This window comes from Neisseria uirgultaei (genome assembly GCF_962719845.1).
In the GTDB taxonomy this organism is placed as follows: domain Bacteria; phylum Pseudomonadota; class Gammaproteobacteria; order Burkholderiales; family Neisseriaceae; genus Neisseria; species Neisseria bergeri.
Genome location: NZ_CAUIYF010000003.1, coordinates 1 through 111,531, shown reverse-complemented (window position 1 = coordinate 111,531; position 111,531 = coordinate 1). Strand labels below are relative to the sequence as shown.

At 51.4% G+C, this 111,531-nt stretch carries 115 protein-coding genes, 3 tRNA genes and 6 pseudogenes (1 of these 124 only partly in view); 64 read left to right on the top strand and 60 right to left on the bottom strand.

Features of this window, described 5'->3' with window-relative positions:
• The 3 genes in view from Q9J32_RS02810 to Q9J32_RS02800 are tightly spaced (at most 5 nt apart) and all read left to right on the top strand, a layout consistent with a single transcriptional unit that may run on beyond the window.
• Positions 1-1,978, top strand: partial view of a transferrin-binding protein-like solute binding protein gene (locus Q9J32_RS02810; RefSeq protein WP_304666565.1) — the 3' portion only. It extends 197 nt beyond the left edge of the window; the window shows 1,978 of its 2,175 coding nt (coding positions 198-2,175); its start codon lies off the left edge, out of view; its stop codon occupies positions 1,976-1,978.
• On the top strand, positions 1,975-4,809 hold the full coding sequence (lbpA, locus tag Q9J32_RS02805) for a lactoferrin/transferrin-binding protein LbpA (protein WP_301884313.1): 2,835 nt from the start codon (positions 1,975-1,977) through the stop codon (positions 4,807-4,809). Before Q9J32_RS02810 ends, lbpA begins: the two co-directional genes overlap by 4 nt.
• 5 nt (positions 4,810-4,814) lie before the next feature.
• On the top strand, positions 4,815-4,955 hold the full coding sequence (locus Q9J32_RS02800; RefSeq protein ID WP_304666553.1) for a hypothetical protein: 141 nt from the start codon (positions 4,815-4,817) through the stop codon (positions 4,953-4,955).
• 445 nt (positions 4,956-5,400) lie between these two features.
• Here Q9J32_RS02800 and Q9J32_RS02790 read toward each other — a convergent pair whose 3' ends face one another.
• The 3 genes from Q9J32_RS02790 to purF form a co-directional block, all read right to left on the bottom strand.
• Entirely contained in the window at positions 5,401-6,027 is a 627-nt protein-coding gene (locus Q9J32_RS02790) for a phosphoribosylanthranilate isomerase (protein WP_301884312.1), read from the bottom strand.
• A 58-nt stretch (positions 6,028-6,085) separates the two neighbouring features.
• Positions 6,086-6,577 (bottom strand): transcription elongation factor GreB, encoded by a 492-nt coding sequence (greB, locus tag Q9J32_RS02785; RefSeq protein ID WP_002236813.1) that lies wholly within the window; start codon positions 6,575-6,577, stop codon positions 6,086-6,088.
• A gap of 99 nt (positions 6,578-6,676) precedes the next feature.
• Positions 6,677-8,221, bottom strand: a complete 1,545-nt coding sequence (gene purF, locus Q9J32_RS02780; protein ID WP_301884310.1) for an amidophosphoribosyltransferase — start codon at positions 8,219-8,221, stop codon at positions 6,677-6,679.
• Positions 8,222-8,395: 174 nt separating this feature from the next.
• Between purF and Q9J32_RS02775 the strand changes: the two genes are divergently transcribed.
• The gene (locus Q9J32_RS02775) at positions 8,396-8,587 is read left to right on the top strand and encodes a hypothetical protein (RefSeq protein ID WP_304666548.1); all 192 of its coding nucleotides are present in this window, start codon (positions 8,396-8,398) and stop codon (positions 8,585-8,587) included.
• A 70-nt stretch (positions 8,588-8,657) separates the two neighbouring features.
• On the opposite strand, the gene Q9J32_RS02770 is transcribed toward Q9J32_RS02775, so the two are convergent.
• The 9 genes and pseudogenes from Q9J32_RS02770 to rsmA form a co-directional block, all read right to left on the bottom strand.
• The gene (locus Q9J32_RS02770; protein ID WP_301884301.1) at positions 8,658-9,155 is read right to left on the bottom strand and encodes a CvpA family protein; all 498 of its coding nucleotides are present in this window, start codon (positions 9,153-9,155) and stop codon (positions 8,658-8,660) included.
• Positions 9,148-10,191 (bottom strand): cell division protein FtsN, encoded by a 1,044-nt coding sequence (gene ftsN / locus Q9J32_RS02765; RefSeq protein WP_301884299.1) that lies wholly within the window; start codon positions 10,189-10,191, stop codon positions 9,148-9,150. Before ftsN ends, Q9J32_RS02770 begins: the two co-directional genes overlap by 8 nt.
• A gap of 12 nt (positions 10,192-10,203) precedes the next feature.
• Positions 10,204-11,478, bottom strand: a complete 1,275-nt coding sequence (gene folC, locus Q9J32_RS02760; protein WP_301884298.1) for a bifunctional tetrahydrofolate synthase/dihydrofolate synthase — start codon at positions 11,476-11,478, stop codon at positions 10,204-10,206.
• Positions 11,479-11,508: 30 nt separating this feature from the next.
• The gene (locus Q9J32_RS02755) at positions 11,509-11,949 is read right to left on the bottom strand and encodes a protein YgfX (RefSeq protein WP_301884297.1); all 441 of its coding nucleotides are present in this window, start codon (positions 11,947-11,949) and stop codon (positions 11,509-11,511) included.
• 4 nt (positions 11,950-11,953) lie between these two features.
• Positions 11,954-12,313 (bottom strand): hypothetical protein, encoded by a 360-nt coding sequence (locus Q9J32_RS02750; protein ID WP_301884296.1) that lies wholly within the window; start codon positions 12,311-12,313, stop codon positions 11,954-11,956.
• A 72-nt stretch (positions 12,314-12,385) separates the two neighbouring features.
• On the bottom strand, positions 12,386-13,114 hold the full coding sequence (locus Q9J32_RS02745) for an amino acid ABC transporter ATP-binding protein (protein ID WP_002240396.1): 729 nt from the start codon (positions 13,112-13,114) through the stop codon (positions 12,386-12,388).
• Between the two features lie 41 nt (positions 13,115-13,155).
• On the bottom strand, positions 13,156-13,611 hold the full coding sequence (locus tag Q9J32_RS02740) for a hypothetical protein (protein WP_301884295.1): 456 nt from the start codon (positions 13,609-13,611) through the stop codon (positions 13,156-13,158).
• A 166-nt stretch (positions 13,612-13,777) separates the two neighbouring features.
• Positions 13,778-14,023, bottom strand: a pseudogene (locus tag Q9J32_RS02735) (GTP pyrophosphokinase); the annotation flags it as partial.
• Positions 13,998-14,777, bottom strand: coding sequence for a 16S rRNA (adenine(1518)-N(6)/adenine(1519)-N(6))-dimethyltransferase RsmA (gene rsmA, locus Q9J32_RS02730; RefSeq protein WP_301884293.1), 780 nt, complete (start codon positions 14,775-14,777; stop codon positions 13,998-14,000). The pseudogene Q9J32_RS02735 and the gene rsmA, both read right to left, overlap by 26 nt.
• 238 nt (positions 14,778-15,015) lie before the next feature.
• Between rsmA and Q9J32_RS02725 the strand changes: the two genes are divergently transcribed.
• The 4 genes from Q9J32_RS02725 to Q9J32_RS02710 all read left to right on the top strand — a co-directional run bounded on the left by Q9J32_RS02725 (position 15,016) and on the right by Q9J32_RS02710 (position 20,319).
• Complete coding sequence (locus Q9J32_RS02725) at positions 15,016-15,918, top strand: DMT family transporter (protein ID WP_301884291.1); 903 nt, start codon at positions 15,016-15,018, stop codon at positions 15,916-15,918.
• A 17-nt stretch (positions 15,919-15,935) separates the two neighbouring features.
• Positions 15,936-16,583, top strand: coding sequence for a DNA glycosylase (locus Q9J32_RS02720; RefSeq protein ID WP_304666544.1), 648 nt, complete (start codon positions 15,936-15,938; stop codon positions 16,581-16,583).
• Between the two features lie 182 nt (positions 16,584-16,765).
• On the top strand, positions 16,766-17,968 hold the full coding sequence (trpB, locus tag Q9J32_RS02715) for a tryptophan synthase subunit beta (RefSeq protein ID WP_301884289.1): 1,203 nt from the start codon (positions 16,766-16,768) through the stop codon (positions 17,966-17,968).
• Between the two features lie 131 nt (positions 17,969-18,099).
• Positions 18,100-20,319, top strand: a complete 2,220-nt coding sequence (locus Q9J32_RS02710) for a DNA internalization-related competence protein ComEC/Rec2 (RefSeq protein ID WP_301884288.1) — start codon at positions 18,100-18,102, stop codon at positions 20,317-20,319.
• Positions 20,320-20,553: 234 nt separating this feature from the next.
• Here Q9J32_RS02710 and Q9J32_RS02705 read toward each other — a convergent pair whose 3' ends face one another.
• On the bottom strand, positions 20,554-21,357 hold the full coding sequence (locus Q9J32_RS02705; protein ID WP_033911979.1) for an outer membrane protein assembly factor BamD: 804 nt from the start codon (positions 21,355-21,357) through the stop codon (positions 20,554-20,556).
• On the opposite strand from Q9J32_RS02705, the gene rluD reads away from it, so the two are divergent.
• A complete protein-coding gene (gene rluD / locus Q9J32_RS02700) occupies positions 21,356-22,480 on the top strand; it encodes a 23S rRNA pseudouridine(1911/1915/1917) synthase RluD (protein WP_301884286.1) in 1,125 nt (374 codons plus the stop codon). The genes Q9J32_RS02705 and rluD overlap by 2 nt on opposite strands.
• Positions 22,481-22,632: 152 nt before the next feature.
• On the opposite strand, the gene Q9J32_RS02695 is transcribed toward rluD, so the two are convergent.
• Positions 22,633-23,580 (bottom strand): bile acid:sodium symporter family protein, encoded by a 948-nt coding sequence (locus Q9J32_RS02695; RefSeq protein WP_002221255.1) that lies wholly within the window; start codon positions 23,578-23,580, stop codon positions 22,633-22,635.
• Positions 23,581-23,798: 218 nt separating this feature from the next.
• Positions 23,799-24,022: pseudogene (locus Q9J32_RS10170) on the bottom strand (hypothetical protein); the annotation flags it as partial.
• Between the two features lie 166 nt (positions 24,023-24,188).
• Here Q9J32_RS10170 and pgeF point away from each other — a divergent pair.
• From pgeF to Q9J32_RS02670, 5 genes are all read left to right on the top strand, one after another.
• Positions 24,189-24,968: a peptidoglycan editing factor PgeF gene (gene pgeF / locus Q9J32_RS02690; RefSeq protein WP_301884284.1), complete on the top strand. Its 780-nt coding sequence runs from the start codon at positions 24,189-24,191 to the stop codon at positions 24,966-24,968.
• A gap of 51 nt (positions 24,969-25,019) precedes the next feature.
• Positions 25,020-25,499, top strand: a complete 480-nt coding sequence (locus Q9J32_RS02685) for an LPS-assembly lipoprotein LptE (protein WP_219204237.1) — start codon at positions 25,020-25,022, stop codon at positions 25,497-25,499.
• Position 25,500: 1 nt separating this feature from the next.
• Complete coding sequence (gene holA, locus Q9J32_RS02680) at positions 25,501-26,499, top strand: DNA polymerase III subunit delta (RefSeq protein WP_301884282.1); 999 nt, start codon at positions 25,501-25,503, stop codon at positions 26,497-26,499.
• 120 nt (positions 26,500-26,619) lie between these two features.
• Positions 26,620-27,039: a hypothetical protein gene (locus tag Q9J32_RS02675; RefSeq protein ID WP_003753204.1), complete on the top strand. Its 420-nt coding sequence runs from the start codon at positions 26,620-26,622 to the stop codon at positions 27,037-27,039.
• A 74-nt stretch (positions 27,040-27,113) separates the two neighbouring features.
• Positions 27,114-27,629, top strand: coding sequence for an RDD family protein (locus Q9J32_RS02670; protein ID WP_301884322.1), 516 nt, complete (start codon positions 27,114-27,116; stop codon positions 27,627-27,629).
• 90 nt (positions 27,630-27,719) lie between these two features.
• Here the strand turns inward: Q9J32_RS02670 and Q9J32_RS02665 are convergent, their stop codons facing one another.
• Positions 27,720-28,604, bottom strand: a complete 885-nt coding sequence (locus Q9J32_RS02665) for a YicC/YloC family endoribonuclease (protein ID WP_301884279.1) — start codon at positions 28,602-28,604, stop codon at positions 27,720-27,722.
• 191 nt (positions 28,605-28,795) lie between these two features.
• Between Q9J32_RS02665 and Q9J32_RS02660 the strand changes: the two genes are divergently transcribed.
• The 6 genes from Q9J32_RS02660 (at position 28,796) to Q9J32_RS02635 (ending at position 32,809) form a co-directional block, all read left to right on the top strand.
• The gene (locus Q9J32_RS02660; RefSeq protein WP_301884277.1) at positions 28,796-29,317 is read left to right on the top strand and encodes a YqhA family protein; all 522 of its coding nucleotides are present in this window, start codon (positions 28,796-28,798) and stop codon (positions 29,315-29,317) included.
• A gap of 264 nt (positions 29,318-29,581) precedes the next feature.
• Positions 29,582-30,727 carry a VENN motif pre-toxin domain-containing protein gene (locus tag Q9J32_RS02655; protein ID WP_301884275.1) on the top strand — a complete coding sequence of 382 codons (1,146 nt, stop codon included), beginning with the start codon at positions 29,582-29,584 and terminating at the stop codon, positions 30,725-30,727.
• A complete protein-coding gene (locus Q9J32_RS02650) occupies positions 30,706-31,020 on the top strand; it encodes an HNH endonuclease (RefSeq protein WP_301884274.1) in 315 nt (104 codons plus the stop codon). The genes Q9J32_RS02655 and Q9J32_RS02650 overlap by 22 nt, the downstream gene beginning before the upstream one ends.
• The gene (locus Q9J32_RS02645; protein ID WP_301884271.1) at positions 31,020-31,499 is read left to right on the top strand and encodes an SMI1/KNR4 family protein; all 480 of its coding nucleotides are present in this window, start codon (positions 31,020-31,022) and stop codon (positions 31,497-31,499) included. The genes Q9J32_RS02650 and Q9J32_RS02645 overlap by 1 nt, the downstream gene beginning before the upstream one ends.
• Positions 31,500-31,872: 373 nt before the next feature.
• Complete coding sequence (locus tag Q9J32_RS02640) at positions 31,873-32,307, top strand: hypothetical protein (RefSeq protein WP_096109311.1); 435 nt, start codon at positions 31,873-31,875, stop codon at positions 32,305-32,307.
• Positions 32,291-32,809, top strand: coding sequence for a hypothetical protein (locus Q9J32_RS02635; RefSeq protein ID WP_301884267.1), 519 nt, complete (start codon positions 32,291-32,293; stop codon positions 32,807-32,809). The genes Q9J32_RS02640 and Q9J32_RS02635 overlap by 17 nt, the downstream gene beginning before the upstream one ends.
• Positions 32,810-32,981: 172 nt before the next feature.
• Here Q9J32_RS02635 and rpoH read toward each other — a convergent pair whose 3' ends face one another.
• The 3 genes from rpoH to Q9J32_RS02620 all read right to left on the bottom strand — a co-directional run bounded on the left by rpoH (position 32,982) and on the right by Q9J32_RS02620 (position 36,708).
• On the bottom strand, positions 32,982-33,845 hold the full coding sequence (rpoH, locus tag Q9J32_RS02630) for an RNA polymerase sigma factor RpoH (protein WP_301884265.1): 864 nt from the start codon (positions 33,843-33,845) through the stop codon (positions 32,982-32,984).
• 377 nt (positions 33,846-34,222) lie between these two features.
• Positions 34,223-35,782, bottom strand: coding sequence for an apolipoprotein N-acyltransferase (gene lnt / locus Q9J32_RS02625; protein WP_301884264.1), 1,560 nt, complete (start codon positions 35,780-35,782; stop codon positions 34,223-34,225).
• A gap of 68 nt (positions 35,783-35,850) precedes the next feature.
• Entirely contained in the window at positions 35,851-36,708 is an 858-nt protein-coding gene (locus Q9J32_RS02620; protein ID WP_301884321.1) for a DUF808 domain-containing protein, read from the bottom strand.
• Between the two features lie 203 nt (positions 36,709-36,911).
• On the opposite strand from Q9J32_RS02620, the gene Q9J32_RS02615 reads away from it, so the two are divergent.
• Complete coding sequence (locus tag Q9J32_RS02615) at positions 36,912-38,633, top strand: potassium/proton antiporter (protein ID WP_301884262.1); 1,722 nt, start codon at positions 36,912-36,914, stop codon at positions 38,631-38,633.
• A gap of 62 nt (positions 38,634-38,695) precedes the next feature.
• On the opposite strand, the gene Q9J32_RS02610 is transcribed toward Q9J32_RS02615, so the two are convergent.
• The 3 genes from Q9J32_RS02610 to tgt form a co-directional block, all read right to left on the bottom strand.
• Positions 38,696-39,097: a c-type cytochrome gene (locus tag Q9J32_RS02610; protein ID WP_308446881.1), complete on the bottom strand. Its 402-nt coding sequence runs from the start codon at positions 39,095-39,097 to the stop codon at positions 38,696-38,698.
• Between the two features lie 190 nt (positions 39,098-39,287).
• A complete protein-coding gene (hemH, locus tag Q9J32_RS02605; RefSeq protein WP_301884261.1) occupies positions 39,288-40,370 on the bottom strand; it encodes a ferrochelatase in 1,083 nt (360 codons plus the stop codon).
• Positions 40,371-40,379: 9 nt separating this feature from the next.
• Positions 40,380-41,495 (bottom strand): tRNA guanosine(34) transglycosylase Tgt, encoded by a 1,116-nt coding sequence (tgt, locus tag Q9J32_RS02600; protein ID WP_301884260.1) that lies wholly within the window; start codon positions 41,493-41,495, stop codon positions 40,380-40,382.
• A 178-nt stretch (positions 41,496-41,673) separates the two neighbouring features.
• Here tgt and Q9J32_RS02595 point away from each other — a divergent pair.
• Both Q9J32_RS02595 and thrS read left to right on the top strand, forming a co-directional pair.
• Positions 41,674-41,750: transfer RNA gene (locus Q9J32_RS02595), tRNA-Val, on the top strand.
• Between the two features lie 52 nt (positions 41,751-41,802).
• Complete coding sequence (thrS, locus tag Q9J32_RS02590; RefSeq protein ID WP_301884259.1) at positions 41,803-43,710, top strand: threonine--tRNA ligase; 1,908 nt, start codon at positions 41,803-41,805, stop codon at positions 43,708-43,710.
• A gap of 68 nt (positions 43,711-43,778) precedes the next feature.
• Here thrS and Q9J32_RS02585 read toward each other — a convergent pair whose 3' ends face one another.
• Positions 43,779-44,240, bottom strand: coding sequence for a glycine-rich domain-containing protein (locus Q9J32_RS02585; RefSeq protein WP_301884258.1), 462 nt, complete (start codon positions 44,238-44,240; stop codon positions 43,779-43,781).
• A 140-nt stretch (positions 44,241-44,380) separates the two neighbouring features.
• Here Q9J32_RS02585 and Q9J32_RS02580 point away from each other — a divergent pair, with 140 nt between their 5' ends.
• The 10 genes from Q9J32_RS02580 (at position 44,381) to Q9J32_RS02535 (ending at position 52,866) form a co-directional block, all read left to right on the top strand.
• Positions 44,381-44,785, top strand: a complete 405-nt coding sequence (locus Q9J32_RS02580; RefSeq protein ID WP_301668278.1) for a helix-turn-helix domain-containing protein — start codon at positions 44,381-44,383, stop codon at positions 44,783-44,785.
• 141 nt (positions 44,786-44,926) lie between these two features.
• The gene (gene infC, locus Q9J32_RS02575; protein WP_308446882.1) at positions 44,927-45,448 is read left to right on the top strand and encodes a translation initiation factor IF-3; all 522 of its coding nucleotides are present in this window, start codon (positions 44,927-44,929) and stop codon (positions 45,446-45,448) included.
• Between the two features lie 147 nt (positions 45,449-45,595).
• Complete coding sequence (gene rpmI, locus Q9J32_RS02570; protein ID WP_002232040.1) at positions 45,596-45,793, top strand: 50S ribosomal protein L35; 198 nt, start codon at positions 45,596-45,598, stop codon at positions 45,791-45,793.
• A gap of 12 nt (positions 45,794-45,805) precedes the next feature.
• Positions 45,806-46,165 (top strand): 50S ribosomal protein L20, encoded by a 360-nt coding sequence (gene rplT, locus Q9J32_RS02565; RefSeq protein WP_301884255.1) that lies wholly within the window; start codon positions 45,806-45,808, stop codon positions 46,163-46,165.
• Between the two features lie 240 nt (positions 46,166-46,405).
• Positions 46,406-47,398, top strand: a complete 993-nt coding sequence (gene pheS, locus Q9J32_RS02560; protein WP_301884253.1) for a phenylalanine--tRNA ligase subunit alpha — start codon at positions 46,406-46,408, stop codon at positions 47,396-47,398.
• A 52-nt stretch (positions 47,399-47,450) separates the two neighbouring features.
• Positions 47,451-48,836, top strand: coding sequence for a DNA methyltransferase (locus Q9J32_RS02555; protein ID WP_301884251.1), 1,386 nt, complete (start codon positions 47,451-47,453; stop codon positions 48,834-48,836).
• The gene (locus tag Q9J32_RS02550) at positions 48,833-49,762 is read left to right on the top strand and encodes a CfrBI family restriction endonuclease (protein ID WP_301884249.1); all 930 of its coding nucleotides are present in this window, start codon (positions 48,833-48,835) and stop codon (positions 49,760-49,762) included. Before Q9J32_RS02555 ends, Q9J32_RS02550 begins: the two co-directional genes overlap by 4 nt.
• A 72-nt stretch (positions 49,763-49,834) precedes the next feature.
• Positions 49,835-52,198 carry a phenylalanine--tRNA ligase subunit beta gene (gene pheT, locus Q9J32_RS02545; protein WP_301884248.1) on the top strand — a complete coding sequence of 788 codons (2,364 nt, stop codon included), beginning with the start codon at positions 49,835-49,837 and terminating at the stop codon, positions 52,196-52,198.
• 73 nt (positions 52,199-52,271) lie between these two features.
• Entirely contained in the window at positions 52,272-52,574 is a 303-nt protein-coding gene (locus tag Q9J32_RS02540; protein WP_003675494.1) for an integration host factor subunit alpha, read from the top strand.
• Positions 52,558-52,866 (top strand): hypothetical protein, encoded by a 309-nt coding sequence (locus tag Q9J32_RS02535; protein ID WP_301884247.1) that lies wholly within the window; start codon positions 52,558-52,560, stop codon positions 52,864-52,866. Before Q9J32_RS02540 ends, Q9J32_RS02535 begins: the two co-directional genes overlap by 17 nt.
• Before the next feature lie 71 nt (positions 52,867-52,937).
• On the opposite strand, the pseudogene Q9J32_RS02530 reads toward Q9J32_RS02535, so the two are convergent.
• The 20 genes and pseudogenes from Q9J32_RS02530 to mnmC1 all read right to left on the bottom strand — a co-directional run.
• Positions 52,938-53,300 (bottom strand): annotated as a pseudogene (locus Q9J32_RS02530) (IS1595 family transposase); the annotation flags it as partial.
• A 469-nt stretch (positions 53,301-53,769) separates the two neighbouring features.
• Positions 53,770-54,060 (bottom strand): annotated as a pseudogene (locus Q9J32_RS02525) (IS1595 family transposase); the annotation flags it as partial.
• A gap of 537 nt (positions 54,061-54,597) precedes the next feature.
• Positions 54,598-54,672 (bottom strand) — tRNA-Glu (locus tag Q9J32_RS02520).
• 17 nt (positions 54,673-54,689) lie between these two features.
• Positions 54,690-54,766, bottom strand: a tRNA-Arg gene (locus Q9J32_RS02515).
• 110 nt (positions 54,767-54,876) lie between these two features.
• A complete protein-coding gene (gene recN, locus Q9J32_RS02510; RefSeq protein WP_301884246.1) occupies positions 54,877-56,550 on the bottom strand; it encodes a DNA repair protein RecN in 1,674 nt (557 codons plus the stop codon).
• Positions 56,551-56,733: 183 nt separating this feature from the next.
• Positions 56,734-57,336 (bottom strand): SMC-Scp complex subunit ScpB, encoded by a 603-nt coding sequence (scpB, locus tag Q9J32_RS02505; RefSeq protein WP_301884245.1) that lies wholly within the window; start codon positions 57,334-57,336, stop codon positions 56,734-56,736.
• Positions 57,302-57,433 carry a hypothetical protein gene (locus Q9J32_RS02500; RefSeq protein ID WP_261368551.1) on the bottom strand — a complete coding sequence of 44 codons (132 nt, stop codon included), beginning with the start codon at positions 57,431-57,433 and terminating at the stop codon, positions 57,302-57,304. Before Q9J32_RS02500 ends, scpB begins: the two co-directional genes overlap by 35 nt.
• Before the next feature lie 3 nt (positions 57,434-57,436).
• Entirely contained in the window at positions 57,437-58,378 is a 942-nt protein-coding gene (gene ylqF, locus Q9J32_RS02495) for a ribosome biogenesis GTPase YlqF (protein ID WP_301884244.1), read from the bottom strand.
• An 80-nt stretch (positions 58,379-58,458) separates the two neighbouring features.
• Positions 58,459-59,313: an RNase adapter RapZ gene (gene rapZ / locus Q9J32_RS02490; RefSeq protein WP_107819676.1), complete on the bottom strand. Its 855-nt coding sequence runs from the start codon at positions 59,311-59,313 to the stop codon at positions 58,459-58,461.
• The gene (hprK, locus tag Q9J32_RS02485) at positions 59,294-60,256 is read right to left on the bottom strand and encodes an HPr(Ser) kinase/phosphatase (RefSeq protein ID WP_301884242.1); all 963 of its coding nucleotides are present in this window, start codon (positions 60,254-60,256) and stop codon (positions 59,294-59,296) included. Before hprK ends, rapZ begins: the two co-directional genes overlap by 20 nt.
• A gap of 3 nt (positions 60,257-60,259) precedes the next feature.
• Positions 60,260-60,709, bottom strand: coding sequence for a PTS IIA-like nitrogen regulatory protein PtsN (gene ptsN, locus Q9J32_RS02480; protein WP_118791869.1), 450 nt, complete (start codon positions 60,707-60,709; stop codon positions 60,260-60,262).
• A 184-nt stretch (positions 60,710-60,893) separates the two neighbouring features.
• Positions 60,894-61,784: a 4-hydroxybenzoate octaprenyltransferase gene (ubiA, locus tag Q9J32_RS02475; RefSeq protein WP_301884241.1), complete on the bottom strand. Its 891-nt coding sequence runs from the start codon at positions 61,782-61,784 to the stop codon at positions 60,894-60,896.
• A gap of 20 nt (positions 61,785-61,804) precedes the next feature.
• On the bottom strand, positions 61,805-62,215 hold the full coding sequence (locus Q9J32_RS02470) for a hypothetical protein (protein ID WP_107819680.1): 411 nt from the start codon (positions 62,213-62,215) through the stop codon (positions 61,805-61,807).
• 125 nt (positions 62,216-62,340) lie between these two features.
• Positions 62,341-62,817, bottom strand: a complete 477-nt coding sequence (locus Q9J32_RS02465) for a chorismate--pyruvate lyase family protein (protein WP_107819681.1) — start codon at positions 62,815-62,817, stop codon at positions 62,341-62,343.
• Between the two features lie 14 nt (positions 62,818-62,831).
• Positions 62,832-63,479 carry a dethiobiotin synthase gene (gene bioD / locus Q9J32_RS02460; protein ID WP_301884240.1) on the bottom strand — a complete coding sequence of 216 codons (648 nt, stop codon included), beginning with the start codon at positions 63,477-63,479 and terminating at the stop codon, positions 62,832-62,834.
• Positions 63,476-64,777 carry an adenosylmethionine--8-amino-7-oxononanoate transaminase gene (bioA, locus tag Q9J32_RS02455; protein WP_301884237.1) on the bottom strand — a complete coding sequence of 434 codons (1,302 nt, stop codon included), beginning with the start codon at positions 64,775-64,777 and terminating at the stop codon, positions 63,476-63,478. Before bioA ends, bioD begins: the two co-directional genes overlap by 4 nt.
• Before the next feature lie 213 nt (positions 64,778-64,990).
• The gene (locus Q9J32_RS02450) at positions 64,991-65,230 is read right to left on the bottom strand and encodes a hypothetical protein (protein ID WP_107819684.1); all 240 of its coding nucleotides are present in this window, start codon (positions 65,228-65,230) and stop codon (positions 64,991-64,993) included.
• Between the two features lie 191 nt (positions 65,231-65,421).
• Positions 65,422-65,907 carry an FxsA family protein gene (locus Q9J32_RS02445; protein ID WP_107819685.1) on the bottom strand — a complete coding sequence of 162 codons (486 nt, stop codon included), beginning with the start codon at positions 65,905-65,907 and terminating at the stop codon, positions 65,422-65,424.
• A gap of 143 nt (positions 65,908-66,050) precedes the next feature.
• Positions 66,051-66,717: pseudogene (locus Q9J32_RS02440) on the bottom strand (IS1595 family transposase).
• Positions 66,718-67,478: 761 nt separating this feature from the next.
• Positions 67,479-69,098 (bottom strand): FAD-dependent 5-carboxymethylaminomethyl-2-thiouridine(34) oxidoreductase MnmC1, encoded by a 1,620-nt coding sequence (mnmC1, locus tag Q9J32_RS02435; RefSeq protein WP_301884233.1) that lies wholly within the window; start codon positions 69,096-69,098, stop codon positions 67,479-67,481.
• Positions 69,099-69,217: 119 nt separating this feature from the next.
• Here mnmC1 and Q9J32_RS02430 point away from each other — a divergent pair, with 119 nt between their 5' ends.
• The 3 genes from Q9J32_RS02430 to Q9J32_RS02420 all read left to right on the top strand — a co-directional run bounded on the left by Q9J32_RS02430 (position 69,218) and on the right by Q9J32_RS02420 (position 71,061).
• A complete protein-coding gene (locus tag Q9J32_RS02430; RefSeq protein ID WP_301884232.1) occupies positions 69,218-69,577 on the top strand; it encodes a gamma-butyrobetaine hydroxylase family protein in 360 nt (119 codons plus the stop codon).
• A gap of 53 nt (positions 69,578-69,630) precedes the next feature.
• Positions 69,631-70,368, top strand: coding sequence for a bifunctional demethylmenaquinone methyltransferase/2-methoxy-6-polyprenyl-1,4-benzoquinol methylase UbiE (ubiE, locus tag Q9J32_RS02425; RefSeq protein ID WP_304666473.1), 738 nt, complete (start codon positions 69,631-69,633; stop codon positions 70,366-70,368).
• 219 nt (positions 70,369-70,587) lie between these two features.
• Positions 70,588-71,061: an NGO0322 family iron-responsive protein gene (locus Q9J32_RS02420; protein ID WP_301885334.1), complete on the top strand. Its 474-nt coding sequence runs from the start codon at positions 70,588-70,590 to the stop codon at positions 71,059-71,061.
• A 132-nt stretch (positions 71,062-71,193) separates the two neighbouring features.
• Here the strand turns inward: Q9J32_RS02420 and folK are convergent, their stop codons facing one another.
• The 6 genes and pseudogenes from folK to Q9J32_RS10165 all read right to left on the bottom strand — a co-directional run.
• Positions 71,194-71,688, bottom strand: coding sequence for a 2-amino-4-hydroxy-6-hydroxymethyldihydropteridine diphosphokinase (folK, locus tag Q9J32_RS02415; RefSeq protein ID WP_002237810.1), 495 nt, complete (start codon positions 71,686-71,688; stop codon positions 71,194-71,196).
• Positions 71,689-71,697: 9 nt separating this feature from the next.
• The gene (locus Q9J32_RS02410) at positions 71,698-72,072 is read right to left on the bottom strand and encodes a SirB2 family protein (RefSeq protein ID WP_301885345.1); all 375 of its coding nucleotides are present in this window, start codon (positions 72,070-72,072) and stop codon (positions 71,698-71,700) included.
• A 53-nt stretch (positions 72,073-72,125) separates the two neighbouring features.
• Positions 72,126-72,692 (bottom strand): tRNA 5-(aminomethyl)-2-thiouridylate-methyltransferase MnmM, encoded by a 567-nt coding sequence (mnmM, locus tag Q9J32_RS02405; RefSeq protein WP_301885346.1) that lies wholly within the window; start codon positions 72,690-72,692, stop codon positions 72,126-72,128.
• An 84-nt stretch (positions 72,693-72,776) separates the two neighbouring features.
• Positions 72,777-73,070, bottom strand: a complete 294-nt coding sequence (hfq, locus tag Q9J32_RS02400) for an RNA chaperone Hfq (protein WP_003687717.1) — start codon at positions 73,068-73,070, stop codon at positions 72,777-72,779.
• A 127-nt stretch (positions 73,071-73,197) separates the two neighbouring features.
• A complete protein-coding gene (locus tag Q9J32_RS02395; RefSeq protein WP_301885347.1) occupies positions 73,198-74,136 on the bottom strand; it encodes a serine hydrolase in 939 nt (312 codons plus the stop codon).
• Between the two features lie 149 nt (positions 74,137-74,285).
• Positions 74,286-74,400 (bottom strand): annotated as a pseudogene (locus Q9J32_RS10165) (IS5/IS1182 family transposase); the annotation flags it as partial.
• Positions 74,401-74,559: 159 nt separating this feature from the next.
• On the opposite strand from Q9J32_RS10165, the gene Q9J32_RS02390 reads away from it, so the two are divergent.
• The 4 genes from Q9J32_RS02390 to Q9J32_RS02375 all read left to right on the top strand — a co-directional run bounded on the left by Q9J32_RS02390 (position 74,560) and on the right by Q9J32_RS02375 (position 76,696).
• Entirely contained in the window at positions 74,560-75,000 is a 441-nt protein-coding gene (locus Q9J32_RS02390; protein WP_002214039.1) for a peroxiredoxin, read from the top strand.
• Between the two features lie 50 nt (positions 75,001-75,050).
• Positions 75,051-75,926, top strand: coding sequence for a site-specific tyrosine recombinase XerD (gene xerD, locus Q9J32_RS02385; protein ID WP_301885348.1), 876 nt, complete (start codon positions 75,051-75,053; stop codon positions 75,924-75,926).
• Positions 75,927-76,097: 171 nt separating this feature from the next.
• Positions 76,098-76,298: a bacterioferritin-associated ferredoxin gene (locus tag Q9J32_RS02380; protein WP_107818696.1), complete on the top strand. Its 201-nt coding sequence runs from the start codon at positions 76,098-76,100 to the stop codon at positions 76,296-76,298.
• Between the two features lie 164 nt (positions 76,299-76,462).
• On the top strand, positions 76,463-76,696 hold the full coding sequence (locus tag Q9J32_RS02375; RefSeq protein ID WP_107818697.1) for a glutaredoxin family protein: 234 nt from the start codon (positions 76,463-76,465) through the stop codon (positions 76,694-76,696).
• Between the two features lie 370 nt (positions 76,697-77,066).
• Here the strand turns inward: Q9J32_RS02375 and rfbD are convergent, their stop codons facing one another.
• Positions 77,067-77,930, bottom strand: coding sequence for a dTDP-4-dehydrorhamnose reductase (rfbD, locus tag Q9J32_RS02370; RefSeq protein WP_301885349.1), 864 nt, complete (start codon positions 77,928-77,930; stop codon positions 77,067-77,069).
• Between the two features lie 198 nt (positions 77,931-78,128).
• Between rfbD and Q9J32_RS02365 the strand changes: the two genes are divergently transcribed.
• Positions 78,129-78,992, top strand: a complete 864-nt coding sequence (locus Q9J32_RS02365; protein WP_301885350.1) for a phosphoribosylaminoimidazolesuccinocarboxamide synthase — start codon at positions 78,129-78,131, stop codon at positions 78,990-78,992.
• Positions 78,993-79,225: 233 nt separating this feature from the next.
• Positions 79,226-81,349: a polyribonucleotide nucleotidyltransferase gene (pnp, locus tag Q9J32_RS02360; protein ID WP_301885351.1), complete on the top strand. Its 2,124-nt coding sequence runs from the start codon at positions 79,226-79,228 to the stop codon at positions 81,347-81,349.
• A gap of 72 nt (positions 81,350-81,421) precedes the next feature.
• On the opposite strand, the gene Q9J32_RS02355 is transcribed toward pnp, so the two are convergent.
• The gene (locus tag Q9J32_RS02355; protein ID WP_301885352.1) at positions 81,422-82,090 is read right to left on the bottom strand and encodes a sulfite exporter TauE/SafE family protein; all 669 of its coding nucleotides are present in this window, start codon (positions 82,088-82,090) and stop codon (positions 81,422-81,424) included.
• Between the two features lie 13 nt (positions 82,091-82,103).
• Positions 82,104-82,400, bottom strand: coding sequence for a hypothetical protein (locus Q9J32_RS02350; RefSeq protein WP_301885353.1), 297 nt, complete (start codon positions 82,398-82,400; stop codon positions 82,104-82,106).
• A gap of 135 nt (positions 82,401-82,535) precedes the next feature.
• On the opposite strand from Q9J32_RS02350, the gene dapF reads away from it, so the two are divergent.
• The 4 genes from dapF to Q9J32_RS02330 all read left to right on the top strand — a co-directional run bounded on the left by dapF (position 82,536) and on the right by Q9J32_RS02330 (position 86,491).
• A complete protein-coding gene (dapF, locus tag Q9J32_RS02345) occupies positions 82,536-83,387 on the top strand; it encodes a diaminopimelate epimerase (protein ID WP_301885354.1) in 852 nt (283 codons plus the stop codon).
• A complete protein-coding gene (locus Q9J32_RS02340; RefSeq protein ID WP_301885355.1) occupies positions 83,384-83,989 on the top strand; it encodes a hypothetical protein in 606 nt (201 codons plus the stop codon). Before dapF ends, Q9J32_RS02340 begins: the two co-directional genes overlap by 4 nt.
• A gap of 193 nt (positions 83,990-84,182) precedes the next feature.
• A complete protein-coding gene (cysK, locus tag Q9J32_RS02335) occupies positions 84,183-85,115 on the top strand; it encodes a cysteine synthase A (RefSeq protein WP_301885356.1) in 933 nt (310 codons plus the stop codon).
• Positions 85,116-85,585: 470 nt separating this feature from the next.
• The gene (locus Q9J32_RS02330) at positions 85,586-86,491 is read left to right on the top strand and encodes a DMT family transporter (protein WP_301885377.1); all 906 of its coding nucleotides are present in this window, start codon (positions 85,586-85,588) and stop codon (positions 86,489-86,491) included.
• A 308-nt stretch (positions 86,492-86,799) separates the two neighbouring features.
• Here the strand turns inward: Q9J32_RS02330 and lepB are convergent, their stop codons facing one another.
• From lepB to Q9J32_RS02315, 3 genes are all read right to left on the bottom strand, one after another.
• Positions 86,800-87,819, bottom strand: coding sequence for a signal peptidase I (gene lepB, locus Q9J32_RS02325; protein ID WP_301885357.1), 1,020 nt, complete (start codon positions 87,817-87,819; stop codon positions 86,800-86,802).
• 134 nt (positions 87,820-87,953) lie between these two features.
• Positions 87,954-89,747, bottom strand: coding sequence for a translation elongation factor 4 (lepA, locus tag Q9J32_RS02320; RefSeq protein WP_301885358.1), 1,794 nt, complete (start codon positions 89,745-89,747; stop codon positions 87,954-87,956).
• Positions 89,748-89,915: 168 nt separating this feature from the next.
• Entirely contained in the window at positions 89,916-90,617 is a 702-nt protein-coding gene (locus Q9J32_RS02315; RefSeq protein WP_301885359.1) for a 5'-methylthioadenosine/adenosylhomocysteine nucleosidase, read from the bottom strand.
• 162 nt (positions 90,618-90,779) lie between these two features.
• Between Q9J32_RS02315 and Q9J32_RS02310 the strand changes: the two genes are divergently transcribed.
• The 14 genes from Q9J32_RS02310 (at position 90,780) to hemE (ending at position 101,512) form a co-directional block, all read left to right on the top strand.
• On the top strand, positions 90,780-91,910 hold the full coding sequence (locus Q9J32_RS02310) for a PilT/PilU family type 4a pilus ATPase (protein WP_025457249.1): 1,131 nt from the start codon (positions 90,780-90,782) through the stop codon (positions 91,908-91,910).
• 34 nt (positions 91,911-91,944) lie between these two features.
• Positions 91,945-92,922 (top strand): DNA polymerase III subunit delta', encoded by a 978-nt coding sequence (locus tag Q9J32_RS02305; protein WP_301885360.1) that lies wholly within the window; start codon positions 91,945-91,947, stop codon positions 92,920-92,922.
• Positions 92,923-92,925: 3 nt separating this feature from the next.
• Positions 92,926-93,276: a PilZ domain-containing protein gene (locus Q9J32_RS02300; protein ID WP_301885361.1), complete on the top strand. Its 351-nt coding sequence runs from the start codon at positions 92,926-92,928 to the stop codon at positions 93,274-93,276.
• Positions 93,277-93,280: 4 nt separating this feature from the next.
• Entirely contained in the window at positions 93,281-94,060 is a 780-nt protein-coding gene (locus tag Q9J32_RS02295) for a TatD family hydrolase (RefSeq protein ID WP_002217600.1), read from the top strand.
• Positions 94,061-94,108: 48 nt separating this feature from the next.
• The gene (locus Q9J32_RS02290) at positions 94,109-94,315 is read left to right on the top strand and encodes a putative hemolysin (protein ID WP_002217599.1); all 207 of its coding nucleotides are present in this window, start codon (positions 94,109-94,111) and stop codon (positions 94,313-94,315) included.
• A 100-nt stretch (positions 94,316-94,415) separates the two neighbouring features.
• Positions 94,416-94,727, top strand: a complete 312-nt coding sequence (gene grxD, locus Q9J32_RS02285) for a Grx4 family monothiol glutaredoxin (protein ID WP_002214004.1) — start codon at positions 94,416-94,418, stop codon at positions 94,725-94,727.
• 105 nt (positions 94,728-94,832) lie between these two features.
• Positions 94,833-95,459 carry a uracil phosphoribosyltransferase gene (gene upp, locus Q9J32_RS02280; protein ID WP_002217598.1) on the top strand — a complete coding sequence of 209 codons (627 nt, stop codon included), beginning with the start codon at positions 94,833-94,835 and terminating at the stop codon, positions 95,457-95,459.
• Between the two features lie 22 nt (positions 95,460-95,481).
• Positions 95,482-95,802 (top strand): DUF2322 family protein, encoded by a 321-nt coding sequence (locus tag Q9J32_RS02275; RefSeq protein WP_002217597.1) that lies wholly within the window; start codon positions 95,482-95,484, stop codon positions 95,800-95,802.
• A 249-nt stretch (positions 95,803-96,051) separates the two neighbouring features.
• Positions 96,052-96,474: a protein Gly1ORF1 gene (locus tag Q9J32_RS02270; RefSeq protein ID WP_301885362.1), complete on the top strand. Its 423-nt coding sequence runs from the start codon at positions 96,052-96,054 to the stop codon at positions 96,472-96,474.
• A gap of 17 nt (positions 96,475-96,491) precedes the next feature.
• Positions 96,492-97,256 carry a uroporphyrinogen-III synthase gene (locus Q9J32_RS02265; RefSeq protein ID WP_301885363.1) on the top strand — a complete coding sequence of 255 codons (765 nt, stop codon included), beginning with the start codon at positions 96,492-96,494 and terminating at the stop codon, positions 97,254-97,256.
• 11 nt (positions 97,257-97,267) lie between these two features.
• Complete coding sequence (locus Q9J32_RS02260) at positions 97,268-98,602, top strand: uroporphyrinogen-III C-methyltransferase (protein WP_372337938.1); 1,335 nt, start codon at positions 97,268-97,270, stop codon at positions 98,600-98,602.
• Entirely contained in the window at positions 98,599-99,822 is a 1,224-nt protein-coding gene (locus Q9J32_RS02255; RefSeq protein ID WP_301885365.1) for a heme biosynthesis protein HemY, read from the top strand. The genes Q9J32_RS02260 and Q9J32_RS02255 overlap by 4 nt, the downstream gene beginning before the upstream one ends.
• A 32-nt stretch (positions 99,823-99,854) precedes the next feature.
• Positions 99,855-100,325 carry a hypothetical protein gene (locus Q9J32_RS02250; protein ID WP_301818505.1) on the top strand — a complete coding sequence of 157 codons (471 nt, stop codon included), beginning with the start codon at positions 99,855-99,857 and terminating at the stop codon, positions 100,323-100,325.
• Positions 100,326-100,447: 122 nt separating this feature from the next.
• Complete coding sequence (hemE, locus tag Q9J32_RS02245) at positions 100,448-101,512, top strand: uroporphyrinogen decarboxylase (protein WP_301885366.1); 1,065 nt, start codon at positions 100,448-100,450, stop codon at positions 101,510-101,512.
• Here hemE and Q9J32_RS02240 read toward each other — a convergent pair.
• Positions 101,500-101,673 (bottom strand): hypothetical protein, encoded by a 174-nt coding sequence (locus Q9J32_RS02240; RefSeq protein WP_304675357.1) that lies wholly within the window; start codon positions 101,671-101,673, stop codon positions 101,500-101,502. The two genes, hemE and Q9J32_RS02240, sit on opposite strands and share 13 nt — an antisense overlap.
• A gap of 27 nt (positions 101,674-101,700) precedes the next feature.
• Between Q9J32_RS02240 and radA the strand changes: the two genes are divergently transcribed.
• Entirely contained in the window at positions 101,701-103,080 is a 1,380-nt protein-coding gene (gene radA / locus Q9J32_RS02235) for a DNA repair protein RadA (RefSeq protein ID WP_301885367.1), read from the top strand.
• A gap of 275 nt (positions 103,081-103,355) precedes the next feature.
• Here the strand turns inward: radA and Q9J32_RS02230 are convergent, their stop codons facing one another.
• The 4 genes from Q9J32_RS02230 to Q9J32_RS02215 form a co-directional block, all read right to left on the bottom strand.
• Complete coding sequence (locus Q9J32_RS02230) at positions 103,356-103,835, bottom strand: DUF302 domain-containing protein (RefSeq protein WP_301885368.1); 480 nt, start codon at positions 103,833-103,835, stop codon at positions 103,356-103,358.
• A 124-nt stretch (positions 103,836-103,959) separates the two neighbouring features.
• Positions 103,960-104,319, bottom strand: a complete 360-nt coding sequence (locus Q9J32_RS02225; RefSeq protein WP_301885369.1) for a rhodanese-like domain-containing protein — start codon at positions 104,317-104,319, stop codon at positions 103,960-103,962.
• 38 nt (positions 104,320-104,357) lie between these two features.
• Positions 104,358-107,972: an exodeoxyribonuclease V subunit beta gene (gene recB / locus Q9J32_RS02220; RefSeq protein ID WP_301885370.1), complete on the bottom strand. Its 3,615-nt coding sequence runs from the start codon at positions 107,970-107,972 to the stop codon at positions 104,358-104,360.
• Between the two features lie 79 nt (positions 107,973-108,051).
• Positions 108,052-108,960, bottom strand: coding sequence for a Dyp-type peroxidase (locus Q9J32_RS02215; protein WP_301885371.1), 909 nt, complete (start codon positions 108,958-108,960; stop codon positions 108,052-108,054).
• 269 nt (positions 108,961-109,229) lie between these two features.
• Here Q9J32_RS02215 and Q9J32_RS02210 point away from each other — a divergent pair, with 269 nt between their 5' ends.
• From Q9J32_RS02210 to Q9J32_RS02200, 3 genes are read left to right on the top strand one after another with little or no spacing between them, the layout of a single operon-like run.
• Positions 109,230-110,057 (top strand): amino acid ABC transporter substrate-binding protein, encoded by an 828-nt coding sequence (locus Q9J32_RS02210; protein WP_301885372.1) that lies wholly within the window; start codon positions 109,230-109,232, stop codon positions 110,055-110,057.
• Positions 110,047-110,763, top strand: a complete 717-nt coding sequence (locus Q9J32_RS02205) for an amino acid ABC transporter permease (protein ID WP_002223904.1) — start codon at positions 110,047-110,049, stop codon at positions 110,761-110,763. Before Q9J32_RS02210 ends, Q9J32_RS02205 begins: the two co-directional genes overlap by 11 nt.
• 9 nt (positions 110,764-110,772) lie before the next feature.
• A complete protein-coding gene (locus tag Q9J32_RS02200; RefSeq protein ID WP_304675356.1) occupies positions 110,773-111,528 on the top strand; it encodes an amino acid ABC transporter ATP-binding protein in 756 nt (251 codons plus the stop codon).
• Positions 111,529-111,531 lie beyond the last annotated feature (3 nt).

The window sequence follows — 111,531 nt, the reverse complement described above, 5'->3', positions numbered from 1 at the left end:
ACCCGCCGTCGGTGCGGCAATGCGGCTGTTGAGGCGGAATACTGCTTTTCATCGTGAAGATGGCACGGTAATTCCCGATAGCAAACAAGCAGAAGAACAGCTGTCGTTTAAAGAGGAAGATATCCTGTTTTTATACGGTTCCAAAGAAGATCAACGTCAGCAGCTTAAAGATAAAATTCGTCAACCAAATTCTACGGCAAGCATTATCACATCGGAAAAGAAAAATGAAAGATATAGTTATAAATTTGTAGATGCAGGTTATGTATATGTAAGGGGGGAAGATGAAATTAAGTGGACTTCAGATTACAAGCAGTTTTCCAACCGCTTAGGTTATGACGGTTTTGTATATTATTCCGGAGAACGTCCTTCCCAATCTTTACCGAGTGCGGGAATGGTGCAATATTCCGGCAACTGGCAATATATGACCGATGCCAAACGTCATCGAGCAGGTAAGGCGGTTGGCATTGACAATTTGGGTTATATCACATTTTATGGTAACGATGTTGGTGCAACTTCTTATGCGGCTAAGGATGCCGACGACAGGGAAAAACATCCTGCCAAATATACGGTTGATTTTTATAACAAAACCCTGAATGGCGAGCTGATTAAAAATCAGTATGTGCGAAATAGAAATGATCCCCAAAAGCCGCTGACCATTTACAACATTACTGCAACATTGGACGGCAACCGCTTTACCGGCAGTGCCAAAGTTAACACCGAGTTGAAGACGAGCCACGCTGATAAAGAATATTTGTTTTTCCATACCGATGCCGATCAGCGGCTTGAGGGCGGTTTTTTCGGCGATAACGGAGAAGAGCTTGCCGGACGGTTTATCAGCAACGACAACAGCGTATTCGGCGTATTCGCAGGCAAACAAAAAACAGAGACATCAGGCACAAATCCTGCTATGCCGTCTGAAAAACACACCAAAATCTTGGATTCTCTGAAAATTTCCGTTGACGAGGCGACTGATAAAAATGCCCGCCAGTTTGCCATTTCCCCTATGCCCGATTTTGGTCATCCCGATAAACTTCTTGTCGAAGGGCGTGAAATTCCTTTGGTAAACCAAGAACAAACCATCGATCTTGCCGACGGCAGGAAAATGACCGTCAGTGCTTGTTGCGATTTTCTGACCTATGTGAAACTCGGACGGATAAAAACCGACCGCCCGGCAAGTAAACCAAAGGCGGAAGATAAAGGGGAGGATGAAGAGGGTGCAGGCGTTGGTAACGGCGAAGAAGACGAAGACGAAGCCGTAGAAGACGAAGGCAGCGAAGAAAACGAAGCTGTAGAAGACGGAGGCAGCGAAGAAGACGAAGGTGAAGAAGCTGAAGAACCCGAAGAAGAATTGCCGGAAGAAGGCGGCGGTGGCGGTTCAGACGGCATCTCGCCCGCTCCGGAAGCCCCTAAAGGCAGGGACATCGACCTTTTCCTGAAAGGTATCCGCACGGCAGAAGCCGACATTCCAAAAACCGGAACAGCGCATTATACGGGCACTTGGGAAGCGCGTATCAGCAAACCCATTCAATGGGACAATCATGCGGATAAAAAAGCGGCAAAAGCAGAATTTACCGTTGATTTCGGCGGGAAATCGATTTCCGGAACGCTGACGGAGAAAAACGGTGTACAACCTGCTTTCCATATTGAAAACGGCAAGATTGAGGGCAACGGTTTCTACGCGACAGCACGCACTCGGGAGAACGGCATCAATCTTTCGGGAAATGGTTCGACCAACCCCAAAACCTTCCAAGCTAATGATCTTCGTGTAGAAGGAGGATTTTACGGCCCGCAGGCGGCGGAATTGGGCGGCACTATTTTCAATAATGATGGGAAATCTCTTGGTATAACTGAAGGTACTGAAAATGAAGCTGAAGCTGAAACTGAAGCTGATGTTGGCGAACGGTTAGAACCTGAAGTTAAACACCAATTCGGCGTGGTATTCGGTGCGAAGAAAGATAATAAAGAGGTGGAAAAATGAATAAGAAACACGGTTTTCCGCTGACTTTGACCGCCTTGGCCATTGCAACCGCTTTTCCGGCTTATGCCGCCCAAGCGGGGGGGGCGACACCTGATGCCGCGCAGACCCAATCCCTGAAAGAGGTTACCGTCCGTGCCGCCAAAGTGGGGCGCAGATCGAAAGAGGCGACCGGTTTGGGCAAAATCGTCAAAACGTCGGAAACGTTGAACAAAGAACAGGTACTCGGTATCCGCGACCTGACGCGCTACGACCCGGGCGTGGCGGTTGTCGAACAGGGCAACGGCGCGAGCGGCGGCTACTCGATACGCGGCGTGGATAAAAACCGTGTGGCGGTTTCGGTTGACGGCGTTGCCCAAATACAGGCGTTTACCGTGCAAGGATCGTTGAGCGGATACGGCGGACGCGGCGGCAGCGGTGCAATCAACGAAATCGAATATGAAAACATCAGCACGGTGGAAATCGACAAAGGTGCCGGTTCGTCCGATCACGGCAGCGGCGCACTCGGCGGCGCGGTCGCTTTCCGCACCAAAGAGGCGGCAGACCTGATTTCAGACGGCAAAAGTTGGGGGATACAGGCAAAAACCGCCTACGGCAGTAAAAACCGCCAATTTATGAAGTCGCTCGGCGCGGGGTTCAGCAAAGACGGTTGGGAAGGGCTGCTAATCCGTACCGAACGCCAAGGGCGGGAAACGCGCCCGCACGGCGATATTGCGGACGGGGTGGAATACGGCATAGACCGTTTGGACGCGTTCCGCCAGACATACGATATTCAGAAGCAGAATAAAAAGGCGGAATATTTCTTAGCGGAGGGCGAGCGTGAACCCAAGCCCGTGGCAAAATTGGCGGGCAACGGAAACTATTTGAAAAACCAGCTCAACCGCTGGGTAAAAGAACGTATTGAACAAAATCAGCCTTTAAGTGCTGAAGAAGAAGCGATGGTGCGGGAGGCGCAGGCGCGCCACGAAAACCTGTCCGCCCAAGCTTACACGGGCGGCGGCAGGATATTGCCCGATCTGATGGATTACCGCAGCGGCTCTTGGCTTGCCAAGCTGGGCTACCGCTTCGGCGGCAGGCATTATGTCGGCGGCGTGTTTGAGGATACCAAACAGCGTTACGACATCCGCGATATGACGGAAAAACAGTATTACGGTACGGACGAGGCGAAAAAGTTTAGCGACAAGAGCGGGGTGTACGACGGCAACGATTTCCGCGACGGCTTGTATTTTGTGCCGAATATAGAAGAGTGGAAGGGCGATAAAAATTTGGTCAAGGGCATAGGTTTGAAATATTCCCGCACCAAATTTATTGATGAACATCACCGCCGCCGCCGTATGGGTTTGCTGTACCGTTATGAAAACGAAGCGTATTCTGACAATTGGGCGGATAAGGCGGTGTTGTCGTTTGACAAACAGGGCGTGGCAACCGACAACAACACGCTGAAGCTGAATTGCGCCGTGTATCCTGCTGTGGACAAATCCTGCCGCGCGTCGGCGGACAAACCGTATTCCTACGACAGCAGCGACCGTTTCCACTACCGCGAACAGCACAATGTTTTGAATGCCTCGTTTGAGAAGTCGCTGAAAAACAAATGGACGAAACACCATCTGACTTTGGGCTTCGGTTACGATGCTTCCAAAGCGATCTCCCGCCCCGAACAGCTTTCCCACAATGCGGCAAGGATTTCGGAATCCACGGGATTCGATGATAACAATCGAGATAAGTACCGTTTGGGTAAGCCCGAAGTCGTCGAAGGATCGGTCTGCGGCTACATCGAAACCCTGCGTTCCCGCAAATGCGTGCCAAGAAAAATCAACGGCAGTAATATCCACATTTCTTTGAACGACCGTTTTTCAATCGGCAAATATTTTGATTTCAGCTTGGGCGGCAGGTACGACCGGCAAAACTTCACCACGTCGGAAGAACTCGTCCGCAGCGGGCGGTATGTTGACCGTTCGTGGAACAGCGGTATCGTGTTCAAACCAAACCGGCATTTTTCCGTGTCTTACCGTGCCTCCAGCGGCTTCAGAACGCCTTCTTTCCAAGAGCTTTTCGGGATAGACATTTATCACGATTATCCGAAAGGCTGGCAGCGTCCCGCCCTGAAATCGGAAAAGGCAGCCAACCGCGAAATCGGTTTGCAGTGGAAGGGCGATTTCGGCTTTTTGGAAATCAGCAGCTTCCGCAACCGCTATACCGATATGATTGCCGTTGCCGATCAAAAAACCAAATTGCCGGATTCAACAGGACGATTGACAGAGATTGATATACGCGATTATTACAATGCCCAAAATATGTCGCTTCAAGGCGTTAATATATTGGGAAAAATCGACTGGAACGGCGTGTACGGCAAACTGCCCGAAGGTTTGTACACCACATTGGCGTACAACCGCATCAAACCGAAATCGGTATCCAACCGGCCGGACTTGTCCCTCCGCAGCTATGCTTTGGATGCGGTACAGCCGTCGCGTTATGTTTTGGGGTTCGGATACGACCAGCCCGAGGGGAAATGGGGGGCAAACATTATGCTGACCTATTCCAAAGGGAAAAACCCTGACGAGCTTGCTTATCTGGCAGGCGATCAAAAACGATATTCGGCAGGAAGGGTTACGTCTTCTTGGAAAACGGCAGACGTTTCCGCCTATCTGAATCTGAAAAAACGGCTGACCTTGAGGGCGGCTATCTACAATATCGGCAACTACCGCTACGTTACTTGGGAATCCTTGCGCCAGACTGCGGAAAGCACGGCAAACCGACGCAGCGAAGACAGCAATTATGGAAGGTATGCCGCACCGGGCAGGAACTTCAGCCTCGCGCTCGAAATGAAGTTTTAAAGGAAATGCCGTCTGAAAGCTTGATCTGCACCCCAAAAGTCGGACTAAACCGCCAACTGATTAAGGTGCAGGTTTTTTTGATTCAATATAAACAAGATTTCCGCCGTCATTCCCGCGCAGGCGGGAATCTAGGCCGTTCGGTTTAGGTTTTTTGAGGTTTCGATTAACTCTAAACCGTCATTTCCTCGAAAGCGGAAAATCAAAAACAGAAACCTGAAATTCGTCATTCCAGCGAAGGCGGGAATCTAGACATTCAATGCTAAGGCAATTTATCGGGAATGACTGAAACTCAAAAAACTGGATTCCCACTTTCGTGGGAATGACGAAGTGGAAGTTACCCGAAACTTAAAACAAGCGAAACCGAACGAACCGGATTCTCGCTTGCGCGGGAATGACGGGATTAAGTTTTCAAAATTCATCAGAAATTACTGATTTAATAACATAAATTTTTTAGATTATAGTGGATTAAATTTAAATCAGGACAAGGCGACGAAGCCGCAGACAGTATAAATAGTACGGCAAGGCGAGGCAACGCCGTACTGGTTTAAATTTAATCCACTATAAGTCATTCCGGCGGCAATTTTTGTTGCTTTAACGGGATAGGCGGTTGGCGGTTGCGATAAAGGCGGCGACTTTGGCGGGGTCTTTTTTGCCTTTAGACGCTTCCACGCCGCCGGATACGTCGACCGCTTCCGCTCCGGTGATGCGGATGGCTTCGCCGACGTTTTCAGGGGTCAGCCCACCGGCAAGCACCCACGGTTTGCCCGAATATTCCGCCAACAGCGTCCAGTCGAAGCGGTGTCCGGTGCCGCCATATTCCGAAGGATGGTAGGCATCGAACAGCAGTGCCTGAGCGTTGGGAAAACGGTGGGTGGCGTTTTGGATGTCTGATGCCGTCTGAACACGAATGGCTTTAATATAGGGGCGGTGGAACTGACGGCAGAATGCGTCGTCTTCGTCGCCGTGGAATTGGATTAAGTGTATCGGTACTTCGGCAAGGATGCGGCGGATGTTTTGCGCACTTTCGTTGACGAAAAGGGCGACAACGCTGACAAACGGCGGCAGTGCGGCGGTGATTTTTTTGGCGCGGGCAATATCGACGGCCCGGCTGCTGCCTTGGAAAAAGACCAGCCCGACGGCATCCGCACCTGCCGCTGCGGCGGCCGATGCGTCTTCCGGTGTGGTGATGCCGCAGATTTTGGTGCGGATTTTCCTCATTCGGTATTCCTTTATTTGGGAAACGGCGCGTTTGCACCGTTTCAGACGGCATTCCCGATCAGTCGATTTTGATGTATTCGACAGAAAGGATTTCAATTTCCTCACGGCCTTCCGGCGTGTTTAAAACCACCTCGTCGCCTTCGCGTGCTTTAATCAGGCAACGTGCCAACGGCGAAATCCAAGAAATTTTGTTTTGCGCGGTATCGATTTCATCGATGCCGACGATTTTGACGGTTTGCTCGCGCCCGTCGCCGCGCAACAGCCCTACCGTCGCGCCGAAAAACACTTGGTCGGTCGCTTCGCGCAATTCGGGATCGACGACGACGGCAGCCTCCAAACGTTTGGTCAGGAAACGGATGCGGCGGTCGATTTCGCGCATACGGCGTTTGCCGTAAAGATAGTCGCCGTTTTCGCTGCGGTCGCCGTTGCCTGCCGCCCAGTTGACGATTTGGACGATTTCGGGGCGTTCTTTATTGACCAGCTGATACAGCTCGTCTTTCAATGCCTGCCATCCGGCGGGCGTAATGTAGTTTTTGGTTTCGGTACTCATATTGTGTGCGGATGAAACGGGAAATGTGATGCCGATATGGGAAATGCCGTCTGAAAACCCGGCGTTCGGATTTCAGACGGCATCGCGGTTTGGGAAGCCTTATTCTTCGTCGCCCGCATCGCTGATGCTGATGCTGTGTTCCATCCTGCTCGGGTGGATTTTCAGGCCGCCGCAGCCGGATTTCTCGGCAGACAGGCGGTCGAGGTAGGCATCATCGATGTTGCCGGTCTGATAAATGCCGTTGAAACAGGACGAATCGAAGGATTCGATTTTCGGATTGAGTGCTTTGACGACGGCTTCCAAATCGCTCAAATTTTGGAAAACGATGCCGTCTGCGCCGATTTCGGCGGCAATTTCCGCCGCGCTGCGCCCATTGGCAATCAACTCTTCGCGCGTGGGCATATCGATGCCGTACACATTGGGATAGCGCACTTCGGGCGCGGCGGAGGCGATATAGACTTTGCGCGCGCCAGCCGCGCGTACCATTTCGACGATTTCGCGGCTGGTCGTACCGCGTACGATGGAGTCGTCCACCAGCAACACGCTTTTGCCTGCAAATTCGGTTTCCATCGGGCTGAGTTTTTGGCGCACGGATTTTTTACGCGTCGCCTGACCGGGCATAATAAAGGTGCGGCCAATATAGCGGTTTTTAATCAAACCCTCGCGGTAGGGCTTTTTGAGGTGGACGGCAAGCTCCATCGCGCTGGGGCGGCTGGTGTCGGGAATGGGCATCACGACGTCGATGTCGTCCACGGGCAGCTCGCGTTTGATTTTTTCCGCTAAGGACACGCCCATATCCAAGCGCGATTGGTAAACCGATACGCCGTCAATCACGGAGTCGGGACGGGCAAAATAGACGTATTCAAAAAGGCAGGGGCTGAGTTTGGCCTTATCGCTGCATTGTCGGGCGATGATTGTGCCGTCAAAGCCGACAAATACCGCTTCGCCCGGCCGGATATCGCGTTCCAAATCGTAGGCAAGCGCGTTGAAGGCGACGGATTCGGAGGCGACGGCATAGGATTTCCTGCCTTCGTTGTCGGTTTGCGAACCCAATACCAGCGGGCGGATGCCGTAAGGGTCGCGGAAGGCGAGCATACCGTAGCCCGCAATCATGGCAACCACGCCGTATGCGCCGCGCACCAGGCGGTGGACTTCGGCAACGGCGTTGAAAATATTGTCGGCATTGAGCCGGTGCGGGTCGGCGTTTTTAGAGACTTCGCGGCGCAATTCGTGCGCGAATACGTTGAGCAAAACTTCGGAATCGGAGCTGGTGTTGACGTGGCGCAGGTGTTTGTTGCACACGTTTTCATAAAGTTCGGCCGTGTTGGTGAGGTTGCCGTTATGCGCCAAAACGATGCCGAAAGGCGAGCTGACGTAGAAAGGCTGCGCCTCCGCGCTGCTGCCGGCGTTGCCCGCCGTGGGATAACGGACGTGGGCGATGCCGGCATTGCCGGTCAAATCGCGCATATTGCGTGTACGGAACACTTCGCGCACCATACCTTTGCCTTTGTGCATATGGAACGTGCCGCCTTCCGCCGTTGCAATGCCCGCCGCATCCTGCCCCCTGTGCTGCAACATCTGCAAGCCGTCGTACAGAAGCTGGTTCACGGGTTCATGACTGACCAAACCTAATACGCCGCACATATCGTCTTCTCCGATTCGAGGTTTAAGGGTAAAACGGAATTATAAAGCAAACGGCGGTTTTTTGCCTGAATTGTTGACAATGCCCGATGAGGGACGGGCAGGCGCGGTATGGCGGATAAAGCCGGGCCAGTTATGCGGGCGGCGTGTGCGGCAGGGGAAATATTTCTCGCAAAAATGCCGTCTGAAGGCTTCAGACGGCATTTTTTACGCGGTTTCCGCCGCCGCGCGGGGCTTGAAGCGGAACACTTCCGCCGCCGTGTGAGCGTCGCCCAAACCGCCTGCTGCCGTCGGCACTACCCCTATCAGGACGGGCGGTACGCGGCGCACCGTGGGCATATTTTGGGCGGTTGCGTTTTTGATGTTTAAAACCCCGTTTTCGGCGATGCCTTTGGAAATCGGAATCGGCTTGATGCCGTCTGAAACGCCAGCAGGGCAATCAATCGTCTTCCGGAGTTTCCGCCGTGCCGCCGCAATGGTTCAACACAGCTTCGGAAAGCGATACGAAAAACGGCAGTGTGTAAGATTGCCGCCATTCTTCGGTATCGGGCAGGTCGGTTTTTGAAGCAAGCATGACCAGCAGGGTAACAATCAAAACGCCTTCCAATGCACCGAATATACCGCCCAAAATGCGGTTGGCAAAGCCCAAACCGACCGCCGAAACTGCGCCGGTCAGCAGCGAACGGAGCATTTTCTGGATCAGACAGGCAATGACGAACAGGGAAATGAACGACAGAGCCAATGCAAACAGGCGGGGTTGGAACGAGGCAAAGGCGAGGTCGGCGAAGGGTGCGGCAAAGAGTTTGGCGAAAAAAAAGGAAATCACCCATGCCGCCATTGAGCCTGCCTCCGCAATCACGCCGCGCATCGCGGATAGCACGATGCAGGCGGCGATGACGGCGGAGACGAGGAGGTCGGCAATGGGGAGGCTATTCATTCGTTACCTGACCGGCGATACCGTGTACGCGCAGTTTGTTCAAATCGCGTTCGGCATCCCTCGCGTTTTTATAGTTGCTTGATTTGACGCGGTAAACTTTGCCGTTGTCGGTCATGATTTCAGTAATGGTCGAGTCGATACCCGCCGCCTTCATTTTGCGCTGGAGGCTTAAGGCGCGTTCTTTTTCGGCATAACCTGCCTGAATGGCGGCTTTTTTGCCGGATTTTTCGGATTTTTCTTTTTCGGCGGTTTTGGTCTTGTCCGCCTTGTCGCTTTTTTGTGCCGTTTCGTGTTTTTTGCCGTCCGAATGGTCTTTTTCGGCTGTTTTTTTGCCTTCAGCCTTGTCGGCTTTTTTCGCTTCTTTTACCGCGCTGTCGGATTTTGCCGTATCCGGTTTGGTTTTTTCGGCAGCAGTTTTTGGTTTGTCGGCAACTTTTTCGGCGGTTTTGGTTTCCTTGGCTTTGGGCTTGGCTTCGGCAGTGCGTTCCGCTTTTTGCGGTTTGGGTTCGGCAGTGCGTTTCGGTTTTTCAACCGCTACCGTATCCGTACTGTCGGCAGTTGCCGGCACTTCTTCGGCAGCGCGTTGTTTTGCCTGCTTCGGTGCGGTTTGGGCAGTTTCTGCCTGTTGCAGTTTCTCGGATGCTTCCAAACCTTTGATGTTGCTGTCTTCGAGGCGGTCGTTAATCAGCACCAGCGGCGCGCCTACGTTTTCAGGCTCGCTGATTTCGCTGTCGGCGGCAGAAGGCTTGTCTTCGCCTGCCAAGTCCTGCGGTTTGCCGGCGGCAGTTTCGGCGTTATTGGCGGAAGGTTTCAAGGCAGAGGTTTGTGCCGCACTTGCCGCTTTGTTTTCTACGCTGCTTGTTTCGTCGGCAGTCTGTTCGGCAGGATCATTTTCGGCAGGGCCGGAACTGAGTGCGGCTGCCAGCAAGATGCAGGAGGCGGCAACCAGGCAGCTTGCCGTTACGAGGCGGCGGCGGTTGCGCCGTTTGAGTTGTTCGTAACCGGTCAGGACTTCGTTTTGTTTGTTTTCGGACATGGAAGATTCCTTTTACAGTACCGACATCACGTCGGCAACGGTATGAAATGAGCCGAATACGACGATTCTGTCGTTTTCGCCCGCTTTTGAGGCTGCCGCCCGGTATGCTTCGCGGACGGCGGCGAATGTCTGTATGTTTTCGATATGGTGTTGTTCCAATTTGGCTTTCAGTGCATCCGCCGTCATGCCGCGCGGTACGTCCAACGGTGCGATATACCATTCGTCAAACTGGTCTTTAACGATTTCCAACACGCCGTCTATGTCTTTGTCGGACAACATGCTGAACACGGCGGTGCGCTTTTGCGCGTAGGCAAGGTTGATCAGGCTGCGGCGCAGGGCGCGGGCGGCGTGGGGATTGTGTCCGACATCCAAAACGGTCAGCGGACGGCCGGGCAGGACTTGGAAGCGTCCGGGGTTTTCAACCAGCAACAAACCGCGCTTGATGGCACCGATGTCCACCGGCAATTTGCCGTTCAAGCATTCCAATACGGTCAACGCACAGGCGGCATTGGAAAGTTGGTATGCGCCGCGCAATGCGGGGAAGGGCAGGGCATTGCGGTTGCGCGCGGGGTCGTCTGAATGCTGCGGCCGGAAGCGGTAGTTCCATTGGATGTTTTCCAATGAGGAGAAATCGAAATCGCGCTGCACCATCAGCAGTTTCGCGCCTATGGCTTCGGCGTGTGCGACCAACGATTCGGGCGCGGGGTTTTGACCGCAGATTGCGGGTTTGCCGCTGCGGAACACGCCTGCTTTTTCAAAGCCGACCTGCTCGACCGTATCGCCCAAAAATGCCTGATGGTCCAAATCCACGCTGGTAACCACCGCGCAATCGCAGTCGAACACGTTGACTGCGTCCAAGCGTCCGCCCAAGCCGACTTCCAATATCATCACGTCAACCTGTTCGTGCATAAAGATATCGACAGCCGCCAAGGCATTGAATTCAAAATAAGTCAGTGATATTTCGCCGCGCGCGGCTTCGATGCGTTCGAAGGAAGCGGTGATTGTATCGTCTGAAACCGGCTCGGCGTTGACAGCGATGCGTTCGTTGTAACGCAATAAATGCGGGCTGGTCAGTGTGCCGACTTTGAAGCCTGCCTGTTTGTAAATCTGTGTCAGGTAGGCGCAGACCGAACCTTTACCGTTTGTTCCCGCGACGACGACGACGGGGCATTGCGGTGTCAGGTTCATGCGCTTTTTCACTTCGCCTACGCGCTCCAAACCCATGTCGATCAAACCGCCGCTGTGTGCGGTTTCCAAATGCGAGAGCCAGTCTTGTAGTGTTTTCATGAGTGTTTCGTTTTCAAATGCCGTCTGAAATCAGTCTGATGTATCGGTTTCGGTGGTTTTTTTCGGCTGCCGCCAAAGTACCCAGACTTTCAGCTTGCGGTAGGATTCTTTGTTCGTCATGTCGGGCATGATGCATTGGTGGACGGTTTTGCCGCCGGTGTCCCATTGTAAGAATAAGGCATAAGGCGTAACCATACTGCTGCCCGCAAGTGTTGCCGCTGTTTTGTCTTTGCCGGATACGATTTCCGCCCGTCCGTCGCGGTCTATGGTAATGGCGGTTATGGCATGGCGATGTTTCAGGTTCGTTATCCGCAGCGAGTGGATGAAACTTGCAAGCAGCGCGGCAAGCCCGAACCACATCATCCAGCCGTAAAACCAAGTCAGGCAGACGGCAATGGAAGCCGAGTGGAGTGATACGGTCAGGATGTTCAGGATGCGGGACGGCTTTAATGCCGTCTGAAAGGCGCGCACGGCTTTACATCATATTGTCGAACACGGGCGTGATGTGCAATTCCGCTTCTTCCATATCCAACACCATATCGTGGATTTCGATGTCGAAAAATTCCCAAAACGCCTTCAGCCCCATATCTTGCGGCCATTTGTCTTTATTGATGTCCCAACCTGCCAGCTCCGCTTCAAAAATCTGGCGGTAGCGTTCGTCGAAGTAGGAAACGACGGCTTCCGGTTCGTCGAACTGCGGAACGAGGAAGACGGAACAGTTAGCACGAAGCTGCTCTATGGTCAGGTCGGGCATATTTTCGTCGGTGCTTTTGAGCCATTCCAAAAAGTGCGCGGTCGGCTTGAGGACGACGGCGGTGCGGTCAACAAAATACATGGTTTTCTTTCTCAATCATCTTGCGGTGTCGGGCTATGCCGTCTGAACGTTCGATTTTCAGACGGCATAGCATCAGTGGGTCATGACCTGTTGCAGGAATTGTTTGGCGCGTTCGTGTTTCGGGTTGGTAAAAAATGCTTCCGGCGTTTCGTCTTCGAGGATTTGCCCTTTATCGACAAAAAGCACCCGGTCGGCAACTTCGCGGGCAAAACCCATTTCGTGGGTTACGCACATCATCGTCATCCCGCTTTCTGCCAAGTCTTTCATCACTTTCAATACTTCGCCGACCATTTCGGGGTCGAGTGCGGAAGTCGGCTCGTCAAACAGCATCACGCGCGGTTCCATCGCCAGCCCGCGCGCAATCGCCACGCGTTGCTGCTGGCCGCCGGAAAGTTGGGAAGGGAAGGCGTCTTTTTTGTGTGCCAGTCCGACGCGTTCCAAAAGTTCCATCGCTTTTTTCTCCGCCTGTTCCGCATTTTGACCTTTAACCTTCATCGGTGCGAGGGTGATGTTTTCCAATACGGTCAGGTGGGGGTAGAGGTTGAAGCCTTGGAATACGAAGCCGACTTCTTCGCGGATTTTGTTCAAATCGGTTTTGGGGTCGGCAACGTTGACGCCGTCCACCCAAATCTCGCCGCTTTCAATGCTTTCGAGCTGGTTAACGGTGCGGATGAGTGTGGATTTGCCGCTGCCCGAAGGCCCGCAGACGACGACCACTTCGCCTTTTTTTATTTCCAAGTTCACGCCGTTGATGACGTGCAGGTCTTTGAAATGTTTGTGTACGTTTTTGAATTTGATCATAGTGTCCATTCTTTTCAGGCAGTCTGAATCTGTCTGACTGATTAAGGGTAAAACTTATTCAAATCGGCAACCAATTTGGTTAACTCTTCCTGATTCGGCTTATTCATGCTCCGGTAAACTTTGACGTAGCCTTTGTCGTTTTTTATATTCACGACATAGATGACGAAACGTGTGCCGTTGAATCCTTTTTCCGCATCGCAGGTGTAGTACGTCACACCCCCGCTTTCCGCTTTTTCCAGTACGCAGTCGTTTTTGCGGTAGCCTTGCTCCTTCGCTATCCAATCCCGCTCAAATGAAGCCCTGTACGTCTCCGGCACGCGGACTTGGTCGACCAATAAATCATGATCGGGATTTTGGGAATAACCGTAATGGAAAATGGCATTTGAACCCTTCAATTGCGCCTCCAGCATTTGATAACGCTGGTTTTGGAAAAACGCATCGTTCGGGTTCATGCAGGCAGTTAAAAGAAAAGTCAGGAGTGCGGCTGTGTATTTCATGGTTTGTTCACTCGGGCGGTTAAAGGAAAAGTCAGGAGTGCGGCTGTGTATTTCATGGTTTGTTCACTCGGGCGGTTAAAGGAAAAGTCAGGGGTACGGTTGTGTATTTTATGGTTTATTCTCTTATAAACAGTTATAAACGGTTTCAATGCGGCTTGCCGGTAATTCAACGCACAAAATTCCGTTTGCACATCATATGGTTTTCAATATTGGCTTTGACATCTTTTTCATCCCAAACCTGCAATTCCCACGGATAGTAGAAATTGCTGCTGTTTTTGAAATAAATATGTATGCCGATATAGCCGCCCGCATCGCGCAAATACCAGTTTTTCAAGCCGTATTCTGTTTTCCAGCCGTCAAGTTTTTTCAAAATTCCGATAACTGTTTCAGACGGCCTTGCCTGCCAAATAATTGCTCAACGCCACGTATTTCTCTGGCGCGATGTGTTCGGCGCGGTCTTGCGGATTTATGCCGACTGCCTGCAAATCATCGTCGCCTGCAAGCTCTTTCAGATTGTTGCGTATGGTTTTGCGACGTTGGTGGAAGGCGAGTTTCACAAGTTTGGCGAAATGCTCGAAATCGTCTGCCTTGCCGATGCGGTGTTTCACCGGAATCATACGGACGACGGCGGAATCCACTTTCGGCGCAGGGTCGAACGATTCGGGCGGCACGTCAATCAGCATTTCCATATCGAAAAAATATTGCAGCATCACGCCCAAGCGGCCGTAGTCGTTGCTTTTCGGCGCGGCAACCATGCGCTCGACCACTTCTTTTTGCAGCATAAAGTGCATATCGACGACATCGTCCGCCACCTCCGCCAGCTTGAACAAAAGCGGCGTGGAAATATTGTACGGCAGGTTGCCGACGATTTTCTTTTTGCCTGCGATGCCGTTGAAATCAAACTGCAATACATCGCCTTCGTGAATCACCAGTTTATCCGCAAACGGCAGCGTTTTCAGACGGCATACGATGTCGCGGTCGATTTCGACAACGTGCAGGCGGTTCAGTTTTTTTGCCAAAGGTTCGGTAATCGCCGCCAAACCCGGGCCGATTTCAATCACGACATCATCCGCCTGCGGGCGTACGGCGTTGACGATATCGCCGATAATCCGCGTGTCTTGTAAAAAGTTCTGCCCGAAACGCTTGCGGGCTTTGTGTTCTTTCATCGGGTTTCCTTGCCCGGTGCAACCGGTTTTGAGGATACGGGCCGGATTTTTGGGAAGGTGTCCCTTCTGTTTCGGGGGAATCCGGCAAGCCGTATGGACATCTTGTTCGGCATTTAAATGTGAATATGTTTACAATATCGGTTTGATGTGGACATTGTAACCGAAAACGGCGGGGCTTGATAATGCTGTTTTGTTCGGTCTTATCCGTCGGTTTGGTATTTTTACGGTTGGATACTGTATGAGGACTTATCTGATTCATGTGAAGCTGCTGGGTATGGCGGTATTATGGGGTGCGTCTTGGCCTATGGGCAGGATATTGGGGCAGTCTCTGCCGCCGTTGACGGGCGGGGCGGTCAGGTTTCTGCTGGCTTCGGTTTTGCTGTCGGGTTGGTTGTTTGCGCGCAGCAGGTTTGCGGCTTTGTCGGTTTTGTCGTCGCGGCAATGGCTGGGTTTGGCGGTTGCCGCTTTGTTCGGCGTGTGCGGGTATGCCGTATTCTTCATGTTGGGCCTGCAGCAGATGCCTGCCGGCAAAGCCGCGGTCGTCATGAGCGTGAACCCGGTGTTGACGCTGCTGTTGGCGGTATGGTTGTTCGGGGAATATTTGAATATGAAAATCCTGACGGGTATGTTGCTGACCGTCGGCGGCGCGGTAACTGCGGTTACGCAGGGTAATCCGGCAGCGGTGCTGGCGGACGGGTTGAAGCCCGGGGAATGGCTGATTTTCGGATGCGTGGTTTGCTGGTCAGCTTATACGTTGATAGGGCGCAAGGTTTTGCGCGGGATTGATGCGCTGACGGTTGCCGCGGTTACGTCGATGTCCGGTGCGCTGATGTTGTCCGCCGTGGCATGGTTTGCAGAAGGTTTGCCGCTTGGGGCGGTAGCGGTCATGGATGGGCGCGGCTGGTTTGCATTGCTGTGGTTGGCGGTCGGTGCGACTGTTTTGGCGTATGCGTGGTATTTTGAAGGCGTGAAAGTATTGGGGGCGGGCGGTGCGTCTGTTTATGTAACATTGGTACCGATTTTTGGTATGTTGTGTTCGGTCTGGTTTTTGGGGGAACCGCTACATATTTCTTTGGCGGCGGGTTGTGCGGCGGCAGCCGGCGGCATGATTTTGATACATTTGGGACAAAATGCAGCCTGAAGCGGGCGGCCGGGTATATGGGGGTGAAAATGGAAAATAATGCGGTCGGGTTGGAAATCGAAAGTTATCCGTTCGATCCCGTTTTGCCGAACGGGGCATCGGTCATGATGATGGGGACGTTTCCGCCCAAGGAAGGCAAACGCGCGATGCAGTTTCATTATCCGAATTTCCAAAACGATATGTGGCGCGTTTACGGGCTGGTGTTTTTTAACGATGCGGCGCATTTCCAGATGCCGTCCCACGGGGAGGCTGCGCACTCTGAAAAGGCGTTTGACGCGGAGAAAATCAAAACGTTTTTGCACGAACGGGGGATAGCGTCCTGTCCGACCGTGTTGAAGGCGGCAAGGGAACACGGCAATGCGTCCGACAAGTTTTTAAAGGTAGTCGAAACCGTGGATTTGGCGGCGGTGTTGGCGAAAATACCAGACTGCCGCCATATTTGTACGACGGGCGGCAAGGCGACGGAAATCCTGCTCGATATTCAGGGCGGCGGCATCAAAATGCCGAAAACGGGCGAAACCGTGCCGTTTCCGTTTGCCGGACGGGATTTGACGCTGACCCGCCTGCCTTCGACTTCGCGCGCTTATCCTTTGAGTTTGGCGAAAAAGGCGGCGGCGTATCGGACGTTTTTCGAAATGGCGGGTTTGTGTGAAAAACAGTTATAATTGCCGACAATTTCCCGTTCAGACGGCATTTTGAAAAATATAGTGGATTAACAAAAATCAGGACAAGGCGACGAAGCCGCAGACAGTACAAATAGTACGGCAAGGCGAGGCAACGCCGTACTGGTTTTTGTTAATCCACTATAAATTGCCGTCTGAAAACCTGAAGCACAAGGAAGAATCCGATGAAAAACTACCACGCGCCCGACGAGAAGGGGTTTTTCGGCGAACACGGCGGGCTGTTCGTGTCCGAGACCCTGATTCCGGCTTTGCAAGAGCTGGCGGATGCCTATAAGGCAGCGAAAAACGATCCTGAATTTTGGGCGGAGTTCCGCCGCGATTTGAAACATTATGTCGGCAGGCCCAGCCCCGTTTACCACGCCGCTCGGTTGTCCGAACATCTGGGCGGCGCGCAAATCTGGCTGAAGCGTGAAGATTTGAATCACACCGGCGCGCACAAAGTCAACAACACCATCGGTCAGGCATTGCTCGCCCGCCGCATGGGCAAAAAACGTGTCATCGCCGAAACCGGCGCGGGTCAGCACGGCGTGGCCTCAGCCACCGTCGCCGCACGTTTCGGCATGACTTGCGATGTTTATATGGGCGCGGACGATATCCAACGTCAAATGCCCAACGTGTTCCGTATGAAATTATTGGGTGCGAACGTGGTCAGCGTCGACAGCGGCAGCCGTACTTTGAAGGATGCGATGAACGAAGCCATGCGCGAATGGGTCGCCCGCGTGGACGATACGTTCTACATCATCGGCACCGCCGCTGGCCCTGCGCCGTATCCCGAAATGGTGCGCGACTTCCAATGCGTCATCGGCAATGAAGCCAAAGAACAAATGTTGGAAGCCATCGGTCGCCAACCTGATGTTGCCGTTGCCTGCGTGGGCGGTGGCTCCAACGCCATCGGTTTGTTCTATCCCTATATCGAAGAAGAAAACGTACGTTTGGTCGGCGTGGAAGCCGGCGGTTTGGGTGTGGATACGCCTGACCACGCCGCGCCGATTACCAGCAAAGCCCCCATCGGCGTATTGCACGGCTTCCGCAGCTACCTGATGCAGGACGAAAACGGCCAAGTATTGGGGACGCACTCCGTTTCCGCAGGCTTGGATTACCCCGGCATCGGCCCGGAACACAGCCATTTAAACGACATCAAGCGCGTTGAATACACCGTTGCCAAAGACGAAGAAGCACTCGAAGCCTTTGATTTGTTGTGCAAATACGAGGGCATTATCCCCGCGCTGGAATCCAGCCACGCCGTTGCTTGGGCGGTGAAAAACGCGCCAAAAATGGGTAAAGACCAGGTGATTTTGGTCAACCTGTCGGGTCGCGGCGATAAAGACATCAATACCGTGGCGAAGCTCAAAGGGATTAAACTGTAACCTCGTCCGTCTGATAAAAATGCCGTCTGAAGCCTGAGTTCAGACGGCATTTTTACGAACTTTCCTTTATGACGGCTTTTCGGATTTGCTTTATTATCTGTTTATTTTTGAAATATCGGGAGTGGGGAGACGTGTTCCGTCGTTGGTTTTTGCCGTGTTGGGTCGTCGGCGTGGCGGCTTCGTTTGCGCTGCCGGTCGTGCCGCATTGGCTGTTTTGGCTGGCGGCTTTTGCGGTTTTTGCTGTGTTTGCAAGGCGGTTTGCGTTTGCCGGTCTGATGCTGTGCGTGTTGGCGGGTGCGGCTTACGGCGTATTCAGAACGGAAGCGGCACTGTCTTCGCAATGGCGGGCGGAGGCGGTTTTAGGCGTGCCTTTGACGGTGGAAGTGGCGGATATGCCGAGGTCGGACGGGCGGCGCGTGCAGTTTGCGGCAAAGGCTGTGGACAGCGGTGGTCGGACGTTCGATTTGCTGCTGTCGGACTACAAACGGCGCGAATGGGTGGTCGGGAGCAGATGGCGGATAACGGCACGTGTGCACCCCGTCGTCGGGGAGTTGAACCTGCGCGGTTTGAACCGTGAGGCGTGGGCATTATCCAACGGGATAGGCGGCGTGGGGACTGTCGGTGCGGACAGGGTTTTGCTGCATGACGGAAGCGGTTGGGGGATTGCGGTTTGGCGCAGCCGCATCAGCCGTAATTGGCGGCAGGCGGATGCGGACGGCGGGCTTTCAGACGGCATCGGGCTGATGCGCGCGTTGAGCGTGGGCGAACAGTCGGCATTGCGTCCCGAATTGTGGCAGGCGTTCCGACCGTTGGGGCTGACGCATCTGGTCAGTATTTCGGGTTTGCACGTTACGATGGTGGCGGTGCTGTTTGCGTGGCTGGCGAAGCGGCTGCTTGCCTGTTCCCCGCGCCTTCCTGCCCGGCCGCGCGTGTGGGTTTTGGCGGCGGGGTGTGCAGGCGCGCTGTTTTACGCGCTGCTTGCCGGTTTTTCCGTGCCGACGCAGCGCAGCGTTTTGATGTTGGCGGCGTTTGCGTGGGCGTGGCGCAGGGGAAGATTGTCGGCGTGGGCGACGTGGTGGCAGGCGTTGGCGGCGGTGCTGCTGTTCGACCCTTTGGCGGTTTTGGGTGTGGGGACTTGGCTGTCTTTCGGTTTGGTGGCGGCACTGATATGGGCGTGTTCGGGGCGTTTGCACGAGGGGAAACGGCAAACTGCTTTGCGCGGGCAGTGGGCGGCTTCGGTGTTGTCGGTGGTTTTGCTCGGTTATCTGTTTGCCTCGCTGCCTTTAATCAGCCCTTTGGTCAATGCGGCGGCGATTCCGTGGTTTTCTTGGGTATTGACCCCGCTGGCGTTGCTGGGTTCGGTCGTGCCGTTTGCGCCTTTGCAACAGTTTGGGGCATTTTTGGCGGAATACACTTTGCGGTTTTTGGTGTGGCTTGCCGATGTGTCGCCCGAGTTTGCCGTTGCCTCCGCACCTTTGCCGCTGTTGGTTTTGGCGGTGTGTGCCGCTTTGCTGTTGTTGCTGCCGCGCGGCTTGGGTTTGCGTCCGTGGGCGGTGTTGCTGTTGGCAGGGTTTGTTTCCTACCGTCCTGAAGCAGTACCTGAAAACGAAGCTGCGGTTACGGTTTGGGATGCGGGGCAGGGCTTGTCAGTGTCGGTTCAGACGGCAAATCATCATCTTTTGTTTGACACCGGAACTGCATCGGCGGCGCAGACGGGGATTGTGCCGAGTTTGAATGCGGCGGGTGTCCGCCGTTTGGACAAGCTGGTTCTGTCGCATCACGACAGCGACCACGACGGCGGTTTTCAGGCAGTCGGCAAGATACCGAACTGCGGGATTTATGCCGGACAGCCGGAATTTTATGAGGGGGCGCGGCATTGTGCGGAACAGCGTTGGCAATGGGACGGCGTGGATTTCGAGTTTTTGATGCCGTCTGAACGCAAAAACATCGATGATAATGGGAGAAGTTGTGTTTTGCGTGTTGTGGCGGGCGGTGCGGCACTGCTGGTAACGGGCGACTTGGATACGAAAGGCGAGGCGGAGTTGGTCAAAAAATATGGTTCAAACCTGTACAGCCAGGTGTTGGTGTTGGGGCATCACGGCAGCAATTCATCATCTTCAGGCATATTCCTGAATACGGTTGCACCCGAATATGCCGTTGCTTCAAGCGGTTATGCCAACGCCTACAAACATCCGACCGAAGCGGTACAGAACCGTGTCCGCGCACACGGCATCAAGTTGTTGCGGACGGATTTGTCGGGCGCGCTGCAATTCGGCTTGGGACGCGGCGGCGTGAAGGCCCAACGTTTGAGAGGGTATAAATTCTATTGGCAGAAAAAACCGTTTGAGTGAACGGGAAGGCTGGTGCTGGAACGGAAAATGTCGCCTAAACGGACTTCAGACGGCATTTTGGCGTTAACGCCGGTTCGTGTCGGCAAGGCATATCGTTTGATTTTCAGTGTGCGTCAAAAACATAAAGGGCGTTGCCGTTAACGGCAGGGAGAACCGTTTGAATGAGCGGAAAGGTTTGCGCCGGAACGGGAAATGCCGTCTGAAAGGGCTTCAGACGGCATTACGAAGATGGGCTTAATGCCAGTAACGCCACCAGGGCATATCGTCGGGCTGCCAGGCGTGCGTCAAAAACGGGCTTTTCGGGAAATTGGTTTCCAACACGCGGCGCGTGTCGGCGGCAAGCTGCGGTTTGCCGAGTTTTTGGTAGGCAAGTTCCAATATGGCGAGCGATTCTTCGACATAGCGTGTATTTTGATAGCTGCCGATAATTTTTTGGGCGCGGTTGGCGGCGGCGATATATGCGCCGCGTTTCATGTAGTAACGCGCTACCGACATTTCATTGCCGCCCAAAGCATCGACCAGTTTGATCATACGTGCGGTCGCATCGGCGGCGTATTTGCTGTTGGGGAAGCGTTGGACGAGTTCCGCAAACGCCTGGTACGCTTCGCGGTTGGCTTTCGGGTCGCGGTCGGACCAGTCTTGCGAGGCCAGTTTGTTCAAGAAAGACTGATCTTCGTTGAACAGCACCAAGCCGCGCAGGTACAGTGCGTAATCCATGTTCGGATGCTGCGGGTGAAGGCGGCGGAAGCGTTCGATTGCCGCCAGAGCTTTGTCTTTTTCATCGTCTTTATAATAGGCGTATGCGGTATCCAGTTGCGACTGCCGGGCATGTCGGCTGGTGGGGAAGCGCGATTCCAAGATTTCGTATAACTTGACAGCCCGCGTATAATTGCTGCTGTTCAATTCGTCCTGGGCTTCGGCATAGAGCTTCTCCACACTCCAATCTTGGGTAATCTGGGCATCTTTATCGACCGTACCTTGGGTGGCACAGGCACTCAGTGCCAAACCTAATGAAACCGTTAAAAGAATTTTTTTCATGCAGAATACTTCCTTTGATAATGAATCCGATTATAGCGATGATTCAGACTTTGCGTCAGCTTCCGAAACTGAAAACCGTATCGGTCTGACCGTTCCGCTCGAGCTTGCCGGCGGGCGGCTGGATGCGGTGTTGGCGAAACTTCTGCCCGACTACTCGCGCAGCCGTCTGACATCATGGATTAAAGAAGGCGCGGTTATTGTAAACGATAAACCTTCGCAACCCAAAGACAAAATGATAGGCGGCGAGCAAATTTGTGTAACCGTCCGTCCGAGTGAGGAAAATCTGGCGTTTGTTCCAGAGCCTATGGATTTGGATATTGTTTACGAAGACGATACCGTCATCGTCGTCAACAAACCGGCCGGACTGGTGGTGCATCCGGCGGCGGGCAACTGGACGGGGACGCTGCTCAACGGCCTGTTGGCGCACTGTCCCGAATTGAGCCAAGTACCGCGCGCGGGCATCGTACACCGTTTGGACAAAGAAACCAGCGGGCTGATGGTGGTTGCCAAAACCCTGTCGGCGCAAAATTCCCTTGTGCGGCAGCTTCAGGAACGCACGGTCAAACGCATCTACCGCGCCGTCGCCAACGGCATCGTCCCCTTTGACGGTAAAATCGAAACCCAAATCGGACGCGATCCGCACAACCGTCTGAAAATGGCAGTCGTCAAATTCGGCGGCAAACCAGCCGTTACCCACGTCAAAGTGTTGGAACGCTATCTTGCCCACAGCTATATCGAATGTTCGCTCGAGACAGGCAGGACGCACCAAATCCGCGTGCATATGCGCGAAGCCAACCATCCGCTTGCCGGCGATCCCGTGTACGGCAACCCGCGCCACCCGTGCAGCGAACCAGTGAAAGAAGCCGTTAAAAGTTTGGGCGCGCGTCAGGCATTGCACGCCTACCGCTTGAGTTTCGTCCATCCGAAAACCGGCGAAACCGTTTCGTTTGAAGCCCCGATTCCCGACGATATGTATCACCTGCTTTCCGTGTTGCGCCTCGAAGCCGGTTTGGATTCCTCCTTGGACAATGAAGAAGAATGGCAGGACAAACTCGGCGCGGATGACGACGATGATTGGAACGAAGACGACTATGATGTCGAAGTGGTTTATGTAAGGGAGTGAGGCGGCTTGAAAGGCGGGGCGAACGCAGGCAGCCGAATCGGAGCAGTCGGGCAATCGTCCTCGCCGATTTCAAACAAAGGCCGTCTGAAGGGGCCTGGCAGAAACCGCCGGTTTCGTTTGCCCCGTTCAGACGGCATTATGATGAAAGGCGTTTAGGGTTTTTTATGTTTACCGGCTTTTGCCGCCCAATAAGTTGCCAGCAGCGAGCCGGAGATATTGTGCCACACGCTGAACAATGCGCCTGGAACGGCAACGACCGGCGCGGCGGCAAAGTGTGCGGCGGCAAGCGCGGCGGCCAGGCCCGAGTTTTGCATACCGACTTCGATGGCCAGCGTTTTTTGTGCATCATAAGGCAGGCCGGTCCATTTGGCGGCAAAGAAGCCGAGCAGGTAGCCGATGCCGTTGTGGAGTGCGACAACTGCAAAAATCAGCAGGCCGCTTTCCATAATCTTGCCTTTGCTTGCCCCGACTACCGCGCCGATAATCAGCACGATGGCGGCAACGGAAACCAGCGGCAGCGCATCGGTCAGCTTTTCGGTTTTACTGCCCAAAACCTTATGAACAATCAAACCCAAAACAATGGGGAGCAAAACCATTTTGACGATGGACATCAACATACCGGCCGCTTGGATTTCCAGCATTTCACCGGCAAGCATCAGGAAGATGGCGGGAGTCAGCAATGGGGAAATCAGGGTGGAAACAGACGTAACGGCAACCGACAAAGCCACATTGCCGCGCGCCAGATAAGTCATCACATTGGAAGCCGTACCGCCCGGGCAGCAGCCGACCAAAATCACGCCGACCGCGATTTCGGCAGGCAGGTTCAACAGTTTGGACAGCAGCCAGGCGGTTGCCGGCATAATGGCGAATTGTGCGATTACGCCGATGATGACGGCTTTGGGATGTTTGAACAAAATATCGAAGTCGGAAGGTTTGAGCGTCAAACCCATACCGAACATAATAATGCCCAGCAGCCAAGGAATATAAGGCCCCGCCCATTTGAAGGTGTCGGGCGCGAAAAAAGCGGCGGCGGCAAAGAGCGCGGCCCAGAGGGAAAATGTTTTTCCGATAAAGCTGCTGATTTTACTGAGGATATTCATAATAATGTGTTGCGTTTTTGTTTTTAAGGGAAGGCAAGCATACACGCCTTAACCTTAATTTGCAAAATGACCGCGCCTAAACAATGCCGTCTGAAAGTGGAGATTGGTTTTCAGACGGCATCGCCCGAGGGGTGTCGGAAACGGACTTTATCCCCATTCCTTTTCGGTTGAAACCCGTCTGTTTATAGCGATAGAATCTAATCGGAGGGCAGCCTCGTTCGGGCAACACGCAGTGCGGTGCTTGATGTGCCGTCCTCTGTTGAAACATATAAAGCTCGGAGAAAGTATAGTGGATTAAATTTAAACCAGTACGGCGTTGCCTCGCCTTAGCTCAAAGAGAACGATTCTCTAAGGTGCTGAAGCACCAAGTGAATCGGTTCCGTACTATTTGTACTGTCTGCGGCTTCGTCGCCTTGTCCTGATTTAAATTTAATCCACTATATATAAGGGCATCATTCCCGCGCCTGCAAGAATCCGAACCCGAACGTTTGAAAACAATCCCGAATCTCCGGATTCCCGCCTGTGCGGGAATGACGAAAAAACAAGCATTCATTTGCCCCAAATGCAGTTAATCAACCCTTTCCGCCACACACCTATTCCAATATCCAATGAAAACCATCACAGAAACCCTAAATCTTGCCCCGAAAGGCAAAAACTTCCTGACCGCCGATTGGCCCGCGCCCGCCAATGTGAAAACCCTGATTACCACGCGCAACGGCGGCGTGAGCCAAGGTGCGTATCAGAGTTTGAACCTCGGTACGCACGTCGGCGACAATCCCGAAGCCGTGCGCCGCAACCGCGAAATCGTGCAACAGCAGGTCGGATTGCCCGTTGCCTACCTCAATCAAATCCACAGCACCATTGTCGTCAACGCTGCCGAAGCGTTGGGCGGCACACCCGATGCGGACGCTTCCGTGGACGACACGGGTAAAGCCGCCTGTGCCGTGATGACCGCAGACTGCCTGCCTGTTCTATTTTGCGACAGGGCAGGTACGGCGGTTGCCGCCGCACACGCGGGCTGGCGCGGTTTGGCGGGCGGCGTATTGCAAAACACCATTGCCGCGATGAAGGTTCCGCCTGTCGAAATCATGGCGTATCTCGGCCCCGCCATCAGTGCGGATGCGTTTGAAGTCGGACAGGACGTGTTTGATGCGTTCTGCACGCCCATGCCCGAAGCCGCCGCCGCATTTGAAGGCATAGGCGGCGGCAAATTCCTTGCCGACCTTTACGCGCTCGCCCGCCTGATTCTGAAGCGCGAAGGCGTGGGCGGCGTGTACGGCGGCACGCATTGCACGGTTTTAGAACGGGATACTTTCTTTTCCTACCGCCGCGACGGAGCGACAGGGCGTATGGCGAGCCTGATTTGGCTGGACGGCAATGCCGTCTGAACACGCCGCTGATATAATCTACCGACTTTGTGCTTTTGAGAAAGGCAAGCCATGAACAAACTGTTTCTTACTGCCGCAGTGCTGATGCTGGGCGCGTGCGGTTTCCACCTGAAAGGTGCAGACGGCATTTCTCCGCCGCTGACCTACCGGAGCTGGCACATCGAAGGCGGACAGGCATTGCAGTTTCCTTTGGAAACCGCGCTGTATCAGGCTTCGGGCAGGGTGGACGATGCTGCCGGCGCGCAGATGACCCTGCGTATAGACAGCGTTTCCCAAAACAAGGAAACCTATACCGTTACCCGTGCGGCAGTCATCAACGAATATCTTTTAATCTTGACGGTTGAAGCGCAGGTATTGAAACGCGGCGAGCCGGTCGGCAAACCGATGACCGTGTCCGTCCGCCGCGTCCTTGCTTATGCCGACAACGAAATTTTGGGCAAACAGGAAGAAGAAGAAACCCTGTGGGCGGAAATGCGGCAGGATGCCGCCGAACAAATTGTCCGCCGCCTGACCTTTCTGAAGGCGGAATGACGTGGCGGCACATATCGGACGCATCGATACGGACGCGCCTTTGAAACCGCTGTACGTCATCCACGGCGAGGAAGAACTGTTGCGTATCGAGGCATTGGACGCATTGAGGGCGGCTGCGAAGAAGCAGGGTTATCTCAACCGCGAGTCCTATACCGCCGATGCGTCTTTCGATTGGAACGAACTGCTGCAAACCGCAGGCAGTGCGGGTCTGTTTGCCGATTTGAAACTGTTGGAACTGCATATCCCCAACGGAAAACCCGGCAAAAACGGCGGCGAGGCGTTGCAGGATTTTGCCGCCCGCCTGCCGGAAGATACGGTAACGCTGGTTTTACTGCCCAAACTGGAGAAAACCCAGCTCCAGTCCAAATGGTTTGCCGCATTGGCGACAAAGGGGGAAGTGTGGGAAGCCAAACCGGTCGGAGCGGCGGCTTTGCCCCAATGGATACGCGGACGGCTGGACAAAATCGGTTTGGGTATCGAGGCAGACGCATTGGCACTGTTTGCCGAGCGCGTGGAAGGCAATCTGTTGGCGGCGCGTCAGGAAATCGACAAGCTCGCGCTGCTGTATCCGAAAGGACATACCCTAAATATCGATGAGGCGCAAACCGCCGTCGCCAATGTTGCCCGCTTCGACGTGTTCCAACTGGCAGGCGCGTGGATGAAGGGCGATGTCCCGCGCGTATGCAGGCTTTTGGACGGATTGCGGGAAGAGGGCGAAGAACCGGTGCTGCTTCTGTGGGCGGTTGCCGAAGACATCAGGACGCTGATCCGGCTTGCCGCCGCCCTGAAGCAGGGGCAGAGCATCCAATCCGTCCGCAACAGCCTCAGACTTTGGGGCGACAAGCAGACGCTCGCACCGCTTGCGGTCAAGCGGATTTCCATCTTCCGCCTGCTTGACGCGCTTAAAACCTGTGCCCAAATCGACAGGATTATCAAAGGTGCGGAAGAGGGCGATTCATGGGCGGCGTTCAAACAACTCGTCATTTCACTGGCAGAATAAAGCGGCAATCCCTAAAATCCGAAAATACTGTAAAATACCGTTAATCCTGAAAAGTATTCACCAATCCGTCCGAAAACATTTCAGACGGCACGACCACCTCAATAAAGGAACATCAACCCTATGGACAATAAGACCAAACTGCGCTTGGGCGGCCTGATTTTACTGACCACCGCCGTTTTAAGCCTCATTATCGTATTGATTGTCGATTCCTGGCCGCTTGCCATCCTGCTTGCCGCCATCATCGTCGCTGCCGCCGCAGGCGGTTTTGTTTGGACCAGCCGCCGTCAGCAGCGTCTGTTTATCGAACGTCTGAAAAAATTCGACATTGATCCGGAAAAAGGCAAAGTCAATGAGGCCAACCTGCGCCGTATGTATCATAGCGGCGGACAATACCAGAAGGATGTCGTTACTTTAATCTGCCTGTCGCAAAAATGTTCGGTTGACGAGGCGCATGCCATGTTCAAAAAACGTCCGTCCCGTCAGGAAATCAACCAAATGGCGGCAAAACAGTCGCGCGGTCAGAAACGTCCGCACCGTTAACCGTCTGAGGCATATCTGTATGAATGCCGTCTGAAACCCGCCGGTGTTTCAGACGGCATATTCCGACTGAAAAGATGATGATACTGAAAACCGCCCCGCTCAAACGCCGCTTTGCCGCCATGCTGTATGAGATGCTGCTGGTCGGTGCGGCAACCTGTCTGGCAGCATTGCTTGCCGGTATTGCCGCCATTTTCCTCAATCCTGTTTCTACCCTGCTTTCCGCCTTGGTAACCAGTATCCTGATAATGGGTTCGTGGTGGGTGTATTTCCGCGCCAACTGGCACGGACAGGGGCAGACTTTGGCAATGAGGACATGGAAAATCGGTTTGTGCGACCTTAACGGCATACAGCCGTCTTTGCACCTGCTGCGCCTGCGCTTTATTTGGGCGTGCATATTTATCGTCTTCATTCCTATGCTAGCCTATGCGGGATTGCGCCACCTGCTCGGTATTCCGCCCAAGGATGCATTCGGTGCGGCATTGGTTTGGCTGATTTTGCCATGGGGGTTCGCACTGCTGAATCCCGACCGGCAGTTTCTGTATGACTTCCTTGTCGGAACGAGGTTGGTGGATGTGAAAGAACAATCTTGAATTGCTTGCAACAGAGGTTTTCAGCCGATAAAGAATGCCGTCTGAAAAAAGTTCCAGACGGCATTGTCATGTTTGGAGAAAAAGGCAGGGCTATTCGATATTCTGCACCTGTTCGCGCATCTGTTCGATCAGGACTTTCAGCTCGACCGAGGCTTGGGTACATTCGGTAGCGATGGATTTACTGCCCAAAGTGTTGGCTTCGCGGTTTAATTCCTGCATCAGGAAGTCCAGCCGTTTTCCGCTGCTGCCTTTGTGTTCGGTAACGATACGGCGCACTTCGGCAATGTGGGTGCGCAGGCGGCTGAATTCTTCATCGACATCGGATTTTTGGACAAACAGGGCAAACTCCTGTTGCAGGCGGTCGTTGTCGATGCTGCCGACGGCTTCGGCAAGGCGGGCGCGGATTTTTTCTTTATGCGCTTCCACCAGCGCGGGGAAGATTTCGCCCAATGCCCCGATGATTTCTTCCATAGACTCGAGGCGTTGCAACAGGTGTTCGCCCAATTTTTTCCCTTCGCGCCGGCGTGCGGCGGTAAAGTCCTTCAGTGCCGAATCGGTCAAATCGGCAATAACCTTTGCCAATGCGTCCGCATTTTCCCTTTGGCTTGCCAATACGCCCGGAAAGCGCAAAATATCGGCAACGCCCAGTTTTGCCAAATCATAATGTTTGCGGAGGTTTTTGTTGATTTCGGCAAGCTGGTTCACCAAATCCGAGTTGAGTTCCAAGGACTGTCCGCTGTTTTCCGCATCTTGGATTTGAATTTTGCATTCGACTTTGCCGCGCGCCAGATGGGATGAAATCTGCTCGCGGATGCCGCTTTCCAAATGGCGCAAATCGTCGGGCATCCTGATTTGAATGTCCAAAAAGCGGTGGTTGACGGCACGGATGTCGAGGTTGATGCGTTTTCTGCCGCACTCTGCCGCCGCGTTGGCAAAGCCGGTCATGCTGTGGATGTGGATATTTCCGCTGCTCATGTCGTTCTCCGAAGTCCGTTAAAATGGAATCAATATATCACATCTGTATGGCGGCAAGCGTTTTCAGGTGTGAAAAATTGAAGATTTCGCAGCGGTAGATTGAAATCACGCGCTTTTGTTTGCCCGAGGGGTGCAATGTCCGAAAACGGATTGGGAAACAGCGGTCGGAGACGGGGAGGCCGGCAAAAGTGATGTTTGCAAGCCGCCCGCTGCACATGCCGATTTATGCGGGGCTGATTGCGGTTCGGGCGGTTTATGCCTATGCATTTTTGAAATCCCTGTGGAACTTGGCAACCGAAGCGGGTGTTTTGGATACGAACGCCATTATGTCGGCAGTGTCGAACCTGATTGATGCGGCGATGATTGCCGAGCTGACGACGATGGTTCTGACGGGATTGCGAAACCTTTGCCTCCCTCCTGCGGATCGGCAGACATCCCGACCGGCCGGAATGTCGGGCAACGTGAATGCTTCGGTTTTTGAAGTGTGCCTGCCGCTGCCGATTATCGGCATTTCGCCCGTCCGTCTGCTGCAAACGTTCATCAACGCGGGTAATGTGTCGGAAAAGCAAGCGATGCGGCAGTGCCCGATTCATCCGTGTTTCCCGGTTCCGGCAATGGCGTTGACGGATAAAATCGCGTATGGTGTGCATCGGTGTCCCTATGGAAAACCCCCGCCAAGCCGTCTAGGCAGGGGTTTTTCGCAATTTCCTTAACGGTCGGGCATCCTGCCTTCGCAGCAGTAGGGTTTCGGTTTGCCCGAGGGGTGCAACCTTTTCCAAATCAGGGCGGCATACCTGAAAAATACCTTCAACAAAGAAGCTGTGTAAAACGAGCTGGATTTGCAAAGAACCGTCAGTTAAGATTTTAGTAAAAATGTTCAACAAGCCAATACCGAGATTAACCAACATTTAGACAAACTCAAAGCAGACAAAGAAGCATCCGAAACAGCAGCAGCCGAGGCATTAGCCGATGGCGATATGGAAACTGCCAAACGCAAAGCCCATGAAGCTCAAGATACGGCAGAAAAAGCAGATAATTGGCAACAAGGCAAAGTCATTCTCAACATGTTAGCCTCAGGCTTAACTGCACCGACCCAAAGCGGAGCGGGTATCGCTGCGGCTATCGCATCGCCAGCCGTATCGTATACGATTGGACAGCACTTTAAAGATTTAGCCGGTCAAAACGCGAATGGCAAACTAACCGCCAGTCAAGAAACCTCTCACGTTCTTGCCCACGCGGTATTAGGAGCAACGGTTGCCGCAGCAGGAGACAACAATGCTCTAGCAGGAGCATTGAGTGCGGGCGGGTCGGAAGCGGCTGCGCCTTACATCAGCAAATGGTTATATGGCAAAGAAAAAGGAAGCGACTTAACGGCAGAAGAGAAAGAAACTGTTTCAGCGATTACAAACTTATTGGGTACGACTACGGGTGCGGCAGTCGGCAACAGCGCAACAGATGGGGCACAAGGCAGCTTGAATGCGAAGAGTGCGGTGGGGAATAATGGCATTTTGGATAGAGAAGGGTTTACCCCTGATGAAAGAATACAAAGAGACTTTTTATCCTCATGTATAAAATTATCTTCTCGGCAAGAATGCCAAAAGCGTTTTGAACAAAACCAACAAGAAAATATTAAAGTAATAACCTTATTCATGGTTGACTTTGTTCCAGTAATTGGGGATATGAAAGGGTTTGCAGAAGCAAAAACAAAAGGAGATTATTTTTTTGCCGCAATGGGAGTTATCCCCCTATATGGAGATGCTCTCAAAAAAGTGCATCAAGCTGAAAAAGCATATAAAGCAGCAAAAGCAGCAGGCAATACCCAAAAGATGGTTGAAGCTATACAAGATGCGCGTAAAGGCGCTGATTTACCTTATGAACCACAAAAAATTAGAACGGAACTAGAAAAAAGATATGGGGCAGAAAATATTACATCTACAACAGCCCCTCGTAAACCACAACAGAGTGTAAACAATCAAAATAAATCTGATTATACTTCAACTGTTACCTCCAATTTAAGTGGAAAATCAGTTCGTGTAGATTATAAAGACCCTGTTTCAGGGAAAAGTTTGGTAGCTAATATCGCTTATGATAGCCGTGTGGTTTGCCTATTTTCGATAATGTAGCGAAATTTACCACACGATTAGATACTTCTTTATCAACTATCGGACAAATGAGAGCGGCTACAAGAAGCTTGCGAGATGCAATAGAAAAGGGGGTAATTCCTAAATCAAATTTTACTAGCACACAGTTAGAAGATATTATGGCTGGAAAACGGACTATTAATGGATATATTTGGCATCATAATGCACAAAGTGCACCAAATAACATGCAGCTAGTACCGTTGGAAATACATGATGCAGTTAGACATACTGGTCAAAATGCATTAAAAAAGGACGTTAATCAAGGAAATGAATAATGAAAAAATTAAATATCTGGAGAGATGAAGGAAAAGTTTCTGCTTCAATCATTGAAAAATTTGCAGAAAATTTAGGTGTAACATTCCCTAAATCGTATATATATTTGATAAGTGAACATGATTATTTATATCCCGAAGAAGATTGTTTTATTTTTATTGATAATAATAAGAATACAGATGACAGAAATATTTTATTTTTAGGATATAAAAAAGATGCCTCCTGTCATGAAAATATCTATACCTATTCATGCATTGATGATGAATATGGCTATGGAAACCAAGTTGTTGCATTTGGAATAAGTGCAAATGGCGATTATATTTGTTTTGATTACCGTAAAAATTCAAGTAATCCATCCATCGTACTTATGTATCATGATGAATTTTACGAAGATGAACTAGGTAATACCAAGATGATTACAGTTCCCATCGCACCTAATTTTGATAGTTTTATAGATAAACTTTATCAAGATGTAGATTAACTGGCACTACTAACCAGCATAGCCTATGTAACCAACCAAAAAAGTGAAATGGTAGGATGTGCATTCATGCACACGCGGTTTTGGTTTCTCTGAACTCGGTTTCAGGCTGCCTTAAAACCACTTACCTACTTTTTTGTTTTAACTAATCGCAATCCTAAATTATGCCCATAAACCCACCTCTAAACCTCCTCTCCCCCAAGCTATTTTCCAATGAACCATGGAACGAAAGCTAAGTACTCAGTGTCATCACATGCCTGCGGTATCAATCCCCCATGCATCGCCAAGTGCCTATTGCCGGATGCCGGCTTATGTGTTGCCTATGTAAAAAAAGAAAATCAACTCACCGGAAAAACCAAGCAAAAGGAAATAAGCAATGGATACGAATAACTATGACAAAATCATGCCATTTAAACCTGAAAACAGAGAAAGTGAGCTAAAAATCGCCGTAAGATTCCAACGAAGATTGATACCATCAAAAATTGTATATTTTTATACAGGTTTTATGGGATTATTGGTTTTTTTACAGAAATATCAAATTCTTCATATCTCTAACTTCAATGAATTAATGGATTGGCTCATGCTGTTATTTGTATTGCTCGGTGTATATAGTGTGATTTCTACAGTTTTTTTAACTATTTGCCCCTATTGCCACAGATTTCAAAAACAGTTTAATGGGAAAGTAATCAGCGTCGATAATCAAGAAATAGCTTGCAATCAAGGAGTAGTTCCATTTATTCATTATTGTAATCGATGCAATGCCCCACTTTCACCAAAAGCAGTAACAGATTATTATGAAAATAAAGCGTGAACGTACAATGAATAGAGTAAATAAAACATGGTTACGATTAAAAGTAAAATTAGGAGAGTTTTGTCTTGGGGCTATTCCTTTATTGATTATTTTGGTTTATTTTGGAGATACTAATGAAAAAAATGATGGTGAGATTGGAATAGCTAAAATCAAGCAAACCCATGCAACTAATTTTATCTCTGATATATCGAGAAGAATGGGATCTGCAACATGGGATTTGGGTAAGCCACGTATCAATCAAAGTAATGAATTTAAGTTTTCTGATGGAAAAATTAGATTTCTGCAATGTTCTCCTAATACTAAACATAATATAGAGCAGGTATTTGAGCAATACCGCTATTTAATAATTAAAGAACATAAAACCTTTGGAAAATATTTTTGCATTGATAACAATATTGTTATAAACATAGATTCGTTTGGGAATAGCTGTGATTTAATCTTTTCAATTCAATGGGGTAGGTCATATTCAAATTGTTCTGAAATACTCTTGGATCTAGATTAAGCCAGCGTAGCCTGTGCAACCAACCAAAAATGTGAAATGGTAGGGTGTGATTTATGCACACGCGGTTTTGGTTCTGGTTTCGCTAAACTCCGTTTCAGGCTGCTTTAAAACTACCCACCTACCTTTTGGATGTGCCTGATACGGTCCCGCGTGTTGCAAAATGCCGCCCGTTTCAAACTGCTTCGGCTTCTTCGGTCAGGAAACCGCGCAGTTTCTGCATAGCTTTGGCTTCGATTTGGCGGATGCGTTCGGCAGATACGCCGTATTCGGCGGCAAGCTGGTGCAGCGTCAGTCCGCCGTCATCTTGAAGCCAGCGGCTTTCCACAATGCGGCGGCTCCTGTCGTCCAATTGCGCCAAGGCGTTTTGCAGGCCTTCGGTTTGCAGGGCGTAATGCGCCTGTTTCGATAGTTGTCGGCTCGGTTCGGAATCGTGGTCGGCAAGCCAGTCGATAGGGGCGAAGCTGTCTTCGTCATCGCTGTTGTCCGCCATGATGGCGATGTCGTGTCCGGTCATGCGTTGCTCCATTTCCAGTACTTCGGAAAGTTTGACACCCAAATCATCGGCAATTTCCTGTGCTTCTTTAGGAGACAGGGCATTAAGGTTTTTACGCATACTACGTAAATTGAAAAACAGCTTGCGTTGCGGCTTGGTGGTGGCAACGCGGACCAAACGCCAGTTTTTCAGGATAAATTCGTGAATTTCCGCCTTAATCCAATGTACGGCAAATGAAAACAGACGCGCGCCTCTACCAGGCTCGTAGCGTTTGACCGCCTTCATCAGTCCGATATTGCCTTCCTGAATCAGGTCTGCCTGATTCAGCCCGTAGCCGTCATAGCCGCGCGCGATGGAAACGACAACGCGCAGGTGGGACAGGATGAGTTGTTTGGCGGCGTTGAGGTCGCCCTTTATCCGGCGTTCGGCGAGGCGGGTTTCTTCTTCCTGGGACAGCATCGGGATGCTGTTTACGGTGTGGATGTATTGTTCGAGGCTGCCGTTGCCGCTTTGGATGGCGGGTAATGCAAAAGCGTTATTCATTTGAGGCATTTCCTTTCGGCTGAAACTGCGTATCGGCGGTTTGGTGTGTTGGGATGCAGTATATCACTGCTTGGCTTGTATTTTGTATGTTTGGCAGGAGATATGCGCTAAGGTTTGAAAGACAGGAAAATTTTGTAAGGCAAGTTTGATTGATTTTGTAAACCTGATGGCTCAATTCGATTTCAGGATTATATTACATACGTTGTTGTATGTAAACGGTCGGTTCGAAAAAAGACAGCCCGTCCGGACGGGCTGTGCAGGCATCAGTGTTCTTTGTTTCGGAAGATGTTTCAACACACAGGACGACACATAAAGCGTCGCCCTATGTGTTGCCCTGATTTGGAAGGGGTTACCCCCCTCCCAAATAAAGTCTGATTCTACCGCCCTAAAGGGCGAGGTTTCAACCGAAAAGGAAATACGATGAAAAGAATCAGTGCGGTTAGGGTCAATATGCCCATCAACCACCATGAACTGCCGGTTTTCATATAGGGCGTTTCGCCGACATAGCCTTTGATGTGTCCTTCCAATACGGTTTCTGTATTGGGTTGGGCTTGGGCGATGATGTTGCCTTTGGGGGAGATGATGGCGGTTGCGCCGGTGTTGGTGGCGCGGACCATATAGCGTCCGAGTTCCATAGCCCGCGCCTGCGATTGTTGGAGGTGCTGGTACATGGCGTTGGATTTTCCATACCACGCCATATTGCTGACATTGGCAAGCAGTGTGGCATCTTTGGCGGCGGCAATCAGTTCGTCGCCGAATCCGTCTTCGTAGCAGATGTTGAAGGCGATTTTTTGGTTTTTCATCATCAGGGCGGATTGCTTGCCGCCGCCTTTGCGGAAGTCGGAAAGGGGCATATCCATCATTTTGTAAAGCGGCGTGGTCAGGAAGGGCAGCGGTTTGTATTCGCCGAAGGGGACGAGGTGGTTTTTGGCGTAGTAGGGGATGCCGTCCTGATTGTTTTCCTGATAACTGGTCAGGTTGATGATGGCATTTTCGTAACCGTTGCCGTCCGAAGTGTATTGGCTGATGCCGACGGCGAGCGCGCTGCCGTTGTTTTGCGCCTGTTCGGCGAATTGCGCCAGTATGTTTTCCGGCAGGTTTTGGCGCATGACGGGAATGGCGGTTTCGGGCAGGATGACGATGTCGGCAGTGGTTTTGCCGACCTGTTCGTAATATTTCTGTATGGTCGGGATGACTTGATCTTCACGCCATTTGATGGTTTGGGCGATGTTGCCCTGAAGCAGGGCGACGGTGCTGCGGCTGCCGTCGGGGCGGGTGAAGTCGGTTTGTTGGGCGGTGTAGCCTGCGGCAAGCAGGGCGGCAATCAGGATAATTGGAAGCAGGCGTTTGCCCGAACGTGCGGTGTTATCACTCGCCAAAACCAGCCAGACACCGAGAAAGGCGGTTGCCAGTGTAACCATGTGGATGCCGCCCAATGGGGCAAAGCCGGCGAGCGGGCTGTCCGGGGTAATTTGGGAGTAGCCGATTGCGCCCCAGCCGAATCCGGTCAGGAAACGCTCGCGGGCAAACTCGGTCAGCGTCCACAGGATGGGCAGTACCAGACCGGTCTTTATGCCCCGGGGCAGGGTAAATTTTTTCCACAGCCAGAAACACAGTGCCGGATAAAGGGCAAGGTAGGCGGGCAGCAGGAAGGTCAGCGGTACGGCATAGAGGTCGGGCAGGCCGGAAACGTCGTGCAGGGCAGTGTGTATCCAGTAGAACTGTGTCGTGTATGCGGTCAGGCCGAACAGGTAGGCGGAAGAGGCGGCAAAACGCGGACGCAGTTCGATGAGGCGGACAAAGGCGCCGAAAATCAACGGCATCAGCCAAAAGTGGTAGTAGGGTGCGAAAGTGAAGGGGGTGGCGGCGGCAAAAAGGATGAGCAAAGGCCAGTAGAGGGCGGGGTGCCGCCAGTATTTGTCCAGTTTGGAAAACATATTCGTCTGTCTGTTCGGAAGATGCCGTCTGAACGTCTTTCAGACGGCATCGGTATTTGAAAAAGGAATCAATGCCTGCCGAAACGATTCATCAGCGGCAAGGCGGGGGCGCAGGCAATCGAACCGGAAAGCAGTCCGACAACGAGGTTGGCGAAGTATTCCGCCCAGCCAGCGTCCCATTGTTGCGCGTGCAGGAAATCGTGCAGAAAGCCGAGGTTGTGGGCGACCAGTCCGCCGCCGGCAAGAAACATGGCAAGCGTGCCGACCACGCTCAAACCGCGCATAAAGCAAGGCATAAAGGCAGTCAGCATTTGCCTCGAACGGCGCGAAAAGGCTTGTGGGCTGCGCATCAGCAGCATGCCCAAGTCGTCGAGTTTGACGATGACGGCGACGATTCCGTACACCAAAACAGTCATGCCGATGCCGATTGCCGCCATCACGAGCGAGCGCGTTATCAGGCTGTATTGCTCGACCACGCACAGCGCGATGATGATTTCTGCGGACAGGATAAAGTCGGTACGGATGGCACCTTTGATTTTATCCTGCTCGTCAACCGTCGTTTCTCCGCCGTCATCATGCACGTCATGTCGGTGCAGAAACTTGTGCGGCAGCTTTTCCACGCCCTCAAAGCACAGATAAATCCCGCCTGCCGTCAAAAGCGGCGTAATGAGTTGCGGCAGGAAGGCGGAAAGCAGCAGAGCCGCAGGCACCAAAACCGGCTTGTCGGCAAAAGAACCTTTCGCCACCGGCCAAACAATCGGCAACTCGCGTTCTGCCGATACGCCTGTAACCCGGTTGGCATTGGATGCCAAATCGTCGCCGACCACGCCGGCGGTTTTCTTTGCGGCGGCTTTGGTCATCAGGGCAACATCGTCCAAAACGGCGGTGATGTCGTCTGGCAGGGTAAATAGTGAGGCAAATGCCATTAAAGAATCCTGAAATGCGGCGCAAAGTCCGACATTATATAGGAGAACGCGGGTTTGGGCGGTCTCAGGCGGCATGAAACAGGAAAATGCCGTCTGAACGCGGTGGCGGACATGAAATAAAGTTTCGTGAAAAGAAAATGCCGTGTTACAATCTTCGATTTTAATTTCATGAATTTTAAGGGAGAATCGTTTGCGTGGATTGGATGAACAGTCTGTTTCTGCTGGGTGGCGCACTGTTGTTCCTGAGCGTGGTTTCGACCACTTTGTCCGCACGTTTGGGAATGCCTTTGCTGCTGGTGTTTCTTGCCGTCGGCATGCTGGCGGGCGAGGAAGGCGTTGGCGGCATTGCCTTCAATAATGTCGTGATGGCGAATTTCATCAGCCAGCTTGCTTTGGCGGTTATTCTGCTCGACGGCGGTTTGCGGACGCAGCTTTCCAGTTTTCGGATTGCGTTGAAGCCCGCGTCGGTACTCGCTTCGTGGGGCGTGTTTGCCACCGTGCTTCCGCTGGGACTGTTTGCAACTTTTTACCTCGGTTTGGATTGGAAGTTCGGCGTGCTGATGGCGGCGATTGTCGGTTCGACCGATGCCGGCGCGGTATTCAGCCTTTTGCGCAACAGCGGCGTGCGTTTGAACGAACGGGTGCAGGCGACTTTGGAAATCGAATCGGGTGCGAACGACCCGATGGCGGTTTTTTTGGTTACGGCACTGATTACCATGATTATGCAGCCGGCGGAATCGGGTGCGGCGGCGTTTGTCCGGATGCTTGCGCTGCAAATCGGTTTCGGTCTGCTGACGGGTTGGGCGGGCGGAAAGATATTGGCAAAGCTGGTACGCCGTCTGAATCTTGCGGAAGGTCTGTACGCGCTGATGATTGTGTCGGGCGGGCTGCTTGTGTTTGCGTTTACCAATACCATAGGCGGCAGCGGCTTTTTGGCGGTTTACCTTGCCGGCATCATTGTCGGCAACCAGCGCAACCGTGCGACGGAACACGTTTTGCGCGTGATGGACGGTTTGGCTTGGCTGGCACAGGCAACCCTGTTCGTCATGCTCGGTCTGCTGGTTTCTCCCGCCGGTGTGTTGGACAGGGCGGCGGAAGCCTTGGCGATTGCGGCGTTCCTGATGCTGGTCGCGCGTCCGCTGGCAGTGTTCGGCGGTTTGTGGAAATTCAATTACAGCCTGCGTGAAAAGGCGTATATCAGTTGGTTGGGCTTGCGCGGAGCCGTACCGATTTCGCTGGCGATGATGCCGTTGGTGATGGGCGTTCCCAATTCGCACCTGCTGTTTGATGTGGCGTTTGCCGTGGTGGTGCTGTCGCTGCTGATTCAGGGAACGACGATTCCTGTGATGGCGCGGCTGTTGAAGGTTGCCATGCCCAACAAGCCCGAACCGAAAGATACGCATGATATTTGGCTGGCGGAAAAGGAAATTGTCAGAATGTCGGCGTTTAAAGTGGTTGCCGAATCTGAAGCGGAGGGACACCATCCCGATACGGTCGAACCGATTTCCGATTCGTTTGACGCACGCTGTTTCGCATTGATACGCAACGGCAGCCGAATCGAAATGCAGTCCGACACCGTGCTTCAGGCGGGGGATTTGGCGTGGTACATCCTGCCCGACGGCAAGGTCGATAAAATGGCGAAATACTTTACCGAGACGGGTATCGGCATCCGTGAGAATTTTGATTTCTTCGGCGAGTTTGTCGTTTCGCCGGCAGCACGTTCGGGCGATTTGGCACTTGCTTACGGTTTGAAGCTGGAAGCGGGCGAAGAGGGTTTGAGCCTTGCCGAGCTTTTCGATAAGCGTTCCGACAGTCAGGAGCCGGTCGAGGGCGACCGTATTGACATCGGCGGCTTTATGCTGACCGCGAAGGAGGTTGACGGGGACGGCAATATCGGGTCTATGGGTCTGAAAGTACCGCGTTAGAAAGGTTTGATTTGAATGCCGTCTGAAGCCGGATTGCCGGTTTCAGACGGTATTTTGTCTGTTTAGTTTTTTTTGCCTTTTGCCTGTTTTACGTCTTTTTCGGTAACGCTTCCGCCGCCGTTGTCAAAGGCGTTCATGATATAAGTGGCGACGGCGGCAATGTCCGCATCGCTGATGGCGGTTGCGGGCATGAATCCGTTGTAGGTTTTGCCGTTGACTTTGATTGTACCGTTGATGCCTTTGACCATACTGTGCAGCAGGACGTGCGGTTTGTTCATAATATAGTCCGACCGGAAAAGCGGAGGAAACGCAGTGCCGCGCCCTTCCCCTTTCTTGCCGTGGCAGGCGACGCAGTTGGATTCGTACACTTTTTGTCCTTTTGTCATGATGCTGTTGTCGGCGGCAGAAGCGGCGGCGCAGAGGAAGTACAAGACGAGGGCGGTCGGCAGTCGGGTTGTGTTCATTGGCATTTCCTTAATGTTTGAAACCTTGTTGTTGATTTTGCGTAGCGGGTGAAAGGTTTTCTTGCCGAATCGGTAGTAAGCTTGCACTTGATGTGCTGTCCGGCATAGATGCCATCATACGCTAAAGTAGCGGGAAAATGCCGTCTGAACACGGCGTTCAGACGGCATTTTAGACATGGGTCAAACAGTTTCAACGCCAGCCGCCAAGGTTTTCTTCGGCAAGTGCGACGAGTGCGTCTATCCAGTCGGGGTTGTCGTTGAGGCAGGGGATATAGCGGTAGCTTTTGCCGCCTGCTTCATAAAACTGTTCCCGCCCCATCAGGGCGATTTCTTCCATGGTTTCCAAACAGTCTGCCAAAAAGCCCGGGCAGAATACGTCCAGCTCGGTTACCCCCTGTTTGGGCAGTTTGCCGAACAAATCCTGCGTGCTCGGTGTAATCCATTTTGCCCTGCCGAATTGGCTTTGGAACGATACGACATATTGGTCTTCGGTCAGTTCCAGTGCTTCGGCAAGCAGTTTGGCGGTGTGGCGGCACTCGTCGGGATAGGGGTCGCCGAGGTCGTAGTGCTTCTGCGGTACGCCGTGAAAACTCAACATCAGTTTTTTCCCGCGCCCGTGTTCCGCCCAATATCGGAGGATGTGGTTTTTCATCGCATCAATGTAGCCGGCGTCGTCATAAAAGCGCGAAACAGTGCGGACGCTCATTTGGTTCCGTTGGCGCAGCAGTTGTTCGCATACTTTATCTACTGCCGCTCCGCTGCTGGAAGCGGCATATTGCGGATACAGGGGAATCGCAAGTAATCTGCCTACACCTTGGGATTTCAGCTCCGCCAATACATCCGCTATCGAAGGATTGCCGTAAGTCATGGCGTGGCGGACGATGAGGTCGGGCATACGCTCGGCAAGCGCGGCAGCTTGGCGTGCTGTGTAAACTTCTAGGGGCGAACCTTCCTTAAACCAGATTTTTTCATAGGCGTGCGCGCTTTTTTTGGCGCGAAAAGGCAATACGATGCCGCGTAAAACCGGCTGCCACAGCCATTTGGACAGTTCGACGACGCGCAAGTCCGACAAAAACGATTTGAGGTAGGGGCGGACGGCGCCGGCAGTCGGCGCGTCGGGCGTGCCGAGGTTCAACAGCAAAACGGCGGTACGGTTTTGTTGCGTATAAGAAAGGGAGGGTTCTGGAAGGAATGGAAGCATGATCGGTTTCTGAAAAATAGTGCGGGTAGGGTAAATCGACAAAATGCCGTCTGAAGCGGCTTCAGACGGCATTGCCGGGAATCAGTCTGTGCCGCGGGCGCGGTTTTCGTGGAATTGTGCCTGCCAGTCGGCAAATTTCCCTTGCTCGATGGCTTCGCGCATTTCCTCCATGATGACTTGGTAGAAATGCAGGTTGTGGATGGTGTTCAATTGCGCGCCCAAGATTTCGCCGGCGCGGTGCAGATGGTGCAGGTAGGCGCGGCTGAAATTTTGGCAGGCGTAGCAGGTGCAGCTTTCGTCTATCGGACGCTTGTCGGGCTTGTGTTTGGCGTTTTTGATTTTCAAATCGCCGAAACGGGTAAACAGCCAGCCGTTGCGCGCATTGCGGGTGGGCATCACGCAATCGAACATATCGATGCCGTGCGCCACGCCGTACACGAGGTCTTCCGGCGTGCCTACGCCCATCAGGTAATGCGGTTTGTGTTCGGGCAGCATCGGACCGACGGTGCGCAACATACGGTACATTTCGGGTTTGGGTTCGCCGACGGACAAGCCGCCGACGGCAAGGCCCGGAAAATCAAATTCCTCCAAACCGCGCAGCGATTCTTCGCGCAAATCCTCATACATCGCGCCTTGCACGATGCCGAACAGCGCGTTCGGGTTTTTCAAATCTTCAAAGGCTTTTTTGCTCCGTTCCGCCCAGCGCAGGCTCATTTGCAGCGATTTTCGCGCCTGTTCGCGCGTTGCCTCGCCCGGCGTGCATTCGTCCAACTGCATCGCGATGTCCGAGTTCAAAACCGTTTGGATTTTCATAGAAATTTCAGGCGATAAAAACAGCTTGTCGCCGTTGATCGGGCTTTTGAACGTACAGCCTTCTTCCGTCAGCTTGCGCATATCCGACAAAGAAAAAACCTGAAAACCGCCCGAGTCGGTCAGAATCGGTTTGTCCCAGCCGATAAAACCGTGCAGGCCGCCGAATTGCTCGATAACTTCCAAACCGGGGCGAAGCCACAAATGATAAGTGTTGCCCAAAATAATTTGTGCCTTGATGTCGTGCAGGTTTTGCGGATTCATTGCCTTAACCGAGCCGTAAGTGCCGACCGGCATAAATACGGGCGTTTCGATTTTGCCGTGGTTCAGTTCCAACGTGCCGCGTCGGGCGAGACCGTCTTTTTTGTGTAAAGTCAATTTAAGCATAAGATTGAATGTCAGTTGGGCGACAGGGGTCGAAATATATTTTAAAAGACGGCATTATAAATGATTTCCCACGGTTTTTCAGACGGCATTCCCAAATCTTGCCACAATGTTGCATAAAGAAATGCACATACCTCTTGCAAAAATTAAAACGACCCGATAGAATGCAAAAATTCTTTGAAGGCACGTAGCTCAGTTGGTTAGAGCACCACCTTGACATGGTGGGGGTCGTTGGTTCGAATCCAATCGTGCCTACCAAATTCCCATAACGGCATTTATGCCGTTATTTTTTAATCTTTCGGAGCGTTTGATGTTGAATATTACCTTGCCGGACGGCTCAGTCCGCCAATACGAATCCCCCGTTACCGTGGCTCAAATTGCTGCGTCTATCGGTGCCGGTTTGGCGAAGGCGGCAGTGGCAGGTAAGGTAAACGGCAAACTGGTCGATGTGTGCGATCCGATTACCGAAGATTCAAGTGTCCAAATCATTACCCCGAAAGATCGCGAAGGCGTTGAAATCATCCGCCACTCTTGCGCCCACCTTGTCGGTCACGCAGTCAAGCAGCTTTATCCGAATGCAAAAATGGTTATCGGCCCCGTCATCGAAGAGGGCTTTTATTACGATATTGCTACGGAAAAACCGTTTACGCCCGAAGATGTTGCCGCTATCGAAGCGCGTATGAAAGAATTGATTGCCCAAGATTATGATGTGGTCAAAATCATGACCCCGCGTGCAGAGGCGATTAAAATTTTTCAAGAGCGCGGCGAAGAATACAAACTGCGCCTGATTGACGATATGCCCGAAGTGGAAGCGATGGGGATGTATCATCACCAGGAATATGTCGATATGTGCCGCGGCCCGCACGTTCCGAACACCCGTTTCCTGAAAAACTTCAAGCTGACCAAGCTGGCAGGCGCATACTGGCGCGGCGACAGCAACAATGAAATGCTGCAACGCATCTACGGCACGGCGTGGGCGACAAAAGACGAGTTGAAAGCCTATATTCAACGTATCGAAGAAGCAGAAAAACGCGACCACCGCAAACTTGGCAAGCAATTGGATCTGTTCCATCTGCAAGACGAAGCACCGGGTATGGTGTTTTGGCATCCTAAAGGCTGGGCTTTGTGGCAAGTGATTGAACAGCATATGCGTAAAGAGCTGAATGCTGCCGGTTATAAAGAGGTCAAAACGCCTCAAATTATGGATAAAACCTTTTGGGAAAAATCCGGCCATTGGGATAACTACAAAGACAATATGTTTGTGACCAGTTCGGAAAAACGCGAATACGCGGTGAAACCGATGAACTGTCCGGGTCATGTGCAAATTTTTAATAACGGTTTGCGCTCATATCGCGATTTGCCGATGCGTTTGGCCGAGTTCGGTTCTTGCCACCGCAATGAACCAAGCGGTGCATTGCATGGTCTGATGCGTGTTCGCGGTTTTGTTCAGGATGATGCGCATATCTTCTGTACCGAAGACCAAATCGTCAGCGAGGCTCGTGCGTTCAATGAATTGTTGGTTCGCATCTACAAACAGTTCGGTTTCCATGATGTATCCGTTAAGCTTTCTCTTCGTCCTGAAAAACGCGCAGGTTCAGACGACGTGTGGGATAAGGCAGAGCAGGGTTTGCGCGAGGCATTGGCTGCTTGCGGTGTGGAGTGGGGCGAATTGCCGGGCGAGGGTGCGTTTTACGGGCCTAAAATCGAATATCACGTCAAAGATGCCTTGGGTCGTTCTTGGCAATGCGGTACATTGCAACTAGATTTCGTCTTGCCGGAACGCTTGGATGCAGAATATGTCACCGAAAACAACGGTCGCGCCCGCCCTGTAATGTTGCACCGCGCCATTTTAGGTTCTTTGGAACGATTTATCGGTATTTTGATTGAAAACCACGCAGGCTCATTCCCATTGTGGCTTGCACCGGTTCAAATGGTGATTATGAACATCACCGAAAATCAGGCAGATTATTGTCGCGAAGTGGCTGCCAAATTGCAGGCGGCAGGATTCCGTGTCGAATTGGATTTGCGTAACGAAAAAATCGGTTACAAAATCCGCGACAACAGCCAATACCGTTTTCCTTATCAAATCGTTGTCGGCGATAAAGAGAAACAAGAAAACAAAGTTGCGGTACGCCGCAAAGCAGAAGACTTGGGTTCTTTGAATCTCGATGAGTTTATCGCAATGTTGCAACAAGAAAATCAAAAAATACTTATCTGATAAGAATTCAGACGACCTGAATATTTATTTTCGGGTCGTCTGAATTTTGGATAAGTAAATAGTAATTTTTATGCAGCTAAACGCGGATGATGTTCATTTGTTACGTTATTTTTGCTCCTTCTGCCGCATTTTGGGCAACGTCCACTGCTCTGCCAAAAAGTCTTGTCGGGCTTACCGAAACGAGCTTCATATTTTTGGCAACTATCTTGCCATGCTTCGCGCAGATTATCGGCATCTTCTTGCCCGCGCATACCGAAATATGGGAAATGGTGTAAAAAATAACCAAAGATATTTTGACAATCTTCTGCGTATTTCTGCGTATCTAAGATATGCAGATGCCAAAAATCATCAACCATACCAGATGGGACAATGGCTTCATCAGGATATTCAAGACACAAGGTGAGATATTTTCGGTACTCCTCGGCAATGTTTTTTGCCATCTCCAAAGTCCAGCCGAGTCCTTCTTCTTTGTCCATGGCTTTGACCATCATTGGTTCTAAATCAAGATTTTCGATTGTTTGGGGGAACATTTAATTACCTTCTATGTTAAGTGGTTGGTTGGAGAAAATTTTTGTAAGTTTAGAGTAGAGTGGTTTCTTGAACCAGAGCAGAGAATTGATAGTAGATATCTTAAATGCTCCTACCTGCTAGTCATAAAAGAGAGAGTTATATGAAGATAAATGAAAAAATAAAATGGATACGGGAGCGGAGTGGTCTATCCCAAGAAGATATGGCAGAGAAATTAGGTTTGGCAACGAGTACCTATTCAAAGATGGAACAGGGACGTATCAATATCAGTTTGCAGCGATTGGAGAAAATTGCCTCCATTTTAGGAATGAATACGGTCGACTTATTGGAGAATGGCGGTCATTTGGTCTGCTTAGTAAGTGAAAACAACAGCTCCAATTATTATGGAGTATCAGCGGAGCTATCGGCAGAGTTAGAGCGCTATAAGTTAATGTTGCAGCATAAAGACGAACTGATTGAGAAGCAAAGGGAGCTATTGGAACAACAAAAAAGAGAATTAGCTGCTTTGAATGAAATTATCGCTCTCATGAAAGGAAGGTCTTCCTAGTGCGTATTTACGTTCTTACAGTTATGGGAAAATATCGTTGCAGGTATTTTCAGATGGCTTGAAAAAGGGTAGAATATCAAGATTTAGCTACGGTTAAAGCTGATTTAACCTATTATCTTATTAATTTTTATAGGAGTATTCATCATCGCTCAAGAACGAGAAGCACGAATCAACGGCGAAATTACTGCCAAAGAAGTGCGTTTAATCAGTGAGTCAGGCGAACAGCTTGGTGTCGTATCGGTTCGTGAAGCTTTGGCTATGGCCGAAGGGCAGGATGTCGATTTGGTGGAAATTTCCCCTACCGCCAAGCCGCCTGTGTGCAAACTGATGGATTACGGTAAATACAAATACCAACAAGCCAAGAAGCGCGACGAAGCCAAGAAAAACCAAAAGCAGGTACAAATCAAGGAAATTAAATTCCGTCCGGGTACAGATGAGGGCGATTATCAAATCAAGATGCGCAACATTCACCGGTTCTTGGCTGATGGAGATAAGGTAAAAGTAACGCTCCGTTTCCGCGGTCGCGAGATGGCTCACCAGCAGCTTGGTGCACAGCTCTTGGAGCGCGTAAAAGAAGATTTGGCTGAAGTGGCGCAAATCGAGTCCTTTCCCAAAATGGAAGGACGCCAAATGGTGATGATGATTGCGCCGAAGAAAAAATAAAGCTATAATTCTCCGCTTACTCCGATTGCCGCTTCGGAGTAAGTTTTCAATTGCGGCAAAAAAACCGTGGCATTGTGGGTTCAAGTGTTTGAAACCGATGTTTTAAAACCCCCTAATGCCTTATCCGATAACGAATGGAGTTTTCCCATGCCTAAAATGAAAACCAAGTCTAGCGCGAAAAAACGCTTTAAAGTACTGGGTAACGGCGGTGTGAAACGCGCTCATGCGTTCAAACGCCACATCTTGACTAAAAAGACCACCAAAAACAAACGCCAACTGCGCGGTACCTCTATGGTAAATGATCGCGATTTGGCTTCTGTTGCTAAAATGTTACCCTACGCTTAAGGAGTTTAGAATATGCCACGCGTAAAACGCGGTGTTACCGCCCGTGCCCGTCACCAAAAAATCTTCGCGTTAGCCAAAGGCTATCGCGGTCGTCGTAAAAACGTTTACCGCGTTGCCAAGCAGGCGGTAATGAAAGCCGGTCAATACGCATACCGTGACCGCCGCCAACGCAAACGCCAATTCCGTCAATTGTGGATTGTCCGTATCAATGCAGGTGCGCGTGAAAACGGGTTGTCTTACAGCAAATTTATGAACGGTCTGAAACGCGCCTCTATCGAAATCGACCGCAAAGTATTGGCTGATTTGGCCGTGTTCGATAAAGCCTCTTTTGCACAATTGGTTGAAAAAGCCAAAGCTGCTTTGGCTGCTTAATCCAAAAAATTGAAAAGGAAGCTGAGGCTTCCTTTTTTCTTTGTTTGCAGAAATTCTATGTGATTGATTTTCTTTCTTTAAAGTCTATTTTTTTAAATAAATTTGCGTTAAAATACAGAAAATTTATCCAATGGATTGGCCGTGAAGAAAATAAGGTCGTCTGAAGAGTCTGATATGTCAGGCTATACAGGCGGCCTCATTGTTTCAGGTGGCATATCATTAATTGACAGACTTGATATTATGGAAAATGTAAACCGTATCGTTGCAGAAGGCATTGCCGCAGTAGAAGCCGCGCAAGATTTCAATACCTTAGAACAAATTAAAGCACGCTATCTCGGTAAAACCGGCGAATTGACCGGGCTTCTGAAAACTTTGGGTCAAATGTCGCCTGAAGAGCGCAAAACCATAGGCGCGCATATCAATGAGTGCAAAAACCGGTTTCAGACGGCCTTTAACGATAAGCGCGATGCCCTCAACGAAGCCAAACTTCAATCCCGGCTTGATGCCGAAGCCCTTGACATTACCCTGCCCGGACGCGCTCAGGAAGGCGGCAGCCTGCATCCTGTCACCCTGACCTTGCAACGTGTGGTCGAGCTGTTCCACGGAATGGGTTTTGAAGTGGCGGATGGGCCTGAAATCGAAGATGATTTCCACAATTTCCGAGCCTTGAATATTCCTGCAAATCACCCCGCGCGTGCAATGCAAGATACCTTCTACGTTGAAAACGGCGATGTTTTACGTACGCACACTTCGCCTATTCAAATCCGTTATATGCTCGATAAAAAAGAGCCACCTATCCGCATTATTGCTCCCGGCCGCGTTTACCGTGTGGACAGTGATGCCACTCACTCGCCTATGTTCCATCAGGCGGAAGGCTTGTGGGTGGAAGAGGGCGTGACTTTTGCCGATTTGAAAGCCGTGTTCACCGACTTTATCCGTCGCTTTTTTGAACGCGATGATTTGCGGGTGCGTTTCCGCCCGTCTTTTTTCCCGTTCACCGAACCGTCCGCCGAAATCGACATTATGGGTGAAAACGGCAAATGGCTGGAAGTCGGCGGCTGCGGTATGGTGCATCCCAACGTGTTGAAAAACGTCAATATCGACCCTGAAAAATATACCGGTTTCGCCTTTGGTATCGGTCTCGACCGCTTCGCTATGCTGCGTTACAACGTGAACGACTTGCGCCTGTTCTTTGATAACGATTTGAACTTCTTGAAGCAGTTTGCGAAATAATCGTGCAGGCTGCCTGAGAATTAAATTATATTTAAATACAAATGATATATATATGTTAAGCAAAGAGTATATTAAACAAATTAAACAACATACCCCACATATTTTCCCTTTACTTATTGAAGAATACCAAAATAATGTTGGTAGTATGTTGTTTATTTTGAAAAATTTAGGGAATCTGCCTAAAAATTTTCGAACTGATTGGATTGAGAAATTATTACAAAATGATAATGAGCAAGTCCGTTTTTGGGCAGTTAAGACATTAGGAAAGGTAAAAAATAGTCAGTTACTTGATTTGTTGAATTATGTAGTCCTAAGCGATAGTAGCACAATAGTAAAACGAGAGGCTGTTTCATCTATTGGACGCATGCGAGATCCAAAAATTCAGACGCTGCTATTACAATATTTGCAGAGTTACGATCCTAAAATTATTTGTCAGGCAATACGAGGTTTATTGCCATTTAAAGGACAACCTGAAATTGATAATGCTTTACGTAAATTAGTAAATCATGAGAATGAAATGGTTCGTTCTGTTATCTATAAAGAATATTTCACACAGAAGGTAAATAAAAAAACATTATTGCCCCATACTGAAACCTATCCTTTTTTGAAAAATGTCGTAGTTAATAGCGATGTCCGAGATGTGTTGCAGTTAGTACCTGAAGATAGTGTTCATCTAACTTTTACATCACCACCATATTATAATGCACGTGATTATTCTATTTATCCAAGTTATGAGGCCTATTTGGTTTTTTTACAAGAAGTATTTAAAGAAATTCATCGCATTACAAAAGAAGGACGATTTTTAATTGTTAATACTTCCCCTGTTATTGTGCCACGGATTAGTCGTGCTCATTCTAGTAAGCGTTATCCAATTCCATTTGATTTACACCACCGTTTAATTCAAATAGGTTGGGAGTTTATTGATGACATTGTTTGGATGAAACCAGAATATAGTGTTAAAAATCGAATAGGTGGATTTCAACAACATCGTAAACCTTTAGCATATAAACCTAACTCAGTAACAGAATATTTAATGGTTTACCGAAAACAAACTGATAGATTACTGGATTGGAATATGAACCAATATGATAAACAAACTATTGAGGAAAGCAAAGTAGCTGATGGCTTTGAAACAACGAATGTTTGGCAAATTCATCCAAAATCTGACAAAGTACATTCAGCTATTTTTCCGGCAGATTTGTGTAAACGTATAGTGGAATATTATTCGTTTAAAGATGACTTGGTATTTGATCCATTTGGCGGAAGTGGCACATTGGGTCGTGTAGCGAAAAAATTAGGGAGGCATTTCTTTTTGACTGAGAAAGATGAAAAATATTTTGAATATATGCAAACTTTCCAGAAGAAAGATAGCTTATTTCTTGAACGAGATACCAAATTTTTAACATTAACTGAATTTGCAGGCAGTATAATAAAATGAGAATAACCAATCAAGTTACAAAAAACATTATTAAGAGAGTTATTAAATCTGAAGATTATAGAATAGAAATTGTTAATTTGCTCAATGCGGAATTTTTACAGTTTTCTATTGATTTCTTTAAAAAAGTTGTTACCGCTAAATTAAATTCAAAAGATATTACAATTGATTGGTATAAGGAACATTTTTTAGCGAAAAATTCACCTAAAGGTGAATTAATTATTTATTCAGGATTAAATGAAAAAACAATTACAAATATGTATGGAACCGCTAAAAAATCTGTTGTTATTGATGCATCAATAGAGCATTTTGAAACACTTTATAGCAGTATTCAAACGTTAGTAGAAAATGAACAAAATGAAATTGATTTAACATTAACAATTAAATTGAAAAATGTAAGTGTAGATTTAAGTATTAGTGAAAGTTTGATTGTTATCAATACATTAGCAGTTAAGCGATCACAATTGCGTGGGGGATTATGGAGTACTGCAGGTAAAAGCGTTGAAAAATATTTAATGCTTACATTGTGCCAATTATATCAAGTTCCCGAAGATAATTATGATGCTAGTACATTTGTAAAAGATAAATCCAAAAGTGTAGATAGAGAAATTGATTTTTATTTAATTAAAAATCAAAATAGATATTTGTGCGAAGTGAAGCTAATGGGTAAAGGTAATCCTGAAAGCGCAGATGCTATTATCGCTCGTAATACACAAATTTTTATTGCAGATACATTATCTCAGCAAAATAAAAATCAATGCGATGAATTAAAAGTTGAATGGGTTGCTTTGCGCGAGCAGCAGGGTTTTCTTAAGTTTGAGAAAATTTTGCGAACATTTGATATTCCTTTTATTTCATATCAGTATGAGGATGGCAATAAGCTTGATTGTGATTTAGATGATATATTAAATCGTTTGTTGGATGATTAAGATTTAAGTAACTTAGAGGTCCTATTAAGTAACTTAAGAGGCTCTATAGGGATAAAACAAAGGTTAAGTGACATGCAATTCTCCTATTCATGGATGAAAACCCAAGCCGATACCGAACTTTCCGCCGATAAACTGGAACATCTTTTGACCATGGCTGGTTTGGAAGTGGAAGAAATCGATACTGCTGCCCCTGCTTTCAGTGGCGTGGTTGTTGCCGAAGTAAAATCTGTTGAAAAGCATCCTGATGCAGACCGTTTGAACGTTACCCAAGTTGATGCCGGTACGGGTGGGTTGGTGCAGATTGTATGCGGTGCGCCGAATGTGAAAGCGGGCATCAAAGTGCCGTGTTCGCTGCCGGGTGCAGTGTTGCCGGGCAATTTCAAAATCAAGCCGACTAAAATGCGCGGTGTGGTGTCGAACGGGATGTTGTGTTCTACCGATGAACTCGGTTTGCCCGACGACGGTGTGAACGGCCTGCACATTCTGCCTGAAGACGCGCCTGTCGGTACCAATATCCGCGAATACTTGGACTTGGACGACACGGTGTTTACGTTGAAAATTACGCCGAACCGTGCCGACTGCCTGAGTATCAAAGGCATTGCGCGCGAAGTGTCCGCATTGACGGGGTGCGCGTTCAGGCAGCCCGAAATCCATACCGCGCCGATCACGGGCAGTCGAAAACAGCCCGTGCAAATTGACGCGCCTGCGGATTGCGGCCGCTTTATCAGCCGCGTGATTGAAAACGTGAACGCGCGCGCTACTACGCCGGATTGGATGAAGCAGCGTTTGGAACGCAGCGGCATCCGCAGTATTTCCGCGCTGGTGGACATCGGCAATTATGTGATGCTGGAAATCGGTCAGCCGATGCATGTTTTCGATGCCGACAAACTTTCCGGCAGCCTGCACATCCGCCGCGCGCGTGAAAGGGAAACGCTGGAATGCCTGAACGAGAAAACTGTTTCCCTGTCTGAAAATACGCTGGTCGTGGCGGACGAAAAAGGCGCGTTGAGTTTGGCGGGCTTAATGGGCGGCGCGGCGAGCGCGGTTTCAGACGGCACGCAAAATATCGTGCTGGAAGCGGCTTGGTTTGCACCTGCTGTTATCGCCGGTAAGTCGCGCCAATACGGTTTTGGTTCGGATTCTTCTTTCCGTTTTGAACGTGGAGTGGATTACCGCTTGCAAGCTGATGCCATTGAGCGTGCTACCGAATTGGTGTTGCAGATTTGCGGTGGTGCAGCTGGTGAAATGGTTGAGGCACAAGGAAAATTGCCTGAGGCAAAACAGGTTGAATTGCGTTTAGGCCATCTGAAAACGGTATTGGGCGTTGAAATCCCTGCCGAGCAAGTCGAAATTATCTTGCAACACTTGGGTTTGCAGACTGAGAAAACTGAAGAAGGCTTCCGCGTTACTGCGCCGAGCTTCCGTTTCGACATCGAAATCGAGGCCGATTTGATTGAAGAAATCGGACGCGTTTACGGCTATGAAAATATCCCCGACGATTACACGTCAGGTCGTCTGAAAATGTTGGCGCTGCCCGAAACACGCCGTCCGCGTTTTGCCGTTTATAACGAAATGGCGGCGCGCGGCTACCGCGAAGTGGTCAGCTACGCCTTCGTTGACGAGCAGTGGGAACACGACTTTGCCGCCAACGCCAACCCCATCCGCCTGCAAAATCCGCTGGCGGCGCAATATGCCGTGATGCGTTCCACGCTCATCGGCGGTTTGGTGGAAATTTTGCAAAACAATCTAAATCGCAAGCAAAACCGCGTGCGCGTGTTTGAAATCGCCCGCGTGTTCAGCAAGGATTCAGACGGCCAGTTTGTACAAAACGAACGCATCGGTGGCCTGTGGTACGGTGCGGCGATGCCTGAACAATGGGGCGAGAAAACGCGCAACGCGGATTTTTACGATATCAAGGCGGACATGGAAAATCTGTTGAAAAACAAAGCAGTTGAGTTCATCAAAACCGGACATCCCGCCCTGCATCCCGGACGCGCCGCCAATATCGTTTCAGACGGCCGGGTCATCGGCTTTGTCGGCGAACTGCATCCGAAATGGCTGCAGAAATACGACCTGCCGCAAGCGCCGCTGGTATTTGAAATCGATATGGCGGCCGTGTTGGAATGCGGGAAAACGCGCTATCGGGCCGTATCGAAATTCCAGCCGGTGCGCCGCGATTTGGCGTTTGTGATGCCGGAAGCTATGAGCCATGATGATTTGCTGCTTGTCTTGAAAGGCGCGGCAAACAAGTTGGTACAGGAAATCAGCGTGTTTGACGTGTATCGCGGCACGGGCCTGCCTGAAGGCATGAAGAGCGTTGCCGTTAAAATCATTTTGCAAGATATGGAAAACACGCTGACAGATGAAGTCATCGAGCCGGTTATCGGAAAACTGATTGATGCGGCAACAGCAGCAGGAGCGCAACTGCGCGGTTGAGAAATAAATATTCGCTTGAATTTTAAATAGAAATTGGTAATAATCTACACCTGTTACAACAGAAGGTAATCATATGACACTAACTAAAGCCGAATTGGCCGATATTTTGGTAGACAAAGTCAGCAATGTAACCAAAAACGATGCCAAAGAAATCGTCGAACTCTTTTTTGAAGAAATCCGCAGCACTCTGGCGCGCGGCGAGGAAATCAAAATTTCCGGTTTCGGTAATTTCCAGTTGCGCGACAAGCCGCAACGTCCGGGCCGCAATCCGAAAACCGGCGAGGAAGTGCCGATTACCGCCCGCCGCGTGGTAACTTTCCATGCCAGCCAGAAACTCAAAGGCATGGTGGAACACTACTATGATAAACAACGTTGATTTGACGCTTCCCGCAAAACGCTATTTCACGCTGGACGAGCTGTGCGGACTGTTGCAAATCAGCCCCTATGGTTTTGCGCAATGGCAGCATGATCACGGTGTGGTTGTCGGTTACGGCGGAGAACGCTACACCCGTTTGGATGTGGTGAAACTGTTGAAACTGAAGAACACGTTTGCACCGTATGCGGAAGGTGCGGAGTCGGGTTCGGACGGCAACCGTCTGGTTACGGTTCAGGAAATCGGAGACGGTCTGAAAGAGCTGTTGGCTGATTTGGATAAGGAATTGTGCTGATTTGAGGCCGGTTGCAGGTATGCAGCCGGTTTTGTTTTACACGCTAAAAAATAAGGGGCTGTCCTGGATAACTAGGATAAACTCGATTTTACTAATTGTTTTAAAATGGAAATTTGAACTTTTATCTCACTGTTGTTAAAACGCCATTCGCACTCCTTTAAATACAGCTCAAAATGCTCTTTAGGAATGCCATTAAACTTGCGTAAATGACGTTTTGCCCGGTTCCAAAAGTTCCCAATTCCATCGATATGGTTTTGTCGTTCGGCAAAATGTGTGCTGTGATTGATACGAAAATGGCTAAATTCGCCCACATCCAATACATCATAGCTACGATAACAATCTGTATAAACAATGCCGTCAGGTTTCACCTGTTCACGGATTATAGGAAATAAAGTAGCGGTTTGAGTATTCGGTACAGCAACCGTATAAACCTTATATATTGTGCCCTATCAGAGGGGCGCATTACTTTTCTTAACATTCCCCTTTGACAGCCAAGTGAAAGGGGCTTTTTTATGTCAAGAGCAAATTTAATATTCTCTTGTTCTTACTGGAGGATATTTAAAAGATTAGATTATTGTGTTTTGTCTTTTTATCAGTTCAGATGCGGAGAACCGCATGAACTCGTTGAATATAAAATTTTTTTAGAGCTTTATCAGGCGTTCGATTATATAGATTCGATTGGTTCTAATTTTCCGGTAATTATCACAACAGACGGTTGTGCTTTTTCTTCTTGATCTTTAACAGTTTGTCGGGTTTTGGGCTTTCGGTCGGCAGCCGTCGGGCGCGCTTTAGCGCGGGAGGCGGGCGACGGCTGAAAGCCCCCCCTGACTAACAGGGGGGGGGAGCGAAATAAAAACAAATCCCTAAAGGTACTGAACAAAATGAGTGAAGCAGAATATTTTTCCTACCATTTCGCTTCAAAAGACCGAATACGGCGACTTTACCGGCAGCACCGCGACCGCGTTTGCCTTTGCGTTGCCCGCCAAAATAACTTTCATCTGCTTCTGCTTCGCCATCAAATATTTCCAAATGCAGACTGTTTTGATAAATAAGCAATCGTAAACGATGAAAATAATAGGCTGCGGTATTTTTATTAACGCCTACTAACTCTGCTGCTGTTCTTGCAGTTACACCTGCGACAAATAGCCCAATGAGTTTATTTTGTTTATACTGGCTTAGACGACTTTTTCTCATAGGGATAATTCTAACTTAATTTGAATTTCCCTAGTTATCTAGGACAACCCCTAAAGTTATGATACCTCCAAAGCCTAAATATATCGCAAATATTATTTGCATAATCGTTGTTTGCAGAAAGTTAGAACCCGTTATCACGTCTTGGATAAAGGCCAAAACCATTGTGATTCCGAGAATCAAAAAGAAAAATTTTGGAATCCTCATCCTTTTCTGAAATATGATTGCGGTATCCATGGCTTTGTCTTTGTCATTTAAGTTTGTGTTCATGTTTTTGCCCCTCTTTATTTCTAAAATCCTTTTTAAATTTCAGACTTTACCAATAATATCTTCTCCTCAACTGACAGGCATATTAAATGCTCAACCATAGACCTACTTTCATTCCAGTATCTATGCCAATACATTTAGCATATACAACACTAAAACCCAACGATAATAGGTAATCAATTGATAAAATAGAATATATACTACGAAGGAATATATCCGTATATAAAAACGGAAATTGAAAATGCCCCCGATATAATCGGAGGCATTTTGAATTGGCACGCCCACGGGGAATCGAACCCCGGTTACCGCCGTGAAAGGGCGATGTCCTAACCGCTAGACGATGGGCGCATATTGTATATTCTTGTTGGCGCACCCGGAGCGATTCGAACGCCCGACCCTCTGGTTCGTAGCCAGATACTCTATCCAACTGAGCTACGGGTGCAGCACAATCACTTGTTCAAGTGATTAAGAAAGCGTGATAATACGGATTTATCTGAGTTCTGTCTATTATTTTAGACTTTTATTTTCAGTTATTTTTATAACTAATTGATTTTAAAATAAACTATTTTTCGACGCAAGTTGCAGCAATTCTGCCGCATGTTGCCGCGTCGTATCGGTAATGATTTCCCCGCCCAACATACGGGCAACCTCTTCGATCCGTTGGATTTCATCCAATATACTGATTTCGCTGACGGTTTGCTCTCCCTTGCTGTGCTTGCGCACCCGCCAGTGGTTTTCGCTACAGGATGCGACTTGCGGAAGATGGGTAACGGCAAGCACCTGATGTTTTCTGCCCAACGCACGCAAGGCTTTGCCGACCATTTCGGCTACTCCCCCTCCAATACCGGTATCGACCTCATCAAAAATCAGAGTGGGAACTTGGGTATATTGGCTGGCAACAACCTGCAAGGCAAGGCTGATACGTGCCAATTCACCGCCGGAGGCGACTTTGTTCAGCGGGCGGGGCGGATTGCCTTTGTTGGCGGCAACTTGAAACTGTACCTGCTCCAAACCGTGTGCCGTCGGGGAAGACGGCAGCAGGACGATGTCGAAACGTGCACCTTTCATAGCGAGATGCTGCATATTTTCCGTCGTTTCTTCGCCAAGCCTGCCGGCAGCCTGATGCCGCATAGCGGAAAGGATGTGGGCGGCTTCTTGATATTCGGCAAGGTTGCGGGCAACGGTTTGCGTCAATGCTTCCAAATCGGCGGCAGCTTGAAGGCTTTGCAGGCGTTCTTCGATTTCTGCCAACTTGGCAGGCAACTCTTCGGGCTCGATACGGTATTTCCGTGCCATGCCCATCAGTTCGCCCATACGCTGTTCCTGTGCCGCCAATTCATTGGGGTTGATGTCGCTGCGTCCAGCCACATCGCGCATATTGGCACTGATTTCGCCCAATTCGGCCTCGATGCTTGCCAACATATTCAGGCTCTCGGCAAAGCGCGGCTCGATGTTTTGCAGATTGGCCAATAGTTTTTGACATTGATAGATATGGCGTTGGATGCCGTTGTCGCCGTCAATCTTGCTTCCGACTTCTTCGGCGGCCTGCAACAGCTCGGCAGAATGGGCAAGGCTGTCGTGGCTTTGGCTGAGGGTTTCCCATTCGCCTTGTTTAATGTCCAACTGATTCAGTTCGTTAAACTGCCATTCCAAACGCTCACGTTCAATGATGATGGTCTCGGCGTGTTCCTGCGCCTCTTGAAGGGCTTTTTTCGCATTGACCCAATTTTGATAAAGCTGCCTGACGATTTCCGCCTGCACCTTGCTGCCCGCAAATGCGTCCAACAATTCGCGCTGGGCGGCTTCCTGATTAAGCGAATGATGGGCGTTTTGCCCGTGGATGTCGATAAGCTGCCCGCCAATGGCTTTGAGTTGCGCCAAGGTAGCCGCCTGATTGTTGATAAAGCTGCGACTTTTGCCTTTAGCATCGATAATGCGGCGGATACTGAGTTCTTCTTCTCCGTCGTTTAAAAGCCCCTGTTCATACAATTCTGCTTTTAAAACAGGTAAATGGGAAATATCGAACAACGCCGACAATTGGGCTTCTTTTGCACCGCTGCGGACTTGGCTGTAATCGGCCTTGTCGCCCAACAGCAGACCAATCGCATCCAAAGTAATGGACTTGCCTGCGCCGGTCTCGCCGGTCAAGACGGTAAAACCGCTTTGAAAATCCAGATTCAGATTTTCGACAATGACAAAATCACGCAAAGAAAGTGTTAGAAGCATTGTTAGGATTCCTTAGCAATTCTACCGACAAAAGCAATATCAGCTTTAGATATACGAATTATAACTAAGATTTTTTAAATTAAAAATAAGTTTTTCCTTAATTTTGCTTAGTGCTTGTTTTTATCTGCTTATTTGTTGCAATGCAGTCTGAAGCAATGTGCATTTCAGACGGCATTTGGAATTTCAGTTGGGCAGGGTATCGGACGGTACGGTTTCCGGCTCTTCTTCATCCGTAGGCGGCATTTCTATCAAATCGGGCAAAACCAGTTCGCCCAGTTCGGTCAGCGGAGGAAGTTCTTCCAGACCGTCCAAACGCAAATCGCTGAGAAAAGTTGCCGTTGTCGCCCACAATGCGGGTTTTCCCAATGTGTCCCGATGTCCGATGACTTCAATCCACCCCCGATCCTGCAAGGTCTGCATCACGTTCTGCGACACCGCCACGCCGCGTATGCCTTCGATGTCGCCGCGCGTTACGGGCTGCTGGTAGGCGATAATCGCCAGTGTTTCCATCACGGCGCGGGAATAGCGCGGCGCACGCTGTTCCTGAAGGCTGCCCAGCAGCTCGAATGCCGTCTGAACAACCTGAAAACGCCAGCCCTCTTGCGTATGCACCAGTTGCAACGCCCTATCCTGCCAACGCGTTTTCAACTGCGCCAACACATCAATCAGTTTGTCTTGCGACAGCGGCGGCACACACAGTTCGCGCATGGATTTTTCGTTCAGGGGTTCGGTTTGGGTCAGAAGCGCGGCTTCAATCAGCGCGTCGGAAGAAATTTTGTCGGTCATACGGGTATCCGTGCTGAAACGGCATGGGTTTGGATATGCCGTCTGAAATCGGTTGGAGTAGAGAGAAGCTGCCTGAAAAATATTTTTCAGACGGCATTCTTTATGCTTCCGAAGGTTTCTGTCCTTTCCGTTCTGCTTTTCTTGCCTCACGCAATGCCTTGAGTTCGGCTTCTTTCTGACGTGCTTTTTTGAGCCATGCCTCCCATTGGTTCGGCGTTTCCAGGGTGATTCTGCCGATTTTGCCTTCGCGGAAGTCGGTAAGGATGTTTTCGGCGGCTTTTTGGTAATTGACCCGTCCGCCGCTGAGGACTGCGCCGCGTTTTTTGGCTATCCACTCGAGCCACGAGTTGTCGTCCCAGTGGCTGCTGGGATCTTTGTCGGCTTGGTAGCGTTCTTGCAGCATAGGGAGGTAGTGGCGGCGGAGGTAGTCTAAAAGTTCGAGGGCGACTTCTTCTTCGTCCAATGCGTTGCGTCCGACTGCGCCGCCGGCGGCGAGGTTGTAGCCGCTTTCTTCGACAATGATTTTCGGCCACAGCATTCCGGGGGTGTCGTACAGCCAAAAGTCGTCGGCAAGGAAAAGGCGTTGTTCGGCTTTGGTAATGCCGGGTTCGTTTCCGGTTTTGGCGGATTTTTTGCCTATCATGCCGTTGATGAGGGTGGATTTGCCGACGTTGGGAATGCCGCAGATGAGGACGCGCAAGGGTTTGTCTATGCCTTGGCGGTGGGGAATCATGGCGCGGCAGGCTTGAGTGATTTTGCCGTGCGCGCCGGTTTCAGAGGAATCAAGGGCGATGGCGCGGGTGTCGGGGCGGCTGTTGTAGTGTTCGAGCCAGACTTTTGTGCGTTCGGGGTCGGCAAGGTCTTGTTTGTTGAGGATTTTGAGTTTGGGTTTGCCTTTGGAAAGCTGGGCAAGCAGGGGATTTTCGCTGGAGGCGGGCATACGCGCGTCCAGCATTTCAATCACCATATCAACGCTTTTTGCACGCTCGGCGATGGCTTTTTTCGCCTTGTTCATATGACCGGGAAACCATTGGATTGCCATGTCTGTTCTTTCTTCTCAATATTTTAAATGCCGTCTGAAACGGAGAATGGGGTTTCAGACGGCATAATGGTTTGACGGGATTAGCGGCCCGACAGGTTTTGTGCCTGTCTGTGCCGTATCAGCAATTCGTAACGCCCTTTCAACCTTCGGGCGAGTTTTTCGACAATATAGACCGAACGGTGCTGCCCGCCGGTACAGCCGATGGCGACGGTAACATAACTGCGGCTTTCGTCCTCCAAACGCGGCAGCCAACGCGTAACAAACCTTTCGATGTCGTCAACCATTTCCTGCACAAGCGGCTGCCCATCCAAATAATCCCAAACGGGCTTGTCCATACCGGTGTAAGGTCTCAACTCGGGATCGTAATACGGGTTGGGCAGGCTGCGCATATCGAACATAAAATCCGCGTTGTTCGGCACACCGTATTTGAATCCGAAGGACTCCAAAACCACCAGCAGTCCGGTACGCTCAACCCTCAACCACTGCCGGACTGCATGGCGGAGCTGTTGGGCATTCATCTTGGAAGTGTCGATACAGTAGGCGATTTCCTTAAGCGGGAACAGCCATTCGCGCTCTTTTTTCAGGCTTTCCAACAGCGTCATGTCCTGACCGGCCAGCGGATGTCCGCGCCTGGTTTCGGAAAACCGGCGGACCAGCACGGCCTCTTCCGCCTCGACAAATAAAACTTCCACCCTGTGCCCCAGTCCGCGCAGATAGGCAATCTGCTCGCGCGCTTGGGCAATGTCTATGCCGGAACGCACATCGACGCTGACCGCCAATTCGGTTTCGTCCGCACGTTCGATATGGTACGACACCAGCGACGGCAGCATTTCCAAAGGCAGGTTGTCCACACAAAAATAGCCCAAATCTTCCATTTGGCGCAGTGCAACGGATTTGCCCGAGCCGGAAAGCCCGCTAATCAGGACGATTTTCATGATTCTGTTCGTTTTCTTTAAGTTGCGTCTGATGGCGTTCCAAAAATTCGCGCGTACTGTCTTTGCCGCGCAACTGGAGGATATAGTTGCGTACCGCCGCCTCAACCAAAACGGCAAGGTTGCGTCCGACCGCGACAGGCAGCGTTACCGAACGGACGTTGACGTTGAGGATGGATTCGGTTTCGGTGCGGATGCTCAACCGGTCGAGCTGCTTCATGTACTCATCGTCTGCGGCAACCAGGTTGATGATGAGTTGCAACACTTTTTTCGGCCGGATAGAGGTTTCGCCGAAAATATGGCGGATATTGAGTATCCCCAAGCCGCGCACTTCCAAAAAGTCGCGCAACATGGGCGGACAACGCCCTTCCAATGTTTCCGGACCGATGCGGAACAGCTCGACCGCATCGTCGGCAATCAGGCTGTGGCCGCGCGAAATCAGCTCCAATGCCAATTCGCTCTTGCCCAACCCCGAATGTCCGGTAATCAACACGCCGATTTCAAACACATCGAGAAATACGCCGTGTTTGACGGACGATGCCGCCAAGGTGCGTTGCAGGTAAATCCGCAACACGTCCATCAGATAGGGGCTTTCGAGTTTGGAAGTCAGCAGTGGAATATCGTTTTTGTGGCAGTAGTCGCGCAGACCCGGGGAAACCGGCAAGCCGTTTGCCACAATGACCAAAGACATGGAAATATCGAACAGGTCTCCGAACTGATAACCTGTTTCCCCCGATTCGAGGCGGTTCAGATATTCCGACTCCGCCAAACCGACCACTTGGATTTGGTTGGGGTGGATGAAATTCAGGTGTCCGACCAAGGCGAGGACGGGCTTGTCCGCCTCTACGCCGATACGGTTGTCCGCACCCGAATTGCCGGCGGCCCAGGCAAGTTGCAACTTGTATTGGTTGTCGTCAAACAGCCGGCGGACGGAGATACTGGGCATATTTTATTCTTCGGTCAGGATGGCGCGGGCTTCTTCCGCAGAAGAAACGGTCATCAGCGATTCGCGGATGCTTTTTTGGGAAAACTTGCCGGCCAGTTTGGATAAAACCTCCAAATGCTCGCCCGTCGCGTTTTCCGGCACCAGCAAGATAAAAACCAGTGAAACCGGCTTGCCGTCGGGCGCGTCGAATACGACGGGTTCGCGCGTGCGGATGAACGCGCCCGTCGCCTGCTTCACGCTCGCGTGGCGGCCGTGGGGGATGGCGACACCCTGCCCCAAACCGGTCGAACCGAGTTTTTCACGGGCAAAAAGACATTCGAAAACATCAGCATGAGGCAATGATGCCTCGCGTTCCAAAAGCAGGCCCGCTTCCTCAAACAGCCTTTTTTTACTGCCCACCTCCATATCCAAAACAATATGGGACAAAGGCAAAATTTCGCCGATAAGGCTCATAAGCTTCTCTTTTCAGACATCGCAAAACAGAAGGATTGTACCGACTGCCGGGGCAAACCTCAATCCCGCATACGGTACGGGCTGACATAACACAGCGTTTTAAAAACATATTTTAACGCTTTTCGACACAGATAGAAATGCCGTCCAAAGCAGTTTACGGCTCTTCAGACGGCATTGCCCTGCCTTATTTCGCAAAAAACGTATGGGCAAAAATGGCGGCAAACCACACCCAACCGATTCTGTTGTTTGCCAAAAACGTTTCAAAACAGATTTGCCGGACGCGGCTTTTGATGGCGGCATATTGGCGGTATTGCAGCAGCAGGACGATGGGGATTGCCGTCCAATATGACCATGCCGCACCGATAACCGTACCCAATACTGCCATCAGCAGGGTAAAGCCGCCATGACACAGCATAACGGCGGCGATGTCGTAACGCCCGAACGTGATGGCGGAGGTTTTGATGCCGATTTTCAAATCGTCTTCTTTGTCCGCCATTGCATAAACCGTGTCATACGCCAGTGTCCATAACACATTGGCGGCAAAGAGTATCCATGCTTGAGGCGGCACGTTTCCGGCGACTGCGGCAAACGCCATCGGGATACCGAAGGAAAAGGCAAGTCCGAGATAAAGTTGGGGAATCGGAAAAAAACGTTTGGTAAACGGGTAAGTCAGCGCAAGAAACAAGGCGGGCAGACTCATCAGCCATGTCAGATGATTCAGCGGAATCAGGCACAATGCGGCAAGCAGGCACAAAAATGCCGTCAGCAGCAGTGCTTCTTTTTTTCCGACCCGGCCCTGTGCGAACGGACGTTTTTTAGTGCGCTCGACAGCCCCGTCAAAATCGCGGTCGGCAAAATCGTTGATGACGCAACCGGCACTGCGCATTAAAAACGTGCCGATTGTAAACGCTGCCAATACCGTCCAATCCGGAATGCCGTCTGAAGCCAGCCACAATGCCCAGTAGGTCGGCCACAGCAAAAGCAGCGTCCCGATGGGCTTGTCCGCCCTCATCAGCCTGAGATAAACGTCCAAACGGTCGGACAGTCGTAAAAATAAAGGGGATTTAGGATTCATAATGACAAGCTACGGCTCGTTTAATTGAAACTCTCCTGATCTAAAAATTCTAACTCTATTTCCCGGCAAACTATATCTATGATAAAACCGGTCGGAAGATCATACCTACCGCCTATCAATGCCAGCGTACCTCCATAATCCAAGATTTCATCATCCTGCTTTAATTCGCCAAGCTCCAATACATTTTTGATCTTTTTATCTTGGTTCTTCGTAGCGTATTCATATCTAAATTTTAGATAGCTGAACTGCTTGAATTTAATTTTCACCCAGTCTGAATAACTGGGGGTAGGAAGCTCTTGAGGTAAATCCGGATAATCCACACAATTGACGATGATATGAAATTCATCATTTTTCAAAGTATAGTTTAATAGAGCACCTTCAAATATATACAGAAATTGATAATCTTTTTTTGGAATAGTATAAGTTGTCATATTATTTTATCTTTTCAAATACAATGGTTTTATAATTACTTAATTTCAAGTATTTTCCATCACTCTGATGAAATTTCAGTTGTTTAAACTCTTCCTTTTGCCGCGCAATTTGAAAAAACGGTATTTTATCCGATAAAGCGTTTCAGTTCGGGCAGAAAATACTCGGTCAGCAGCATTTCCTCGCCGTGATGGGAAAACCGCGACCGCCGAGCGGCAAAGTACCGCCCGCATTCTTCGCCGGAAACGGCAAACTCAAATGCCGAACGCGCCCCTTCCAAATCTGCCTGAAACAGACGCTCGCCCAAAGGACGCGTGCCGCAGTTCAAGATATCTTGCCAAAACGCCGAACCTATTCGGCACTCGCTCCTTGCCGCGATAACGGGGATACCGTCCAGCTTCAACAAAACTTCGCGCACCAGCCTCCCCCCGCATTCCGTCTCTAACTCGCCCAGTTTCAGCAGTTCCACCGAAAATATATGCGGCAAGGCACGCAATGCGGCCGTCAGCGACCGAGCTTTCAATAACCGGCTCATCGGCAGACTGATGCCGTCTGAAACGGAGGCAGGCAAGTCGGGCAGCCATTTCCCAAATAGGTGTTCCATATCTTTCCTAATATTTATACCGCGTCTGTTTTAGCCAACTCCAACCATTCCGCCTCAGGGAAACTGTCTTTCAGACGGCATTGTAGATAGTTCAGGCTGTCTTGCGCAACGCATTCGTCAGAGCTGTCATGAATATGGTTGAATACGAGGCTGTGCAAGCGAATGCCGTATTGTTTGAGCGCGGCGAAGCTGAGTAAAGTATGGTTAATGCTGCCGAGACGTCCGCTGGTAACGAGGATGATGGGATAACCTTGCTGACGGATATAATCAATGGTTAACAGATTTTCCGTCAGCGGAACCATCAACCCGCCCGCGCCTTCGACCAAAACGACTTCGTACTGCGCCGCCAATTCTTGTGTGGCGGTGCGGATTTTGTCCAAGTCCAAAGCCCTGCCGTCAAGACGGGCGGCAAGGTGGGGCGAAGCGGGATAGCTGAAGATTTCAGGCATAGTCAGCCGCTGTTTGTCCGCTTCCTGCATCGGGATGCCCATGATTTTGCGGTGGGCGGCGATGTCTTCGGCGATGTTTTGACATCCGGTTTGCACGGGTTTTTGCGTGATTACGCTTTTGCCCTGCTGCAACAATTTTTTTGCCAATACGCCGGTGACGACGGTTTTGCCGATGTCCGTATCGATGCCGCTGACGAAGTAAACGCCTTTCATTTGCTGTGTTCCCTCAAAATTTTCACGGTTTTATCGGCAAGTTCGGTCAAAATGCCGTCTGAAATGATGTAAGGCGGCATCAAATACACCAGCCTGCCGAACGGGCGCACCCAAATGCCCTGCGCCACGCAGTCCGCTTGAAAACGCGCCATATCCACGCCTTTTTCCAGCTCGATTACCCCGATGGCGCCCAAAACGCGTACGTCTTTCACGCCGCGAATGTCCCACGCGGTTTTCAGACGGCATTTTAAGATGCTTTCGATGCGGCGGATATTTGCCTGCCAGTCTTGGGACAAAAGCAGCTTGACCGAAGCGCAGGCAACGGCACACGCCAGCGGGTTCGCCATAAACGTCGGGCCGTGCATAAACACGCCCGCTTCGCCTCGCGAAATCGTTTCGGTAACTTTTTGCGAAGTAACCGCCGCCGCCAGCGTCATATAGCCGCCGCTCAAGCCCTTGCCGATGCACATAATATCCGGCACGACACCCGCGTGTTCGCAGGCAAACATCTTGCCCGTACGCCCGAATCCGGTGGCGATTTCGTCAAAAATCAACACGATGTCAAACTCGTCGCACAAATCGCGCAAACCGCGAAGATACTGCGGATGATAAAAATACATACCGCCCGCGCCCTGCACGACCGGTTCCAAAATAAAGGCGGCAATGTCCGTATGATGCGCTTCAAACAAGGCGCGGACAGACTGCAAATCCGCCTCGTCCCATTCACCGTCGAAACGGCTTTTCGGATTATCGACAAAATAACGCTGCGGCAGCGTGCTGCCGAAAATATGGTGCATCCCCGTTTCCGGATCGCAGACGGACATCGCGTTCCAAGTATCGCCGTGATACCCGCGCCGCACCGTCGCCATATTTTGTTTTGCACGCAAACCCCGCGCCTGCTGGTATTGCACCGCCATCTTCAGCGCGACTTCTACCGAAACCGAACCCGAATCCGCATAAAAAATACGGTCCAGCCCATGCGGCAAAATCCCGACCAACAACTTACCAAGCTCCACCGCCGGCCCATGCGTCAAACCGCCGAACATCACATGCGACATTTGCTTAATCTGCGCCTCAACCGCCTGATTCAAAACAGGATGATTGTAACCGTGTATCGCACACCACCAAGACGACATCCCGTCAATCAGCCGCGTGCCGTCCGCCAATTCAATAAACACACCTTCTGCACGTTTGACAGGATAAACGGGAAGCGGATCGGTCATGGAAGTATAGGGATGAAGCAGATGGGTACGGTCGAAATCAAGCAATGATGATGTGTGTTGATGTTCAGACGGCATAAGTTTCTCTCTTTTCTTCTTACTGTATTCAAACGCAAACGCGTATTCTACTCCGACAGACCGCTTCCCACACCTCTCCATCCGTTTCGGGCACAAAACCGCGAAACAAATCGTTCCGCAGCATAAGCGCACACCGTTTCGCATTCCTCAAGCCTGATTGGAATCAGACGGCCCAACGCCCAATACCGTTTCACACAGCCTCCGCCCAACGCTTCAATCAGTCATAAACAAAACGGCAATCCATACGATACAGATCATAGCAACAATCATAACAACAGCGTTGGCAAAATCAGGGGACTCCGACATAGGCGCATAGCATCTGCCGATGCACGGCTTCTCATTCGGCTCTATGAATATCATACCCATCACAAAATCCACCGCCAAAACCAGGCACGGCTTCTTATACTTATGATAGATTTCCACCATCCTGTCCCATATATCCCAAACATTCATACCGTATATCCCGCAGGCAACAAATTCCGATTGAAGGTTACAGCCCTATTTTATAGTGGATTAAATTTATAATGGATTAACAAAAACCAGTACGGCGTTGCCTCGCCTTGCCGTACTGGTTTTTGTTAATCCATTATATTTTCAAACCGGAAAAATGCCGTCTGAACCTTCAGACGGCATTCCATTCATATTTATTCGTCTTTTTTGTGTTCGATGGCATTTCGGGAACGATTGCCGCCGTAAGGCTCTTCAACCGTATATTCCCCCTCGATAATATCGTCATCGTGGGAAAAGCCCTCTTTTCTGCCCGATTGGTTCATGTTGAAAAAATTTTCCGCACCTCCTGCCTGCAACACCGCCCCTCCCTTAAACGGCAGCAGCAGCAATACCGCCAACACCGAGGATACGAATCCCGGACTCATCAGGCAGACCGCCGCCACCGTATAACGGATAGGCCACAACATCTGATAAACAGACACCTTCCCACCACTTTTTACCGCCGCGCCCGCCAATAAAAGACCGGACAGCCCCGTATGCCTGAGCATCAGCACACCGGCGGCAAAACCTGCCGCCATCAAAAACAGCGTCCAACCGCCGCCCAGCCAATCGGCAACCCACACAATCGACATAATCTCCAAAAACAGCAGCACCAAAAAACCGATACCGAAAAATCTCATTGACCGTCATCCTTATATTTAAGTAAACAGCAAACCGCCCGAACAGGACTCCAAGTGACCTGCCTGTAAATGATTACAAAACCATGTGCTTCAAGCCGAAACAATGTGAAATCACGCAATAATTATGTGGCTGTCCTAGATGACTAGGATAAACCCGATTTTACTAATTGTTTTAAAATGGAAATTTGAACTGTTATCTCACTGTTGTTAAAACGCCATTCGCACTCCTTTAAATACAGCTCAAAATGCCCTTTGGGAATGCCGTTAAACTTGCGTAAATGACGTTTTGCCTGGTTCCAAAAGTTCTCGATTCCATTGATATGGTTTTGTCGTTCGGCAAAATATGTGCTGTGATTGATACGAAAACGAAGTTTCAGCGAAGCTAAAATGGCTAAATTCGCCCACATCCAATACATCATAGCTACGATAACAATCCGTATAAACAATGCCGTCAGGTTTCACCTGTTCACGGATAATAGGAAATAAAGTAGCGGTTTGAGTATTCGGTACAGTAACCGTATAAACCTTACCATTTCGCTTCAAAAGACCGAATACGGCGACTTTACCGGCAGCACCGCGTTTGCCTTTGCGTTGCCCGCCAAAATAACTTTCATCTGCTTCTGCTTCGCCATCAAACATTTCCAAATGCAGACTGTTTTGATAAATAAGTAATCGTAAACGATGAAAATAATAGGCTGCGGTATTTTTATTAACGCCTACTAACTCTGCTGCTGTTCTTGCAGTTACACCTGCGACAAATAGCTCAATGAGTTTATTTTGTTTATACTGGCTTAGACGACTTTTTCTCATAGGGATAATTCTAACTTAATTTGAATTTCCCTAGTTATCTAGGACAGCCCCTAACTTAAACTCAACAAGTAGCATATGTGCAGAACGCACGCATGCGGTTCTCAAGGTTTGAGCTAAGAGGCCGTCTGAAAACAGAAAAAACGTTTCAGACGGCCTTTGTTTAACGTCACTAAGTCAGTAATGCCGCCGCGCCCTGTGCCTCTGAAGTAATAGGCAGAACATTCGGCCACGGAGAAAACAAAAACGAAACCGCCCGGGCAATCGGACATTTCCTTTTAGGAGCAGCTATCGCCCGCGTCAACGGTGGTAATTTTGCTGCCGGCGGCTTGGCAGCAGTTGCAGCTGAAAAGGCAGCGGAACATCTTGGTCAACAGTATAACGATGGTAAAACCGCAATCGATCCGCAACAGGCGAGTTCAATGCCAACCTGCTGCCGGAACATATCAAAGAAGAAATCAAATCAAAGAGCTGGGTGATTGCATCACTGACGGGAGCGGCCGTGGGCGGCACGCCGATAGACGTGCAAATCTGAGGGTCGGTCGGACAGAATGGAGTAGAGAATAATTTAGTGGGTATATCATTATGTTGTATTGACTGATTTTTCGCATACTCACTGATTTTTTAAAATCTTTTTACATGGTTATAGAAATTTCGGTGTGGGAAAGTGATAAAAGTTTTAGGTTGTGTATGTGTCGCAGCATTGAGACCTTATCTAAGATATGAATATTAGCTTAGAGTTTCAAAGAGAATGCGGCAAAGGCTTAAGGAGTCAGGTTTTGCCTTCTGACAATGGCGCGGATGACGGTGCGGTTGGGGTGTAGGGCGTGGCGCAGGCGTTGTGAAAAGGGGTGGGGCAAGCCTAGGATTTCGGCGGCAACGGCGGCGGCGCAGATGGGTGCGGTGGCAAGCCCGCGTGTGCCGTGGGCGGTGTTGGCGTAGGCATTTGGCAGGTATGGGCAGGGGGAATCTATGCGGTAGTTTTTGTCCAGCGCGAGTTTGGCGTAGGTCTGCCGCATGGCGGCAATGTTGCCGAGTGCGCCGACGACGGGGAGGTGGTCGGGGCTGTCGCAGCGTATGGCGGCGTGCCCTTGGTGTTTTTGGGGGTTTGGGTTGGCGGCAAACAATGATTCGGCAAGGGCGGGGTTAAGTTGTGCCAATGCTTGGCGGTTTGAGGCTTCTTCGGCTTCGTTCCACCCGGTATGGCTGCTGTTGGGAATAAAACTCGCGCCGTAGCAGTGCAGTCCGTGCCACGACGGGCTGATGTAGCTTTCGCCTGAAACGGCGCAACGCAGTTGTTCGGAAAACGGGGTGGACGGTGTGAGGCCGGTTTGTCCGCGTATTTGCCTGAGGGGCAGGGCGGCGAGGTTGGTTTCGGGCAGGCGGGGGCTGTGCGCGCCGGTGCAGTAGATGATGTGTGTGGCGGAAAATATGCCATTTGGCGTGGTCGCAATCCACTTTTCCCCGTCGTGGGAAATGTCGGTTAACGGTGTGTCTTCGTGCAGTCCGATCAGCGGATGGCTGAGGAGGGCGTGGACGAATGCGGGCGGATTGAGCCATACGCCGTGCTGCCAGTAGAGTCCGCATGATGGTTCGGTGTAGGGGGTGCTGAGGGGGATACCGGCGATTTTTTCGGCTTCTGCAGACGTGATGCTGCGGTAGAGGTGTGCATGGTGTTTTTGTAACCCCAATTCGTGATTGCGTTGTTGTTCGGTGCGGCTGTAATTGAGGTGGATGATGCCGTTTCCGCCCCATGTGTCGGAGTCGGGTAGGATGTGTTCGAGCAGGCGTTTGGTGTAACCGTAGCCGGTGAGCAAAAGTTCGGTTTGTTCGGTATCGTGTGGCGAGATTTTGGCATAAAGCAGCCCTTGACGGTTTCCGCTGGCGGCTGATGCGGCTTTGCCTGCGTCCAATACGGTAACGGATATGCCGTATTCTGCCAGTATGTGGGCGGTTGCCGCCCCGGATATGCCTGCACCGATGACGAGGATGTGTTCCGGTTTTTGCCGTTCGGATGTTTGTGGAAGTGCAAACCAGGGTTTGTCGGGCTTGCTTTCGGTTTGTGGGATGGCTTCGGTCTGCCAGGAAATGTGGTGGAAGTGTTCGTGCAGGCGGCGGGTGCGTGAAGGGGGAACCAGCCAGAAGCGGACATCGGGCAGGATGTGTTCAATCAGGTTGATGCTGTCGAACTGGAGGCACTGGGTTGCCTGATCCAAACGGTGCTTCAGACGGCATTCCGCGTCCGAAGCATCTTGTGCGGTTTGAAAATTGGGAATCTGATTATCGGGGAGGCAGACAATCAGGTTGAGCGGGTGTGCGTGTTTGCGGATGGTTTGGTCGAGTGTGCGGATGTCGGGAATGCCGTCCCATACGAGATTGTCCATATCAATGCCGTCTGAAATGTGGGTTTGAATATCGGTATCGGGATAAAGCTGTTAAAATACGCGCCGTTTGAAGGCACGCGTACGCCTGCCGGATATTGTATGCCGAACCGAGGTGTTTTTTGAATAATATTCCTGTTGAAATCCGTTTGTTGAAAAACCGTGCCGTGTTGGTTTTGACTTATGGGGACGAACCTAAAAATCTGCCTGCCGAATTTTTACGCGTCTATTCGCCGAGTGCGGAAGTGCGCGGACACGGCGTGGGACAGGATATTTTGCAGACCGGCAAGGCGGATGTTCAGATTACGGATTTGCAGCCTGTCGGACAGTACGCGCTGAAAATCAGTTTTTCGGACGGGCACGACAGCGGTCTTTACGATTGGGCGTATCTGCACAGACTGGCATACGGATACGATGCGATGTGGCAGGAATATTTGGACAAATTGGCGGCGGCGGGTGCGTCGCGTTTTGAAGAGAAATAAGACCGGTCGGATGGCAATCTGACGGGCAACGGTATCAGAGAGGTGGTTAGAATATGGGTGGACAGAAAACGCATTTCGGATTCAGTACGGTCAACGAAGATGAGAAAGCCGGAAAAGTGGCGGAAGTGTTCCACTCCGTCGCCAAAAACTACGACATTATGAACGATGTGATGTCGGCAGGGCTGCACCGCGTATGGAAACACTTTACCATCCATACGGCGCACCTGAAAAAAGGCGATAAAGTGTTGGACATTGCGGGCGGTACGGGCGATTTGTCGCGCGGTTGGGCGAAACGCGTCGGCAAGGAAGGCGAGGTTTGGCTGACCGATATTAATTCTTCTATGCTGACCGTCGGGCGCGACCGTCTGTTGAACGAAGGCATGATTTTGCCTGTGTCGCTTGCCGATGCGGAAAAACTGCCTTTCCCCGACAATTATTTCAACTTGGTTTCTGTGGCGTTCGGCTTGCGGAATATGACGCATAAAGATGCCGCGCTGAAAGAGATGTACCGTGTTTTGAAACCGGGCGGCACGTTGCTGGTGTTGGAGTTTTCCAGAATCTACAAGCCGCTCGAAGGCGCGTATGATTTCTATTCGTTCAAGCTGCTGCCGGTCATGGGCAAACTGATTGCCAAAGATGCGGACAGCTACCAGTATCTCGCCGAATCCATCCGCATGCATCCTGACCAGGAAACTTTAAAGCAAATGATGCTGGATGCCGGATTTGACAGTGTGGATTATCACAATATGAGCGCGGGCATCGTCGCGCTGCATAAGGGCGTGAAATTTTAAACAGATTGCCTGTGCAGCCAATGCCGTCTGAACACGTTTCAGACGGCATTTTTGTGTTTTTTGAGACAAAGGTTTTAAATTTTAAAAATTAATTCATATATCCATCAATAATTTATAAACTTTTTAAAAAATAGGAACAATTATCATTTGCAAGATTGGGAGATGTCTGTATAATGCAGTCAATCCAGTAAACAACGCAGCAGACGAAAGGAGGGAAAAATGCCGGAAAGTATTTTCAAACAGATTTCCCTTGATATTTTGAAACTGCATCGGGATTCTGTTTATTCGCTGCTTGCCACTTCCGGCTGCAACTGTCAGGTGCATGAAGCGGCGTATGTCAACATCGACGGCAAATATTATATTGCGCTTTCATGCGAGCCTGAGGTAGGAGAAGTTAAAACAGGGATTTTGCTGATTGAAGATGAAAGCCGCAGCTTGCGTTTGAGCTGGGTCGGCAGTGCTCGGGAACTTGACCGTAAGGATAGTGTCTATAAGCGTGCCTTGTCTGCGTTATCCAGAAAGATGGAGCGGTGTAAAGACAAGCTGCATACGGCAGTTCAACCGTTTTTGTTGGAGCTGGTGCCGGAGAAAGGCAGATTTTCTGTCGGTGATGAAGAAGTTTGGATTTCTCAAAACGATTTAGTGAGAGCTTTATATCCTGTCGGATACAGTATGCGGCAGGCAATGTTGTAGATTTAAAGTTTTGGTAGTGGTTTGTGTTCCTTTTGCGCCCCTTTGTCAAGGGGCGATTTTTTTGCACGCGTATTGGCGGCAAAGGAAAAATGCCGTCTGAAGCCGGCATTCAGACGGCATCCGCGTGCGGAATTACTTGTCCGGTAAAAGACGGATGCCTTGATTGCCCAGCCGTTTTGACAATTCGGCAACCTTTCCGTGTTTTCCTAAAATAAAATCAGGGAGGATTTCTGCTAAAGGGCGTATGACGAAACTGCGTTCGTGCGCGCGCGGATGCGGCAGGGTAAGGCGGGGGTCGTCGCTGGAGATGCCGTCAAAGTCGATAATGTCCAAATCCAATGTGCGCGGCGCGTTGCGGAAGCTGCGTTCGCGTCCGAAATCAGCCTCGATACGGTTGAGTTCGGCAAGCAGGGCAATGCCGTCCAGAGTGGTGGAAACGGTGCAGACGGCATTGACGAAATCGGGCTGATTGTCGTAACCGACGGGCGCGGTCATATACAGTGAGGAAGCCTGTTTAAGACGGATGTCAGGATGGGACGACAGCGTGTCCAATGCGGCGCGTACCTGTTGGGCAGGGTTTTCAAGATTACTGCCCAGGGCGATGACGGCAAAATGTCTGTTGTTCATAATGGTGTTTCAGAAAGGCAGGACTTTGGTTTTGGCAAGGTAAACGATGCAGGCGACGCAACACATGGCGAGCAGGTAAACAGTGTAGAACTTGGTCGAACGAGGACGGGCGCGCATCATCATCATACCCAATGCGATATAGGCGAGCAGAAGCAGGATTTTTGTACCGAGCCAAGGCGCGTTGAACGGGGAGAAATGGGTAATTTTCATCAGCCACAATCCCGTAAACAGCAGCATGGTGTCGTTAAGGTGGGGCAGTGCCTTCCAAAAGCCCACCAAGGGCTTTTCTGGATTTTTCCAAAGTAGGAAAAAACGAATGTTGAATACCAAAATGGTGATGGTAACGAAGATTTGGTGGCTGTATTTGACAAACAGATACTGCATGGTCGGCTCTTATCAAAATAAGGGTTGGAATCGGCTTATTTTACCGCAAACATTTATTTTTGACGTAACTTTTCAAATGCCAACAGATAGGGAGGGTTGTTTTTCCGGTTGGTAAAGCCGTAACGCAAAACGGCAAACTGTTCTTGAGGCAGGTTTTTTGCCCATTGTCCGACGGCTTCTGCTTCCTGCTTTCCGTTTTCGTGCCCGGGGTAGAGGACGGCAATAAGCATACCGTTTTCTTTCAGTAGGGATAAGGTGGCAGAAAGGGCGGCAATGCTGGTTTCCTTGTCGGTGGTCAGATTCTTGTCGCCTCCGGGCAGCCAGCCGAAATTGAAAACGGCTGCATCCAGCGGCTCCGGAATATATTGCTTCAGGTTTTCATGTCCGTCCAAGATGAGCCGTACATTGCTGTAACCTGCTTCCTGCAGACGGCATCGGGTGTTGTTCAGGGCTTGGGGCTGGATGTCGAATGCCCACACTTTCCCCCGGATGCCTGCGGTTTGTGCGAGGAAAAGGGTGTCGTGTCCGTTGCCGGCGGTGCCGTCCAGCGCATTGCCGCCTTCGGGAAGTGCCTGCCGCAAAAGGCAATGGGCGAATGGAAGGATGTTTTTCAATAACATTTTCAAATGCCGTCTGAAAATAAAAATACCTTACCGTTGTCCGGTAAGGTATTGAAAGATATGACACGTCCTGCTTCGTACGTATTATTCGGCAGGCTGCTGGACGGTTTCCACTTGGACAAGGGTCGAAGCCGGTGCGGCTTGGGGTTTGTTTTCATGTTGGAGGTTGACGGAGCGAGCCGGTACGATGGTGGAAATGGCGTGTTTGTAAACCATTTGGGTTACGGAAGTGTTTCTCAGAAGAACGACGTATTGGTCGAAAGATTCGACCTGACCTTGCAGTTTGATGCCGTTGACCAGGTAAATCGAAACCGGAACGTGCTCTTTACGCAGGGCGTTCAGGAAGGGATCTTGCAACATTTGTCCTTTAGCTGTCATATTTTTAACTCCGTTATTATGATTGTGAAATCGGGCAGATGCCCTGTGCGTGTCGAATTGTAGCCTTGAATAGGAAAAATTACCAATTTTTTTGTGTTTGGGCGGTTTTCCGCCGGACATTTGTATGTCAGGAGCGTTGCTGCAGCATCCACGATTCGATTTTGCGCGCGTCGTTGACGCGTGTGGCGGATGTGGGCGAGTTCAGCAATACGATGGTAACGGGTTGGTTTTGAATGTTGGCTTTGACAACCATAGACCTGCCTGCCTCGCGTATGTAGCCGGTTTTCTGCAATTCGATGTTCCACATGCCTTCCCTGACCAAGGCATTGGAGTTTTTGTAGTTCTGCTGCCCGTTTTTGGTCTGTACCGAGGCGTAGTTGGAAGTCGAGTTGGTGCGGATTTGCGGATATTGGGCGGCGGCGTTGACCATGAGGCTCAGGTCTTTGGCGGTGGAAACGTTTTGGAAGTTGAGTCCGGTCGGTTCGTAAAAGCGGCTGCTGTACATGCCCAGTCTTTGGGCTTTGCGGTTCATGGCGGCGACAAATGCGCCCATGCCGCCGGGGTAGGTTCTGCCCAAGGCGTGGGTGGCTCGGTTTTCGCTGCTCATCAGGCTTAAGTGAAGCAGCTCTTTCCGAGTAAGGGACGTGCCGATGGCAAGACGGCTGCCGGTCCCTTTGAGGCGGTCGATTTCGTCGGGCGTGATGGTAACGGTTTCGTTCATGTCCAAGTTTGCATCCAAAACGACCATCGCGCTCATGAGTTTGGAGATGGAGGCGATGGGCATGATTCTGTCGGCATTTTTCTGATACAGTATTTGTCCCGTTTTATTATTGACAACCAGTGCGGATTGGGAGGAAAGAATCAGACCGCTTGTGATGGTTTGGGTGTTGGTGGGATGTATCGTGCTTTCGGCGAATATTTCTATCGGATCGGAGGAGGTAAGCATGTTCTGTTCTAAAAATTGCCCTAAAATGTCGTTGTCGGCAAAAAGGTGGGATGACGGCAGGGAAAGGCAGAGGCCGAGAAGCAGCGATGAGGGCAGGCGTTTCAGAGTGCGGATGGACATTTTTGATTCCGTATTTTTGAGTATTGGCGTTATTTTGTTGAAAAAACAGCCATCTGTAAAGTATGTCGTCTGACAGGAGACTGCCCGTAGGCGGGCGGTCTTGTTGTGTTTTGGGGGTTGGGTTTTATAACATTCTGTTTTTAAATAGGAACATATAGTGGATTAACAAAAACCAGTACAGCGTTGCCTCGCCTTGCCGTACTATTTGTACTGTCTGCGGCTTCGTCGCCTTGTCCTGATTTTTGTTAATCCACTATATTTTGTGGTTTGACATGGATATTTTTCATGCTGTCGTGTGTCGGTTTGGATGTTTCCGGCAGTTGAATCTTTGTCCTTTGGGGCGGTAGAATCGGGGTTGGTTTGGAAATTGCGGCGGTGCGTCTTCGTGCCGTTTTGAATAATGGGAATATAGGGAGTAGGACTATGGATGTGAAATATGAATTTACCCTGCCTTCGAGCAGCGGTGCGGATTTTCATTCGGCAGAACATCTGCCTTTGGTCGTGTATTTTTATCCGAAAGACAGTACGCCGGGCTGTACGACGGAAGGCTTGGATTTCAATGCGCGTTTGGAACAGTTTGAGGCATTGGGTTATACCGTGGTCGGTATTTCCCGCGACGGCGTAAAGGCACATCAGAATTTTTGCGCCAAGCAGGGTTTCCGGTTTGAGCTGTTGAGCGACAAGGATGAAACAGTGTGCCGCCTGTTTGATGTCATCAAATTGAAAAAACTGTATGGGAAAGAGTCGCTCGGCATCGAGCGCAGTACGTTCGTCTTGAATAAGGATGGAGAAATCGCCCATGAATGGCGGAAAGTCAAAGTGGCAGGTCATGCGCAGGAAGTATTGGAAACGCTTTCCCGATGAGTATCGGCAATGCCGTCTGAAGCCTTCAGACGGCATTGGTTTGGAACGCTATGGAAAACGGTTTGATTGACAGGCTGCTGGAAACTTTGTGGCTGGATCGGCGGTTCAGTCGGAATACTTTGGACAGCTACCGGCGGGATTTGGAAAAAATTGCCCGTCGGCTGTCTTTGTGCGGCAAAACGCTGGAAGATGCGGACGAAGCGGATTTGGCGGCGGCGGTTTATGTTGACGGAGAGCAACGGAGTTCGCAGGCGCGCGCACTGTCGGCGTGCAAACGCCTGTATATATGGATGGAGCGTGAAGGCATAAGGACGGACAATCCCACTCGTTTGCTGAAACCGCCCAAAATCGACAAGAATATTCCGACACTGATTACAGAACAGCAGATTTCCCGACTGCTTGCCGCGCCGGATACCGACACGCCGCACGGTTTGCGGGATAAGGCCCTGCTTGAATTGATGTATGCGACCGGCTTGCGCGTCAGCGAGGCAGTCGGGCTGAATTTCGGCAATGTGGATTTGGACAGGGGCTGTATTACCACGCTGGGCAAGGGTGATAAGCAGAGGATGGTCCCGATGGGACAGGAGTCGGCGTATTGGGTGGAACGCTATTATACGGAGGCACGTCCGCTTCTGCTGAAAGGCAGGAGTTGCGATGCCTTGTTTGTCAGTCAGAAAAAAACGGGCATTTCCCGTCAGTTGGCATGGATGATTGTCAAAGAATATGCAGGCAGGGCAGGTATCGGGCACATCAGCCCGCACAGCCTGCGCCATGCCTTCGCCACCCATCTGGTGCAGCACGGCTTGGATTTGCGCGTAGTTCAGGATATGTTGGGACATGCCGATTTGAATACGACGCAGATTTATACCCATGTTGCCAATGTGCGGCTGCATAGCGTGGTTAAGGAACACCATTCCCGAAACTGAGGCTTCTGCTTCGGTTTAATAAGAAATCAATCGAAAATGCAAACTTGATAAAAAATTACCAAGATAAACCGTGTATGCCGACCTTGCAATACGAACTGTTTTTATTTATATTTGCATACGATAATAAAAGCCGCTATCGGTACGATAGCTTAAGAACACACGGAGCACAAAATGTTTGTCTGCATCTGCAATGCCGTTACCGACCACCAAATCAAGGAAACCATCGCCGCCGGCGCGACCACAATGGGCGATTTGCAGTCGCAATTGGGCGTGGCGAGCTGCTGCGGCTGCTGCGGGGAGCTTGCCGCTTCGTTTCTGACGGCGCACAATGCGCAACCGACGGTTACGGCGGGTATCAACGTTCAAGTGTAAAACGGTTTTGGAAATGCCGTCTGAACTGTTCAGACGGCATTTTGCTGTTTTTGGCAGGACTTGGGTATCATCTTCCTCGAAAACATTGTTTTTTCCCAAATAGACCATGATTCTGCTGCGTCTGAGGCTTTGGCGTGTGCAAATTGACAGATAAGGAAACGCGGATGAAATTGACCTTGATGTTTCGCGAATATTGCAGCTTGTGCCACAAAATGCGCGACGAACTCAAACCTTTTCAGGATGAATACGGGTTTGGCTTGGATGTGTTCGATGTGGACGACGATCCCGCTTTGGAAGAAAAATACAATGAACTGGTGCCCGTTTTGTTGGCGGGAGATGAGGAAATCTGCCACTGGTTTTTGGATGAGGACAGGTTGAAACAGTTTCTCGAACGGTAAAAAATGCCGTCTGAAGCAGGACTTCAGACGGCATTTTTTTCAAATCAACGTTCTTTACGTTTTTGCGGGGCGGATGACCTGCCGGTAAAGGAAGCACGTTTGGATGCCTGGTAAATTGCCAGTCTTCTTCGGTGTTGCATATTGACCCTTTCTTTATTTTATTTGTCGGTTGGGAGAATTCTTATTTATTGATTTTTTCAATAAAAATTAGAAAATTTATTGTGAGATGTTATTGGCGGCAATCATATCATGTTTTGCTGTTGATGGAAGCATGATTGTGTAAAGATGATATGTGGTTGTGTAATCGGTAGAATTTATAAGAAAACCGCCAAGGCGGTGCTTGGCGGCGGAAACGGAGGGGAGGGTGGTATCAGAGCAGCTTGGAAATGACCTGTGCAAGGGCTTTTTGCCAGTCCGACGGTTTGATGCCGAAGTCGTTTTCGATTTTGCGGCAGTCCAAAATGCTGTATGCGGGCCTGGGGGCGGCGGTCGGATATTCCTTGTCTGAAACGGCAGTCAATTCGGGAACGGGGAAGGATGTCTGCTGTTGCGATGCCGCTTGGAAAATATGTTGGGCAAATTCGTACCAGGATACGGATTTGCCGCCGGCGTAGTGGTAAATGCCGCGAATGGGATTGGACTGTTGCAACAGGCGGATGATGGCGGCGGACAAGTCGCCGGCATAGGTCGGGCAGCCGGTTTGGTTGTGGACGGCGGACAGCGGGGAACGTTCCCGCGCAAGGTTCAGCATGGTGCGGACAAAGTTGTCCCCGTATTCGCTAAACAGCCAAGAAGTCCGCAGGATAAGGCTGTCGGGATTGGCAGACAGTGCGAGCAGTTCACCGGCGGTTTTGGATTGTCCGTATACATTGGAAGGGTTGGTAAAGTCGCTTTCCTGGTAGGGTCTTTTACCTTTTCCGTCAAAAACATAGTCGGTTGAGATGTGGATGAATCGGGCATGGGCGCGATGTGCTGCCAAGGCAAGGTTGTAAACGGCGGAGGCATTGACGGCAAATGCCGCCGCCGCATCGCCTTCCGCTTTATCGACGGCAGTATAGGCAGCCGTGTTGACAATAGCGTCGGGTTGGAAACTTTTGACCATGTTGCAGACGGCATCGGCATCGGTAATGTCTAGGGATGCGGAATCCGTCGCGATGGTTTCCCAGTCTTCCGGAAGACGGTCGCGCAGGCAGCGTGCCAGTTGGCTTTTCGAACCTGTCAATAGGATTCTCATGAGGTATTTCCTTTGGTGAAAGTGTATTGTAGGACTTGCTGTCGGTATTATAGTGCCAAAACTTTGCCGACGGTTGACGGGTTGGCTTTTTGTGCCATGGGTATTGTTTTGCGCCGACTTCGGCTAAAATATCGGATTGCGATTCAAACCTGTCGGGTGTCGGGTCGGTATTTTCAAGATATTTTCAGGGGGTGCGAAATGAGTGAGATTGGTTTGGCAAAGATTTATTCCGGAAAAGTGCGCGATTTGTACGAAATTGACGATAAACGGATGCTGATGGTCGCTTCCGACCGCTTGTCAGCATTCGATGTGATTTTGGATGATCCGATTCCGGGTAAGGGCGAAATCCTGACGCAGATTTCCAATTTTTGGTTTAAAAAACTGGCGCATATTATGCCCAACCATTTCACCGGTAATACTGTGTACGATGTTTTGCCTGAGAACGAAGCCAAAGTTTTAGAAAAACGCGCCGTCGTGGCTAAAAAGCTCACTCCGGTGAAAGTTGAGGCGATTGTGCGCGGTTATCTGGCAGGCAGCGGTTGGAAAGATTATCAAAAAACCGGCTCGGTTTGCGGTATTCGGTTGCCCGAAGGTATGCGGGAAGCGCAACAACTGCCCGAAGTGATTTTTACGCCCTCAACTAAAGCCGCAGTCGGCGATCACGATGAAAACATCAGCTTTGAAGAATGCGGACGCATTATCGGCAAAGAATTGGCGGAAGAAGTGCGCGCCAAGGCGGTTCTGCTTTACACCGAAGCGGCGGAATATGCCAAATCGCGCGGTATTATTATTTGCGATACCAAGTTTGAATTCGGTTTGGATGAAAACGGTACGCTGACGCTGATGGATGAGGTATTGACTCCTGATTCAAGCCGTTTTTGGCCGGCGGATCAATATAAAGTCGGCATCAATCCGCCGTCTTTTGACAAACAGTTCGTCCGCGACTGGCTGGAACAAAGCGGTTGGAACAAAAAAGCCCCTGCGCCGAAAGTGCCTGCCGATGTGATTCGGAAAACAGTCGAGAAGTATCGGGAAGCATTGACTTTGCTGACTCAGGATTGATTTTTAAGTTTGAGGGCCGTCTGAAAGGAATATGGTTCAGACGGTCTTTTTATTGTATCAATACTGGATTTTAAGGATGGTTGCCTTTATAATCCGCAATTGCTTTCAGCGTCCGAAATGCCGTCTGAAAGCTTGTTTACAACCTGCCGCACGGTCTGAAACCCTAACTATGCACATTCGGATTTTAGTGTGCATTATTAGTGTTTTAGCAGTGCGGTATTTTGAAAGGAACAATGATGTTCAACAAACACGTTAAGACCTTCCAATACGGTAATCAAACCGTTACTTTGGAAACTGGCGAAATTGCCCGCCAAGCCGCCGCTGCCGTTAAAGTATCGATGGGCGACACCGTTGTTTTGGTTGCCGTTACTACCAACAAAGAAGTGAAAGAAGGTCAGGACTTCTTCCCCCTGACCGTCGATTATTTGGAACGCACTTACGCCGCAGGCAAAATCCCGGGCGGCTTCTTCAAACGCGAGGGCAAACAAAGCGAAAAAGAAATCCTGACCAGCCGTCTGATCGACCGCCCGATTCGTCCGCTGTTCCCCGAAGGTTTCTACCACGACATCCAAATCGTAGCGATGGTCGTGTCCGTCGATCCCGAAATCGATTCCGACATTCCTGCAATGTTGGGCGCGTCTGCCGCGCTGGTGTTGAGCGGCGTACCGTTTGCCGGTCCGATTGGTGCGGCACGCGTGGGTTATATAAACGGCGTGTACGTTTTGAACCCGACTAAAGCCGAATTGGCGAAATCACAATTGGACTTGGTGGTCGCCGGTACGTCCAAAGCCGTGTTGATGGTGGAATCCGAAGCCAAAATCCTGCCCGAAGACGTGATGTTGGGCGCGGTGGTTTACGGCCACGATCAAATGCAGGCTGCGATTAACGCCATCAATGAATTTGCCGACGAAGTCAACCCGGAGGTTTGGGATTGGAAAGCACCTGAAACCAATGAGGAACTGGTTGCCAAAGTACGCGGGATTGCCGGCGAAACCATTAAAGAAGCGTTCAAAATCCGTCAAAAACAAGCGCGTTCCGCAAAATTGGACGAGGCTTGGAATGCGGTAAAAGAAGCCTTGATTACCGAAGAAACCGACACGCTGGCAGCCAACGAAATCAAAGGTATTTTCAAACACTTGGAGGGCGATGTCGTCCGCAGTCAAATTTTGGACGGCCAACCGCGCATCGACGGCCGCGACACCCGCACCGTCCGCCCGTTGAACATCCAAACCGGCGTATTGCCGCGCACGCACGGTTCTGCATTGTTTACCCGTGGCGAAACCCAAGCTCTTGCTGTGGCGACTTTGGGTACTTCGCGCGACGAGCAAATCATCGACGCGCTGTCCGGCGAATACACCGACCGCTTTATGCTGCACTACAACTTTCCGCCGTACTCTACCGGCGAAGTCGGACGCATAGGCGCGCCGAAACGCCGTGAAATCGGTCACGGCCGTTTGGCTAAACGTGCATTGTTGGCCGTATTGCCGAAACCTGAAGATTTCAGCTACACCATGCGCGTGGTCTCCGAAATTACCGAATCCAACGGCTCTTCCTCTATGGCTTCCGTCTGTGGCGGCTGCCTGAGTCTGCTGTCTGCCGGCGTGCCTTTGAAAGCACACGTTGCCGGTATCGCGATGGGTCTGATTCTGGAAGGCAACAAATTTGCCGTCCTGACCGACATTTTGGGCGACGAAGACCACTTGGGCGATATGGACTTTAAAGTGGCCGGTACGACCGAAGGCGTTACCGCACTGCAAATGGACATCAAAATCCAAGGCATTACCAAAGAAATTATGCAGATCGCTTTGGCTCAAGCCAAAGAAGCACGTTTACACATCTTGGATCAGATGAAAGCCGCCGTTGCAGGTCCACAAGAGCTGTCTGCACACGCGCCACGTTTGTTCACCATGAAAATCAACCAAGACAAAATCCGCGAAGTTATCGGTAAAGGCGGTGAAACCATCCGTTCGATTACCGCCGAAACCGGTACGGAAATCAATATTGCCGAAGACGGTACGGTTACCATTGCCGCGACCACTCAAGAAGCCGGCGATGCGGCGAAAAAACGCATCGAGCAGATTACTGCCGAAGTGGAAGTGGGCAAAGTGTATGAAGGCACTGTGGTGAAAATCCTCGACAACAACGTCGGTGCGATTGTCAGCGTGATGCCGGGCAAAGACGGTTTGGTACACATCAGCCAAATCGCCCACGAGCGCGTACGCAATGTCAGCGATTACCTGCAAGTAGGTCAGGTTGTGAACGTGAAAGCATTGGAAGTGGACGACAGAGGCCGTGTGCGCCTGTCCATCAAAGCCCTGCTGGATGCACCTGCCCGTGAGGAAAATGCCGCCGAGTAACGCTTAAGGTGAAAATGCCGTCTGAACAGGTTTCAGACGGCATTTTTTACGGGTATCGGGAATGAATGGGGGTTACAGCCACAGGACGGCAAGCTTCCACAATGCCCATAATGATACGGATAATCCTGTACACAGGCGGATATATCGGTTTTGCATGATTTTTTTCAGTTGCAGGGAAAAAATGCCGATTGCCAAAAGATTGGGCAGCGTACCCAGTGCAAAGGCAAGCATATATAACCCGCCCGTTGCCGCACTACCGCTTCCCAGCGCGTAAAGTGATGCGCTGTAAACCAGTCCGCACGGCAGCCAACCCCATAATATTCCGACAGCAAGGCAGGCCGGTATGGATTTTATGGGCAGCAGTCGGTTGAGTATCGGGTTCAGGTTGCGCCATATCGGTTTGCCGATTTTCTCGATTTTTGCCGCCAAGGAAGAAATACCGCTCAAGTATAAGCCTAAAAAGAGCAGCAGGAGGTTGGCGGCTGTGTATAAAATATTCTGCAGGACGCGGGTTTGGTCGAGTGAAACGCCGACCTGTCCGATTAATCCGAGAATTAGACCGATTGCCGTATAGCTGCTTATCCGTCCTGTGTTAAGCAGCAGGATCAGCCAAAAGCGGTTGATATGCTGGGGGAGTTGGAGCGCAAACGCGCTGCTTAATCCGCCGCACATTCCGATGCAGTGCGTTCCGCCGAAGAAACCGAGCAGGAACAGGGTGAGGAAAGTGATGTCGTGGTTCATGGGCAGTTTGGAGTCAGATATTTTTCGGGGAAAGGGATGATTTCCGGCAGTCCGACCAATAGGGTCTGCCGAGGGCATTCCCCGTGCTGTTAAAGTCTTGAATAAGGATGCGGTTTGCACCCTGTATTTCGATAATTTTGTAAAATCCGCCCTTTACCGCGCCGTCGGCGGGTTTGCCGTGTGCGTCGAAATGCAGGACGGTGCGGTTGTGAAGATGCGCGCAATCTGAAACGGCGGGGCTTGCCGGTATGTTTCGGGTGCAGGCGGCAAGGATTGCCCAAGGGAAAAGCAGGAGGAACAGGCGGGACATTGTGTTTCTTGTAAGGGGTAACAAACAGTATAATGGCTCATTTTAATCCTCAGGCGGCGGGAGATGGAAGCATTTCCCTTCGGCGCGGGGATTTCGGATTCGGAAGCAACAGACGATACGGGATTTCGGAACAATATGAAAACTTTGAAATTTACCAAAATGCACGGTTTGGGCAACGATTTTATGGTGATTGACGCGGTCAGTCAGGATTTTACCCCCGAGGACGCACCGATTGCGGAATGGGCTGACCGTTTCTGCGGCGTGGGCTTCGACCAGCTTTTGGTGGTCGGGCGTTCGGAAACCGAAGGCGTGGATTTCCGTTACCGTATTTTCAATGCCGACGGCGGCGAGGTCGGGCAGTGCGGCAACGGAGCGCGTTGTTTTGCCCGTTTTGTTGCAGACAAGGGTTTGACCGATAAGAAAGAAATTTGTGTTGAAACGGCAAATGGTATTATTTTTCCAAAATTGTCCGATAACGGTATGGTTACGGTCAATATGGGCAAACCGAAGTTTATGCCGTCTGAAATACCGTTTGTTCCCGAATCGGGCGAGGGGGACGATGCCTGTATTTACGGGGTGCATCTCGAATCCGGCATTCAGCCTGTCAGCTGCGTCAATATGGGCAACCCCCATGCGGTGATTACGGTGGATGACGTGGAATGTGCGCCGGTGCGCGAAACCGGTTCGCTTATCGAAGCGCACAGGCAGTTCCCCGAACGCGTCAACGTCGGCTTTATGCAGGTTGTCGGTCGGACGGCAATCCGTTTGCGCGTGTTCGAGCGCGGCGTGGGCGAAACCCAAGCGTGCGGCACGGGCGCGTGTGCGGCTGTGGTGGCGGGTATCCGTCTGGGGCTGTTGGATGAAGGGAAAACGGTAGAGGTGGTTTTGCCGGGCGGGACTTTATATATCGAATGGGCCTGCGGCGGCGATGTAATGATGACCGGCCCTGCGGAAACGGTGTTTGAAGGCGAGTTGGCGTATTCATGATTTTGCTGCATTTGGATTTTTTGTCTGCCTTACTGTATGCGGCGGTTTTTCTGTTCCTGATATTCCGCGCAGGAATGTTGCAATGGTTTTGGGCGAGTATCGTGCTGTGGCTGGGAATATCGGTTTTGGGGGCGAAGCTGATGCCGGGGATGTGGGGATTGACCCATGCCGCACCTTTGTTCATTCCCCACTTTTATCTGACACTGGGCAGTATATTTTTCTTTATCGGGCATTGGCGGAGGAAGGCAGACGAAGAGGGGTGGCAGGCAGATGCCGGGCATCCGCTGCTCGGGCTTTTTGCCGTCAGTAATGTATCGATGACGCTTGCCTTCGCCGGTGTGTGCGTGTTGGCGCATTATTGGTTTTCGGGAACAGCCCAAGTGTTCGTATTTTCGGCATTGCTTAAACTTTATGCGCTGAAGCCGGTTTATTGGTTCGTGTTGCAGTTTGTGCTGATGGCGCTTGCTTATGTGCATGGCAGGGGTATAGACGGGCGGCCTTCCTTTCTGTTCAGTGGTTCGCAGTTGCGCCTCGGCGTGTTGACGGCGGCGTTGATGCAGGTCTCAGTACTGGTGCTGCTGCTTTCAGAAATTGGAAGATAATACGGTGTGGCCGTATTGGAACAAAAAGTTATAAAGAAAGAAAATTTGGGTATTGGTTTTTCAGACGGCATAGGTTTAGGATACGGCCATATCTGAAATTTGTTTATGGTTCGGCGCAAATCCCCTGCAATCGGACAGGATGCCGATGGGGATTGTGCCTTACTGTCGAAACCTTATTATTCAGGAGCAGAAGATGAAAATTGCAAACAATATCACCGAATTGATCGGCAACACGCCTTTGGTCAAACTGAACCGTCTGACTGAAGGTTTGAAGGCAGAGGTTGCCGTGAAACTGGAATTTTTCAATCCGGGCAGCAGCGTCAAAGACCGCATTGCCGAAGCAATGATTGAGGCCGCCGAAAAAGCGGGCAAAATCAACAAAAACACCGTGATTGTTGAGGCAACCAGCGGCAATACGGGTATCGGTTTGGCAATGGTATGTGCCGCACGCGGCTACAAACTGGCGATTACCATGCCGGAAAGCATGAGTAAAGAGCGCAAAATGCTGTTGCGCGCGTTTGGCGCGGAACTGATTTTAACCCCCGCCGCCGAAGGTATGGCGGGCGCGATTGCCAAAGCGCAATCCTTGGTGGACGCGCATCCCGACACTTATTTTATGCCGCGCCAGTTCGACAATGAGGCAAACCCCGAAGTCCACCGCAAAACAACCGGGGAGGAAATTTGGCGGGATACGGACGGCAAAGTCGATGTCTTTGTTGCCGGTGTCGGAACAGGCGGTACGATTACCGGTGTGGGCGAAGTGTTGAAAAAATACAAACCCGAAGTCAAAGTGGTTGCCGTCGAGCCCGAGGCTTCCCCCGTATTGAGCGGCGGCGAAAAAGGCCCGCACCCGATTCAAGGTATCGGCGCAGGCTTTATTCCGACCGTTTTGAATACCAAAATTTACGACAGCATTGCCAAAGTGCCGAACGAAGCCGCTTTTGAAACCGCCCGCGCAATGGCGGAAAAAGAAGGCATTTTGGTGGGTATTTCTTCCGGTGCGGCGGTTTGGAGCGCGTTGCAGCTTGCCAAACAGCCTGAAAACGAAGGCAAGCTGATAGTCGTGCTGCTGCCTTCCTATGGCGAACGCTATCTCTCTACGCCACTTTTTGCAGATTTGGCATAATGCTTTAATCGGATTGTCGAAATATTCAGACGCATTTTTCGGTATCGGTGTAACGTCGTGCCGGAAAATGCGTTTTTGCATATATGCCGAAAACGCCGGTTGTGTTTTAATCAGGCATTGGTGCCGCCGCATTGCTTGAGGGAAATATTTTTTATAGTGGATTAACAAAAATCAGGACAAGGCAACGAAGCCGCAGACAGTACAAATAGTACGGAACCGATTCACTTGGTGCTTCAGCACCTTAGAGAATCGTTCTCTTTGAGCTAAGGCGAGGCAACGCCGTACTGGTTTTTGTTAATCCACTATATTCGGGTTTTATCCGGCAGGACGGTTTTTTGCCCCAACGGAAAATAGCCAGCCTGCCCGTAAAGTCAGCCGTTTGTCCGGGCGCAGCCGGGGCTTTGGGCTTCAGACGGCATATTTTCGGATTTTCGGAATGGCGGCATTTTTGCCGTCGGCGCGGCAGCCGTATGAGGAAGGGAGGGGATATTGTGGTCGGTAACGGAAAAAAATATGCCGCACCATTGCTGGTGCTGGGTTGCGTGGTGTTCGGTCTGGGCAGCCTGATTGTCAGATCCGTCCCCGTCGGCCCGTATGCAATCGCATTTTGGCGGTTGCTGATTTCGGTGTTCGTATTTTGGTTTTTAGCACGGTTTTTCGGGCAAAAATTCCCAAAAAACAGGAAAACCATCTGCTATGCCCTGACGGCGGGCGTGTTTCTTGCTTTCGATTTGGCGTTGTGGCACGAAAGCATACACGCGGTCGGGCCGGGTATTTCCACCCTGCTCAACAGCCTGCAAATCTTTTTCTTGTCGGCAATCGGTGTTTTCTTTTTTAACGAACGTTTGAGCGGGCTGAAAAAGGCGGGCTTAATATCGGCAGTTGCTGGCGTGGCGATGATTGCCGGTGCGGAATTCGGCTACAACGGTAATGCGGTTTGGGGATTCGTCAGCGGTTTGGTGTCCGGGCTGATGCTTGCTCTGTCTATGGTGTTCGTCCGCAAGACTCATGAAGTCGAGCCGGTGGCACTTTTCCCTTCAATGATGATTTTGAGTTTGGGCGGCGCGGTATCGCTGGTTGTTCCGGCATTGCTGATGGACGGCGGCGCGCTTTATCCGACTACATGGCGGGATGCCGGTTTGGTGCTTGTGTACGGCGTGGTGATGCAGTGCTTCGCGTGGGCGATGGTTGCCTATGCGATTCCGCTGCTTTCGCTGTCGCTGACGGGGCTGCTGCTTTTGTCCGAACCGGTTGCCGCCCTGTTCATCGATTATTTCGGGTTGGGCAAACCGATTGAAGGCGTGCAGTGGGCAGGGGTGGCACTGACGCTCTCGGCAATTTACCTCGGTTCGCTGAAACAGCAGTCTTCACATTGATTCCATCAGGGCAATATTGGCAGTTCGCCGTGCAGAACCTGCGTTACCGGACTGATATAGTGAATTAAATTTAAACCGGTACAGCGTTGGCTCGCCTTAGCTCAAAGAGAACGATTCTCTAAGGTGCTGAAGCACCAAGTGAATCGGTTCCGTACTATTTGTACTGTCTGCGGCTCGCCGCCTTGTCCTGATTTAAATTTAATTCACTATAGGTAGGAAAATCCGACAACGTTAGATCCGCCTGCAAAAGTGAGGAATAGCAAATGCCGTCTGAAACTATTTTCAGACGGCATTCTTGGCTTCCCAGCTTAACGGATTGCCGTACCGGCCCTGCCGAAATCGCCGAAGTTCATCAGAATGAACATTGCCTTGCCGACAACCAGCTTGTCATCCACAAAGCCCCAGTAGCGCGAATCGGCACTGTTGTCGCGGTTGTCGCCCATAGCGAAATAGCGTCCTTCGGGAACTTTGCACACGAAACCGCTGCCGTCGTCGGCATATTGGCAGTGTTCTAGACCGCTTTGCTCTATGGAATATCCGTTTTCAGACATAATATCGGAGGTATATTTGCCCAATACGGGCAGGGAAACGGCAGGCTGTCCTTCTTTTTTCAGAATATTGAAAGATTTGCCGTCCAAACCGCTGCGGAACATATCCGTGCTGTGGATTTCGGAAGGGTCGGTGTCGTCGGGATAACGGTATGTGCCGTCAGGAATATCGGAAGCTGGTTTTCCGTTTACCGTCAGAACCTTGTCCCGATATTCGACAATGTCGCCCGGGATGCCGACAATACGCTTGATGTAGGTCATCTCCGGCTGCAAAGGATAATTAAAAACGACGACATCGCCCCGTTCGATTTTGCCCGTGGGGATAAATACATTGTTTAAAACGGGTACGCGCAGACCGTAGGAAAATTTGCCGACCAAAATGAAATCGCCCTTGATTAGGCCCGGGCGCATCGAGCTGGACGGGATTTGGAACGGTTCGGCAATAAACGACCGGATGAGGAACAATACCAAAACGATAGGGAAGAAACCGCCGAAATAATCGCCGAAGTGGCTGCTTTCCGAGATTTCGGGATGAGTCTTCAGACGGTATTTATATACCCCCCAAGCCGTACCGCACAATACAACGAAAATCAGGAAAACGGCGGTAAAGCTCATAAACAGGGACAAAGCGGCAAACACGCCGACCGCCGTCAGGATATAGGCGTATTCGAGGCCGGAACTCCATTCCCCGTTTTCCTGCCGCTTCTTGTCGCTTTTGAAATAAAGGATGATACCGGCAAGCAGCGCGGCAGCCGCGCCCGACATTAGCATTGTGTTCATTGTTGTTCCTCAACGGTTAAAACCAAACGCCCTTTTGGAGCGGTAAATCAAGGTTTGTTTGGGAATGCGCACCTTCTTCAAATCGGAGCAGTTTGGAGGGCTGCGCCATATGTGCCGCCCTATGTACCGAAATATTATTTGTCGCTAACCTGCAAAATCGCCAAGAACGCGCTTTGCGGAATTTCCACGTTGCCCACTTGTTTCATACGGCGTTTGCCTGCTTTTTGTTTTTCAAGCAGTTTTTTCTTACGGGTAATGTCGCCGCCGTAACATTTCGCCAAAACGTTTTTACGCAGTGCTTTGACGTTTTCTCGGGCGATAATCTGGCTGCCGATGGCGGCTTGGACGGCGATGTCGAACATTTGGCGCGGAATCAGCTCGCGCATTTTCGATGCCAGCTCGCGTCCCCGGTGAACCGAGCTTTGACGGTGTACAATCAGGCTCAGCGCATCGACTTTTTCGCCGTTGACCATAATGTCGAGCTTAATCAAATCAGACGGTTGGAACTCTTTGAAATGGTAGTCCAACGAAGCATAACCGCGCGAAGTCGATTTGAGTTTGTCGAAGAAGTCCATCACGACTTCGTTCATCGGCAAATCATAAGTCAGCATGACTTGACGGCCCATATATTGCATATTGACCTGCACGCCGCGTTTTTGGTTGCACAAAGTCATGACGTTGCCGACGTATTCCTGCGGCACGAGGATGGTCGCGGTAATAATCGGCTCGAGAATGGTTTCGATGCTGCCGATGTCGGGCAGTTTGGACGGGTTTTCGACTTCGATTTTTTCGCCGCTTTTCAACACGACTTCGTAAACCACCGTCGGCGCGGTGGTAATCAAATCCATGTCGAACTCGCGCTCCAAGCGTTCCTGCACGATTTCCAAGTGCAGCAGACCCAAGAAGCCGCAGCGGAAGCCAAATCCCAATGCTTGGGAAACTTCAGGCTCGAATTTCAACGAAGCATCGTTCAGCTGCAATTTTTCCAAAGCGTCACGCAAGGCCTCGTAGTCGTGGCTTTCCACCGGATAAAGGCCTGCAAATACTTGGCTTTGTACTTCTTGGAAGCCGGGCAGCGGCTCGGAAGCTGGGTTGGCAACCAGTGTAACCGTATCGCCGACTTTTGCCTGTCCCAATTCTTTCACGCCGGTAATCAAAAAGCCCACTTCTCCGGCTTTGAGTTCTTGTTTTTGAACCGATTTCGGCGTGAACACGCCTAACTGTTCGACCTGCGTTTCCGCATTGGTGCTCATAAAGCGCACTTTGTCTTTCAGCTTGATGGTGCCGTTTTTCACACGGATCAGCATGACCACGCCGACATAGTTGTCAAACCACGAATCGACAATCACCGCTTGCAACGGCGCGTTTTCATCGCCGGTCGGTGCGGGGATTTTGGCAACGATTTCTTCCAAAACGTCTTCCACGCCGATGCCGCTTTTGGCGGAACACTGCACCGCGCCGACCGCATCGATGCCGATGATGTCTTCGATTTCCTGTTCCACGCGTTCGGGGTCGGCGGCAGGCAGGTCGATTTTGTTCAAAACGGGCACGACTTCCACGCCCAAATCAATCGCGGTGTAACAGTTCGCCACGGTTTGCGCTTCCACGCCCTGCGACGCGTCAACCACCAAAAGCGCGCCTTCGCAAGCCGACAGCGAGCGGGAAACTTCGTAAGAGAAGTCGACGTGTCCCGGCGTGTCAATCAAATTAAGCTGATACACCTGCCCGTCGCGCGCTTTGTAGTTGAGTGCGGCGGTTTGCGCTTTGATGGTGATGCCGCGCTCTTTTTCGATGTCCATGGAATCGAGCACCTGCGTACTCATTTCGCGCAAATCCAAACCGCCGCAATATTGGATAAAACGGTCGGCAAGCGTTGATTTGCCGTGGTCGATGTGGGCAATGATGGAGAAATTTCGGATATTTTTCATTGAGTTGTTTTTAATGCTGAACGGTAGGTTTTAGAAATGCCGTCTGAACAAACAGCGGTACGTCCGAATATCGGATGCAACGTGGAAATAGCCCGACATTCTAACGGAAAACCGCTGTTTTGGCATAAGTTTGATAAAGGTCTTATAAAGATAAGTTTGATAAAGGTCTTATAAAAATCGGACAATCTCCGCCACCATTTTTGCGGAACTTGCCGCCGCCGTTTTCAAAAATTCGTCAAAGCTGATGTCTGCCTTTTCGTCCGCCGAATCGGAAACGGCGCGGATGATGACGAAAGACGTTTCCAACTGATGACAGGTTTGGGCAATCGCCGCCGCTTCCATTTCCACTGCCTTGACTTCGGGGAAGTGCTTGCGGATTTCCGCCACGCCTTCGCTGCTGTGGACGAAGCGGTCGCCGCTGACAATCAGGCCTTGTTCTACCGCCGCGCCTTCAAACGTCCGCGCCGCCCGTTTTGCCGCCTCAATCAAAATGCCGTCTGAAGCGAACCTTGCCGGCAGTTGCGGCACTTGCCCCCGGGCATAGCCGAATGCGGTTACATCGACATCGTGGTGCGCGGTTTCCGTACCGATGACTACGTCGCCGACTTTCAAACCCTTGCCCAAACCGCCCGCGCTGCCGGTGTTGATGATGCAGTCCGGTGCGAATTGATGGATAAGCCAAGCCGTTGCAACCGCCGCATTGACCTTGCCGATGCCGCTCAATGCAAGCACCATGCGTTTTCCCGCCAATTCGCCTTCATAGGTGGAAAATCTGCCGAAAGAGACGGCTTTGACATTTTCCATCATCTCGCGCAAAAGCTCGATTTCCTGTTCCATCGCGCCGATAACGGCTACTGTTTTCAAAGACATATTGCTGACCTGCTGTGAATTTCGGATGAGTGCCGGATTATACACGTTAACGCGGCGCATCGGGGCAGCCGCCCGCCGTGCCGTCTGAAACGGTTTCAGACGGCACGGCGGGTTTTTGGTAGAATGGGAAGGTACAGATTGTTTGAAGATTGGGGGACGAAGATGTTTACCGATGAAAATATGACTGCAAAGGAAGAACTGTTCGCATGGCTGCGCCATATGAACAAAAACAAAGGTTCCGACCTATTTGTGACGACCCATTTCCCGCCCGCGATGAAGCTGGACGGCAAAATCACCCGCATCACGGACGAACCGCTGACGGCGGAAAAATGTATGGAAATCGCCTTTTCGATTATGAGTGCGAAGCAGGCGGAAGAATTTTCATCGACCAACGAGTGCAACTTCGCCATCAGCCTGCCGGACACCAGCCGCTTCCGCGTTAATGCGATGATACAGCGCGGCGCGACGGCGTTGGTATTCCGCGCGATTACCAGCAAGATTCCCAAGTTTGAAAGCCTGAACCTGCCGCCGGTCTTGAAGGATGTCGCGCTGAAAAAACGCGGGCTGGTTATTTTTGTCGGCGGTACCGGCTCGGGCAAATCGACTTCGCTTGCCTCGCTTATCGACTACCGCAATGAAAATTCGTTCGGACACATCATCACCATCGAAGATCCGATCGAGTTTGTCCACGAACACAAAAACTGCATCATCACCCAGCGCGAGGTCGGCGTGGATACGGAAAACTGGATGGCGGCGTTGAAAAACACGCTGCGGCAGGCACCGGATGTGATTCTGATCGGCGAAATCCGCGACCGCGAAACGATGGACTACGCCATTGCCTTTGCCGAAACGGGGCATTTGTGTATGGCGACGCTGCACGCCAACAGCACCAATCAGGCGCTCGACCGCATCATCAACTTTTTCCCCGAGGAGCGGCGCGAACAATTGCTGACGGATTTGTCGCTCAACCTTCAGGCGTTTATTTCGCAACGCCTCGTTCCGCGAGACGGCGGCAAGGGCAGGGTGGCGGCAGTCGAGGTGCTGCTCAATTCGCCCCTGATTTCGGAGTTGATTCACAACGGCAACATCCATGAAATCAAAGAAGTGATGAAAAAATCCACTACCTTGGGTATGCAGACCTTCGACCAACACCTTTACCAATTGTATGAAAAAGGCGAGATTTCCCTGCAGGATGCCTTGAAAAATGCCGACTCCGCACACGATTTGCGTTTGGCGGTACAGTTGCGCAGCCGCCGCGCGCAAAGTTCCGGACCGGATTTGGAATTGCTCTGATGAACGGTATGGATTTCCGGACGGGCAGTTTGACATGATCTATCCGTGGCATAATGAACAATGGCGGCAGATTGCGGAGCATTGGACGAGCCGTCCCAATGCGTGGCTGTTTGCCGGCAAAAAGGGGACGGGGAAAACCGCGTTTGCCCGTTTTGCAGCGAAGGCGCTGTTGTGCGAAGCCCCTGCACCGGGCTGCAAACCCTGTGGCGAATGTATGTCCTGCCATCTGTTTGGACAGGGAAGCCATCCCGATTTTTACGAAATCACCCCCCTGACGGACGAACGGGAAAACGGACGCAAACTGTTGCAAATCAAAATCGATGCCGTCAGGGAAATCATCGATAATGTGTACCTGACTTCGGTACGGGGCGGTTTGCGCGTGATCCTGATTCATCCTGCGGAAAGTATGAATGTCCAGGCCGCCAACAGTTTGTTGAAAGTGTTGGAAGAGCCGCCGCCACAAGTGGTCTTTTTGCTGGTAAGCCACGCGGCGGACAAGGTTTTACCGACCATTAAAAGCCGCTGCCGGAAGATGGTTTTGCCTGCGCCTTCGCATGAGGAAGCATCGGCGTATCTGCGTGAAAGGGGTGTGGCGGAGCCGGAAGAATTTTTGGCTTTCCATTCGGGCGCGCCGCTGTTTCAGGAGGAAGACGGGCTTCGGGAATTGAGGGCAAAGCTGCTGGATATTTTGGCAGAACCGAGGTTGTTGAAGATTTTGGACTACGCCGCGCTTTTCGATAAGGAGAAACTTCCGCTCGCCGTATTTGTCGGGTGGATGCAGAAGTGGCTGGTCGATTTGGGATTGTGCCTGCAACACATGAAACCCGTCTATTATCCCGCTTATGAAGACAGGCTGCTTCAGACGGCATCCGGTTTCCGTCCGCGCAATGTATTTGCGGCGGAGGATATGCTCAAACAGCTCGCCCCTTACGGGTTTCATACTTTAAATGTCAAAATGCAGATCGAGCATCTGCTCATCAATTATTTGGAATTGAAGAAAGAGAACGGGTGAATTATGTCAGACGGACAAAATATTCCGGCAAAAATGATGTCGTTGCAGCTGAAAGACATGAATCTGCTGTACAGCTCCTATATGCCGTTTTTGGAACACGGCGGTCTGTTTGTGCAGACCGACGACGTATTTTCCATCGGGGAAGACATTCTGCTTGCCGTGGAAATCCTCAACTTCCCCAAACTGTTCCTGCCGACACAGGTGGCGTGGATCAATCCGGCGCGTACTCCCTCCAAACCCAAAGGGGTGGGGCTGGCATTCACAAAACACGAAAACTGCCTGAAAGTCAAAGACCAGATCGAAGTCGAACTGGGCAGCACAATCAGCGGCAGCAGACCTACGTTTACCATGTAACGCCATGCATATCATCGATTCGCACTGCCACCTCAATTTTGAAGGTTTGAAAGAACGCCTGCCCGAAGTTTTGTCCAACATGGAAGCAAACGGCGTGGGGCAGGCGCTTGCTATCAGCGTCAGTAGGGAAAGCTTCTCCGAAGTCTTTGCCGTCGCCGAAGCGCACGAACACATCTATTGCACCATAGGCGTACATCCCGACAGCAGGGAAGCCGAAGAATTTTCCATTGCGGAAATGGTCGAAGCCGCCGCCCATCCGAAAGTGGTCGGCATCGGCGAGACGGGTTTGGATTATTACTGGTGCAAAGGCGATTTGTCCTGGCAGCACAAACGCTTTGCAGACCACATCGAGGCAGCCAACCAAACCGGGCTGCCCGTTATCGTCCATACGCGCGATGCGGCGGCGGACACCTTGGCGATTTTGAAAGAATGTAAAACCAATTCGGGTGTGATCCACTGTTTTTCCGAAGACACAGCCTTTGCCCGGGCTGCCATGGATTTGGGGCTTTATATTTCTTTCTCAGGAATCGTTACGTTTAAAAACGCCCCTTTGGTTCAGGAGGCGGCAAAATACGTTCCGGACGACCGCATTTTGGTGGAAACCGATGCGCCGTTCCTCGCTCCCGTTCCCAAGCGCGGCAGGCAGAACGAGCCGGCTTTTGTGCGTTATACCGCAGAGCATATCGCCAAATTGCGGAACCAGACCTTGGAACAGGTTGCGGCATACACGACGGAAAACTTTTACCGGCTGTTTAAAAAAGTACCCGATATGCGGGCCGTCTGACCCTGTGCCGACGATAAGGAAAACCATGAAGGCAATTCATCCGTATGTATGTCCGCGCTGCTGCTGACTGCCTGCCAACATGTTTCGGACAGGCATGAGGCAGTCGGTATGGCAAATTCCGCTTCCAAATTCTGCATTGCCAAAGGCGGCGGACGGGAAGCAAAAAAAGACGAAAGCGGCGGCGGATATGCCCTGTGCCATTTGCCGGACAGCAGGATTGTCGAGGAGTGGGAATATTTCCGTTCACAACATTGATACTGCACGATATACAGCAAATATTGTGGGAAGTTTCCGCTTTTGCGTATAATGCGCCCTACCTGACAAATTTTGTCAACTTTATCAAAAGGAATAAGCGATGGCTTCCATCCACGACCAAATCAAAGAAGTAGTAACGACACACCGCGTCGTATTGTTTATGAAAGGTACGAAGCAGTTTCCGCAATGCGGTTTCTCTTCCCGCGCCGTGCAAATCCTGAACGCGGCAGGCTGCACCGATTACGTTACCGTCAACGTATTGGAAAATCCCGAAGTACGCCAAGGCATTAAGGAATACAGTGACTGGCCGACCATTCCCCAACTTTATGTGAACGGCGAGTTTGTCGGCGGTTCGGACATCCTGATGGAAATGTATGAGGCAGGCGAGCTGCAAGAGCTGCTGAAAGCCTGATGGATTCGGCAATGCCGTCTGAACGTGTTTCAGACGGCATTTTCTTTTCCGGCAAATCAAAAAAAAGTATAATGGCGCGTCTCAAAATCACACTGGAACACCGCGATGAACGTTAACGTTATCAACCATCCGCTCGTCCGCCACAAACTGACCCTGATGAGGGAGGCGGATTGCAGTACCTACAAATTCCGTACGCTGACCACCGAGTTGGCGCGCCTGATGGCATACGAGGCAAGCCGTGATTTTGAAATCGAAAAATACCTTATCGACGGATGGTGCGGTCAGATTGAAGGCGACCGCATCAAAGGCAAAACCCTGACCGTCGTCCCCATCCTGCGCGCCGGTTTGGGTATGCTCGACGGCGTGCTCGACCTGATTCCGACTGCCAAAATCAGCGTGGTCGGTTTGCAGCGCGACGAGGAAACGCTGAAACCCGTTTCCTACTTCGAGAAATTCGTGGACAGTATGGACGAACGTCCTGCCCTGATTATCGACCCGATGCTGGCGACGGGCGGTTCGATGGTTGCCACCATCGACCTTTTGAAAGCCAAGGGCTGCCGCAACATCAAAGCCTTAGTCTTGGTTGCCGCGCCCGAGGGCGTGAAGGCTGTTAATGACGCACACCCCGATGTTACGATTTACACCGCCGCGCTCGACAGCCACTTGAACGAAAACGGCTACATCATCCCCGGCTTGGGCGATGCGGGCGACAAGATTTTCGGCACGCGCTAACTGACTGATTTTCGGAGTTGATATGAATTTTCAAGATTATCTCGCCACATTTCCTTCAATCGACCATCTGGGCGGTTTGGACGTTCAGGATGCCGACGGCAAAACGGTTCACCATATTCCTGCCGTACAGGGCAAACTCGGTTCGCTCAAGCTGTACAATGCCTTGGCGGAACGTTTTGGCGGAAAATTGGACAAAGAAGCGGCAGAGCAGGGTTTGATATGGTTTGCCGAGCACGTTGACGATGCTCGTGCCCATCCGGGCAAGCATCCGAACATCGATCTGCTGGAAAATGTCGTACAAAGCGGCGAAACCTTCCTGCTCAAGCCGCTTGCCGCGCAATAATTTCGACCATGCCGTCTGAAATCCGTTTCAGACGGCATTTTGTCGGAAAGAGGGCCGTAAAACGGGCATTTTCTTTTCTATTTCAGGATACGGGCAATGATGTTTCAACACGCAGGACGACACATAAAGCGCCGCCCTATGTGTTGCCCTAATTTGGAAGGGGTTACACCCCTCTCAAATAAAATCTGATGCTGCTGCCACGAAGGACGGATGTCCAAATGGCGGGGTTTCAACCATTAAGGAAATACGATGAAAAAAATGTTCCTTTCTGCCGTATTGCTTCTGTCGGCTGCCGCCCAAACCGTGTGGGCGGATACGGTGTTTTCCTGTAAAACGGACAACAACAAATATATAGAAGTTCAAAAAATCAACCGCAATTTTTACGAATATTCGTTCGGCAGTGCGGCAAAAAAAGAAATTGCCATACGCAACAGCAAAGCTGACCTGTTGGGGCGTTCCGACAGGTGGCAAGGTATGGGCAGCGGTCGTTGGGCAACGATGAAATTCCAAAACGACGAATTTATGTACACCGTATGGACAGGCTTCGATTCTGTGACTCATACGGAAAGCAGCGGTGTCGTTGTGGAGCGTAGGGGCAAGGAAGTCGCACGGGTCGGCTGTACGCCGAAAACCGCGCAGGCGAATTTCAACGATGACGATTTTTCCTGGTAATCGGGGCGGATAAGGCGATGGAAACAGCGAAACCCGTCATGCTGATTGTCCGTCCGTCGGGCAGGGCGAAGGACGATGTGGAAACCTGCCGTCGTGCCGGATGGCAGACGGAAGTGTTGAGTCCGATTGAAGTCGAAACCGACGAAGCAAGCCTGAAACGGCTGCCGGAAATGTATGCCCGTGCGGATGCCGTGTTTTGGGTCAGTCCGACCGCCGTTGAAACCGCCGCGCAGTACTTGGACTTTTCAGACGGCATAAAGATGCACATTTCCGTAGGACAGGGCAGCCGCCGTGCCTTGGCGCGTTATGCGGGCGCGGGCGTGTTTGCACCTGAAGACGGCAACGACAGCGAGGCGGTTTTGCGCCTGCCGGTTTGGAACAGTCTGCCCGAAGGTGCGCGCGTATTGTTTGTGCGCGGACACGGCGGGCGGGATTTTTTGATGAATGCCTTGCAGGAGAAAGGTTTTCGGACGGAGGTGGCAGAAGTCTATTTCAGACGGCATAAACCTTTGAACTTTCAAAATTTCCAAACCGAAAATATTGCCGCCGCCTATATCACGTCGACCGAGCTGGTGCACGCGTTGTTCGGACAGCTTCCGCCGCAATTTTCCCGATTCTTCAAATCCTTGCTATACTTTACCCATCATCCGCGCATTGCGGAGGCATTGAAGCGCGAAGGCGCGTGTTCGGTCGAAACCGTCCCTACGCTGGAAGCCGCGCTTTCCCATTCTTCCATTTCCGTTTCAGACGGCATGGTCTTTCCCGGAACCTCAAACCAATAAGGAGCAAAACGGTGGGCGAACCTGAAAACAAATCATCCGAACCCGTACGCGAGATACAGGCATCAAAAGAAATGCCGTCTGAAACCTCTTCCCCACGCAAAGAAAACGAAACAGAAGTACACATTCCTGCCGCTCCTTTTATCGTCAAACAGTCCGGCAGCAACGCTTTGGCGGCCTGCGCCCTGGTATTGGCGGCCTTGGGTTTGGGTGCAAGTGGTTTTTTGTTTGTCCAAGGACAGAATGTCTTGAAAAACCAAGAGCTGGCGTTCAACCAAAAAATCGACAAAGCCGCTTTGGGCGAGTCAGAAAACGCCGCCCTGCTCAAAGACAACCTCAACCGCCAAAGTGCCATACAGTCCGAACTCGACCGTTTGGACAGCGGTGTCAAAGCCAACGGCGAACAAATCCTGATGACGCAAAAAGCCTATCGCGAGTTGACCAAAGGACGCGCCGATTGGCTGGTGGACGAAACCGAGACCATACTCAATCTGGCGGCGCAACAGCTGGTGCTGACCGGCAATATCCAAACGGCAGTCGGCGTGCTGGAACATATCGACAGCCGCCTGTCCCGTTTCAATCAGGCAGAGCTCCTGCCGCTCAAGCAGGCAATCAGCAGTGACTTGGCGGAACTGAAAAACCGTCCCTATGTCGATATTTCCGGCACGGCATTGCGCCTCGACAGGCTGGAAACCGCCGTATCCGGACTGCCGCTGATGCTCGACGGTGTGCTGAAACCGGGCGTACAGGTGAAGAACGAAGCCGTTTCCGCTTCATGGTGGCAGAACGTATGGGAAAAATCCCTCGGCACATTGAAAGGGCTGGTCGAAATCCGCCGTTTGGAAAACAACGATGCCATGCTGATTTCACCGGAACAGGCATATTTTGTGCGTGAAAACCTGCGTCTGCGTCTGTTGGATGCGCGCACCGCATTGATGCAGCGCAACGGCGAAGTCTATCAGGGAGATTTGAACAATGCCGAAGCCGCCGTCAGACAGTATTTCGATGCCAAGTCTCCCGCCACGCAGTCGTGGCTGAAAGAACTGGCGGAATTGAAGGCGTTGGATGTGCGCATGACGGCGGATGACGGTTTGAAAAACAGCCTAAATGCCGTCCGCGCCTATCGCGACGGTACGCGCATGACGGCGGCGGAAAATCAAGAAGCGGAACAGACGGTTTCCGAACCGGCAAACGAAAACACAGCTTCCGAAGCGGCTGCCGCATCGGATGTGAAGACCATAGAAGCACCGTCCCTGCCTTCGGAACGCAAACCGGAACAGCCTGCAAAAAAACAGCCCGTACCGGAAAAGGCAGGGCGTTTGCCCTCCGCTAAAGGAGAACGCGCATGAAAACGGTAGTCTGGATTGTCGTCCTGTTTGCCGCCGCCGTCGGGCTGGCATTGGCTTCAGGCATTTACACCGGCGACGTGTATATCGTACTCGGACAGACCATGCTCAGAATCAACCTGCACGCCTTTGTGCTGGGGCTGCTGATTGCCGTTGCAGTTTGGTATTTCCTGCTTAAATTCGTCATTGGCATTTTGAATATTCCCGAAAAGATGCAGCGTTTCAGTTTGGCACGAAAAGGACGCAAGGCTGCGCTTTACTTGAATAAAGCGGGTTTGGCGTATTTTGAAGGGCGTTTTGAAAAGGCAGAGCTCGAAGCCTCGCGCGTATTGGGAAACAAAGAGGCCGGAGACAACCGGACTTTGGCATTGATGCTGGGCGCACACGCCGCCGGACAGATGGAAAACATCGAGCTGCGCGACCGTTATCTTGCGGAAATCGCTAAACTGCCGGAAAAACAGCAGCTTTCCCGCTACCTGCTGCTGGCGGAATCGGCGTTGAACCGGCGCGATTACGAAGCGGCGGAAGCCAATCTTCATGCGGCGGCGAAGATGAATGCCAACCTTACGCGCCTCGTGCGTCTGCAACTTCGTTACGCCTTCGATCGGGGCGACGCGTTGCAGGTTCTGGCAAAAACCGAAAAACTTTCCAAGGCGGGCGCATTGGGCAAATCGGAAATGGAACGGTATCAAAATTGGGCATACCGCCGCCAGCTGGCGGATGCTGCCGATGCCGCCGCTTTGAAAACCTGCCTGAAACGGATTCCCGACAGCCTCAAAAACGGGGAATTGAGCGTATCGGTTGCGGAAAAGTACGAACGTTTGGGACTGTATGCCGATGCGGTCAAATGGGTCAAACAGCATTATCCGCACAACCGCCGCCCCGAGCTTTTGGAAGCCTTTGTCGAAAGCGTGCGCTTTTTGGGTGAGCGCGATCAGCAGAAGGCCATCGATTTTGCCGATTCTTGGCTGAAAGAACAGCCCGACAACGCGCTTCTGCTGATGTATCTCGGCCGGCTCGCCTACAGCCGTCGGCTGTGGGGTAAGGCGAAAGGTTATTTGGAAGCCAGTATCGCCCTGCAACCGAGCGTTTCGGCGCGTCTGGTGTTGGCGAAAGTCTTTGACGAAACCGAACAGCCGCAAAAAGCCGAAGCACAGCGCAAATTGGTTTTGGAAGCCGTCTCCGATGACGAACGCCACGCAGCGTTAGAGCAGCATAGCTGATTTTGGGAAATATCTTTATCTGGGAGAATTTGATGGGGTCTTCAGATTCCTTTAAGGAAAAGAAAGAAATATTTGAAATTGGAACGCCTGCTTATCGCCAAAAGTTAATTGATGTTTGGAAAAAGAGCATTAATGGAAACGAAAAATCTTGGGTGCTCTTTGAAAATGGGACTTGCGTCATTTTACTTGAACCGGAAAAAGATTTGGCGAAACAAGCTAAAGAGATGTTAAGCAAATGGGGCAAGGTTCAAATAGGAACACCATCTGCAGATTTTGGCATTATCACTTTAGATAGTGGCGATGGATATGCCGTTTCATGCCATCATCCCGAAATTTTTACGCTAATCCTAAAAGAAGAAGGATTGGATGAAGATTTCAAAATCGGTATCGAAGGGCGCTCTCATCGCGATTGTGATGCTGAAGAACCCAAAGTTATCCATATCGAAGATAAACGCACCATTGAACCCCCCCTGAAAACCTGCTGCCGTTTAATCATCTACTGATGATTACCTAGGCAAATGTGTCCGCCCCCCCTTTCAGACGACCTTTCATTGCGGAAACCGCCGCAAAGGTTGTCTGAAAACTGTTTTCCTTCTCCGTTTTACAAACAAACCGAAAGCCCCGCATGACTCTTTTAAAAAACGACACTTTCCTCCGCGCCCTGCTCAAACAGCCCGTCGAATACACGCCGATTTGGATGATGCGCCAGGCGGGGCGTTATCTGCCCGAATACAAAGCCACGCGCGCGAAAGCGGGCAGCTTCCTCGATTTGTGCAAAAACACCGAATTGGCGACCGAAGTCACCATCCAACCTTTAGACCGCTTCGATTTGGACGCGGCGATTTTGTTCTCCGACATCCTGACCGTACCCGACGCCATGGGCTTGGGACTGTACTTTGCCGAAGGCGAAGGCCCGAAATTCGAACGCGCCTTACAACACGAAGCCGATATCGCCAAGCTGCACGTTCCCGACATGGAAAAACTGCAATACGTTTTCGACGCGGTAACTTCCATCCGTAAAGCATTGGACGGCCGCGTACCGCTTATCGGCTTCTCTGGCAGCCCGTTCACACTTGCCTGCTACATGGTCGAAGGCGGTAGCAGCAAGGAATTCCGCACCATCAAAACCATGATGTACTCGCGCCCCGATTTGCTGCACAAAATCCTCGACACCAACGCCCAAGCCGTTACCGCCTACCTCAACGCCCAAATCGACGCGGGCGCGCAGGCTGTGCAGATTTTCGACACTTGGGGCGGCGTTTTGAGCGATGCGGCGTTTAAAGAATTCAGCCTCAAATACATCCGCCAAATCGTTGCCGGATTGAAACGCGAAAGCGAAGGCAGACGCGTTCCCGTCATCGTGTTTGCCAAAGGCGGCGGGCTGTGGCTGGAAAGCATGGCAGAAATCGGCGCAGACGCATTAGGCTTGGACTGGACGTGCAACATCGGCGAAGCACGCCGCCGCGTCGGCAAGCAAGTCGCCCTGCAAGGCAACTTCGACCCGTTCGCCCTCTTCGGTACGCCCGAATCCATCCGCACCGAAGTCGCACGCATCCTAGCCGACTACGGACACGGCAGCGGCCATGTCTTCAACCTCGGACACGGCATCAACCAACACGCCGACCCCGAACACGCCAAAATCTTAGTCGACACCGTACACGAGCTGTCGCGGCAGTATCACGGCGGGTAAGTCGGCAGGAAACTGCCCGATATGCCGTCTGAAGCCGAGAGATGGCCGGTTAGGGTAAAAATAAGGCAATGCGGCAATATCCGCCGTGTACGGATAGTACATAAGGACGGCGGCGTTGCCGTATTGGCGTAATCCCAACCGTCCCTATGTTCAGACGGCATTTTTGTTTTCAGATGCAGGGAAAACCGATGGCAAAAACGCTTAAAACCCTTTACCAATGCACCGAATGCGGCGGCACTTCCCCGAAATGGCAGGGTAAATGCCCGCATTGCGGCGAGTGGAACACACTTCAGGAAAGCTTAGCCGCGCCCGAGCCGAAAAATGCCCGATTCCAATCTTGGGCGGCGGACACTTCGACCGTCCAATCCCTCTCCGCCGTTACCGCGACCGAAGTGCCGCGCAATCCGACCGGTATGGGCGAACTCGACCGCGTATTGGGCGGCGGTTTGGTCGATGGCGCGGTCATCCTGCTCGGCGGTGACCCAGGCATCGGCAAATCCACGCTGCTGCTGCAAACCATCGCCAAAATGGCGCAAAGCCGCAAAGTGCTGTACGTTTCCGGCGAAGAATCCGCCCAACAGGTCGCCCTGCGCGCGCAACGCTTGGAGCTGCCTACCGAAGGCGTAAACCTGCTTGCCGAAATCCGCATGGAAGCCATTCAGACGGCCTTGAAACAGCATCAGCCCGAAGTCGTCGTCATCGACTCCATCCAAACCATGTATTCCGACCAAATCACTTCCGCCCCAGGCTCCGTGTCGCAGGTACGCGAATGCGCCGCCCAACTGACGCGCATGGCGAAACAAATGGGCATCGCCATGATACTGGTCGGACACGTTACCAAAGACGGCGCGATTGCAGGCCCGCGCGTACTGGAACACATGGTCGATACCGTGCTGTATTTCGAGGGCGACCAACATTCCAACTACCGCATGATACGCGCCATCAAAAACCGCTTCGGCGCGGCAAACGAATTGGGCGTGTTCGCGATGACCGAAAACGGTTTGAAAGGCGTGTCCAACCCGTCCGCCATCTTCCTCGCCAGCTACCGCGACGACACGCCCGGCTCGTGCGTTTTGGTCACGCAGGAAGGCAGTCGCCCGCTTTTGGTCGAAATTCAGGCATTGGTCGATGACGCGCACGGCTTTACGCCCAAACGCCTCACCGTCGGACTGGAACAAAACCGCCTCGCGATGCTGCTCGCCGTATTAAACCGCCACGGCGGCATCGCCTGTTTCGATCAGGATGTTTTTTTAAACGCCGTCGGAGGCGTGAAAATCGGCGAACCGGCGGCGGATTTGGCGGTCATCCTCGCGATGCTTTCCAGCTTCCGCAACCGCCCTATGCCCGAAAAAACCGTGGTTTTCGGCGAAATCGGCTTAAGCGGCGAAGTCCGCCCGGTCGCACGCGGGCAAGAGCGGCTCAAAGAAGCGGAAAAACTCGGCTTCAAACGCGCCATCGTCCCCAAAGCCAATATGCCGCGCAATGCCAAAGAATTTCCGAACCTGAAAATCCACGGCGTTTCGAGTTTGCAGGAAGCCATTGATATTTGTCGGGAAGATAGGGATTGAAAGGAAATGCCGTCTGAAATCGGGGTTCAGACGGCATTTGGTTTGTGGCGGATTGAAACAGGAATGCATACCGGCGACAGATAAGATTTTCGGCAAAGTTGCCTGTGATATGGCAAAAACGCACACGCCCGTCATTCCCGCGAAGGCGGGAATCCGGAATCGTCCGTTTCGGCAATGATTGGAAATCACGGCAACCCAACCGCTTGGATTCCCGACTTCGCGGGAATGAGGGGCGTGTGCATCTGATTTCCATCCGCCATATGTCGGCGACGGGCTTATTCGCCTACGGTTTTTTGTATCAGTTTTTCGGCGTTTGCCAAAGTGTTTGCTACTTCGTCAAAACCGATGCGGCTGCCGGCAATCAGGGCGCGCGTATCGGTATAGGCGGCGCGTACTTTGCCGTCTGTTTCGGTAACGAGGACGCGCAGGGGCAGTTGCAGGGCGAAGGCGGGGTCTTTGACCATCAGCGGCGTACCGGCTTTGGGCGTGCCAAAGACGATGACTTTTGCCGGCTGCATGGTCAGGCCGTTTCGGCGTGCCGCTTCCTGATGGTCGATGACGGCAAAAATGTCCATCCCTTTGCTTTTTATGGCGGTTTCAAGGCGGTTGACGGTTTCGTCAAAACTGTATTTTGAGGTGAGGGTATGCGTGGTCATAGCGGTTTCGTTTTGGGTGGGCGGTTTGACGGCAGGGTGTGCCGAAGCGGTTGAAATGCAGAGTGCGGATGCGGCAATCAGGGGGAGTATGTGTTTCATCGTATTTCCTTATCGGTTTGTTTATCAGGCTTCGGACGGGGCGGCACGCGCCGCGCCCGATGTTGCGCCGCGTGCCGGAACGCCGTATGCCGTCTGAAAGCCTGTCCTTTCAGACGGCATTGCGTCATTTCATCCCTTTTTTGAGCAGGTCTTCATAACCGCCGTGATTGGCAACATTTGTATAACCTGCTTTTTTCAGTTCTTGAAGGGCGGCTTCGGCACGCCGTCCGCTGCGGCAGTAGAGGTTGACCGGCGTGTCTTTGTCGGGCGCGGCTTCGTGTATGCGGCGGACGATTTGGTCAACGGGGATGTTGACCGCGTTGTGCAAATGCCCTTCGCTAAATTCCTGTTCGCTGCGGACATCGATCCAAACGGCCGGATGTTGCGCGGTTTGGGCGGCGGATACGGGTTTTTGCGGGGCTGCCTGCGCGGCAAGGGCGGCTGAGGCAATGAGTGCGGCGGTAATCAATTGTTTGATATTCATAGGGTTCTCCTGCGGTTGTCGTCTTAAGGGACGGGAAGTTATTTTATCTGTTCCAAAGCGTCGGCATCTATGTCCCAACGCCAAACGCCGCCGCCTTTGCCATCCAATCCGCGCAAAAACAGGTAGCGGACGGAAACGGCGGCGGGCGGTTGTCCGCGCAGTTTGAAGTAGCGTGCGGCGGCAACGGCGTAAATCAGTGCCTGAAGGTAATAGTGGTGGTGCGCGACGGCTTCGTCCATCGCCTGTTGCGTGTAGGCGGATGCGTCCGTGCCGAGGTGGTTTGATTTGTAGTCGATGACGCAGATATTTCCCTCGGGGTCTTGGCAGACCATATCGATAAAGCCGTTTAAAAAGCCGTTGACGGTGTGGAAGTCGAGCGTTTCGGCAGCGGCACGGCAGACTTCGGGCAGCCGGACATCGTCGCGGGCAAACCAATCGCGTAGCCGTTTGAGGCCGAAGTTTTCGGTGTGGAGGGTAAAGCCCATTTCGGGGCAGCGGTACTCGGGCGGGATGTCGGACAGGCCGTATGCCCCCGTCAGCGGCGTTTTGCGGCAGGCTTCCGCCATTTCGGCAACGGCGGGCAGCCATATTTCTTCAAAACCGTATTTTTTCAGCTTGTCGGCAATGAGGGTTTCCTGTTCGGCGGCTGCTTGTCCGAATTTGAAATCTTCAAGAATTTCGTGCAGGCACAGCCCCGCCTGCGTGCCTTTCGGAAAGTCGTGTACCGATATGCCGTCTGAAGCCGTCGGCGTTTCAGACGGCATCGCAGGCACCGAGGTTTCGGCGGCATCCAAGGACGGGCAGGCATCTTCTTCGCCGCCATCGGGCGTTTGGGTATGGCGGCTTAAGGCGGTAAAGCTGGTGTGGCGGACAAATCGGAATCCGCGTTCGGGAATGCTGTTTGCGGCAAATTCGGCGGTTTGACCGGCGTTGCCGCGATAGGCGGCAGGGGGCGGCGCATCTTCTGTGAAGGCGAAATTTGTGCCGGAAGGGGCGTTGTCCGCCACGCTCCGCCAGTTGCGTTTGAGCATCGCGATGCCGTCTTTTTCACACGCATAGGCACGGCGGACGGTTTCGCGGTTGTCTTGCGGCAAGCCTTCTATCAGGTAGGCGAGGGGGTTATCGGCGGTATCGGAAGAATAGGCGGCGTAGATGTTGAGCTGTTCCTCGGCACGCGTCAGCGCGACATAAAGCAGGCGCAGGCGTTCCGCCATTTCCTCATCGGCGTATTGCTTCTGTTCGTCTTCCGACAGTTGCGCCTTTGCCAACAGTTCGGTTCGATTTGCGCTTTGGTGGAGGATTTGCCAGTCGGACGGCCCGGTATCTTGCGCGTCCCACGCAAACGGGCAGTACACCAGCGGATACTGCAAACCTTTCGAGGCGTGCATGGTAACGATTTTGACCAAATCTTCGTCGCTTTCCAGACGGATGGCGCGGTTGTCGCCGCCGTTGTTGCCGGCAAGGCTGATTTGGTCGCGCAGCCATTTGTGCAGCGCGGCGGGGTTGCGATTTTGCGCGTCTTCGGCGGCAAGCAGTTCGAGCAGTTGGAAATAATTGGTCAGGCTGCGCCCGTTGTTCCGGCTTAAGAGGCGCGTTTCGATGCCGTGTGTTTGGGAAAATTGCTGCATAGCGGCGAAAATGCCGTATTTATTCCAGTTGTCGAGCGCGGTTCGGGCAGATTCCGCCCAATGCAAAATCTCGCTTTCGTTTTGGTTGAAGTCGTGCAATTGCTGCGCGTCATAACCGAATATGCTGCTTGTCAGGACAAAGCGCAGCGTTCCGGCGCGGCGCGGTTCGAGCCAGAAGCCGATGAGTGCGGAAAGGGCGGCGGCTTCGGGCGAGGCGAACACGGATTCGCGCGAAAGCAGGACGCTTTGCACCTGCCGTTTTTTCAGGGCGGCGGAAATCATCACCGCCTCGTTGTGCGTGCGTACCAGAACGGCAATATCGCCCGACTGCAGTGGGCAGCCTTTGAAATTCAGACGGCCTCCGGCGGCTTCGTTGAGCGCGTGGGCGATTTCGTCGGCGCAATAGTCGGCGGCACGGCGGCGCAAAACGTCTTTGTTGGCCTTTTCATTGTCGTTTTCGTGCAGCCAACGAACCTGTACGGCAGGACGTTCGGGCGACAACCTGCTTTCGGCACGCGCCGCACCGACTTCCGAATAACCGATGTTTTCCAAAACGAACGGGTGTTCTTTGAGACGGAACAGCGCGCCTATGCTGCCGATAAGCGCGGCGTGGCTGCGGTAGTTGGTGGCGAGCGTGTAGCGGTGCCGCGCATCTTCCGCCGCCTGAAGGTAGGCGTAAATGTCCGCACCGCGAAAGCTGTAAATCGCCTGTTTGGGGTCGCCGACGAGGAACAGCGGGCGGTTTTGGGCAATGAAAATCTTTTGGAAGATTTCGTATTGCAGCGGGTCGGTGTCTTGGAACTCGTCGATCAGCGCGGTTTCCCAGTTTTCGGCAACGGCGCGGGCGAGGGTTTCGGCGTGCGGGTTGTCGGTCAGCGCGGTATGGACATCGAGCAGCAGGTCGTCGAAACCGCGTTCGCGGCGCGATTTTTTCATCTCGGCAAGGCTGCGGTTGAGGTATCCGATTAAATCCAGTTGCAGCCGGATTATTGTTGCTTCTTCCGCTTCTTCGAGTGCGTCCAAATCGCGCCCGAAGTCTGCCAGTTTCTGCAATTCGGCAAATACTGCCGCATCGGGCGTTTTACCTTTTTTCAGTCCGGCTTCGAGTTTGTCGGACGAGAGTTTCAAGAGCCGTTCGTGCAGCTTCGCCTCCAAAAAGGGCAAATCCGGCGACAGGGCTTTTTGTTCCAACGCGTCAAACAGTTCGGCAAAACTGTTTTTCCGATACGAATTGCCGTTTAAAAGGGGGTGGATGCGCCAAAAAGTTTCTTTTAATTCAGCCAGATTTCCGCAAATGTTTTGCCAGTTTGCCAAAGCGGCGTCCCGGGCTTGCGGCAAATCCGCCTGCGGAAGGCGGAAATTCAGGTACGGGCGGGACAGGTAGGCGCGGATTTGGGCAAGGACGGTTTGCGGCACAGCTTTGCGTTTGAAAACCAATTCGGCAAGCACCGGGTCGTTGCTGACGCGTTCCCGCCAAAAATCTTGAGCCGGGACAAGCAGGCGGTCGCCGTCTTCTTCGGTCAGTTCGACATCGAACGGTGCTTGGCACAAAAACGCGTAGTCGCGCAGGATGCGCTGGCAGAAGCCGTGGATGGTGTAGATGGCGGCGTTGTCGAATTGCCCGATGGCGGCTTTGAGGCGGACAATCAGGCGCGTCCGGCCCTCTTTTTGCAAAGCCTGTTTTAAGAGTGCGGGCAGGAAGGTGTCGCCTTCGTGGTGTTCGGCGCAGTAGGCGGCAATGCCGTCTGAAAGCGCGCCGTCTCCAAGTTCGGCAATTTCTTTGCTTTCTAAAACCTGCAACACATCGTCCAAACGCGCGCGCAGGCGTGTTTTCAACTCGGCGGTGGCGGCTTTGGTGAAAGTTACGACCAATACGCGTTCGACGCTTTTTTGTTCCAACACGATCAGGCGCGTAAACAGGGCGGCAATGCCGTAGGTTTTGCCGGTGCCGGCAGAGGCCTCAATCAGGTTGGTGCCGGCAATGGGGACAGTCAGCGGGTCGAATGCTCGGATGGGTGCGGACATAGTGCGCGCTCGGGAAACGGTTGGACGGTAAAACGGGAAATGCCGTCTGAAAAAAGGGTTTCAGACGGCATCGTCCGGCTTAGAGGTTTTGCAGGCGTTCGAGGGACGGGGCGTAGTAGTATCCGCCCGAAACGGCGGCGGAGAGGTGCCGGAGCAGCAGGTCGGTTTTGCCGTCCGTATCGCCGAACATACTCAATAATTGCGCTTCGATATTGTGCAGCGTGCGGCAGTATGCGGTAAACATCAAACCGTGTTCGCCGCTGATTTTGCCGAAGGGCAGGCTGCGGCGGACGATTTTCAGACCGATGCCGTTTTCTTTCAGGTTGACGCGTCCCAAGTGCGAATCGGGCAGGCGGACATCGCGGCTGAATTCATCGTTGGTTTCCTTGCTGCGTCCGACGGCGGCTTCCTGTTCGACGACGGGGACGGCATCCCATTTTTTCAAGTCGTGCAGGTATTTTTGCAGCAGGACATAGCTGCCGCCCGCATCGGGTTTTCCTTCGGGGATGATGGCGACTTCGCGGATTTTTTCATCGCCCTGCGGGTTTTCCGTGCCGTCGACGAAACCGTCCAGTCCGCGATCCTGATACAGGCGCAAACCGTGTTCTTCGGACGCGACGCATATGCTGTCGCCGAATGCGCCCAAAACGGATTGGGCAAGCGCGTAGGCGGCGTTTTGGCGGAAGGATTGGATGTGGATGTACATATCGTGCTGCGTGGACGGCGCAAGCCCGTTGCCCATTTCGGGGAAGGGTTTGATTTCACTGCCTTCGCCCGTATGTCCGAATGTTTTCCAGGCTTTGCTGCCGAAGGCGATGGTCAGACCCAAAATATCGTCCGGAAAACGGGTTTTCAAGGCGGATAGCGCGTCGAGCGAAGCGCGGCAGGCGGCTTTAATATCGTTGAGGCGGTTGGCGGCGAAGTCGGCTTCGATAAAGATGCCGGCTTGTGCGTGGTCGGGAATGATGGCGGATTGGGGCGTGTTCATGATGTTCCTTTTTGGTGTCATCTGTTTCGGGTGGATTATAGCACCGAATCGGCAGGCGGATTTTTGCCGGAACAGCGTGCGTGAATCCGCCGTTTGCGTACCTGATGCCGCTTTTCGGTTTCGCGCCGCCCGCCGCCTTTATTTCTGCTTCCGGCGGCTCCGGCATATCTTTCCCATTCCGGTTTGGAATAGCCATATAAAAAAGTATTCTTTGTGTTTGCCGCAATTTCACTTAGAATGCCGCACTTGCACACTTTTTACAGGAGAGGATGATGTTGGAAAAATTCGTACTCGGCGGCATTGCCGCATTGGTTTTGGCGGCCTGCGGCGGTTCGGAAGGCGGCAGCGGAGCATCTTCCGCGCCTGCACAATCGGCAGTTTCCGGTTCTTTAATCGAGCGCATCAACAATAAAGGCACGGTTACCGTCGGCACGGAAGGCACTTACGCGCCGTTTACCTACCACGACAAAGACGGCAAACTGACCGGCTACGATGTGGAAGTTACCCGCGCCGTGGCGGAAAAATTAGGTGTCAAAGTCGAGTTTAAAGAAACGCAATGGGATTCGATGATGGCGGGTTTGAAGGCGGGACGTTTCGACGTGGTGGCAAACCAAGTCGGTTTGACCAGCCCCGAACGCCAAGCGACATTCGACAAATCCGAACCTTACAGCTGGAGCGGTGCGGTTTTGGTGGCGCGTAACGACAGCAACATCAAATCTATCGACGACATCAAAGGCGTGAAAACCGCACAATCCCTGACCAGCAACTACGGCGAAAGAGCCAAAGCGGCGGGAGCGGAACTCGTGCCGGTGGACGGTTTGGCGCAATCTTTGACCCTGATTGAACAAAAACGCGCCGATGCGACTTTGAACGATGAATTGGCGGTTTTAGACTATCTGAAGAAAAACCCGAATGCCGGCGTGAAAATCGTTTGGTCCGCGCCTGCCGATGAAAAAGTCGGTTCCGGCCTGGTTGTCAACAAGGGCAATGACGAAGCCGTGGCGAAATTCAGCACGGCAATCAACGAGCTGAAAGCCGACGGCACGCTGAAAAAACTGGGCGAACAATTCTTCGGAAAAGACATCAGTGTTCAATAATTTTCTTGCTTCGCTGCCGTTTATGACGGAAACACGCGCCGATATGATTGTCAGCGCGTTTTTGCCTATGGTCAAAGCCGGCTTCGCGGTGTCTCTGCCTTTGGCGGCAGCTTCTTTCGTTATCGGTATGGTTATTGCCGTAGCCGTGGCTTTGGTGCGGATTATGCCCGCCGGCGGCATTGCGCGGAAAATCCTGCTGAAGCTGGTGGAATTTTATATTTCCGTCATTCGCGGTACGCCGCTGTTGGTGCAGCTTGTGATTGTGTTTTACGGGCTGCCTTCCGTCGGCATCTATATCGACCCGATTCCTGCCGCCATCATCGGCTTTTCGCTCAATGTCGGCGCATACGCTTCCGAAACCATACGCGCGGCGATTTTGTCCGTGCCGAAAGGCCAATGGGAAGCAGGTTTCTCCATCGGTATGACCTATATGCAGACTTTCCGCCGCATCGTCGCGCCGCAGGCATTCCGCGTTGCCGTGCCGCCTTTGAGCAACGAGTTTATCGGCTTGTTCAAAAACACCTCGCTCGCCGCAGTGGTAACGGTAACGGAGCTTTTCCGTGTCGCCCAGGAGACAGCAAACCGTACTTATGACTTTTTGCCCGTTTATATCGAAGCCGCGTTGGTTTACTGGTGTTTCTGCAAAGTGCTATTCCTGATTCAGGCGCGCTTGGAAAAACGCTTCGACCGCTATGTCGCCAAATAAGGGAAAGCCATGATTAAAATCCGCAATATCCGCAAAACCTTTGGCGAAAACGCTATTTTGCGCGGCATCGATTTGGATGTGGGCAAAGGGCAGGTGGTGGTTATCTTAGGGCCTTCCGGCTCAGGCAAAACGACGTTTCTGCGCTGTTTAAACGCTTTGGAAATGCCTGAAGACGGACAAATCGAGTTCGACAACGAGCGGCCGTTAAGCATCGATTTTTCCAAAAAAACGACAAAGCACGACATCTTGGCACTGCGCCGCAAGTCCGGCATGGTGTTCCAACAATACAACCTCTTTCCGCACAAAACTGCGTTGGAAAACGTGATGGAAGGACCGGTTGCCGTACAAGGCAAACCTGCCGCCCAAGCGCGCGAAGAAGCTTTGAAATTGCTTGAAAAAGTCGGTTTGGGCGACAAGGTTGACCTTTATCCCTACCAGCTTTCCGGCGGTCAGCAACAGCGCGTCGGCATCGCCCGCGCATTGGCGATTCAGCCCGAGCTGATGCTGTTTGACGAACCGACTTCCGCACTCGACCCCGAGTTGGTGCAAGACGTGTTGAACGCCATGAAGGAATTGGCTCGGGAAGGTTGGACGATGGTTGTCGTGACCCACGAAATCAAGTTTGCGCTTGAAGTGGCGACTACCGTCGTCGTGATGGACGGCGGCGTTATCGTAGAGCAGGGCGGCCCGAAAGAGTTGTTCGACCACCCCAAACACGAACGGACGCGGAGATTTTTAAGCCAAATCCAATCTGCCAAGATTTGATTA

What these genes read in the sequence shown, in the direction of transcription:
- lbpA (WP_301884313.1), top strand. Translation starts at nt 1,975, where the DNA reads ATGAATAAGAAACACGGTTTTCCGCTGACTTTGACCGCCTTGGCCATT.
- Q9J32_RS02800 (WP_304666553.1), top strand. Translation starts at nt 4,815, where the DNA reads ATGCCGTCTGAAAGCTTGATCTGCACCCCAAAAGTCGGACTAAACCGC.
- Q9J32_RS02790 (WP_301884312.1), bottom strand. Translation starts at nt 6,027, where the DNA reads ATGAGGAAAATCCGCACCAAAATCTGCGGCATCACCACACCGGAAGAC.
- greB (WP_002236813.1), bottom strand. Translation starts at nt 6,577, where the DNA reads ATGAGTACCGAAACCAAAAACTACATTACGCCCGCCGGATGGCAGGCA.
- purF (WP_301884310.1), bottom strand. Translation starts at nt 8,221, where the DNA reads ATGTGCGGCGTATTAGGTTTGGTCAGTCATGAACCCGTGAACCAGCTT.
- Q9J32_RS02775 (WP_304666548.1), top strand. Translation starts at nt 8,396, where the DNA reads ATGCCGTCTGAAGGCTTCAGACGGCATTTTTTACGCGGTTTCCGCCGC.
- Q9J32_RS02770 (WP_301884301.1), bottom strand. Translation starts at nt 9,155, where the DNA reads ATGAATAGCCTCCCCATTGCCGACCTCCTCGTCTCCGCCGTCATCGCC.
- ftsN (WP_301884299.1), bottom strand. Translation starts at nt 10,191, where the DNA reads ATGTCCGAAAACAAACAAAACGAAGTCCTGACCGGTTACGAACAACTC.
- folC (WP_301884298.1), bottom strand. Translation starts at nt 11,478, where the DNA reads ATGAAAACACTACAAGACTGGCTCTCGCATTTGGAAACCGCACACAGC.
- Q9J32_RS02750 (WP_301884296.1), bottom strand. Translation starts at nt 12,313, where the DNA reads ATGTATTTTGTTGACCGCACCGCCGTCGTCCTCAAGCCGACCGCGCAC.
- Q9J32_RS02745 (WP_002240396.1), bottom strand. Translation starts at nt 13,114, where the DNA reads ATGATCAAATTCAAAAACGTACACAAACATTTCAAAGACCTGCACGTC.
- Q9J32_RS02740 (WP_301884295.1), bottom strand. Translation starts at nt 13,611, where the DNA reads ATGAAATACACAGCCGCACTCCTGACTTTTCTTTTAACTGCCTGCATG.
- rsmA (WP_301884293.1), bottom strand. Translation starts at nt 14,777, where the DNA reads ATGAAAGAACACAAAGCCCGCAAGCGTTTCGGGCAGAACTTTTTACAA.
- Q9J32_RS02725 (WP_301884291.1), top strand. Translation starts at nt 15,016, where the DNA reads ATGAGGACTTATCTGATTCATGTGAAGCTGCTGGGTATGGCGGTATTA.
- Q9J32_RS02720 (WP_304666544.1), top strand. Translation starts at nt 15,936, where the DNA reads ATGGGGGTGAAAATGGAAAATAATGCGGTCGGGTTGGAAATCGAAAGT.
- trpB (WP_301884289.1), top strand. Translation starts at nt 16,766, where the DNA reads ATGAAAAACTACCACGCGCCCGACGAGAAGGGGTTTTTCGGCGAACAC.
- rluD (WP_301884286.1), top strand. Translation starts at nt 21,356, where the DNA reads ATGCAGAATACTTCCTTTGATAATGAATCCGATTATAGCGATGATTCA.
- Q9J32_RS02705 (WP_033911979.1), bottom strand. Translation starts at nt 21,357, where the DNA reads ATGAAAAAAATTCTTTTAACGGTTTCATTAGGTTTGGCACTGAGTGCC.
- Q9J32_RS02695 (WP_002221255.1), bottom strand. Translation starts at nt 23,580, where the DNA reads ATGAATATCCTCAGTAAAATCAGCAGCTTTATCGGAAAAACATTTTCC.
- pgeF (WP_301884284.1), top strand. Translation starts at nt 24,189, where the DNA reads ATGAAAACCATCACAGAAACCCTAAATCTTGCCCCGAAAGGCAAAAAC.
- Q9J32_RS02685 (WP_219204237.1), top strand. Translation starts at nt 25,020, where the DNA reads ATGAACAAACTGTTTCTTACTGCCGCAGTGCTGATGCTGGGCGCGTGC.
- Q9J32_RS02675 (WP_003753204.1), top strand. Translation starts at nt 26,620, where the DNA reads ATGGACAATAAGACCAAACTGCGCTTGGGCGGCCTGATTTTACTGACC.
- Q9J32_RS02670 (WP_301884322.1), top strand. Translation starts at nt 27,114, where the DNA reads ATGATGATACTGAAAACCGCCCCGCTCAAACGCCGCTTTGCCGCCATG.
- Q9J32_RS02665 (WP_301884279.1), bottom strand. Translation starts at nt 28,604, where the DNA reads ATGAGCAGCGGAAATATCCACATCCACAGCATGACCGGCTTTGCCAAC.
- Q9J32_RS02660 (WP_301884277.1), top strand. Translation starts at nt 28,796, where the DNA reads ATGTTTGCAAGCCGCCCGCTGCACATGCCGATTTATGCGGGGCTGATT.
- Q9J32_RS02655 (WP_301884275.1), top strand. Translation starts at nt 29,582, where the DNA reads ATGGAAACTGCCAAACGCAAAGCCCATGAAGCTCAAGATACGGCAGAA.
- Q9J32_RS02645 (WP_301884271.1), top strand. Translation starts at nt 31,020, where the DNA reads ATGAAAAAATTAAATATCTGGAGAGATGAAGGAAAAGTTTCTGCTTCA.
- Q9J32_RS02640 (WP_096109311.1), top strand. Translation starts at nt 31,873, where the DNA reads ATGGATACGAATAACTATGACAAAATCATGCCATTTAAACCTGAAAAC.
- Q9J32_RS02635 (WP_301884267.1), top strand. Translation starts at nt 32,291, where the DNA reads ATGAAAATAAAGCGTGAACGTACAATGAATAGAGTAAATAAAACATGG.
- rpoH (WP_301884265.1), bottom strand. Translation starts at nt 33,845, where the DNA reads ATGAATAACGCTTTTGCATTACCCGCCATCCAAAGCGGCAACGGCAGC.
- lnt (WP_301884264.1), bottom strand. Translation starts at nt 35,782, where the DNA reads ATGTTTTCCAAACTGGACAAATACTGGCGGCACCCCGCCCTCTACTGG.
- Q9J32_RS02620 (WP_301884321.1), bottom strand. Translation starts at nt 36,708, where the DNA reads ATGGCATTTGCCTCACTATTTACCCTGCCAGACGACATCACCGCCGTT.
- Q9J32_RS02615 (WP_301884262.1), top strand. Translation starts at nt 36,912, where the DNA reads ATGAACAGTCTGTTTCTGCTGGGTGGCGCACTGTTGTTCCTGAGCGTG.
- Q9J32_RS02610 (WP_308446881.1), bottom strand. Translation starts at nt 39,097, where the DNA reads ATGAACACAACCCGACTGCCGACCGCCCTCGTCTTGTACTTCCTCTGC.
- hemH (WP_301884261.1), bottom strand. Translation starts at nt 40,370, where the DNA reads ATGCCGTCTGAAGCCGCTTCAGACGGCATTTTGTCGATTTACCCTACC.
- tgt (WP_301884260.1), bottom strand. Translation starts at nt 41,495, where the DNA reads ATGCTTAAATTGACTTTACACAAAAAAGACGGTCTCGCCCGACGCGGC.
- thrS (WP_301884259.1), top strand. Translation starts at nt 41,803, where the DNA reads ATGTTGAATATTACCTTGCCGGACGGCTCAGTCCGCCAATACGAATCC.
- Q9J32_RS02585 (WP_301884258.1), bottom strand. Translation starts at nt 44,240, where the DNA reads ATGTTCCCCCAAACAATCGAAAATCTTGATTTAGAACCAATGATGGTC.
- Q9J32_RS02580 (WP_301668278.1), top strand. Translation starts at nt 44,381, where the DNA reads ATGAAGATAAATGAAAAAATAAAATGGATACGGGAGCGGAGTGGTCTA.
- rpmI (WP_002232040.1), top strand. Translation starts at nt 45,596, where the DNA reads ATGCCTAAAATGAAAACCAAGTCTAGCGCGAAAAAACGCTTTAAAGTA.
- rplT (WP_301884255.1), top strand. Translation starts at nt 45,806, where the DNA reads ATGCCACGCGTAAAACGCGGTGTTACCGCCCGTGCCCGTCACCAAAAA.
- pheS (WP_301884253.1), top strand. Translation starts at nt 46,406, where the DNA reads ATGGAAAATGTAAACCGTATCGTTGCAGAAGGCATTGCCGCAGTAGAA.
- Q9J32_RS02555 (WP_301884251.1), top strand. Translation starts at nt 47,451, where the DNA reads ATGTTAAGCAAAGAGTATATTAAACAAATTAAACAACATACCCCACAT.
- Q9J32_RS02550 (WP_301884249.1), top strand. Translation starts at nt 48,833, where the DNA reads ATGAGAATAACCAATCAAGTTACAAAAAACATTATTAAGAGAGTTATT.
- pheT (WP_301884248.1), top strand. Translation starts at nt 49,835, where the DNA reads ATGCAATTCTCCTATTCATGGATGAAAACCCAAGCCGATACCGAACTT.
- Q9J32_RS02540 (WP_003675494.1), top strand. Translation starts at nt 52,272, where the DNA reads ATGACACTAACTAAAGCCGAATTGGCCGATATTTTGGTAGACAAAGTC.
- Q9J32_RS02535 (WP_301884247.1), top strand. Translation starts at nt 52,558, where the DNA reads ATGATAAACAACGTTGATTTGACGCTTCCCGCAAAACGCTATTTCACG.
- recN (WP_301884246.1), bottom strand. Translation starts at nt 56,550, where the DNA reads ATGCTTCTAACACTTTCTTTGCGTGATTTTGTCATTGTCGAAAATCTG.
- scpB (WP_301884245.1), bottom strand. Translation starts at nt 57,336, where the DNA reads ATGACCGACAAAATTTCTTCCGACGCGCTGATTGAAGCCGCGCTTCTG.
- Q9J32_RS02500 (WP_261368551.1), bottom strand. Translation starts at nt 57,433, where the DNA reads ATGCCGTCTGAAAAATATTTTTCAGGCAGCTTCTCTCTACTCCAACCG.
- ylqF (WP_301884244.1), bottom strand. Translation starts at nt 58,378, where the DNA reads ATGGCAATCCAATGGTTTCCCGGTCATATGAACAAGGCGAAAAAAGCC.
- rapZ (WP_107819676.1), bottom strand. Translation starts at nt 59,313, where the DNA reads ATGAAAATCGTCCTGATTAGCGGGCTTTCCGGCTCGGGCAAATCCGTT.
- hprK (WP_301884242.1), bottom strand. Translation starts at nt 60,256, where the DNA reads ATGCCCAGTATCTCCGTCCGCCGGCTGTTTGACGACAACCAATACAAG.
- ptsN (WP_118791869.1), bottom strand. Translation starts at nt 60,709, where the DNA reads ATGAGCCTTATCGGCGAAATTTTGCCTTTGTCCCATATTGTTTTGGAT.
- ubiA (WP_301884241.1), bottom strand. Translation starts at nt 61,784, where the DNA reads ATGAATCCTAAATCCCCTTTATTTTTACGACTGTCCGACCGTTTGGAC.
- Q9J32_RS02470 (WP_107819680.1), bottom strand. Translation starts at nt 62,215, where the DNA reads ATGACAACTTATACTATTCCAAAAAAAGATTATCAATTTCTGTATATA.
- Q9J32_RS02465 (WP_107819681.1), bottom strand. Translation starts at nt 62,817, where the DNA reads ATGGAACACCTATTTGGGAAATGGCTGCCCGACTTGCCTGCCTCCGTT.
- bioD (WP_301884240.1), bottom strand. Translation starts at nt 63,479, where the DNA reads ATGAAAGGCGTTTACTTCGTCAGCGGCATCGATACGGACATCGGCAAA.
- bioA (WP_301884237.1), bottom strand. Translation starts at nt 64,777, where the DNA reads ATGCCGTCTGAACATCAACACACATCATCATTGCTTGATTTCGACCGT.
- Q9J32_RS02450 (WP_107819684.1), bottom strand. Translation starts at nt 65,230, where the DNA reads ATGAATGTTTGGGATATATGGGACAGGATGGTGGAAATCTATCATAAG.
- Q9J32_RS02445 (WP_107819685.1), bottom strand. Translation starts at nt 65,907, where the DNA reads ATGAGATTTTTCGGTATCGGTTTTTTGGTGCTGCTGTTTTTGGAGATT.
- mnmC1 (WP_301884233.1), bottom strand. Translation starts at nt 69,098, where the DNA reads ATGGACAATCTCGTATGGGACGGCATTCCCGACATCCGCACACTCGAC.
- ubiE (WP_304666473.1), top strand. Translation starts at nt 69,631, where the DNA reads ATGGGTGGACAGAAAACGCATTTCGGATTCAGTACGGTCAACGAAGAT.
- Q9J32_RS02420 (WP_301885334.1), top strand. Translation starts at nt 70,588, where the DNA reads ATGCCGGAAAGTATTTTCAAACAGATTTCCCTTGATATTTTGAAACTG.
- folK (WP_002237810.1), bottom strand. Translation starts at nt 71,688, where the DNA reads ATGAACAACAGACATTTTGCCGTCATCGCCCTGGGCAGTAATCTTGAA.
- Q9J32_RS02410 (WP_301885345.1), bottom strand. Translation starts at nt 72,072, where the DNA reads ATGCAGTATCTGTTTGTCAAATACAGCCACCAAATCTTCGTTACCATC.
- mnmM (WP_301885346.1), bottom strand. Translation starts at nt 72,692, where the DNA reads ATGTTATTGAAAAACATCCTTCCATTCGCCCATTGCCTTTTGCGGCAG.
- hfq (WP_003687717.1), bottom strand. Translation starts at nt 73,070, where the DNA reads ATGACAGCTAAAGGACAAATGTTGCAAGATCCCTTCCTGAACGCCCTG.
- Q9J32_RS02395 (WP_301885347.1), bottom strand. Translation starts at nt 74,136, where the DNA reads ATGTCCATCCGCACTCTGAAACGCCTGCCCTCATCGCTGCTTCTCGGC.
- Q9J32_RS02390 (WP_002214039.1), top strand. Translation starts at nt 74,560, where the DNA reads ATGGATGTGAAATATGAATTTACCCTGCCTTCGAGCAGCGGTGCGGAT.
- xerD (WP_301885348.1), top strand. Translation starts at nt 75,051, where the DNA reads ATGGAAAACGGTTTGATTGACAGGCTGCTGGAAACTTTGTGGCTGGAT.
- Q9J32_RS02380 (WP_107818696.1), top strand. Translation starts at nt 76,098, where the DNA reads ATGTTTGTCTGCATCTGCAATGCCGTTACCGACCACCAAATCAAGGAA.
- Q9J32_RS02375 (WP_107818697.1), top strand. Translation starts at nt 76,463, where the DNA reads ATGAAATTGACCTTGATGTTTCGCGAATATTGCAGCTTGTGCCACAAA.
- rfbD (WP_301885349.1), bottom strand. Translation starts at nt 77,930, where the DNA reads ATGAGAATCCTATTGACAGGTTCGAAAAGCCAACTGGCACGCTGCCTG.
- Q9J32_RS02365 (WP_301885350.1), top strand. Translation starts at nt 78,129, where the DNA reads ATGAGTGAGATTGGTTTGGCAAAGATTTATTCCGGAAAAGTGCGCGAT.
- pnp (WP_301885351.1), top strand. Translation starts at nt 79,226, where the DNA reads ATGATGTTCAACAAACACGTTAAGACCTTCCAATACGGTAATCAAACC.
- Q9J32_RS02355 (WP_301885352.1), bottom strand. Translation starts at nt 82,090, where the DNA reads ATGAACCACGACATCACTTTCCTCACCCTGTTCCTGCTCGGTTTCTTC.
- Q9J32_RS02350 (WP_301885353.1), bottom strand. Translation starts at nt 82,400, where the DNA reads ATGTCCCGCCTGTTCCTCCTGCTTTTCCCTTGGGCAATCCTTGCCGCC.
- dapF (WP_301885354.1), top strand. Translation starts at nt 82,536, where the DNA reads ATGAAAACTTTGAAATTTACCAAAATGCACGGTTTGGGCAACGATTTT.
- Q9J32_RS02340 (WP_301885355.1), top strand. Translation starts at nt 83,384, where the DNA reads ATGATTTTGCTGCATTTGGATTTTTTGTCTGCCTTACTGTATGCGGCG.
- cysK (WP_301885356.1), top strand. Translation starts at nt 84,183, where the DNA reads ATGAAAATTGCAAACAATATCACCGAATTGATCGGCAACACGCCTTTG.
- Q9J32_RS02330 (WP_301885377.1), top strand. Translation starts at nt 85,586, where the DNA reads ATGAGGAAGGGAGGGGATATTGTGGTCGGTAACGGAAAAAAATATGCC.
- lepB (WP_301885357.1), bottom strand. Translation starts at nt 87,819, where the DNA reads ATGAACACAATGCTAATGTCGGGCGCGGCTGCCGCGCTGCTTGCCGGT.
- lepA (WP_301885358.1), bottom strand. Translation starts at nt 89,747, where the DNA reads ATGAAAAATATCCGAAATTTCTCCATCATTGCCCACATCGACCACGGC.
- Q9J32_RS02315 (WP_301885359.1), bottom strand. Translation starts at nt 90,617, where the DNA reads ATGTCTTTGAAAACAGTAGCCGTTATCGGCGCGATGGAACAGGAAATC.
- Q9J32_RS02310 (WP_025457249.1), top strand. Translation starts at nt 90,780, where the DNA reads ATGTTTACCGATGAAAATATGACTGCAAAGGAAGAACTGTTCGCATGG.
- Q9J32_RS02305 (WP_301885360.1), top strand. Translation starts at nt 91,945, where the DNA reads ATGATCTATCCGTGGCATAATGAACAATGGCGGCAGATTGCGGAGCAT.
- Q9J32_RS02300 (WP_301885361.1), top strand. Translation starts at nt 92,926, where the DNA reads ATGTCAGACGGACAAAATATTCCGGCAAAAATGATGTCGTTGCAGCTG.
- Q9J32_RS02295 (WP_002217600.1), top strand. Translation starts at nt 93,281, where the DNA reads ATGCATATCATCGATTCGCACTGCCACCTCAATTTTGAAGGTTTGAAA.
- Q9J32_RS02290 (WP_002217599.1), top strand. Translation starts at nt 94,109, where the DNA reads ATGTCCGCGCTGCTGCTGACTGCCTGCCAACATGTTTCGGACAGGCAT.
- grxD (WP_002214004.1), top strand. Translation starts at nt 94,416, where the DNA reads ATGGCTTCCATCCACGACCAAATCAAAGAAGTAGTAACGACACACCGC.
- upp (WP_002217598.1), top strand. Translation starts at nt 94,833, where the DNA reads ATGAACGTTAACGTTATCAACCATCCGCTCGTCCGCCACAAACTGACC.
- Q9J32_RS02275 (WP_002217597.1), top strand. Translation starts at nt 95,482, where the DNA reads ATGAATTTTCAAGATTATCTCGCCACATTTCCTTCAATCGACCATCTG.
- Q9J32_RS02270 (WP_301885362.1), top strand. Translation starts at nt 96,052, where the DNA reads ATGAAAAAAATGTTCCTTTCTGCCGTATTGCTTCTGTCGGCTGCCGCC.
- Q9J32_RS02265 (WP_301885363.1), top strand. Translation starts at nt 96,492, where the DNA reads ATGGAAACAGCGAAACCCGTCATGCTGATTGTCCGTCCGTCGGGCAGG.
- Q9J32_RS02255 (WP_301885365.1), top strand. Translation starts at nt 98,599, where the DNA reads ATGAAAACGGTAGTCTGGATTGTCGTCCTGTTTGCCGCCGCCGTCGGG.
- Q9J32_RS02250 (WP_301818505.1), top strand. Translation starts at nt 99,855, where the DNA reads ATGGGGTCTTCAGATTCCTTTAAGGAAAAGAAAGAAATATTTGAAATT.
- hemE (WP_301885366.1), top strand. Translation starts at nt 100,448, where the DNA reads ATGACTCTTTTAAAAAACGACACTTTCCTCCGCGCCCTGCTCAAACAG.
- Q9J32_RS02240 (WP_304675357.1), bottom strand. Translation starts at nt 101,673, where the DNA reads ATGCCGTCTGAACATAGGGACGGTTGGGATTACGCCAATACGGCAACG.
- radA (WP_301885367.1), top strand. Translation starts at nt 101,701, where the DNA reads ATGGCAAAAACGCTTAAAACCCTTTACCAATGCACCGAATGCGGCGGC.
- Q9J32_RS02230 (WP_301885368.1), bottom strand. Translation starts at nt 103,835, where the DNA reads ATGAAACACATACTCCCCCTGATTGCCGCATCCGCACTCTGCATTTCA.
- Q9J32_RS02225 (WP_301885369.1), bottom strand. Translation starts at nt 104,319, where the DNA reads ATGAATATCAAACAATTGATTACCGCCGCACTCATTGCCTCAGCCGCC.
- recB (WP_301885370.1), bottom strand. Translation starts at nt 107,972, where the DNA reads ATGTCCGCACCCATCCGAGCATTCGACCCGCTGACTGTCCCCATTGCC.
- Q9J32_RS02215 (WP_301885371.1), bottom strand. Translation starts at nt 108,960, where the DNA reads ATGAACACGCCCCAATCCGCCATCATTCCCGACCACGCACAAGCCGGC.
- Q9J32_RS02210 (WP_301885372.1), top strand. Translation starts at nt 109,230, where the DNA reads ATGATGTTGGAAAAATTCGTACTCGGCGGCATTGCCGCATTGGTTTTG.
- Q9J32_RS02200 (WP_304675356.1), top strand. Translation starts at nt 110,773, where the DNA reads ATGATTAAAATCCGCAATATCCGCAAAACCTTTGGCGAAAACGCTATT.